Source organism: Streptomyces sp. NPDC090108 (genome assembly GCF_044747185.1).
Taxonomy (GTDB): Bacteria; Actinomycetota; Actinomycetes; order Streptomycetales; family Streptomycetaceae; genus Streptomyces.
Genome location: NZ_JBIVDQ010000003.1, coordinates 499,706 through 612,380 on the forward strand (window position 1 = coordinate 499,706; position 112,675 = coordinate 612,380).

A 112,675-nucleotide genomic window follows, 5' to 3' on the forward strand; every position below is an offset into this window, starting at 1 on the left:
GCTGGAAGAGCGGTGGCGGGACATACTCACGGTGCACGCGCGCACGATGTGCGAGATCGACCGCGCTCTGCACCCGCACGGCCTGGGCGCCAGCGACTTCGAGGTGCTGGACATCCTCGCCGCGGAGTCGCCGGCCGAGGGCGACCGGTGCCGGGTGCAGAACCTGGTCGACCGGGTCCATCTCAGCCAGTCCGCGCTGTCCCGCCTGATCGCCCGCCTGGAGAAGGACGGCCTCGTCGCGCGCTCGGTCTGTGCCGCGGACCGGCGCGGGGTCTTCGTCGCCCTCACCCGCAAGGGACGCGATCTGTACGCCGAGGTGCTCCCGCTCCAGCGGGCGGTACTGGAGCGGGAGCTGGCCGAGCGGGCCGGCTGACGCGACAGCCGACGGCGCCCTGAGCGCACTCCCGGGTGCGGGGCTACCCGAAGGCGGGCGGAAGTCCGGGGCGTCCTCCGTCGGGTCGCCGGTCGACCGGCCGCCGTGGTGGCACCGCGCCGCCGGGGAAGTCGCGCGGCCCGGTCCACAGGGCGGGTACGGCGTCGCAGCGGCGGCACAGCTCGTAGACGATCGCCTCGTAGTTGACCCGCCAGCCGCAGAAGTGCGGCCACGCCTCCTTCGGTGTGCGCTCGGCCCGGAATCCGGCCGCCTCCAGCATGGCCACCGCCGCGTCGAACTCGTCGTAGGTGAGCCGGACGGGTCCGTCGGGCGAGGGATCGGGGTCGTAGGGGAGCCGGAGCGCGCGGGCGATGTCACGCAGCGCGGTGAATCCGGCGCGCAGCACGAGCCGGGCCTCCGGCGGGGCGGACCGGGGGGCGAGGGCGAGTTGCATCGCGGCCGCGTCGAGCACGGCGACGAGCCCGACCAGCCAGCTGCGGTACGGGCTCGGTGAGCGGAAGGTCAGCAGGATCGGGTACGTGGACTGGCTCTCCCCCATGTCGGCGGCGAGCCGCTCCCAGGCCCGGTACAGCTCGGGCAGCGCGGTCTCGGTGTCGACCAGCCACTGCCGGGCGAGGATCTCCGGGCCCCAGGCGGGCTCGCCGGCCCGCGCCTGGAGGAGGGTGACCTCCAGTTCACGGCGGTTGTAGGCGCCGTACAGGGTGGGCAGGTAGGCGATCTGGAGCGCGATGAGGACGGGGCCGGTGGCCGCGGCCAGGAAGTCGAGCGCGGACAGTTTCAGACGGGCCCCGCTGGCGAAGCCGAGGGTGAACAGACTGGACCCCGCCTCGCGGAACGCGTTGGTCCAGGACAGCGGTGACATGGCGTACAGCAGCAGCCCGAAGCCGAGCAGGGCGCCGGCCAGCCAGGTGGCGAGCATGCCGATCAGCATCAGCGGCGCGAGCCAGGTCTGGGCGCGGTCGATGGCGTCGTACCCGCCCCGCCCGGCGGCCGCCCGGAGCAGCCGGCGCAGCAGCCACCACAGCCGGAACACCAGCGCGGAGTAGAGGCCCCGGGGCACCACGAGGGTGCGGAGGATGCTGCTGAGCACCAGGACCAGCACCAGTGAGCCGGCCACGCCGGAGATCCATTCCATGGGCACATTCTGTCGCCCGGGTGGCGGCACTCCGCTCCGGCGTCCGGGCCGGGGGCCGGGTCCGGCGAGCGGTGCCTCGCGGCTGCGTCCCGGGAACAGTGGCCTCGGGACCCGGAGGACCCGGCGTGTTCAGGGCCGGGAGGTCACCTGGCGAGCAGCGTGCGCACCCCTTGCGAGGTGAGGGTCAGCCCGTGCTCCGAGCTGCCGTCGATCGCCAGCGAGAGGTCGTCCTCGGGCCACTGGGACGCGAGCGCGGCCAGCGGGACCAGCCGGTAGCGGGAGACGGTCGGCAGCAGCCCGGCCATCTCCTCCTCCGAGGTGAACACGGGCACGACCGGCTCACCGCCGGGCTGTTCGATGACGGGCAGCGCGACCGTGGCGGCGTCGGACACGCCTTCCATGTCGACCGCGTCGTCCGGCACCGGGATGAGCACGTCGCTGTGGGCGAGCGTGTCCAGCGCGGCCTGGTCCTCGGCGTTCACGGCCAGCGCGTCGAGCGCCTGCTGGGCCGGCGTCGGAAGGGCGTCGTGTGCGGGTGTCTCCATGGTGTGTCCCCAGGTAGCGGTGGGTTTACGGGCGCACGCACGGGACGCCGCCCGGGCGTGCTCCCGCCCCGCGTACCCACCGTGGGCCGGGGCATGCGTGAGGATTCCGGGCCGGGTGCGCCCGGGCGGCGCGCGGGACGTCGCTCCTCCACGCCGCCCCCGACCGCCTCTCCCCCGGGCCGCCCACGGACTCGGCGGGCCCTCCGGCTCACCGGGCACCCCAAGCTCACGGCACCCCGGGCACCCCGGGCTCACCACCCTCTTCAGGCCCCCGCTTACCCGTTCCCAGGTCAGTCCGCCGTGCGCAGCACCGGCGGGGCGACGGCGACGGGCCCCGGGGCCGCGGCCTTCTTGCAGATGTCGTGGCAGTCCTTCTCCAGGCTGCAGCACAGGGAGCAGACCGCGCCGTGGTGGAAGGGGCAGTTGGCCATGTCGGGGCGCTCGAAGCCGGTCGCGCACACCGAGCAGGTCAGGGTGACGGCCGACGGCGTTCCGTCGGCGGCGAGCGGCGGTTCGGCGAGGTCGTCGGCGCGGGCGATGTAGTAGCGCCCCTTGGTGAGCACCGCGAGGGCGGGCGAGAGGACCATGGCCAGGAACAGGGCGATGAACGGGGAGAACGCCTTGCCGTAGGCCCCGAACGCCTCGAAGTAGGCGGCGATGGAGACCGCCGAGGCGACCAGCATCGAACCGAAGCCGACGGGGTTGAAGTGGTGGAGGTGCGCCCGCTTGAACTCGATGTACGAAGGGCTCAGTTTCAGCGGCTTGTTGACGACCAGGTCGGCGACGACCGCGCCGATCCAGGCGATGGCCACGTTGGAGTAGAAGCCGAGCACCGTGTTGAGGAACCCGAAGACACCGCCCTCCATGAGGGCCAGGGCGATGCCGACGTTGAGGAAGATGTACACCACGCGCCCCGGATGGCGGTGCGTCAGGCGTGAGAAGAAGTTGGACCAGGACAGCGAACCCGAGTACGCGTTGGTCGAGTTGATCTTCACCTGGGACAGGATGACGAAGAACGTGGCGAGTCCGAGGGCGACCGGCGCCGCGAAGGTGCCGAAGCCGTGGACGTACTGCTGGATGGGCTCGTTGGCCTTGCCCAGCCCCACGCTGCCCGCGATGTAGAAGGCCAGGAAGGCTCCGCCGATCTGCTTCAGCGCGCCCAGCACCACCCAGCCGGGACCGGCCCCGAGCACCGCGGCCCACCAACGCCTGCCGTTCTCGGGGGTCTTGTCGGGCATGAAGCGCAGGTAGTCGACCTGCTCACCGATCTGAGCGATCAGCGAGAGGGCGACACCGGCGCCGGCGCCGACACCGAGCATGCTGACGGTCGACCCGGTCGGCGAGTCGCCGGCGAAGTGCGTGAACTCCGAGAACTTCCCGGGTTCCTGGACCGCGATCGACACGAACGGCGCGACCATCAGCACCAGCCAGACCGGCTGCGTCCAGACCTGCATCTTCGACAGGGCGGTCATGCCGTACACGACGAGCGGCAGGATGATCAGCGAGCAGACGATGTAGCCGGCGGCGAGGGGGATGTGCAGGCCGAGCTCCAGGGCCTGCGCCATGATCGAGCCTTCGAGGGCGAAGAAGATGAAGGTGAAGCTGGCGTAGATCACCGAGGTGAGGGTCGAACCGAGGTACCCGAAGCCCGCGCCCCGGGTCAACAGGTCCATGTCGATGGAGTACTTGGCGGAGTAGTACGAGATCGGCACGCCGGTGAGGAAGATGACGACGGCGGCCGTCAGGATCGCCACCATGGCGCTGGAGAAGCCGTGGGACAGCGCGATCGAGCCGCCGATGGCGAAGTCGGCGAGGTAGGCGATCCCGCCCAGGGCCGTGGTGGCCACGACGTACGGCGTCCACCGGCGGAAGGACTTGGGCGCGTAGCGCAGCGAGTAGTCCTCCAACGTGTCGTTCTTCGCCCACTCGTTGTACGTCCGCCCGCTCGGCGGCGCCTGCGACGCGGCCCGCTTGTCGACGATCTCGGTCACGGCTCTCCCCTCTTCCCACGCAGCGCCCCGGACACCCCGGGCCGCTGCCGGAAGGTTCGCGCCGTGGCGTTGCTCCGCCGTTTCGGCACCTTTAAGGGGAGGTTCCGAGTGGGGCGCCGAGGTGCCGGGCGGGCCGGGCGGGGGCGACCTCACCGGAGCCGCGGCGGTGTCCGGCGCGGCGGGCACGGGCCGTGCACGCGGAGCATCGGCGTGGCGTCGCACACGTACCGCACGGGCGGCGCACGGGCGCGGGGCCGTACACCCGGCGCAGGTCATCCGGCCGGGAGAGCATCGCCACCACGATCGAGTGTCTGTTCCCGTCACTGTCGGGCACGATGATCGTATGAGCGATAACGAGCACCGCGACTCCGGCCCGTCGGGCGACTGGTTCTACTGCCTCAAGCACCACACGGTGGAGAAGGGCCCCGAGTGCCGTGCGGCCGACCGCCTGGGCCCGTACGCGTCCAGGGAGGAGGCCTCCAGGGCGGTGGAGACGGCGCACGAGCACAGCGAGCAGTGGGACACCGACCCGCGCTGGAACGACGACGAGACCTCCGGGGACAAGTAGCGGGAGGCTCCCGAGGGGAGCGGAACGGCGCGCGGACGGGCCGCCGCACCTCACCGGGGTGTGGCGGCTCCGTACCGGCCCGCGCCATCCTGGGATCCGCGGACCGCCGGGTCGTTCCCGGACCCGTCCGGTCCACGGACCGCCGGCGCCCGCGGGACCTTCCCGGGAAGCGACGCATGACCACGACCGAGGACACCGGTGACACGGCCACCGGCACCTGGATGCCGCGTGAGGAGTGGATCAGGACCCAGCCGCAGGCGCTCGTCGCCTCGTGCGTCCTCGTCCTCGACCGGCGCGACCGGTTACTGCTTCTGCGCTACGGCCCGAACCAGCCGGACCACGGCCGGTGGTGGCTGCCGGGCGGCATGCTCGACCACGGCGAGGACCCGTCCACGGCGGCGTGCCGGGAACTGGACGAGGAGACCGGCATCCGGCTGGACGCGGCACCCCGGCTCATCGGGATCGACCACCGCGCGGACGTCTGCGGCACGGGCCCGGTACTGGACTGCTACTTCTACGGCGGGATCCGCGAGGACCTGCATCTGGTCCGGCTGAGTTCCGAGCACGACGGCCACGGCCTCTTCGCACCGGACGAACTGGGTGACGCGCCGCTCGCGCCCTCCCATGCCGCGACCCTGCGTGTCCTGCACGCCGCCGCCGTCTCCGGCTCGGTCGCCTGCCTGCGGGAGGGCCGGCCGGTGTGACCGAGGCGGCCCTCGCCGCGCGCGGCATGCGGCGGGGGCACCGCCCCGGACCCCGGCGGGGAGCCCGCCCCCGGACCTCCGGAAGGCGGCTCCCCGGGCACGCCGTGGCGCCGCGTCAGTGCTTGTACTGCCCGACGCGGTACTCACCGGCCGGCTGCTGGGTGATGACGTTCCCGCGGTTGAAGGCGTTGATGACGGAGATCAGGACCACCAGGTCGGCGAGCTGGTCCTCGTCGTAGTACTTGGCGGCATTGCCCCACACCTCGTCCGGGACACCCCCTGCCGCGTCGGCGATCCGGGTGCCCTGCTCGGCCAGTTCCAGCGCCGCACGTTCGGCCTCGGTGAAGACGGTGGCCTCGCGCCAGGCGACGACCAGGTTGAGGCGCACCGCGCTCTCCCCGGCCGCGACGGCCTCCTTGGTGTGCATGTCGATGCATCCGGCGCAGCCGTTGATCTGGCTGGCCCTGAGCATCACCAGTTCACGCGTGGCCGCGGGCACGGTCGACTCCGACAGCGCGTTGGCGGCGGCGACGATGTGCTTGAGGGCCTTGGCCGCGACCGGGCTTGCCATGACGTTCAGACGAGCTTCCACGGTGATCAACTCCAGTGCTGTCGTGTGCGGTTACACCTGTACGACGGGAGGGCCCGCCGAGTTGTGACATCCGCGCGTGTGACGCGCGTCTCGCTGTGGCGTCGTCGCGCGTCCGCGCCGCGAGGAGCCCCGCCCGGCCTTCTGTTGCGGTCATGTCAATACGGGCTATCGTGTGCCGGCTGCGAACCAGCCGTCATCCACGAGGAGTCGATGCGCATGCCGTACATCGGACGTGCCCTTGCCGCCGCCGCGACCGCGGTCGCCGTCACGGCGCTGCTCCAGACCCCCGCCCACGCGGTGGTCGTTCCGGAGCACGCGGTCATCACCTGCCAGAGCGCCAGCTTCTACGCCAACTACGACAGCGCCTCGGGCCCCAGCGGTCTCGTCCGCACCCTGCCCTACGGCGACAAGGTCGGCCACACGCCGGGGGTCCACCCGGTCTACAACGGCTGGGCCGCGACCTTCGACTTCGGCCCCAACGACTGGGGCTACGTACGCATCGAATGCATCGGCGGCTACGGCTCCTGGTGAGCCGGCGCGACTCGGGAAGGAACACCATGTCCGCACTGCGCAACGCCCGCTCCGCACGTTCCCCGCGCGCGCTCGCCTCCCTCCGCGCCCGGCCCGCGCTCCGCGCGGCGGCGCTCGCGGCCGCCCTCGGGTCCGTCCTGCTGTTCGGGTCCGCGCCCGCCCAGGCCACCAACGGCACGGTCGGGCAACGCGAGACCGTCTGCGCCCAGGACCTCTTCGTCCGTACCGACCCCGGCGGCGCCTGGATGGGCACCCTCTACAAGGGACAGACCTTCCAGGTGGAGAGCAAGCAGTCCGGCTGGGCGTACGGCTTCGCGTACGGCGACATCAACCGTCACGGCTGGGTCCAGGACGGCTGGTTCTGCTGAGGACATACGGTCCGGCCTTTCCCGCGCGGTCACCGGTCGTGCCGGGGAGGGCCGAGCCGCCAGCGGATCTCCCCGTCGTGCTCCTCGCCGGTGGGCGTGAGTCCGGCCGCGCGGGCGACCGCGGCGGAGGCCCGGTGGTCCGGGTGGATGTGCGCGACGACGGTGCCCACCCGCCGCAGGCCGAGCCAGTCGACGAGCCCCCCGGCCGCCTCCTGGGCGATGCCCCTGCCCTGCCAGGGCGTCCCCACCACCCAGGCGATCTCGGCGACGGAACCCCGCGCGGAGGGGCCGACGGTGGCCTGGACGAATCCCGTCAGGCGGTCCTCGCCGCGGAGCCGTATCACCCAGTTCAGCCAGGAGACGCCGGGATCGGGTGAGCCGGCGGTCAGCCGCTCGTACCGGGCGCGCAGGGCGTGCCGGGTCTCCGGGACGCCTCCGATGAACGTGTGCAGCGCGGGGTCGGACAGCACCTCGGCCATGTCGTCCGCGTGCTCGACGAGGAGGGGCAGCAGGTCCAGCCGCCCGGTGGCGATGACGTCGGCGACGACACGGCTCACGCGACTCCCTCCGGCCCCGCCGACGGAACACCGCGGCTTCCGTGGCTCGCGGCCGTCGCGGTGCGGCGTCTCGGCGCGGCGTGGCCCGATGGCCCCCAGGTGGACTTGCCGCCCGGACCGCCGTGCGCTCCGGCGTCGCCGATGCGCACGCAGCTCAGGGCGTGGAGGACCGCGCGGCCCCGGGCGCGGCGCAGGGTCGCGTCGTCCGGAGCGGGCCGGCAGGCCTGGTGGAAGCGCCCGACGGCGCCGGCCGGCAGCGGGAGCCAGGCGGCGGCGAGGTCGTCGCCGAGCCGCCACGACCGGTTGTCCCCGCCACGCGCACCGAGCTCGACGGAGCGGTCGGCAGGATCCGGGTGCTGGTCGCGCAGCGGCTCCCGGACCGGGTCCGCGCTGATCCCTGCTTCGGTGTGGGTCATGCGGAGCAACGGTAGCCGGAGGCGGTGGGCCCCGGGCCGTCTCCCCCGCACCCGTCGCCGCACCCGGTCGTCCGGGGTTCGGCGCCCGGATGCACCCCTCGCCGCCCCCGGGCGGCCGCGCCCCGGACGACCGGGCCCACGGCGCCGCCCCGCCCTCCGTCTCCGTCCCGTACGGCGCACCCCCGCCCCGTGCCCTCGGCGGCGGACGGGAGCGTGCCTGCCCCGCCGTCCGTCGCGAACGCCGCGCGCGTGCCCCGCCCTCCGCCGCGAACGCCGCGCGCCCGTCTCCCCCGCCGTACCGTCACGGCGCACCCGCACCCCCTGCCGAACCGTCACGGCGCGTGACGAAGGCGGGCGGCGGACACCGGTCCGCGCACCGCCCGCCGCCTCGGTGTGCGGGCCCCGCGGCGGAACCGCGGGAGCTGCCCGCGGGCCTCCCCGAGCACGGGCCGGGCCCCGCCCCCGGGCGCCCATTCGGGTGATCCATCCAGCGCCCCGGTGCTGCGGAGAACCCGGGAAATCAGGCCCAGCAAGGCTTTTCCCGCCTCCCGCGGTGATCGTCTCGAAGTGGCAACCTCACCGGGGCGGGCCGAGACTGATCTCGGCGGTTCGTGATCAGGGAACAAACGGATCTCGAGCTTCCGATGGCCCGGCGGGCCGATCTTCAGGTCCTCACGGACCCGGACCCGTCACCGGCCGCCATCGGCGATCCAGACGTCCTCCGGGAGTTCGAATGGTGGAGCAGTCCTCCGAGGTCCACATATCCGCGCCGGGCGAAAGCACCGTCGCGGGACGGGGCCCCGCCGACCCCACGGGGACGGAGACCGAACAGAAGCTGGCAGCGGCGCTGGCAGGCGTCGTGGGCGCCGAACGCGTCACGGTCGACAGTCACTTCTTCGACGACCTCGGCGCCAATTCCCTCGTCATGGCGCAGTTCTGCGCGCGGGTCAGGAAGCTGCCGGACCTGCCGTCGCCGTCGATGAAGGACATCTACCGGTACCCGACGATCCGCGAGCTCGCCGCGGCTCTCGCGACGACCGCGCCGGACCCCGCCGACTCCGCGGTCACCGCGCCGGCGGCCGCGCCTCCCCTACCGGAACGGCCGGCCGAGCCGGTCGGCGCACGCGCCCACTTCCTCTGCGGAACCTTCCAGCTGCTGGCCTTCCTGGCCTATTCGCTGGTCGCCGGTTTCGTCACCGCGCGGGGATACGAGTGGATCGCCACCGGTACGGGTGTGGCCGACATCTACTTGCGGTCGCTGCTGTTCGGCGGCGGCGGATTCGTCGCGCTGTGCGTGTTCCCGGTCATCGCGAAATGGCTGCTCGTGGGCCGCTGGAAGGCCGAGGACTTCCCGCTGTGGGGAACCGCCTACATACGCTTCTGGCTCGTCAAGGTGCTGCTGCACGCCAACCCGATGATCCTCTTCATCGGCAATCCGCTGTACGTGCTGTACCTGCGGGCGCTCGGCGCGCGGATCGGCAAGGGCGTCACGATCCTGTCCCACTCCGTCCCCGTCTGCACCGACCTGCTGACGATCGGCGACGGCACGGTGATCCGGAAGGACGCGTTCTTCCTCGGCTACCGCGCGCACGCGGGCCGTATCGAGACCGGGCGGGTCACTCTCGGCCGGGACGTGTACATCGGCGAGAAGACGGTCCTGGACATCGACACCGCGATGGGCGACGGGGCCCAGCTGGGCCACTCCTCCGCGCTCTACCGCGGCCAGTCGGTCCCGGACGGCGCGCACTGGCACGGGACGCCGGGGCAGCCCACGGAGGTCGACTACCTGCGGGTGGCGCCGGCCCCGTGCGGCAGCGGGCGACGCGCCCGGTTCGCCCTCGTCGCGCTGCTCCAGCTGTTCTTCGTGTACATCCCGCTCGCCGTGGGCGGGCTGTACATGCTCTTCACCGAGGTGCCCTCGATCGGCAGGCGGCTCGACCCGCAGCAGACGGTCGCCCCCTCGGAGCTGATCCCCGACGCGCTGATTCTCTCCTGCGTCCTGTTCTTCGGCCTCGTCGTCGTGGGCTTCGTCGTGCTGTGCACGGTGCCGCGCCTGCTGGCCCTGACCGTCCAGCCGGACCGGGTCTACCCGCTCTACGGGTTCCAGTACGCCGCGCACCGGGCCATCGCCAGGATGACGAATCCCAAGTTCTACGCGTGGCTCTTCGGCGACAGCTCCTACATCGTGCACTACCTCCGCAGCATCGGTTACCGGCTGTCCCACGTCGAGCAGACCGGGTCGAACTTCGGTACCGAGCTGCAGCACGAGACGCCGCTGCTGGTCACCGTGGGCCGGGGGACGATGGTGGCGGACGGGCTCTCCATCATCAACGCCGACTACTCCGCCACCTCTTTCCGGGTGTCCCGGACGGTGATCGGCCCGAACAACTTCCTCGGCAACAACATCGCCTATCCCACCGGCGGCAGGACGGGTGAGAACTGCCTGCTGGCGACGAAGGTGATGGTGCCGCTCGACGGCGAGATCCGTGAGGGCGTGGGGCTCCTGGGCTCCCCCTGCTTCGAGATCCCGCGCTCGGTGGAGCGCGACTCGCGGTTCGACGACCTGCGCACCGGCGACACGCTGCGCCGGCGGCTGGCCGCCAAGAACCGGTACAACCTGCGCTCCATGAGCCTCATGCTCGGCGTGCGGTGGCTGCAGACCTTCGGGCTGACGCTGCTCGGCCTCGCCTCCGTCGACCTCTACGGCACGGTGGGGCACGTGGTGATCGCCGGATACCTGGCGCTGACGCTGGCGTTCTCCACCCTGTACTACGTCGTGGTGGAGCGGAGCATCATGACGTTCCGCCGCCTGCGCCCGCAGCTCTGCTCGATCTACGACCGGTCCTTCTGGCTCCAGGAACGGCTGTGGAAGGTGCCGGACCACTACCTCAACATCTTCAACGGCACGCCGTTCAAGTGCTTCGTCTGGCGGCTGCTCGGGGTCCGTGTGGGCCGCAGGGTGTTCGACGACGGCTGCTACATGACGGACCGCACGCTCGCCGCCGTCGGCGACGAGTGCACGCTCAACGCCGGCAGCAAGATCCAGTGCCACTCGCAGGAGGACGGCACCTTCAAGTCGGACCACACCACGCTCGGGGCGGGGGTCACGCTCGGCGTCGCCTCGCACGTGCACTACGGCGTGACGATGCACGACGGCGCGGTGCTCGCACCCGACTCGTTCCTCATGAAGGGCGAGGAAGTGCCCCCGCACGCCCGCTGGGGCGGCAACCCGGCCGTGGACATGCCGGAAACGGCCGTCCGGCCGTACTCCGGCGGCCCGCGGCCGTCTCCGTCTTCGGTCGACGCCTCCGCGGCGACCGTGAGTTGAGGAAGGCCATTCGATGGGAGCGCGCGTGGAAGCGGACCGGGAGTTCTGGAGCCGTGTGCTGACCGCCGGAGGCAGCACCGCGGTGCCACGATGGGTGCGGGAACCGGCCGCCGGAGTGGCCGAGCACGAGATCCCCGTACCGGACGACGTGGCCCGGGCGGCGAGGGAGCTGGTGCACCAGGCGGACGTACCCGTCAGCGCGCTGCTGCTCGCGGCGCACGCCAAGGTGCTCGCGGCGGTGTCCGGCGAGCCCGAGGTGGTGACGGGGTACGCCGCCGGGGTACGGGGCGAACCACTCCCCTGCCGGCTGGCGGTCCGCCCCGGCACCTGGCGGGAACTGCTGACCGCCGCCCGTCACGCCGAGGCCGACCTGCTGGCCCACCGGGAGTTCCCGGTGGACGCGCTGCGGCGCGAACTCGGCGTCGACGGACCGTCGTTCGAGGTCGTGTTCGGCCCCCGGGGGGCCGAGGACGCGCGCTCCCACCACGGGGTGCTCGATGTGCACTGGTCGGATCTGGACGGCCGGCTGCGCCTGCGGCTGCGCTACCGCACCGATGTGCTGGACGCCGCCGCCGCGGCCCGGATCGGCGACTACCACCTCGCCGCACTCCGCCTGATGACGGCCGCGGTGGACACCGAGCACAGCCGGCAGAGCCTGCTGTCGGCGGACGAGACGCACGAGCAGCTGGAAGGGCTCGCCGGACCCGGCCGGGCCCTGCCCGACGCGCGGGCGCACGAGCTGTTCGAGCGGCGGGTGCGCGAGCACCCGGACACGGTGGCCGCCGTGGAGGGCACGCGCACCTGGACGTACGCCGAGCTGAACGCGCGGGCGAACCGGCTCGCGCGGGCGCTGCTGGCCCGCGGCCTCGGCCGCGAGGACGTGGTCGCCGTGGTCACCGAACGCGATCTCGACTGGCTGGCCGCGACGCTCGCGGTGTTCAAGGCGGGCGGTGTCTACCTGCCCATCGAGCCGCACTTCCCCGCGGAACGCGTCCGGGCCACCCTCTCCCGCGCGGACTGCCGCCTGGTGCTGACCGAGTCCGGCAGCACCGGCACCCTCGACGAGGCACTGGAGTCCCTGCCGGGAACCGAGCGCCTCCTGATCGGGGCGGCGTACGAGGAACCGCACGCCGGCGACGACCTCGGGGTCCAGGTGGACGCCGGTCAGCTCGCGTACGTCTACTTCACCTCCGGCTCCACGGGCGAGCCGAAGGGCGCGATGTGCGAGCACGCCGGCATGCTCAACCACCTCTTCGCCAAGATCGACGACCTGGGGATCGGCGAGGGGTCGGTGGTCGCGCAGACCGCGCCCCAGTGCTTCGACATCTCCCTGTGGCAGCTGGTGTCCTCGCTGCTCGTCGGCGGCCGGACGCTGCTGGTCGGGCAGGACGTGATCACGGACGTGGAGCGCTTCGTCGACACCCTGGCCGAGAACCGGGTCGCCGTCGCACAGCTCGTGCCCTCCTACCTGGAGGTCGTGGTCTCCTACCTGGAACGCCACCCGCGTGAACTGCCCGACCTGCGCTGCGTCTCGGTGACGGGCGAGGCGCTGAAGCGGGAGCTGGTCCAGCGCTGGTTCGCGATCCAGCCGGGCATCAAGCTGGTCAACGCCTATGGTCTGACCGAGACTTCGGACGACACCAACCACGAGGTCATGGACGCGGTGCCGGAGCGCGTCCTGCTGGGGCGCGCGGTCAACAACGTGCGGGTGTACGTCGTGGACGAGCATCTGTCGCTGGTGCCGCTGGGCGCGCCCGGGCTGATCGCGTTCTCCGGGGTCTGTGTGGGCCGAGGGTACGTCAACGACCCCGAGCGGACCCGCGAGGCCTACCGGCAGGACCCCTACCACCCCGGTGAGCGGCTGTACCTCGGCGGTGACTGGGGCCGCTGGCACCCCGGCGGCAAGCTGGAGTTCCTCGGCCGCCGGGACAACCAGATCAAGATCCGCGGTTTCCGCATCGAGATCGGTGAGATCGAGAACACCCTGCTGCGGGTGCCCGGGGTACGGGACGGCGCGGTGGTCTGCGCCGAGCTCGCGGGCCACAGCAAGCACCTGATCGCCTTCTACACGGGCGAGGAGCAGGACGTGCGGACGCTGCGCGAGGCGCTCGGCGCCGTGCTGCCCGCCTACATGGTCCCCTCGGCCTTCCACTGGCGGCCCGAACTGCCGCTGACCGCCAACGGCAAGACCGACCGCAAGGCCCTCACCGCCCTGGCCGAGCAGGCGCCGCAGACCCCGCGCACGGCGCCCGGGGACGTGGCGGCGGACGCCGACGGCACCCCGCTCACGCCGACCGAGCGGAAACTGGCCGCGGCCTGGGCGCAGGTGCTGGGTGTTCCCGAGGAGGAACTCGGGCGGGAGGACCACTTCTTCGAGCGCGGCGGCACCTCCCTGTCGGCGGTGCGGCTCACCATCGCGCTCGACCGCGCGGTCTCCCTGAAGGACATCACCCGGCATCCGGTGCTCGCCGACCTGGCCGCCCGTCTCGACGGCACCCCGCAGCGGCACCAGGAGCTGCTCCAGCCGCTGTCGGCGGCGCCCGGCGAGGCCGGAACCGCCCTGGTGTGCTTCCCCTACGCGGGCGGCAACGCCGTCAACTACCAGCCGTTGGCGAGCGCGTTGACGGGGACGGGCGTCGCGGTCCTCGCCGTGGACCTGCCGGGCCATGATCTCGCCGCCCACCAGGAGCCGTTCGCGTCCATCGCGGACGTGGCGGAACAGGTCGCCGCGGAGGTCGTCGCGCGCGGTCTGACCCGGGTGATGCTCTGGGGCCACTCCTCGGGTGCCGCGCCGGCGGTCGAGACGGCGCGCAGGCTCCAGGCGCGCGGCATCGAGGTGGAGCGGGTGTTCGTCGGCGCGCAACTGCTCGGCGGCGCCGACGAACGGCGCGCCGCCATCGAGGAACTGGCGGACAGCGGCGACGCCGAGATCGCCGAGCGGCTGACCGCGGACAGCGGCTACACCGAACTCGCGGAACTCAACGCCCGGCACTGCGAGCACATCGGCGCCGCCTACCGGCACGACTGCCTGTCGGCCCACCACTACTTCCTGGACGCGCTGGAGAGCCCGCCGCCGGTGCGGCTGTCGGCGCCCCTCTCGGTGGTCGTCGCCTCCGACGACCCGCACACCGCCGGCCACGCCCGGCGGCACCGGGACTGGCTGCTGCTCGCCGAGCACGTGGATCTGCACGAACTCGGCGACGGCGGGCACTACTTCCCGCGCACCCGCCCGGCCGAGGCGGCGCAGGCCGTCCTGGGCGTCGTGGCACCCCTGGCCTCCTCCTAGTCCCGCAGAGTCTTCAGGCGGGCAACCGAAGGGAAACCGAGATGTCGTCCTCACCGTTGGCAGCAACCCTCGATGTGGAGCTGCGGCCGGACAGACCGGCGATCCTGCACGTGGACTCCCCCGGTGACGCGCCGGGCTGGGCGGCCCGGTACCGCGAGTCGCTGCGGGCCCAGGTAACCGAGCACGGGGCGCTGGTCGTCCGCGGCCTGGACCTGCGCGACCCCTCCTCGGCCGGCGCGGTGTTCGCGGAGCTGGCCGGCGGTCTCATGACGGAGCGGGAGGCCTTCGCCCCCCGGGAGGCCTACGCCCCCGGGCTGTACGCCTCCACGGCGTGGCCCGCCAACCAGCCCATGTGCATGCACCACGAGCTGAGTTACGCGCTCGACGTGCCCGGACTGATGCTGTTCGCGTGCCTGACGGCGCCCGAGCGGGCCGGCGCGACGGCGGTGGCCGACGCCGGGCAGGTGCTCCAGGCGCTGCCCGAGGAGCTGACCGCCCGGTTCGAGCGCGAGGGCTGGCTGCTGACCCGCAGCTACAACGACGAGATCGGCGCGTCCCTGGCGGAGTCGTTCGGCACGGACGACCGCGCCGGCATCGAGGCCTACTGCCGGGCGAACGCCATCGAATTCGCCTGGCAGCCGGACGGTTCGCTGCGCACCCGCCAGCGCCGTGCCGCCGTCGTACGGCACCCCGTCACCGGCGCCCGCTGCTGGTTCAACCAGGTCGCCTTCCTCAACGAGTGGACGCTGGCCCCCGAGGTGCGCGAGTACCTGGTGGACGAGTACGGGGTGGACGGCCTGCCGTTCAACACCCGCTACGGGGACGGCAGTCCGATCGGCGAGGACGTCGTCCAGCTCCTCAACGCCACCTACGACAGGCACACCCGCCGTGAGCCCTGGCAGGCCGGTGACCTGATGCTCGTCGACAACATCCGCACCGCACACAGCAGAGAGCCGTTCGACGGAGAGCGGCAGGTCGTGGTCGGCATGGCCGAACCCCGGCGCCTGGACGACTCCTGCGCGACCCCGGAGGCGAACCGGCGATGACCAACCTGCTGTCGACCCCCACCCACGCGCCCCTGACCGACGGGGCTCCCGCGCCGACGTTCGCCGTGATCTCCGGCGAGCAGGTGCAGCACGCGCTCCGCGGGCGCGAGAAGGACATCACGGCGCTGGTCGAGGCCACCTACCGGCTGCACGGCGCCGGGGACTCGGTGAACCCGCCGTCGTACTTCCTGCGCTTCGAGGACCGTCCCACGGCGCGGATCATCGCGCTGCCGGCGTCGGTCGGCGGCTCGGTGCACGTGGACGGCATCAAGTGGATCTCCAGCTTCCCGCAGAACGTGGGTGCCGGGCTGCCCCGCGCCTCGGCCGTGCTCATCCTCAACAACCCGGAGACGGGCTACCCGTTCGCCTGCATGGAGAGCTCGGTCATCAGCGCGACCAGGACCGCCGCGTCCGCCGCGCTGGCCGCCGACTGGCTCAGCCGCACCCGGACCCGCCCGCGGCGCGTCGGCTTCTTCGGCACGGGGCTCATCGCCCGCTACATCCACACCTTCCTGGCGGGTAACGGCTGGGAGTTCGACTCCATCGGCGTGCACGACACGGACGCCGACAGCGCCGCGGGCTTCTGCGGCTACCTGCGGCAGAGCGGCACCGACGCGCAGGTCGCCGTCCACGGCACCGCCGAGGAACTGATCTGCTCCAGCGACCTCGTGGTCTTCGCGACCGTCGCGGGCGAGCCGCACGTGACGTCCCAGGCCTGGTTCTCGCACAACCCGCTGGTGCTGCACGTGTCGCTGCGCGACCTGGCTCCCGAGGTCCTGCTGGCCTCGGCCAACTACGTCGACGACGTCGAGCACTGCCTGAAGGCCGACACCTCCCCGCACCTGGTCGAACAGCGCACCGGCAACCGTGACTTCCTCAACGGCACGCTCTACGACGTGATGCTCGGCCGCTCCCACCCGCCGGCCGACCGTCCGGTGATCTTCTCGCCCTTCGGACTCGGCGTCCTCGACCTCGCCGTCGGCAAGTACGTCTACGACGGGACCGCCGGGGCGGGGAACCTCCACCTCATCGACGACTTCTTCTCCGACCTGCGCCGTTACGGCTGAGGTCCCTGTCCTCGGCTCTGGCACCAGGAGGCACACGTGCCCGTAGTTTCCGCTCCCCATGAGTTCAACGAAGGCCGTCTCTTCGTCGACCTCGAGTCGATATTCGGATGCTCCCTCCACCTGAAGTGCGAGGGCTTCAACTTCGCGGGCTCCATCAAGTTGAAGGCCGCGAACGAGATGGTGGAGAGTGCCGAACGGGACGGAGTCCTGCGGCCCGACTCCATCCTCGTCGAATCCTCCTCCGGCAACCTCGGCGTGGCACTCAGCATGATCGCCGCGAGCAAGGGTTACCGGTTCCTGTGTGTGACGGACCCCCGCTGCAACCTCTCGACCCGGCTGCTGATGGAGGCCCTCGGCAGCCAGGTGCACATGGTGTCCGACCTCGACGCCAACGGGGGCTTCCTGGGCACCCGGATCGACTACGTGCGCAACCTGAGCGCGTCCGACAACCGCTACGTGTGGCTCAGCCAGTACACCAACGCGGGCAACTGGCGGGCGCACTACCGCACCACGGCACCCGAGATAGCCGGCGCCTTCCCCAAGCTGGACGTGCTGTTCATCGGGGCCGGCACCGCGGGGACCCTGATGGGCTGCGCCCGTTACTTCCGCCAGTGGCACCGGCCGGTCCGGATCGTCGCCGTCGACACCGTGGGCTCGGTGGCCTTCGGCGGCAAGCCGGGGCGCCGGATGATCCCCGGCCTGGGCATGAGCATGGTGCCCCCGCTGCTGGAGGAGTCCTACGTCGACGAGGTGATCCGGGTCGAGGAGGCGGACACCATCCGCGCCTGTCACCGGATGGCCCGCCGCGGCTTCCTGTTCGGCGGCTCCACCGGCACGGTGGTCTCCGGCGCGACCGACTGGCTGGCCCGGCACAACGGCCGCGGTCTCACCGCGGTGGCCATCGCCCCCGACCTCGGCGAGCGCTACCTCGACACCATCTACCAGACCAACTGGCTCCAGGATCTGTACGGCGACCAGATCCTCGCCGACCCGGAGAAGGCGATCACCGCCGAAACGGACGCGGTGATCAGCTCGTCCCGCACCGACGAGTCCGCGTCGAAGACCTCCGGTCACGGCCCGGCCGCCTAGGGACGACGGCCACGGCCCCGCCGTGACAGGGGATGCCGCCGGCGCGCTCGCGCCGGCGGCATCCGGCGTTCACCCCCCGGCCGGGGTGACCAGCGGCAGGAGCCGCCCTCCGCCGCCGTCACCGGGCGCCGCCGGGATCCGTTCCAGGACGCCGCCCGCGAAGACGTCGTAGAGGGGGAGCGACTGGAGATGGACGTAGCCGATGTGGCAGTCGCAGGCCGCGAGGGGGCACGGGCGCGGACGGAGCGCCGCGCGGTAGGAGCCGTCGTAGAGGTTGCCCAGTTCGGTGCGGACGAAGTGGCAGCGGCGGACCGTGCCGTCCCCGTCCACCGAGATCACCGACTCCCCCGTCCGGCACGGCAGGCCGGCGCTGGCGTGCGGGTGCCTGCTGTAGGGGAACAGCGGATCGAGTGCCGTCCAGAGCGCGGCCTCGGCGTCGTCGTAGACGTGCCCTTCCGCCGCGTTGATCCACAGGTACACGTGCCCGGGCAGGTCGGCGCGCAGGCGGCGGGCCGCTTCCAGGTGCGCGGGCAGGCCGACGACGCCGACGCTGAAGCGGACGCCGAGGCGGGCCAGTTCGCGGCACTTGGCGAGGAACCGGTCGTAGGGGGTCTGGCCCGGGTGGTAGGTGCACCACAGGGCGAGCGTGCCGAGGTCCGCGCCGGCCAGCCAGTCGGTGCGGCAGCTGAGGTTCGTCTGGATGGCGACGCGCCGGATGTGCGGCTGGTGCGAGAGACCGGTCAGCGCGCGCCGGTACCAGGAGCGGGTCAGGCCCTCTCCCCAGGGGGTGAAGAGCACCGAGAGCCGGTCCCCGGTCCGGCTCCGCGCCCAGGTGGTGAACCGCTCCAGGCTCGCGCGGTCCGCGCGCAGCTGCTCCGTGCTGTCGCGCCGCTTGGCGAACGGGCAGTAGGGGCAGTCGTAGTCGCAGGACGCCAGGGGGCCGCGGTAGAGGAGGGTCAGGTCCATCGGTGGCGGGCTCACTTCCTCTCGTAGGCGGCCATGGCGGCCCGTACGGCGGGGGAGAACAGCTCCGGGCCGATGGCGTCGGAGTGGGCGAGGCCCTCCGGGGTGAGGCGCAGGGCGGCGCCCGGTCCGTCCCCGTGCTCCTCCAGCCAGCCGCGGTCCGCGAACCGGCCCAGCTCGGCGGCGAAGTCGTCCTCGGGACGGCGGCCTCCGAACCGTGCCCGGTAGCCGGCGAGGTCGAGTCCGTCGGCCTGGAGGAGGGACTGGAGCAGGTGACGGCGGCGGGCCTCGCCGGTGGTCATGCGGCGTCCGTACTCGGCGCGGGCGAAGTCGGCGGCGGGGCGGGCGGTGTAGGTGTCGATGATCGAGCGGATCTCGTGCATCCCGACGGCGTAGTCGAAGGAGTAGTGCAGGTCCGCGGTGTAGGAGCGGGCGCCGCAGCCCAGGCCGATCATGCCGTCGGTCTGGCAGGCGTAGTCGTCCGCGCCCTGCGGGACCGCGTCGGCGCGGCGGAACATGCGCATCGACCGCTGCTCGTAGCCGTGCGCGAGGAGGTGGTCGCGGCCCGCGCGGTACAGGCGCAGACGCTGTTCGTCCCAGGCCGGGTCGGACTCCCCGGCGCGGCGGCCGAGGCCGGTGAGGGGGCGGATGTAGAGCGGGTAGAGGTAGAGCTCCTCGGGCTTCCAGGTGAGGGCGGTGTCGAGGGAGCGCAGCCAGGTGGCCTCCGTCTGGCCGTCGATGCCGTAGATCAGGTCGATGTTGAGCACCGGTATCGCGGTGTCCCGGACGCGTCCGAGGGCCGCTTCCACGTCGGCGCGGCGCTGCGGGCGTACGGCCGCCCGCGCCTCGGTGTCGTCGAAGCTCTGCACGCCCAGGCTGAGCCGGGTCGTGCCGCGCTCGGCGAGGACCGCGAGCCGGTCGGCGGTGGCGGTGGCGGGCGAGGCCTCCACGGAGAGGGGGACGGCCCGCAGGTCGGCCCCCATCCGGTGTTCGGCGATGTCGCAGAGCCGTTCCAGTTCGGCCGCGGTGAGGAAGGTGGGGGTGCCGCCGCCGAAGGCCGCGGTGGCGAACCGGACCGGTGTCCGCTCCCCCAGCGCCTCCCGTACGGCGGTGGCCTGGCGTTCCAGGGCGTCGAGGTAGGCGCCGGTGAGGCCGTCCGGGGCGCCGATGCGGGTGAACAGGTTGCAGAACCCGCAGCGGACCTCGCAGAACGGGATGTGCAGGTAGAGGGAGAGGGCGTCCTTGGGCTCGTCCGCCCACAGGGTGCTCAGCGGCGGGCGGTCGTCGAGCCGGCGGTACGCGGTCTTGTGCGGGTAGGCGTACACGTAGCTCTGGTACGGGGCCACGTGGTCGGTGCCGGTCGGGGCGGGGAGCGTCATCGGGCGGCCTCGGCGGGGACGGGGGTGTGGTCGAGGAGGAAGTGGGCGTAGGGCACGGTCCAGACGGACTCGTGACCGATGCGGTGGCCGGTGTAGCCGTCGTCGCCGTACGCCGTTCCGTGGTCGGAGCAGACGATCGCGAAACAGCTGCGTCTGCTGCTCGCGGCGGCGAAGAGGCGGCCGATGTGTCGGTCCACGTACTCCAGGGCGGCGGCGTGCGTGGCGCGGGAGTCTCCGGCCTCCTTGGTCGCGCCGGGCAGGTGGAACCAGTTGGGCTGGTGCAGGGAGGGCACGTTGACGAAGAGGAACAGGCGCTGTTCGGCGGGCAGCCGTCCGATCAGCTGCTCCGCGCGGGTCACCTGGGACTCGAACGACGTCGGCGAGGCGACGCCGAACTCCGGCTCCCAGTGGGACTCCTGGAACAGTCCGGGCAGTACCGAGCCGAGCGGGCCCTGCTTGTTGAAGAAGCCGACGCCGCCGATGCACGCCGTGTGGTGGCCGGCCTTCGCGAGGCCGGAGACCAGGTCGGGGGTGTCGTAGACGAAGGTGCCGTCGGCCGTGGTCTCGCTGCCCGCGAAGGAGGCCGCGAAGAGGCGGGGGTGGCGGCCCGGGGCGGCGGGGGTGGGCAGGAAGCCCGCGAAGATGGCCTGGTGGGAGGCGTAGGTGAAGCTGCCCGGGGCATGCCGCCGCTCCCATGTGCCGCCGGGCAGATGCCGGGCGAGATGGGGGATGCGGCCCGCTTCGGCCAGCTCGGCGGCGACGTCGTACCGCAGGGTGTCGAGCGTGACCAGCAGGATGTCGTGGTCGGCGACGATCGCGTTCATGTCGAGCGCGCCGGAGGCGGTCAGGGGCAGGGCCGTGGACGGCGGGAGCTGCTCGGCCGACGGGTGCGAGGGCCGCTCGGACGCCGGGTACGAAGGTCGCTCGGACGCCGGCGGGAGCTGCTCGGACGCCGGGGCGGGCGGCTGTTCGGGCGCTGGCATGGGTGGTTCCTGTTCTGTGCGGGTGCTGCGGGGCCGCCTGTCCGGGGCCGGAGAGCGGGTGGTGGTCCGGGGCGGGGCGGTGTGGTGATGCGGCGGTTCGGAGCGGGGCGATGTGGTCATCCGGCGGTTCAGGCCGGGGCGGCCTGGGTCTGGCCGGACCCCGGCCGCGGCGGTGTGGTGGTGCGGCGGATCGGTCGGGGGCGGTGGGGTCAGCCGGCGGTTCGGAGCGGTCCTGCGCCGGACGGCGGACGGCGCAGGACGGCGGCGACCTGCGCCGCGTACGTGTCCAGCCCCTCGGCTCCGCTGCCGGGCAGTCCGGTCAGCCGGGGCAGCAGATCCCCGAAGGCGTTGACCTCGCCGACGGCGGCCGAGCGCCAGCCGACGGCCGGCAGGAGGTCGACGCCCACGCACAGGGTGCGCGGGAAGCAGGCGGCCGCCTGTTCGCCGACCGCGAGGAGATCGCTCCAGCGGGCGCCCGCCGCCTCGACGGCCCGCCGGACCTCGCCGAGGTCGCCGCGCCGGCCGCCGAGGTGGAGGTTGGTCAGGGGCGAGCGGCTGGTGCGCACCACCGCGTGCGTGGCGCGGCCGTCCACGACGACGACCCGCAGATCGGCGGCGTTGCCCCGCTGGGACGCCTTGGGCAGCCAGCGCTCCAGGTGCAGTCCGTCCGGGGCCAGCGTGTCCACGATGGCCGCGATGTCTCGCTCACGCTCGTAGCGGCGCACCGTCAGGGAGTTGAACAGCGCCCCGTCGTCGGCGAGTTCGACCGAGGTAGTGGCCCGGATCCGGCCGCCGCCCGCGGACTCGACGGCGACGACACCGGAGGCCGACGAGCCGTGCGCGGGTTTGACGAACAGCCGGGACATCCGGTGCCCACGCATCAGCGCTCGTACGTCGTCCCAGCCGTGCACCGCCGCGCCCCGCGGGCCCGAGGTGGGCGAGCCGGGGACCGGGACGCCCGCGGCGGCGAGTCGCCCGTGGCAGAGCCGCTTGTCGAACATGACCGCCAGTTCGCCCGGGTCGTCGAGCCGGACACCGCCGCGCAGGCCACGCAGGGCCGTCATGAACCGCGCGTACCAGCGGGCCGAGCCTTCGACACGGGTGGGATCCGCGGCCCCCCGCAGCAGGAGGTCCACCTCGGGGTCCTCACCGGGTGAGTCGACGCGGACGATCTCCTCGGACCCGAAGTCGGCACCGCCGGTGCGCAGCACCTCCGTCCAGGGCACGACGCGCGGACCGGGCAGGCCCGCCGCCCGCACCGCGTCGGTGAACAGCGCGACCCGCCGGCTGCCGGGGTTGCCGACCACCGCGAGGCGCCCCGGCGTTCCGGCCGACGGCCGCTGCGCACCGTCGCCCCTCGCGCCGGTGCCGGCGGCCGCGTGCCCGGCGGTGACCGGCGTCGCGGGCCCGTGCGAGCGGGAGCTCACTCGCCCACGGACACGTACCGCTGGACCGTGCCGTCCTCGTCCACGTCCTCGTCGTCCTTGGCGTCCTCGGGGTCGAGGTTCAGCTCCACGCCGGCGGCGTGCAGCGTCTGCCGTATGCGCTCCTGGACGGGCTCGCCGATGTAGTGGTGGTGCAGGTCGAGCGACTTCAGGTGGGTGAGGGGCTGGCCGGTCAGGAGGGCGACCGCGCCGTCGTCGCTCAGGGTCCCCATGGACAGGTCGAGCGACTCCAGGCGGGCCACGACCGGTGCGGAGGCGACGGCCGCAGCGATCTCGTCCTGGATCTCGCTGTTGCGCAGGGCCAGGTGACGCAGGCTCGGCAGCCGGGTGCCGGACAGGATCGGTTCCAGGTCGGACACCTCGCTGTCGGCGCCGTACCAGGACGTGCCCAGCCACAGGTCGAGGTGGACCAGTGCGGGCAGTTCGCAGGCGCCGATGCCGCGCACGACGGCGACGGGCAGGCCGCCGGTCTGCACCACCAGTTTGCGCAGCTTGTCGTGACGCGGCGCCGAGAAGCCCAGTCCCTCTCCCCCGCGCACGCCCAGCTCCTCCAGGTCCGGGAAGCCTTCGAGCAGTCCGGCGACCTCGGTCTGGTGGATCCAGGAGATCTCGCACTCCTCGAAGTGCATGTCGCCGAGGAACAGCGCCCGCAGCGCCGGGAACCGGTCGCGGGCGGCGAGCAGGGCCTCGACGACGCCGGAACAGCTCGTGTCGTAGGCCTCCTCCCACGCGCCGACGACGATCGCGCGCACCCGGGTGGTGTCCACCGTCTCGCAGAACCGGGCGAAGGCCGCGTCCCACTGGTCGTCCGAATCGCCGTACACATCACCGGTGATCCGCCAGGCGACCTCGTCCGCCTCGGGCAGGGTGTCCCCCTTCGCGTCAGGCCCGGGGAAGGTGAAGGCGCGGAGGCCGTACAGCTCCTGCAGGTGGTCGACGGTGCTCACGGGCTGCTCCTGACGTGCGGCGGTCGGGCGGAGAGTGCGGCCGCGTTGCGGCGCGTACGGCAGTTCTACCAACCGCCACTGACAACGGGTCGGGGCGGGGCGGCGGACGGGGGCCGTTGTCAGTGGCGGCCCGTACGGTCGGTCACGACGCCGGGGCACGGTGCGCCCGGCGGGAGGGGAGAGCCGTGTACCGGCAGGGAGACGTCCTGATCGTGTCCGTCACGGAGGAGGCCGTCCCGGCCCATGTGACGCACGCGCCGCGGGAACCGCGTGACGCACGGGGTCGCCTGGTGCTCGCCCTGGGCGAGGTGACCGGTCACGCCCACGCGGTCGTCGGACCGGGCGAACTCATACGTGAGCCGGGTCCGTTCGGTCCACTGCTGCTCCATCTGCCGCAGGGCGGGCGGGTGGTGCACGAGGAGCACGCGGCGATCACGCTGCCCCGGGGATGGTTCCGCGTGATCCGGCAGCGGGAGTACGTGCCGGGGTCGGTTCGGCTCGTGGCGGACTGACCGCGTGCTGTGTCCCGGACCGGACGGCGCTCGGGGTGAAACGCCAGGGGCGCGCGGTACGGCGCGTGCGGTGTGGCGCGGCGCGCGAAGTGGGGTGCCGGAAGCCGGGGGCGGATGGGCAGCCGGTGCGCTGATGCGCGGGCCGGTGACGAGCAAGGGGCCGTGTGCGGGCTGGTGACGGGCAAGGCGCCCCGGGCCGCGTGCGGGCTAGTGGACGGGCGGGGCGGCCGGGCCGTGTGCCGGCCGGTGGACGGAAGTCGGAGTGTGGACAGGGTGGGAGAGACGAGCGTGACGAGTGACGAGGTCCAGCGGTGGCGGTCCCGCGCCGCGGCGGCCGTACCCGCGGACCGTGCGGCGGCGGAGGCCGGCGTACGCCTCGCGTACCGGCGGGCGGGGCTGGCGGAGCCCGAGCGTGTGGTGTGGGCCGATTCGCCGCGCGCGGCCGTGGCGCTGATACGGACCGCGACGGACCTGGGCCGCGCCGTGCGCGAACAGGTGCGCAGCGCGCCGTGGGCCGCCGAACGCCGCAGGCTGCACGAGGAGCTGGGCGCCGAGGGCTGGTCGGCACGCTGGGCGGCCACCGGAGGACGTCTGTGGGACACCACGGCCGCGCTCGTCGACCGGGTCGGACAGGGCGTGCTCGACGAACTGGCGGCGGGTGACAGGAAGGCCAGGACGGAGATCCGGCTGATCCTGCTCGACGCGGTGCTCGGTCAGCACGACGCACCGTGGCTCGCCGCCTTCGACGCGGACCGGGCGCCGCTGGACGGACTGGCCGGGGTGTGCCGCAGCGCGGGCTGGTGGTGGCCGTTCGAGAAGGCCGCGGTGGTGTGCGAGCGTCCGGTCGCGCTGCACCGCGACGAGGCGGGCCGGCTCGACTGCGGCGAGGGCCCCGCCCTGGCCTTCCCCGACGGCTTCGCCCTGTACGCCTGGCGCGGCATGCCCGTACCGGCCGCCTTCCTGGCGGAGTTGCGCACGCTGACGCCGGAGCGGATCCGCGCCGAGGAGAACGCCGAACTGCGGCGCGTCATGCTGGAGTACTACGGCTACGAACGCTACCTGGCCGACTCCGCGGCGGTGCCGGTGCACCGCGACGAGACCGGCACGCTCTGGCGCATCGACCTCGCCGGCGACGAACCGGTCGTGATGGTGGAGGTGCTCAACTCCACCCCGGAGCCGGACGGCACGCACCGCACCTACTGGCTCCGGGTACCCCCTGCCACACGCGAGGCGAAGGAGGGCGTGGCCTGGACCTTCGGGCTGAGGGCGGAGACGTACGCTCCCGTGCGGGAGACGTGAACGGCCGCCGCCCCCGAGCCGACGGTGCGTCAGCCGGGCAGCGCCCCGGAGACCGCGACCTGTTCGGTTCCGGGGCGGCGCTCAGTCGGCCGGGAGTGCCTCGCGCATCGCCTTGGCGGTGGCGGCCGGATCGTAGCCCTCGGGCACCCCCTCGACGAAGATGATGTCGCCGTCGACGTGCCGCGAGCGCAGTGGGGCGATGTCCCGGTAGGCGGGCGAGTCCCACCAGGCCCGCGCCTCGGCGATGCCCGGGAAACCGATCACGACGACATGACCGGGCCAGCTGCCCTCCTTCACCTCGTGCGCCGCCCCGTGGACGAGGAAACGTCCGCCGTAGGGCTCGAAGGTGGCGGTGATGCGCTCGATGTACTCGGCGACCTCCGGATGCGGAGCGCTCTCCTGGAGGTGAGCGATGGCGTAGGCGGTCATGGCGTCCTTCCGGTCGGCTGAGCTTTCGTCCGCCGACGATCCTGACATGCCGGGGCGATCGGGTCGATGCTTCGTCAGATCTGCCTGTCCGGTCACCCCGGTCACCCCGGTCACCGAATGTGCCGTACGACCCGGGTGGCCATGTGGATCAGATACTCCAGCGGGCCGCGCCGGAAGAGGCACTTCCACGCGGTGGCCAGGAGGACGGCGGCCCCGATGAAGCAGAGGAGGACCGGCAGCGCGCTCATCGTGTCGCTGTCGATCGCGGGCACGTACCAGACGCCGTCCAGACACCACAGGGCGACGATGTGCAGGACGTACACGGTCAGTGCCATCGTGCCGACGGCCGCGACGGGGGCGGCCGTCCGGGTGAGTCCCGGCAGCCGCTCGACGACGGTGAGGCACCCGGCCACCACGAGGACGGCGACGCCCGTGTTGCCCAGGACGGAGAAGGTCGTCTGGCTGTGCGGGGCCGCCACCAGCAGCCAGGCGACGGGCGTACGGCCGTCGGGGTCCCCGACGGTGTCGGACCACCACGCGGACGAGGCCGACCCGCCGTCCGTGGCCGCCGACACGGCCGACAGCGCGCGCGGAACGAGGTGCAGAGCCAGCCAGGAGCCCCCGTAGCCGGCCACGGCCAGCGCGCCTCCGGTGAGGGTCAGCAGGCGCCGGACGCGAGCACGGCCGAGCTCCAGCCGGGCCACCGCCATCCCGGCGACGATGAACGGCAGCCACGTGAGCACCGGATACTCGCCCGTGAACAGCAGTTCCACGAAGCCGTCCGTGCCGGTGATCCGGGCCAGCGGGTCGTGCGCGACGACGGCGTCCGCCCAGTCACCGGCCTCGGCGGATCTCCTGACCACGAACAGGACCTGTGGCATCACCAGCGCCCCCGCGGCGGCCACAACCGCGAGCGTCGCCGCCCGCAGCCGGTACAGCGGGACGACGAGCAGGAACAGCAGCCCGTAGAAGCTGAGGATCACGTCGATGTCGGTGTCCAGGTCGGTGAGGACGTACCCGAGGGCCATGAGCAGCACGGCGCGCACCACGACCCTGGCGACCGCCTGCCGGCCGGCCCGACCGGTACGGGGCCGCGGCCGGCCGGTGATGATCACGAGCGAGAAGCCGGCGAGCACCGCAAAGAGGGCGGAGGAGCGTCCACGCGCCGCCTCCATGAGGAAGCCCACCGGTCCGCCGACGCTCACGTCGGGTCCGACGTGCGCCGCGTACATGCCGAACACGGCGAGCCCGCGGGCCAGGTCGATGCCGACCAGCCGCCCCGTCGACGACGCCGCCGTGGCGACCGGTCCGCGGCCGGCCTCGCTCACGACGGTCCGCGATTCGGCGGTCCGTGATGCGTCGGCCCGGGGCGCGGAGGCCGGGGAGACGGCGGGCTGCGATACGGAGGCCGGGGGCGCGGAGGGCTGGGGCGCTGAGGCCGGGGAGACGGCGGGCTGCGATACGGAGGCCCCGGGTCCGGCGGCGCGGGAGGCGGGGGCCTTCGGATCGGCGGCCGGTGAGCCCGCGCCGTGCGCGGCCGCCGCCGGGCGCCACATCAGGCATTCCAGGACAGATGCCACATCATGCACTCCAGGGTGGCCGCAGGACGCCTCCCGCGCCTCTGGCGGCGTTCCGGAATCCCCCTGCCGGACGGCCGGACCTGAACCGGCCGGATGGCCGGCCGGCACGGGCGACACCGGCCCCGCCTCCGCCGACCGGCACCGGCGAGGCCCGCGCCCCCTCCGCCAACCGGCGGGAAGCGCGGGTGGTCCGGCTATGCGCGGCGCCCCGCGTGGTAGGCATCGGACGGCGAGCACGCGAGGAGCGGAGCGCAGGTGATCCGGGTACTGCTGGTCGACGACGAGGCACTGGTCCGTACGGGGTTCACGCACATTCTCAACGCGTCGGACGACATCGAGGTCGTCGCGGCGATCCAGGGCGGCGAGGCCGTCCGGGCGGTGCGCGACCTGCGGCCCGACATCGTGCTGCTCGACATCCGGATGCCGGACGTGGACGGGCTGACGGTGCTGGCGGGGCTGCGCCGGCTGCCCGACCCTCCGGTGGTCGCCATGCTGACCACGTTCGACACCGACGAGTACGTGGCGACGGCTCTGCGCTCGGGCGCCGCCGGGTTCCTGCTGAAGGACACGGACCCGGCCCAGCTCCCCCACCTCGTGCGCACCCTGGCCGAGGGCGACCCGGCCCTGTCGTCCAAGGTGGCCCGCACGGTGGTCCACGGTTTCCTGGACGGCGGCACGCACGACCCGGCCGCCGTGCATCTCACCGCCCGGCTGACCGAGCGGGAGCGCGCCGTTCTCGTGCTCATGGCCGAGGGGCTCGCCAACACCGACATCGGCGCGCGCCTGCACCTGAGCACGGGCACGGTCAAGGGCCACGTCAGCGCCGTGTTCACCAAGCTGCGGGTGAGCAGCCGGGTGCAGGCGGCGGTGATCGCGGAACGGGCGGGGCTGCTGGCGTCGTCCGCCGACGAGGAGGAGCGGTGACCGCGCGCAGACCACCGGCGCCGGTGGTGGACGCGGTCCTCGTGCTGGCCGCGCTGGCGGACGCCTGGGTCCACGTCGACATCGAGCTCGTGCCGGCCTCCGTGTGCGCGCTGCTCGGCTCGTTCGCGCTCGCGCTGCGCCGCCGGCTGCCGCTGACGACCTTCCTGCTCACGCTTCCCAGCGCACTGATCACGGACGCGTCGTTCGCCCCCATGGCCGCTCTGTACACGCTCTCCTCGCTGAGCCGTCACCGTCTGCTGCTGGCGGCCTGCGCCCTCGCCTTCGCGGCCAGTGACTTCCTGCCGTGGCCGTGGTCGTCGTTGCGGCCCCGTGAACTCACGCAGGCCCATGGTCTGTTCGACCTGAGCTACACGCTGGGCACCGGGGCCGCTCCGGTGTTCCTCGGCCAGTTGGTCCAGGCCCGGCGCGAACTGTCGCTGCGGCTCACCGAGATCACCGAGGCCCGCGAGCACGAACGGCTGCTGACCGCCCAGAGCGTCCTGGCCAAGGAGCGGGCCCAGCTGGCCCGGGAGATGCACGACGTGGTCTCCCACCAGGTCAGCCTCATCGCCGTACAGGCCGGGGCGTTGCAGGTGGCCGGGCGGGACGCCGAGACCCGGCAGGCGGCGGCCACGATCCGTCGGCTGAGTGTGCAGACCCTGGACGAGCTGCGGCACATGGTCAGCGTGCTGCGCGCCTCCGGCAGCCGCCCCACGGAGCTCACCCCGCAGCCCTCCCTCTCCGACCTGCACCGGCTCATCCATGTCAGCGGCATCGAGGCCCGGCTGGAGACCGAACTGCCCGAGGACCTGCCGCCCGCGGTGCAGCGCGCCGTCTACCGCACCGTCCAGGAAGCCCTGACCAACGTCCGCAAGCACTCCCCCGGCGCCACGGCGACCGTCCGCATCCGGCACGTGGACGGCAGCCTGCGCACCACGGTCACCAACACCGCGGCGACCCGGCTCGCGCTCGCCCTGCCCAGCGCGCACCACGGCCTGGCGGGCCTGCGCCAGCGCGCCGAGCTTCTCGGCGGCACCGTCTCCTGCGGTCCCACGTCCGACGGCGGGTACGAGCTCCGCCTCGAACTGCCGGTCGAACACGCGCGCTGAGCGGCACGGATCCCGCGGGCCTCCCCGCGGCTCCTTCCCGATGCCGGTGGCGGACCGCCCTCCGGTGCCCGATGCTGGTGGGGCTGGGCTGCCGGGCGTACGGCGGCTCCGGCCCATGCATGCCGTGCACCAGGAGGGGTCATGGACCACATCGCCGCGCAGGACGCCACGGACAAGCACGCGGTCGACACCGAGCCGCAGTACATCGACACGCCGCTGACCACGGCTGCCGCCTTCCTGGTGCTGGTGATCAACGAGGGCGACGAGGCGATGTCCACCGCCCGCTCGGTGGTCGCCGCGACGGACGACCTCATCAAGGATCTCCTCGTCCGGGACAGCAGCGGCACGTTCACCTGCAACGCCGCGATCTCGCACCATGCCTGGGGACCGCTGACCGGGAAGCCGCTGCCCCGGGAGCTCAAGCCGTTCCAGGAGATCAGGGGCGCCGAGCACACCGCCGTCTCCACTCCCGGCGACCTGCTCTACCACATCAGGGCGGGCTCGACGGATCTGATCGTCGAGTTCGAGAAGATCCTGCTCGACGCCTTCGGGAGTTCCGTGACCGCGGTGGACGACACCGCAGGCTTCCGCTACTTCGACGGGCGCGACCTGCTCGAATTCGCCGACGGCACGGCGAACCCGAACGGCCTCCATCTGCCGGAGTCCACCCTGGTGGGCGACGAGGACCCGCAATACGCGGGCGGGAGTTACGTCGTCATCCAGAAGTACCTGCACGATCTGGCGGCCTGGCAGGCGCAGACCACCGAGACGCAGGAGGCCATCATCGGCCGCACCAAGTTCGACAACGTCGAGCTGCCGGACGCGACCGAGGGCCAGAAGTCGCACAAGACGCTGTGCACCATCAAGGACGCCGAGGGTGAGCACGACATCCTGCGCGACAACATGCCGTTCGCCACCCCGGGCCGCAACGAGTACGGCACGTACTTCATCGGCTACTCCCGGCACCTGTGGGTGACCGAGAAGATGCTGGAGCGGATGTTCATCGGGGATCCGCCCCCGCTGCACGACCGGATCCTCGACTACTCCAGGGCCGTCACCGGCGTCACGTTCTTCGCGCCGCCCCGCCAGTTCCTCGCCGACCTGGACGGCTGAGCCGCGAGCGAGGTCTCGGTGTGCGACACCGCGCTCGGTCCGCCTGCGGTGCCGAGAGGCAGCGCGCTCGGTCCGCCTGCGATGCCGGCGGTCGTACCCATGGCGCGAACCGCTGTCCCGGGGCCCCGGCGTGACGCGTTCCGTGCTGCGGCTAGCGTGATCTCCGCACACCGGACCGAACTCTGGAGAACCCCGTGCCCGTACCTCTCGGCGAGGACGTCGTGGCGCTGCTGCGCCGCCCCAGCACCTGCTACATCGCCACGACCATGCCGGACGGCTCGCCCCAGCTCACGCAGACCTGGGTGGACACCGACGGCGAGCACGTCCTGATCAACAGCGTCGAGTCCCACCAGAAGACGCGGAACATCGCGCGCGATCCCCGGGTGGCCGTGGCGGTCTCCGACCCCGCGGATCCGTCCTCCTACGTCCAGATCCGCGGACGCGTGGTGAGCGTGACCACCGAGGGCGCTGTCGATCACATCGAGGCGCTGTCGAAGAAGTACCTCGGCGGTCCCTACCCCTGGTTCGGCGGACGCGACCAGGTCCGGGTCGTCTACGTGATCGAGCCCGAGCGGATCACCAGCCCCCGCGGCTGACCCGCTCCCCTCATCGGCCCGGCACCCGGCACCGTGCGCCCTGCGCACGTGGAGGGCGAAACGCCGGCGGCTAGTGGACGAAGTGGCCGCAGAGCCAGTTGCCGGGCTCGCGCGGGTCGTCGCTGATCCAGAACTGGCGCCACAGCTGGGCGAATTCGTCACGGCTGAGGCGCCCGTCGCCGTTGAGGTCGAGCAGTGGGAAGACGCCGGTCGTGTCCACGGGCCGGCCGTTCCAGGTCTCGACGAGCCTACGGTGTTCCTCCGGGGAGATCCAGCCGTCGCCGTCCGCGTCCACGGCGTCGAAGACCGTGTCGGCCGTCGCGGTCACGTGAGCGGTCATGGCGGGCAACCGGTCGACGACCGAGAGCAGTTCACCCATGTCGACCGTACCGTCCCCCTGGGCGTCGCCCGCTTCCAGAAGCGTCGCCCACCAGGCCATCAGGAGCGTCTCCACCCGGGCGCGCAGCTCCGTGCCGGGACCGACGCGCTCGAGCCGGCTCCAGCGGGACACGAGCGCCCGGAAGTCCTCCTCACGCAGACAGCCGTCACCGTCCGCGTCGAACGCGGCGAACATCCCCTTGAGCTTGCTCTCCTGGAACGCGCTGGCCATGAGCGGCCCTCCCTCGACCTCGACGCCGAACCGAACCACGAACCACCGACGGCCGCGCACGAGTCGGCGGTCAATCAGAAACGATAGGCCGGAAACCGCCGTCCCTCCCACGAGCACATCTGCGCGAACCTTCACCCCTGACCATGGCGGACGGGCCGTCATGAGCCGGCCGGCACCGGGGTCCGGACGCGTCGCAGGGAACCGGTCCCGGCCGGACGCGCCTGTTCCCACCGCTTTTTGAACCGAGGGTTCACCGGGGATCCGCCAGGAGTTCATCCCCGACCGACAGGTTCTGCGGTGTGACTTCACGACCCTTCTCCCGCAGACGCACCCGGATCGCCCTCGCGATCGGTGCCACCGTGGCCGTGGTGGGCGCCGGCACGGTCGCGGCACAGGCCGGCGGCCGGCCCACCTCGCCGGACCACGGCTTCCGCACGGCCGCCGACACCTTCTCCGGTCACGGCACGGTGACCGGCGACGTCCTGCGCAACGACCACGGCGCCACCGCCGTGGTACGGCACACCGCGCCCTCCGACGGCAAGGTGACCGTCCACCCGGACGGCACGTTCTCGTACACGCCGAGCCCCGGTTTCAAGGGCACCGACACCTTCACGTACACGGCGACCGACGCGGTACGGCTGTTCGGGGACAGCCTGCCGGGCGGGGCGCCCGTTCCACCGCTCGCCCAGGTCGCCGGGCCGGGCGGGACCACCACGAAGATCTCCGGTGAGGGCTTCGGCTCCTCGCTCGCCCCGGTACCGGGCCGGCCGGGCCGCTTCTACGGCCTCACCGACCGCGGCCCCAACGCGGACGCGCCGGACGGCGACAAGTCCGAGATGCTCCTCGGCTTCACGCCGTCGATCGGCGAGTTCAGGCTCGTCGGCGGCCGGGCGGAGCTCGTCAGGAAGGTCACACTGAAGGGGCCGAAGAGCCTCGGCGGGGTGCCGTACAGCGGCCGTCCCCCGCACGACACGAGCGAGACGATCGACGACGTCGCGGCCACGAACGCGAACGGCGGCACGCCGGTCCCCGTGGCCCGGGACCCGTACGGGTACGACTCGGAGGGCCTGGTGGCGCTGCGGGACGGCAGCTTCTGGGTGTCGGACGAGTACGGGCCTTACGTGACGCACTTCGACGCACACGGCTACGAGCTGGGCCGGCTGACGCCGTACAGGGACAGCCAGGACAACGCGTCCCACAGGATCGTCGGGTATCTGCCTCCCGAACTCGCCGACCGGGCGAAGAACAAGGGGATGGAAGGCCTGACGGTCACGCCGGACGGCTCGTCCCTGGTGGGTGTCATGCAGGCCGCGCTGCAACGGCCGGATCTCGGCACCACCAAGGCCTCGAACGTCGCGGCGACACGGATCGTGACGATCGACCTGCGCACGTTCAAGTCCCGCCAGTATCTCTACCTGTTGGACAACCCGGCGAGCACGGGCGACGCGAGCAGCGAGATCACCGCGCTGTCGGACACGAGGTTCCTCGTCGACGAACGGGACGGCGGCTTCGAGCCGTTCGCCCGCAAGACGCTGTACGAGGTCGACACCGACGGCGCCACCGACGTGAGCGGTCTGACGATCGGCGGCAGGTCGCCCGAGGCGTTCGTCGGGACGGCCGGGACCAACGCGGCGCTCACCGCGCTCACCGGTGCCGGTGTCCACGTCGCGCAGAAGCAGCCGTATCTCGACGTCGGCACGCTGGTGAGCCAACTCGACCCCGGCGGGGCGTTCTTCGGGCACGACAAGGTCGAGGGCGTCGCCACCACGGACGGCGGCAGGACGCTCTACCTGTCCAACGACGACGACTTCGGCATCGACACGATCGCCGTCGACCCGGACGGGAAGTGGACCGTGCACCAGAAGGTGCTGCCCTCCACGGGCCAGGCGGACGGGGGCGAGATCCTCCAGGTGGACACGGCGAGGCTTCCCGCGGTCCTCAAGACGGTCACGGTGACCGTCCACGTCCGCTGACGCACCGCACCAGCCGACGGGCCCGTCCACGAGAGCGGACGGGCCCGACAGCTTTGCGGCCTAAGCGTTCTTGCGGCCGACGCCCGCGTAGACCCAGTACTCCGACGGGTTGTCCGGGAGCTGTTCGTCGGGGTCCGGACGCCACAGCGGGACGTGGACCAGGCCCGGCTCCACGAGGTCGAAGCCGGTGAAGAGCCCGAGGATCTCGTCATGGGAGCGTGCCGTGACCGGGGAGGTGGCGCGGGAGCGGTACAGCTGCCCCACCGCCGCGGCCGTGTCGGGGCGGTCCTGGTTCGTGGCGTGGGACATCGCCAGCCAGCTGCCCTCGGGGAGCGCGTCCCGGAAGGCCGCCACGATGCCGGCCGGGTTCTCGTCCGGCGCGACGAAGTGCATGATCGTGATCATCAGTACGGCGACGGGCTCACCGAAGTCGATCAGCTTGCGCAGCTGGGGTGAGTCGAGGACGTCGGCCGGCCTGCGGATGTCGGCGTCGACGATGTCCGCGTCGGGGTTCCCGGCGAGCAGGGACGCGCTGTGCGCCACGGCCACGGGGTCGTTGTCGACGTACACCACCTTGGCGCCCGGGCTCGCGGCCTGCGCCACCTCATGGACGTTGCCCTGGGTGGGGATGCCGGAGCCGAGGTCGATGAACTGGCGTATCCCGGCGTCGACCAGGAACCGTACCGCCCGCCCGAGGAAGTCGCGGTTGGCCCGGGCCAGGACGCGCACCTGGGGATCGATGGCGGTGAAGGCCGCCACCGCCTCCCGGTCCATGGCGAAATTGTGCTGTCCGCCGAGCATGGCGTCGTACATCCGGGCGACACTCGCCTTGTCGGCTTCCATCCCGGGAACTGGACCTGCACCGTCGCGCACCTCTGTGTCCTTCCAGTAATGGATCTTGACGATTCATCATATAATTCCGTGACGATGCGTGGTGCCCCGTTCTTCCGCCGCGCGGCCGGCCCCCACCCGGAAAGGCACGACCCTGCGGAACGACCCGCGCAGCCGTATCGACGATCCGCCCGCCGTCCGGCCGCCATCGCACCGGTCCCTCTTCTCCCCCGCCGCCGACGCCCTCGGCTCGGTGCTCGATCTGCGGCTGACGGGCAGCCAGCTCGTGCACGCCCTGACGCCCGGTTTCGCCGACGCGGCGTCGGTCCATCTGCTGGAACGCTGGCGCCGCGGGGAGAACGCGCACAGCAGCCCGGACCCCGCGCGGATCGAGGCGCACCGGCTGGCCCTGCGGGTGGGTACGGACGCCCGGGAGGACTGGGAGGGCGTGCTGCCGGTCGGCGAGGTGCTGGTCTTCCCGCGCGAGACGCCGTACGCGCGGGCCCTCGCCTCCGGGCAGACGCAGCTGCTCGACTCCCTCGACGCGCACACCTCCCAGCGGCTCATGTCCTCAGAAGGCGGCCACGCGCGGATCCATGAGCTGCTGCGGGTGACGTCGTTCCTGGTCGTGCCGCTAAGGGTGCGGGACCTGACGATCGGCTTCGTCACCTGCACGCGCGGACCGGACAGAGCGCCGTTCCTGCCGGCCGAGACCACGGCGGTGGAAGCCCTGACCGCGCGGGCCTCCGGCGCCCTGGACAACGCGCGCCGGTACGAGCACGAGCGGCGCACCACCCTGGCCATCCGCGACAGCCTGCCGTCGGGTGCGCTGAGGGAGTTCGAGGGCTGCCGCGTGGCCCACGGCTCGCTGGCCGCCGGGCAGGACACCGTCATCGGCGGCGACTGGTACGACGTGCTGCCGCGGCCGGACGGCCGGGTCGGCCTGATCGTCGGCGACGCCATGGGCCACGGCCCGGAATCCGCCGTCGCCATGCTGCAACTGCGCACCGCGACCCGCGTGCTGGCGGAACTGGACCTGCCCGCGGTGGAGCTGGTGCGACGGCTCGACGCGCTCGCCTGCGGCACGCCGGGCGCCTCCTTCGCCACCTGTGTCTATGTCGAATGGGCCGCGCAGCAGCGCACCTGCACTGTGGTCAGCGCGGGTCACCCTCCCCCGCTGCTGCGCGGCCCCGACGGCAGGACGGCCCCGGTCCCCCTGGCCGAGGCGGGCCTGCCTCTGGGGCTCGGCACGGGTCACTACGAGGCGACCGTGTTCCCCGTGCTCGAGCCGGCTCTGTTGGTGCTCTACAGCGACGGTCTGGTCGAGTCCCGGGACGCGGACATCGACCATCAGATCGCCCGTCTCGCCGGCGCCCTGGACACGGCCGTCACCGGGTCCGGGGCGGTGGACGGCGGCGAGGCGCTGCCCGCGCTGTGCCAGCGGCTGCTGCACGACGGCCCCTCCGCGCCGAGCGGGGCGGACGACCGCACCCTCCTGATCGCCGAGCTGATCCCGGCGAAGGACTGACCGCCCGCGCCCCCGGGGCCGGTCCCCGCTGCCCGTGTCCATACGCGGGCCGTCAGGCCGTCAGGGTCGCCCACACCGCGTTGCCGCCGGTGAGCCTCGACCGGTCGACGCCCCAGGACTCGGCGAGATGCTCGACGAGCAGCAGTCCCCGGCCGCCCTCGTCGTCGGGTCCGGGCTCGCACCGGGACAGTCCGAGGCCCGAGTAGTCGTGGTCGTGCACCTCGATACGCAGGCGTCCGGGGGCGACGAGTCCCATGCCGCACAGGATCCGCACGCTGGGTGTGTGCAGGACGGCGTTGGTGGCGAGTTCGGACACCAGCAGCACGGCGTCCGCGCACTGCTCGCCGGACAGCCCCCACTCGCCCAGCCGGGTCCTGGCCAGGCGGCGGGCGACTCTGATGCTGAGGCGGTAGGAGGGCAGTTCGATCCAGTGCGCCTGGTCGGGATCGGTGATGTCCAGCAGCTCGGGACAGGTGGTCGTGTGGGGGGACACGGTGGTTGCCTTCCGTGAGGCGGACACTGTCGGGCGGGAGCCGGGACGAGACAACTCCCCCTGGAACATGCACGGTTGATCGCGACCGTGGTGCGGGTCACTGAAATAACTATGCGCGCATCCCGGTTCAGCCTGCAACCGACTCCCTGATAATTTCAGCGAGTCGGTTTCGGTCTGGCTGGATCACCAAGTCCCTGACAGAATTACGTTGTTGACAGTCCCTCAGGAGGTAGGGCGTGGCCGAAGGCCGTTCGAACGCGGGCAGCACCAGTGCGCCCACCGTGCTGCGCATGGTCCTGGGCCGGAGGCTGCAGGAACGGCGTCAGGAAGCGGGCGTGTCACTGGACGACGCGGCACGGGCGCTTCGGGTCACGTCCCTGACCATCCGCCGGCTGGAGAAGGCGGAGGTCGCGCTCAAGCCGCTCTACGTGGAGAAACTCCTCGAGACCTACGGGGCCGACCGGCAGGAGCGGGACGAGTTCGTCGCCTTCGCCGAGCGGGCCAATGAACCGGGCTGGTGGCACACCTACCGCGATGTGGTGCCCTCCTGGTTCAGCGCGTACGTGAGCCTGGAGACCGGTGCCCGGACTCTGCGCACCTACGAGCCGCACTACGTCACGGGGCTGCTGCAGACCGACGGCTACGCCCGCGCGGTGCTCGGCGGCGGCTTCCCCAACGACAGCGACGAGGAGCTCGGGCGCCGCGTGGACCTGCGGCTGCGCCGTCAGGCACTGCTGGAGAAGCCCGACGCGCCCACGCTGTGGGTGGTGCTGGAGGAGGCCGTCCTGCACCGGGTCGTCGGCACCGCCGAGGTGATGCGGGAACAGATCGAACGGCTCCTGGAGGTGTCCGAACTGGAGAACATCAGCGTGGACGTCGTCCCGTTCACCGCCGGCGCGCACGTGGGCGCCTGCGCCCCCTTCACCTATTTCCGCTTCGCGGAGCCCGAACTCCCGGACGTCGTCTACAGCGAGATCCTCTCCGGCGCGATGTACCTGGACCAGCGTTCCGAGGTCGTCGCACATCTCGAGGCGCACAACCGCATGTCCCTGCTGACCTCTGACGCGCACAGCAGGGCGCTCCTGAACCGCATGCGCAAGGAGTACTCATGACCATCATCGACGGCGGTGTCTACCGCGTCTACAACGGCATGCCCGCGTCGGACCTCGGTGACCAGGGCTGGGAGTCTCCCTGGAGCGGCCCCAACGGAGGCCAGTGCGTGCAGACGAAGCAGCTCGCCGACGGCCGGGTCGCGCTGCGGCAGTCGACCGATCCCGCCGGCCCCGCACTGATCTACACCCCTGAGGAGATCACCGCGTTCGTCGCCGGAGTCAAGCAGGGCATGGCCGACCATCTGACCACCGGCTGACCCCGCCTCCCCCGCCCTCACCGAAGAGAGACAGGATGACCGACTCACTCGCGCCGCGGGACATCGACACCAGCAGGCCCCATTCCGCCCGCATGTACGACTACTACCTGGGCGGCAAGGACCACTTCACGGTGGACCGGCACGCCGCGGAGGCCGCGGCGTCCGCCTACCCGGGCATCTTCGTCTGCGCCCGCGAGAACCGCGCCTTCATGCACCGCGCCACCCGGGTCCTCGCCAGGGAGCACGGCATCCGGCAGTGGCTCGACATCGGCACCGGCATACCCACCGAGCCGAACCTGCACCAGGTGGCCCAGTCCGTGGTCGCCGACGCGCGGGTGGTGTACGCCGACAACGACCCGCTCGTCCTCAAGTACGCCGAGCGCCTGATGCGCGGCACGGCGGAGGGGCGCACCATCTACGTCGAGGCGGACGTCAACGACCCGCAGAGGTTGCTGGACTCCCCCGAGGTGGCCGAGGTGCTGGACCTCGGCCGGCCGGTGGCGCTCTCCCTCAACGCCCTGATGCACTTCGTGCCGGACTCCCACGACCCGTACGGCATCGTCGGCCGCCTCCTGGACGCGCTGCCCTCGGGCAGTGCGCTCGCCCTGAGCCACTGCACGCCCGACTTCGACCCGCCCACCTGGCGGAAGCTCACCGACATCTACACCGACGCCGGCACCCCGGTGCAGTTCCGCTCGCGCGCCGACGTGACCCGCTTCTTCGACGGACTCGAACTGCTCGACCCTGGCGTCTCCGTCGGCCATCGCTGGCGCCCGGACACCGAACCGGTCACCACCGACGCGGAGGTCAGCCTGTGGACCGGGGTGGGCATCAAGCCGTGACGCGGACGGGGCGAGGGCGTTCGCGCCCATAGGGGTTCAGCCGAGCGGGTCCGCCAGGTCCCAGCCGTCCAGCAGCAGCCGGTCGACGGCGTCGAGCGCGGCGGCCAGGCGCGTGGGGCGGTCGCCGCGCAGTTCGCGCCAGGCGGCTCCGGAGGCGGTGAGGACGTCGCGGAAGCGGCCGGTCATCCAGGGGCGCAGGTGTTCCCCGTCGCGCAGGCCGTCGTCGTCGAACGGTACGTCCTCGTCCGAGGTGAGCAGATACAGGGCACGCGGCGGCATGGCCGCGGCCGCCTCGTGGACGGGGCCGGTGGCACGGCCCCGGTAGCGTTCCTGCCACACGGTGGTGGCGAGTGCGTCGGTGTCGCACACGAGCACCGGTCCACCGGTGCGGGCCGCGTGCTGCTCGCTCCGGTTCTGCCGGTGTGCGACCAGTTCGAAGTCGGTGTCGTGCCAGTCCAGATCGGCGACGGTAGGCAGTGGCCCGGCGGGGCCGGCGACCGCGCGGGCGGCGGCGAGCTTGGCGACGGTCAGTTCGCGGCCGTACTCGGGCACCCAGCGGGTGAGGGCGTGCGGGCCGCCGCGGGCGCGCAGGGCGGTGGCGAGGTCGCGGGAGAGCGTGGTCGTACCGGTGGACTCCGCGCCGAGGACGACGACCCGCCGGGCGAGCCAGGCGCGCACCGGCGGCTCGATCTCCTCCCAGTGGCCGACGGGGTCGGCCCGGACCTCGGTGCCGGAGACGGCGAAGGTCGTACGGCCGAGGTCCAGCAGGACCGGTGCGGCGTCGAAGCGGCGGGCGAGTTCGGTGCCGTAGGGCTCGGAGCTGAAGACCGCGTCGACGCCGGGGGCGGGCGGGGCGGCGGCGAGGGCCTCGCGCATCAGGGCGACGTGCCCCTCCCAGGCGGTTTCGCTCCCGTAGTCCACCGGCAGGTCGTCGACGATGCCGACGACGGCGACGTGGGGCTCGTCGGCCCAGTGCTCGCCGATCCAGGCGACGCGTTCGGCGAGCGGTATCGACTCCTTGCGGGACGCCATGACGACGACGGTGACGCGCGCGCAGGCGTCCGCGGCGGAGCGGATCAGGAAGTGGTGGCCGGAATGGGGCGGATAGAACTTGCCGATGACCAGACCATGGGCGAAGGAAGGTCTCATGCGGTCACCGTCCGGTCCGGGAGGGCCTCTCCGTCGGAAGTCCCGGCTGCGGCCGACGCCATGTCACGCCGCCAGGACCGCCATCCGGCCAGGCACATCGCCAGGAACAGCGTGTAGACGACGGCGGTGAGGTTCAGCGCCTTGACGAAGTAGAGGGGGATGTAGACGAGGTCGGCGGCGATCCAGAACCACCAGTTCTCGATCCGCTTCGCGTTGAGCAGCCACTGCGCGGCCAGCGACAGCGCCGTGGTGAGCGCGTCCCAGAAGGGCGCGACGTCGTGGGCGCGGGTCAGCAGTACCGTCAGTCCCCAGGTCGCGAGGACCACCGCCCCCGCCAGGACGAGCAGCGAGGTCCTGGACGCGTGGCCCATGCCCAGGCGTGAGCGCCGCTCCCCGCCGCGCAGCCACATCAGCCAGCCGTAGCCGGCGAGCACCAGGTAGACGATCTGGAGCGCGGCGTCCGCGTAGAGGCGGGCGCTCCAGAACAGCACGAGGAAGAAGAGGTTGTTGGCGATGCCCACGGGGAAGTTCCACACGCTGGCCCTGACGCACAGCCACACGCATACGGCCCCCGTGCCGAAGCCGAGCAGCTCGGACCAGGTGACGGCGTCCTGGCCGGCCTGGAACAACTGGTGGTTCAGTGGCGCGACCAAGGCGCCGAGATCGTCCGAGACGGACATGCCGTCCTCCCCTCCCATTAACGTCTGAGTGACGATAACGGGAGGGGGTCAGCGACGCAAGGGCCTTCTCACCTGCGGTGGACACTGACGGCGTAACCGCCGCCGTCGTACGGCTCCGCGTCCCAGGTGGCGAAACGGTCGACGAGGGTGAGGCCGGCCTCGGCGCAGCACGCGTCGTACTCCGGCAGGCCGATGCCGGGCGGCACCGGCAGATGGGCCCGGTCCAGGCCGAAGCCGGCGACGAGCAGCCCGCCCGGCCGCAGCACCGCCGCAAGCCCCCGGACCGCCTGAGCCTCCGTGCCGGCGGTGAGCAAGGGAAACACGTTCCCCGCGACGACCACCAGATCGAAATCAGCGGCGATGCCGAGCGTGGCCGGATCGAACTCGGTCAGATCCGCCTGGAACCAGGGGAGTTCCGGCGCGTCCCGCCGCGCCACCGCCAGCATCGACGCGTCGAGATCCACGCCGACGCAGTCGTACCCCAGCTCCGCGAGCCGGATCATGACCCGCCCGGTACCGCACCCGGCGTCGAGCACCCGCGCCCCGGGAGGTACGAGCGCGGCACAGAGACTCGCCTCACCGTGCATGTCCTTGCCGGTCTCGGCCAGCGCCGCGAACCGCGCGGCATAGGCATGCCCGGACGTCCCTCCGGTCAGCTCTTCCCAACGGTTCATGGCCTCAGCATAGATCGCCGACGTCACGCCCCCTCGGCCCGGGATCCGGCCACCGCCAGCCGGCGTCCGGCGTCCGGCGTCCGGCGTCCGGCGTCCGGCGTCCGGCGTCCGGCGTCCGGCGTCCGGCGTCCGGCGTCCGGCGTCCGGCGTCCGGCAGGGTCCATGACACAGATCGGTACGGGGAGCCAGCCGTCTCCGGAGCACCCCGGACGTAACCCGGACGGCCGCGCCACTCGCCCGACTGCCTGTGACCGGTGTGACGTGTGCGGCGTCGGGCAGCAGCATGAGGCACGGGGCGGAAACCCGGTGCCGCGGCGAGTGCGCACGTGGCGGCGCCGGCGGCGAAGGGAGCGGTACGTGAGCGGTGCGATGTCCGAGGGAGAGCGGCGTCCTCCCGGAACCGGTACGCAGGTCTCGCCCAGGGTGTCGGAACTGCCGCTACAGGTCCGCGAGGAACTGACCCGCAGGCTCCGCCGCAACCGGGGGGCCTTCGACAAGGGCGACGTCGAGGTCGTGGAGTCGCCCCTGCTCAAGCGTGCCGTGGGCGCCTCGGCGCTCGGCAACTGCATGGAATGGTTCGACTTCGGCGTCTACAGCTACCTCGCCGCCACCATCGGCAAGGTGTTCTTCCCGGGCGCCTCCCCGGGGGCCCAGGTCATCTCCTCCTTCGCGACCTTCGCCGCCGCCTTCGTCGTACGGCCGCTCGGCGGCCTGGTCTTCGGACCGCTCGGCGACCGGCTCGGACGGCAGAAGGTGCTGGCCACCACCATGATCATGATGGCGATCGGCACCTTCGCCATCGGCGTCATCCCCACGTACGCCACGATCGGCATCGCGGCGCCCGTCCTGCTCCTGCTGGCCCGCATGGTGCAGGGCTTCTCGACGGGAGGGGAGTACGGCGGCGCGACCACGTTCGTCGCCGAGTACTCACCGGACCGCCGCCGCGGCTTCCTGTCGAGCTGGCTCGACTTCGGCACCTTCGTCGGTTACGCGCTGGGCTCCGCGCTGGTCACGGGGCTCAACCTCTGGCTCAACGACGCGCAGATGCTCTCCTGGGGCTGGCGCATCCCGTTCCTGGTCGCCGGACCGCTCGGGGTCATCGGCCTCTACATGCGGCTCAAGCTGGAGGAGTCCCCGGCCTTCCAGCAGCAGTTGGACGAGCACGAGAAGAGCCTCGCGCAGGAGTCGGCGGGCAGCGAGTTCAAGGACATCATCCAGCGGCACTGGAAGGCCCTGCTGATCTGCATGGGCCTGGTGCTGCTCTACAACGTCACGAACTACATGGTCACGGGCTATCTGCCGACCTACCAGACCGAGACGCTGAAACGTTCCAGCAGTTCGGCCGACGTCCTCGTGCTGATCGGCATGATCTGGATCGTCATCCTCATCACCTTCCTGGGCCGCCTCAGCGACCGCGTCGGCAGGCGGCCGCTGTACGGCTACTCGGCCGCGGCGATGATCGTGCTGGCGATCCCCTCGTTCCTGCTGATCAAAGCGCAGGGCACCTGGCCGCCGGTCCTCGGCGTGCTGATCCTCTCCACGCTGCTGGCCTGTTTCGCGGCCCCGAGCGCGGCCACCCTGCCCGCGCTCTTCCCGACAGCCGTGCGGTACGCGGCCATGGGCATCGGCTTCAACTTCGCCGTCGCGGCCTTCGGTGGTACGACCCCTCTGGTCACCGCCGCCCTCGTGGACGCCACGGGCGACGACCTGATGCCGGCCTACTACCTGATGCTCGCCGGCGTCATCGGCCTCGTGACCGTCAGATTCCTCCCCGAGACGGCCCAGGTCCCGCTCAGCGGATCCCGCCCGATGGTCGGCTCCCGCGAGGAACGCCGCGAGCTGATCACCACGTCGAAGGAGCTGTACGCCCTGGCCGAGGACCAGACGGGCACGGGGCACGGCTGACACCCCGACGACTGCGGCAGGGTGGCCGGCATGTTCCAGCACCCGGTGGAGCCCGCCCCGCCCCGCGTGGCGCGGGCGGGGTTTCCTCATACAGGGCGCAACCCCATCAGGTCGGCCGAATACCTCCCGGCAGTCTCATTCTCTGCCCGCCACGATCACCGGCGATGCAAAAGACCCTTCACCAGACCGAGTTCATCTCTCTAGAGTTCGAACACGTAGCATTCATATGACTATTGACGTCGAGGAACTCGGAAAAAGTGAAGACGAACAAGGCAACTAATAAGGCTTCTTGGAAGTCTCTGTCCCGGTATCGGCTCATCGGGCTGGCCACCGCGGGTGTGCTGACGACGAGTGCGCTGGCCCTGACGCCGGCGACCGCTCAGGCACGGACCGCCGCACCGGCGGGACCGGGCGCGCTGCAGCACGCTTTCGCGGCGGCCGCCGCGAAGTACCACGTGCCCGCCGAGGTGCTGCTCGCCGTGGCGTACCAGGAGTCGGGGTGGGACGCCCACTCCGGCGAGATGAGCACCAGCGGCGGCTACGGCCCGATGCACCTCACGGATGTCACCCCCGCCGTGCTGGCGAGCGGCCCCGCCGGTGCGGCGGGCCGGGGGGACCTGGCCACGCTCACGAAGGACCCCGCTCTGCACACGCTGCGGGCGGCTGCGAAGCTCACCGGCCTGTCCCCCGCCCAGTTGCGCAGGGACCCCGCCGCCAACATCGCGGGCGGCGCGGCGGTGCTCGCCTCCTACCAGCGGGCGATCCACGCGGCCCGGCCGTCCGACGCCGGCCAGTGGTACGGGGCGGTGGCCCGCTACAGCGGTTCGTCGCAGAAGCGCAGCGCCACGGCGTTCGCCGACCGGGTCTACTCCGTCATCAGGACCGGTACCGCGCGTACCACGCAGGACGGCCAGCGGGTGTCGGTGAACGCCGACCGCGGTGTCCGGCCGGCCACGACGCAGCTGAGCCGGCTCTCGCTGACGGGCGCCGCGGCGGCCACCCCGTCCACCGAGTGCCCGGCGGAGGTCGCGTGCACGTTCGTGGCGGCGGCCTCGTCCAACGGCCAGGTCTCCAACCGGCCCGCCAACGGCATCCGGATCGACACCATCGTCATCCATGACACGGAGTCGTCGTACCAGTCCGCCATCAGCAGCTTCCAGACCGCGGGCGGTTCCGCCGCGCACTACGTCATGCGGGCCTCGGACGGCGCGGTGACGCAGATGGTGCCGACGAAGGACGTCGCGTACCACGCCGGCAACTACTCGACGAACCTGCACTCCATAGGCATCGAGCACGAGGGTTACGCCGCGCACGGCGGCACCTGGTACACCGAGGCGCAGTACGAGGCCACGGCGTCTCTGGTGCGCTACCTCTCCGACCGCTTCGGCATACCGCTGGACCGTGAGCACATCATCGGCCACGACAACGTCGCCGGGCCGAACTCCAGCCTCGTCGCGGGCATGCACTGGGACCCGGGCACGTCCTGGGACTGGGAGCACTTCATGAGCCTGCTCGACGCTCCGGTGACGGGTGAGCACGGGGTCGCGCCGATCGGTTCCGCGGTGACGATCACCCCCGGGTTCGCCGAGAACCAGCAGACCGTGCAGATATGCCCCAGCGACGACCCGACCGGCGCCACTCCCGCCTGCACCAGGGTCCAGCAGGCCTCCGACTTCGTGTTCCTGCGTACGGCTCCCAGCGACACCGCCCCGCTCTTCGGTGACCAGTCCATCCACCAGGGCGGCTCGGGCACCGACCGGATCAGCGACTGGGGCTCCACCGCCCAGGCGGGACAGCAGTTCGTGGTGGCCGACACCGACGGCGACTGGACGGCGATCTGGTACAGCGGCGCGAAGGTCTGGTTCTACAACCCGGGCGGCGCCAACACCACCCCCGCACACGACGTGACGCTGGTGTCCCCGGCGGGCACCTCGCCGGTGGCCGTCTACGGCTCCAGCTACCCCGACCGTTCGGAGTACCCGACCGGACTGTCCCCCTCGACGCAGGCGCCGATCAGCTGGTACACGGTGCCGACCGGCCAGGCCTACGTCGCCACCCGGCCGCCGTTCCACACCGACGACTACTTCACCTCCGGGGCGGTCGTCACCGGCGCCAGGCAGATGTACACCATCCAGTACAACCACCGCGTCGCCCTGGTCTACTCGGCGGACGTCACCGCGAGCGCGGAGTGATCCCAGGGGCACCGACCCGTTCGTGACTCCGCAACGCAGCGAGAGGGCCTCCGACACCCGTCGGAGGCCCTCCTCCTTTCTCCCCCGGCCTGCGCACGTCCACGACGAGGTCACCGACGTGGTCATCACGAGCACGGTCGCGCCCAGCAGGATTCGCGCCGACGCCCCCTAGGCGCGCACGCAACTCGTCGGCGGAGAAACGGCGTTCTTGCGGGCGTCCGCTTTGTCGGTCATGGTCGACCTGATGCACACCGAACCGACACTCACGGACCCGGGCGAGCCGAGCGGGGTCGCCGCCATGCTCATCAACGACGGGGGCCAGTATCTGCTGCACCTGCGTGACACCACGCCCGGCATCGACGACCCGGGCGTGTTCAGCTTCGTCCGCGGCGGCCGGGACGAACAGGAGACCTGCCGGGAAGCCATGGTCCGTGAACTCGACGAAGAGGTCCGGATCGCCGTCTCCGACCTGCGGCCGTACACGGTCATCCCCGGCCACGGGCCGGACGGAGCGGTGCTGGGCTTCATCCAGATCTTCATCGGCACGTGGAACGGTGACGCCCGCACACTCCCGATCGGTGAAGGCGTCCTGTGCCATTGGGCCGACGGAGACGACATCGGCCGCCTGCCGATGTGCCCGTGGACCACCGACGTCATCGCCTCGCACCGCGCCGGCGTCCGGGCGGCGGACGGCCGGCCCGCCGCCGACTCACCGGTCCGGGAGCCACGCTCATGACCAGCGACGAGGGGCGGCCCGTTCCGGTCCCGCCCCACGAATACGCCCGCACCCTCCCGCACTTGACGGCCTACGCGTGCTTCTACGTCCGCGACGAACACGACCACCCGACTGGTGAAGAGGCAGTGTTCCGACCCTGCACTGTTCCTGCCAGCGTGCGCTGTTCCTTGCGTTCAGGTCCTCCGCCGCTGCGGCCACGGGTAACCAAGCTGTCTGGCGTACTCCGGAGATCCGCCGCAGACCTCGGCTGTCTGACGCGGGTCGCCCGCCACGAGTTGCTCAGCAAGTCTCTCGGCCTGAATTTCGGGGTCACCATGGGAGACGTCAAGCACCATCCGGAACTGCAGCCATGGGCGGTCTTCCCCGATGGCCGAGCGGCCCGGATGGAAGAGGAAGAGGTTGATCTGGTCGGGTTCCCAAAGCCAGGCGGACACACTGCCGAGTTCACATTCCCATCGTGCAAGCCAGCCGGCGCGCTCTCTGAGGTTCAGCTCCAACAGCCGTGCAACGGTGCGTGCTGGCCACTCCCAGCTGCGGTCCGCAACGGCTCGCTCTACCTCTGTCTGGTACTCCCGAGCGTCGAACCAGAACTCAGGCAGGTCAACGTTGTCCTCGTCGGGGTTGCGCCACGCGCTCCAGATCACGTGGTCGCCGTCACGCCGGATGGTCACATAGAGAGCGCCGCAGCACCCCTCGGTGCACGTGGCCTCGGCCAGCCGCACCTCGCGCGGCTCAGGACCAGCCGTCAGAGGGCCGTCCGGCAGCAAGAGGTACTTGGGATCTTCGCCCGGCCCTTCTGTGAACACCTCAGCCAAGATGTCCTCACTGTCGACCAGCGGTCGGACCTCCACGCTTGCACCCCTCTGCGGAAGATCAGGAACGACAACATGGAGGGTGAGGCGACACGCCTTGGCAGTCATCGAACGATTGTCCAGCCTGCTGCCTCAAGGTGTCGCACGATTTCTACGGATGGTCCCGTTGACCGGCCTTTCAAGATTCCTTCGGACGTCTGCCTCATGCACAGCACGGCGCAGCGTTTGACGTGTCCAGTTGAACGGTGCCGCCGGGCCGGCCGCGCCGGGTGCCTATGCTTCGCCCTCGCGGGTCAGGTCTCATTGCTCTGGCAGCCCGGCATCGCGGGCCGCCAGGTATGCGGCCCAGCTGGTGCTCGCCAAGTGGCCCCAGCGGGTCGCGGTGGCGGCGGTGATGCCGAAGAGGTCGCTCACGACGACTGGGGGCAGTTCGGTGACCGCCTCGATCATGGCGGTGTTCCGTGCGCTGAGAATCGGCAGGTGGTGGGCGCGCATCAGGGTCAGGACCGACGTTGCGGTGCGTGGTCTGCTCGGTGGGCGGCCGGGGAAGAGGAACGTGCGGTTGGACGCTGGGGCGAGGATGTCGCTGAGTCGCGGCGCGGCTATCTGTTGCTCCACCAGGGCGGCCAGGGTCGGAGGCAGCAGCACGGGGTGTGCGGCGAAGGTGAAGTAGGAGCGGCCGTCGTGGGTGCTGTAGCGGTCGATGGTGAAGGTGACGATGCGGGAGACCTGCTGCGCGTACAGCCGAACGAACGCGCCGATGATGCGGACCTCCAGCGGGAGTGTGTCGTCGCTCAGGCATCGGCGCAGCTGGTCGAGTTGCTGCTCCTCGGTCAGGAAGTGGGAGGGCCGGCTCCCGGGCTTCTTCGGTGCGGTGAGCCCGGGGGCGGTCAGCCGTCGGGCGATCGCCCAGCGCACGAACGGGCCGAGGGTGCGGCGCTTGGGCGGATGGGTGGCCAGGAAGAGGTCCAGGTCGTGTTGGGTCGCGGTGCGCAGGGTCCGTTCCTGGGCGTCGAGCCAGGTCAGGTAGAGGATGGCTGCCTTGATGTCGAGGCGGTCGGCGTGTGCGGCACCGGCGCTGTAGTGGCCGCGGGATGCGCGTCGGCGGGCATCACGGATGATCTGCCATTCGGCGAAGGGTTTGATCACCTGGGCATGGTGCGGGGCCAGTTGGCTGGTGGTGCGGGCGAGCCAGGAGGTCAGGCTGGCCAGGTTCTCGTTCCTCCAGGGAAGTGCGCCGGTGGAGACGAGGACGGCGCGGACTCGGTGCACGGCTCCGCTGGGCGGAAGCGCGTCGAGGGTGTGGTGGCTGATCTCGTGTCCCAGTGCGGCAAGTTGGGCCAGGAGGCGCCCGCCTCGCGCCCGCGTCCAGGCGAGGACCGACCAGGGGTCTTCTGCATTGCCGAGGGCTTCGGCCAGCGGCTGCAGCTGCTCGGGGACGGTGCCGTCGGGGCCGGAGAGGAGGTGGGTGACGCGGTCGCGGGCAACGCACCGGCTGCAGCACTTGTCGGTGTAGATGTCGCCGGGGTAACCGCAGCGGCGACATCGAAAGTCGATGGAGTCCACGCCGGAGCAGGGGCCGCACTGGTCAGTTCCGTCGGGCGAACGACCAGCCATGATGCGGGTGGTTCCGCAGGTCCCGCACGGTCTCGGGTGCCGGCGGCGGTGTTGGTGGCAGGCTCCGCACAAGGGGCCGACGGGGTAGGTGGCTTCGACGGGACGGTCGCGGCCGCAGTCGGCGCACAGCGCTCGGCGGCGGGGCCGGCAGGCATGGCAGCGGAACGTCGCTCCCCGGCCGTAGCCCGGTCGGTGCCGCCCGCACAGGTGGCACCACCCGACGTGGGCCTGCTTGTAGCAGTCGGGACAGAGGTCGCTCTCGCCGTTGAGACTCCGCGCATGCACGGGGCGGACCTTCCCGCAGCGGCCGCAGGTCCGCCGTGGGGCCTGACGGACGGCGTAGCAGGGGCGGCACACCGCGCCGAGCCCTCGTTGGACCCTGGCTCTCCTCGAGACCCGACCGCAGTACACGCAGGTCCGCTCCGGTCTCGGCGCACATCGCTCGCACAGGACGGACCCGTCATCGCGGCGCGTGTGCACGGGGCGGGTGCGACCGCAGTCAGCGCACGTCTCCCATCTGCTGGTGTCCCCCATGTAGCAGCGACGGCACACGGCGTCGCGGGTGACGATGCGTTGAACACGGCCGCAGCGCGAGCACTCCTTGAGCCGGGCCTTTGCCGCGCACGTCGGACAGCATCGTCCGTCCGCGGAGTTGACCCGCAGCAGGACATCGGTCCGACCGCAGACCGCGCACCCCAGGTGCGTGATCTGGTCCCCGTACCCGGCAGCGTCCAGCACGCGAAGGAGCCGCAGCAACGCGATGGGGGCCTGAGGAGAAGGAGACGTCAGGGCTTGAGGACGAGACTGGACGTGCGCGGCCAGGGCATAGACGGTCGGAATGCTCTCCCAGGCTTCTGCCTGCTGCAGCAGATCCTGCGCCCGCGCCTCGGCAACCTCCGGCCTCAAGGACTGTTGGAGGAAGGAGACCAGCGTAGCCCTGGACTGTGCAAGGGCGTGCTGCCGGGCGGCGGCGCGCCTGCGGGACGGGGTCATGTCGAGGGGCGCCGCACGACGGTGCGTCGGGGGGAGGGCGGTGTAGGCCCGGCAGGTTCGCCGGCGGTGCGGCGGACTTGGGCGTTGGCCACCTCGGGCTTGATGAGGTCATTGGGGGTGCACTGGAGGATGTCGCACAGCGCGGCCAGGGTGTCCATGCTCAGCCGCTGCGGAGCCTGCGTCACGAGCCGGTACACCTGCTCGCGCGAGAGGGTGACCCCGCGTTCCGCGAGCAGGGGGACCAAGTCCGAGGTCTGGAACATCTCCTGCTGGGCCATCACCTGCCGCAGCAACCACCGGTACCCCATCTTCTTGATCATGTCGTCACGTCCCAGTCGCCGCCCAGCCGTTTCCTCATTGCCGCCTCCAACAACGTGTTGCGGTAGTCGTTCGACACCGCCGTGTAAATCGCCGTGGTCGAACCGTGGGAGTGCCCGACCTGCTCCTGCACGAACTGCGTCGGATACCCGAACTCGATCAGATGCGTGATGTAGGAGTAGCGAAGACAGTGCAGGTCAAGGGACGGCTCCAGGCCCGCGTCATCCCGTGCCCGGGTGAACGCTTCATTGATGGACCGCGGCGACAGACGCCCCGCCCGCTCGGTTACCCATGCCGCTGGATGCCGGCCGGGCGAAAACAGCGGCCGCAAATCCGTCAGCCAGTAGTCCCACGTGTCGGTGACCCAGTCGAGCTCCGGCACCGTCAGCACGGTACGGCGCCTTGGCGGAGCCCCCTTGGTCGACTTCCCGTAGCGCACAAGCACACTGCCGTAGGGCCCGAAGGCGGGCATCTTGGGATTGCGGCGAAGGTCGATCAGATCGACCTTCGAGGACTCGGTGCGTCGGGTGCCGTACCCGTAGATCACCTTCAGCACCGCGGCGTCGCGCAAGGCGCACAGGGTTCCTTTGCGTCCCTGCGACCGGATCCGTGCCGGACGGGCGTCGGCCGCATCGAACAACGCCTGGATCTCGTCATACGCAAGCGGGCGCCGGCTCGGATTCGCCTCGAAATCCACGGTGTGGGCAACGGAGTTTCCCTCGTGGAAGACCTCTTGCGGTACCTCACCAAACCGGTCCAAGCAGATACGCACCCACTCGTAGCGGGGATCCAGCAGGTACGACACGAACAGCGTGATCGTCACCTCGTAGCTCCGCGCCGTGGACATCTCCATGCCCTTCGGCTTTCCCGGTCGCGGCGCACGCAGGTGGGAAATGAACGCTTCGCCCTCCTGCGGTGTCCACTGCCAGGGGTAGAGGCCGGTGAACTCCTCCAGCCGGCGGATCAGCCGGAGCCTTGCCCTGATCGTGTCCGACTGGAGGAACTGGGCCGCCTGTTGATGCGCCCAGCTCTCCAGCATCGCCGTGAACATCGCCGGGGCCGGGTCCAGGTGAACGACGTTCGGTGCGAGTACCAGTCGTGCCGAACCGGGTGCTTCTCCACTCACGCCGACGTTGTATCAGATGCAACATTGAGGCACCAGGGTCGCGCCTGCTGGTCAACTCGTATGTGCCCGACCGGTGTTCGCCTCCGGCGGCGCCCTGAAGAGGCACGACGGGTCGGGCGGGTCCAGGCGGAGTGTTGCATTCAATGCAATACCTCGCATTCCCTTCAGCTCCGCTCCGTCTACGGGACCAGGCCCTGGCAGTTCCCCGGAGGCAACCAGGACACCGGCGAGGATCCCGTCCAGACCGCCCGCCGTGAGGCCGTGGAGGAAACCGGGCTGACCCACTGGCCGAGTTCCCCCGCGCTCCTCCTGGTGCACTACCTGCATCCCGAGGGGCAGTGGCCCCTGCCGAGGGTGGGGTTCGTCTTCGACGGCGGGCGGCTGTCACGCGATCAGCTCGACAGGATCCGTCTCGATCCCGACGAGCACAGCGAGTGGGCCGTCCACTCATGGGCGGAGTGGGAGCGCCGGATGAACCGCCGGGGGTTCGCCCGTCTGAAAGCCGTCGAGGAAGCACGCCGGGGATCCGGACCCGCCCTGCTCATCACCGGGCCCGCCTCATCGTCCGCGCCAACGTGAGCACTTGCACCGGCCCCTGCGGCATCACGCGGCCGGATCGCGGACGTTCCGCCGTCCGAGCCGGTGCCCGGTTGCCGGCCGACCGGCACCGCCGGCGACGGACCCTGCGGCCGACCCGTCTCCGGCACGCCGGTCAAGAGCCGAACATGGCCGTGCGGCACGTCCACGGGGACGTGCCGCACGAACGCATTCGTCGGCTCCTCGGAACCTGTCAGGAATCGCCCCTCTGTTCACGCTTGCGGTGCTGCGACAGATCGCTTCCGGCTACGGACCGGTCGTCCTCGGAGATGTTGGCGTCGTCCAGCAGCTGGCCGGCCTCGGAGGCGACCCTCTTGCTCGTGTGGTGGCCCTTCTCCGCGTCGGACAGGGCACTGGCCGCGACCGAACGCTCTTCCTTCGTGGCGTTCGGATCCTGCATGATCCGTGCGGCCTCTGAGGCGTCCATCTTGCCCGTCATGATTGCTCACCTTCCGTGTCGGGATGCGACCCCTCCGCGACTCGCAGGCAGGGGCCGTGCACGCTTCCCCGCGGGATGGGCGAGATGCGGGCGCTGCGGGATCGAGTGATCACACCCATCGCGCGACTCCGGTCATTCACATACTATCGACCATTTGGCACATATGCGGACAGATGGCGGCAGGTCCGCCGAGGACCAGTGGGCGCACCTGTTTCAGGCCGCCGGCCAGGCGGGACCGGCCGCCGTCTCACGCACTCGCACCCGGCCTGCCGTGCAAGCCGCTCACGATCTCCGTCACTGGTGCCCGGTGTCGATGACGCAGAAGCGGTTGCCGTCGGGATCGGCGAGCACGACGAAGTCGGCGTCATCGGGATAGAGGTCCCAGTCGACGCGATGCGCGCCCAGCGAAACGAGCCGCGCCACTTCGGCCGCCTGGTCGGCCCTGTCCCCGGCATACAGGTCCAGATGGATCCGCGGATGCTCCTGGACCGGCGTCCCGCTGAGACTGAGAGCCACCTGCACACCCGCCCCTTCCGACGGGACGAGCACCACCCAGTCGTCGTCCATCTCCTCGCGCGGAACGTATCCCAGAGCCTCCGTCCAGAAGGCGGCCGCACGCGGCACGTCCGAGACACCCAGCACCACAGAACCCACTCTGAGCATGCGCCCATTCTGGCGCACGGCCGCAGGCCGACGACACCCGGCTACGGGCCCGACGACGGGGCGGGCGCCGGAGTCAGGTCCTGCAGGCCCACCACCCGCAGCAGTTGCAGGCGCTCGTACGATTCCGTGCCCGGGCGGGCCGTGTGGATGACGAGTTGCTGGTTGTGGTCGGAGTTGACGAGGACCTCGCAGTCGAGTTCGAGGACGCCGATCGCCGGGTGCCGGAAGCGTTTCGTGGAGGCGCGGCGCACGGCGACCTCGTGCTCGTCCCACAGTCGGGCGAACTCCTCGCTCCTGGCGCGCAGTTCGGCGACGAGCGCCGCGGGTTCCGGGTCCCCGGGTCGGGCCGAGGCAACCGCTCGCAGCCCGGCCACCTGCTCGCGGGCCCGCGCCGGGCGGTCCTCGGGAGGGAACAGCTCCGCGGCCGCCGGTTCCAGGAAAAAGCGGCGGATCATGTTGCGTTCCCGGGGCGGGCGGGCGAGGACGTCTCCGCTCAGCGCCCGTGACAGCGCGTTCTGGGCCAGGACCTCGCCGCAGTCTGTCACCACCATCGCCGGGGTGTCGTGCAGCCGGTCCAGCACCAGCAGCAGTCCCGGGCGCACGTGCCTGCCGGCCGTCTCGCGGCGTGGCGGTTCCTCACCGGTCAGGTGGAAGAGGTGGTCGCGTTCGTCATCCGTCAGGCGCAGGGCGCGGGCCAGCGCGGTGAGCATCTGGCGGGACGGGCGCGGGCCCCGGGACTGTTCCAGCCGCGTGTAGTAGTCGACGGACATGCCGGCCAGCTGGGCCACCTCCTCGCGGCGCAGCCCCGGCGTACGGCGGCGGGCTCCGGCGGTGAGGCCCACGTCGGAGGGGGCCAGGCGGGCGCGCCCGCGGCGCAGGAAGTCGGCGAGTTCGGGTCGGTCCACCCTTCCAGGGTGCGGGACGGCGGCCGTCTTATCCAGGGACTTCCGGTCCCCTGATCAGGAGGTCTCTCCCGGTCGTCGCCGCGCCGTCCGAGGCTGGTGACCGACGACAGGCGACACCGTGTGTGAGGAGCACATCATGCTGACTTTGGTGACCGGTACGACGGGACAGGTCGGACGCCGCTTCGTACCGAGGCTGCTGGCCCAGCGGCAGCCGGGCGAGCGGGTACGGGTCCTGGTGCGGGACGCGGCCCGCGGCGAGCGCTTCGCGGAGCTGGGGGCCCAGGTGGCCGTGGGCGACCTGCGCGACGAGGAGACGCTCGGCAAGGCGCTCGCCGGCGTGGACGCCGTCGTGAACGTCGCCGCCTCCTTCCGCGGGGTGCCCGACGAGGAGGCGTGGGCCGTCAACCGGGACGGCGCGGTGGCCCTGGGCCGCGCCGCCCGGGCCTCGGGCGTGGAGCGGTTCGTGCAGGTCAGCACCAGCAATGTGTACGGCGTCGGGCGTGGCCGACCGCTGACCGAGGAGGACGAGAGCCGGCCGGGCGGCGCGATGTGGGGCGCCTACCCCGAGTCCAAGGCCGAGGCCGAGCGCGCACTGCTGGCGCTGGAGGGTCTGGACGTACGCGTCGGACGGCTCCCCTTCGTCTACGGCGAGGGCGACCCGCACCTCGCCAACGCTTTGCACTGGGCCGCCCGATGGGCCCCGCACCAGCGCCTGCAGATGGCCCATCATGCGGATGTCGCCCAGGGCCTGATGCGGTTGCTGTACGCACCGGGTATCGCGGGGCGGATCTACAACATCGCCGACGACTCCCCCGTCACGACGGTCGAGCTGTACCAGCTCAACGGCGTCGAGGTGCCTGCCGGGCTTCACGAACTCGCCGACCCCGACCCGTGGTTCGGCATCGTCTCCAACCAGCGCATCCGCCGGGAGCTCGGCTTCCGGCCGATCTACCCGAGCGTCTGGACGGCTCGGGACGCCGGAGCTCTGTGACGGTCGCGGCGTGAGGCCGGTTCACCCCTGCCGTCGTGGCAACGCCCTTGTCACGCCGGCCAGGGACCGCCAGGCATGGGCGTCGTGGGCCTCGTTCCCGGGTGCCGGCCGGGTCGAGGCCACTCGTCGCCGCTTGCGCCTCTGACTTCGGCTCGGAATCTCGACATGGGGGCCGCACGCACACTCTCACGACGAACTATGTTGTCCGGCCACATGTGCGTCTGACCTGCGTGTTCTTACGGTGTGCCGACACCCCCCGCTCCCACCGCACACGAGGAAGTGGCGCACATGGCATCCCCGAACACCGCTCCCCCGCCCTCGCCCCCGGCGAAACTCCCCCGCATCGTCGCCGCCAGCCTCATCGGCACCACGATCGAGTGGTACGACTTCTTCCTCTACGGGTCCGCCGCGGCCCTGGTGTTCAACAAGCTGTTCTTCCCGGGCTCGGACCCGCTCGTGGGCACGTTGCTGTCGTTCCTGACGTACGCGGTCGGGTTCGCGGCGCGGCCGCTCGGAGCGCTGGTGTTCGGGCACTACGGTGACCGGCTGGGTCGCAAGCGGCTGCTCGTGCTGAGCCTGCTGATGATGGGCGGCGCGACGTTCGCGATCGGTCTGCTGCCCACGCACGCGACCGCGGGCAGCGCCGCTCCCGTCCTGCTGACGGTGCTGCGTCTGGTGCAGGGCTTCGCGCTCGGCGGCGAGTGGGGCGGCGCCGTCCTGCTCGTGTCGGAGCACGGGGACGCACGGCGGCGCGGCTTCTGGGCCTCGTGGCCGCAGACCGGCGCGCCCGCCGGGCAGTTGCTCGCGACCGGTGTGCTGTCGTTTCTCACCGCCGTGCTCTCGGACGACGCGTTCGGCAGCTGGGGCTGGCGGATACCGTTCCTGCTGTCCGGTCTGCTGGTGATCGTCGGACTGTGGATCCGGCTCTCCGTCGACGAGTCGCCGGTGTTCAAGGAGGCGCTGGCACGGGCCGGGGCCCGGCAGGACGACGAACCGGAGAAGCCACCGCTCGTCTCCGTGCTGCGGCACCACTGGCGGGACGTACTCGTCGCGGTGGGCGCCCGCATGGCCGAGAACATCGGCTACTACGTGATCACCGCGTTCGTCCTCGTCTACGCCACCACGGCGGCCGGCATGTCGAAGCAGGACGCGCTGAACGCCGTACTCGTCGCCTCCGCCGTGCACTTCGCCGTGATCCCGGCGTGGGGTGCCCTGTCCGACCGGGTCGGCCGGCGCCCCGTGTATCTGCTCGGCGCGGCCGGCGTCGGTCTGTGGATCTTCCCGTTCTTCCGGCTCGCGGACACCGGGGAGTTCGGGTATCTGCTGCTGGCCGTGACGGTCGGTCTGGTGCTGCACGGCGCGATGTACGCACCCCAGGCGGCCTTCTTCGCCGAGATGTTCGCCACCCGGATGCGCTACTCCGGCGCCTCCATCGGCGCCCAGTTCGCCTCCGTCGCGGCCGGTGCTCCCGCGCCGCTCATCGCGACGGCCCTGCTCTCCGAGTACGACAGTTCCACCCCCATCGCCCTGTACGTGATCGGGGCGGCACTGCTCACCCTGGTCGCCGTGGGCGTGGCCCGGGAGACCCGGCACCGGGACCTCGCCGACGTCGGCGCGGACGACGGCGAGCGCGCCGGCGCCCAGGCGGCGGCCGGGGTCAGGTCGGTCTGACCGGCCGTCGGCGCAGTGGCCGGGCGTGCGCCGGCCGGCCCTCTGCCGGGGCCGGTCAGCGCACGCCCGGTGCTGTCAGCCGGTGCAGTCGCAGGGCCAGCTGGATCTCCAGGGAGCGGGCCGGTGTCTGCCAGTCCTCGCCGAGCAGCCGGCCCACCCGTTCCAGCCGCTGGGCGACGGTGTTCACGTGGACGTGGAGGGCGTCCTTGGTGCGGGCGGGGCTCATCGCGCAGGCGAAGTAGGCGTCCAGGGTGCGCAGCAACTCCGTGCCGCGGCGGGCGTCGTACGCCACGACCGGGCCGATGGTGCGGTGGACGAAGCCGCCGATGTCCCGTTCACCGGCGAGGAGCAGGCCGAGGAAGCCGAAGTCCTCGGCCGCCGCGCCGTCGCCGCCCCGGCCCAGGAGGTGCATCGCGTCCAGGCAGCGGCGCCCCTCGGCGTAGGCGGCGGTCACCGCGTCCGGGTGGCCGGCGAGGCCGGTGACGGGCGCGGAGGCTCCGACGGTGACGGGCTGGTGGACGGCCGTGCCGAGGTCACGTGCGGTGCGGCGGGCCACGTCCGTGGCGGTGTCCCCGGGGCCGAGCGGGAGCAGCAGGACCGTGCCCCCGTCACGGGCGGAGGCGAGGCCGTGCCGGGTGGCGGCCAGGTGGGAGGCGGCCGCTCCCAGGCGGCGGCGGGCGGCGGCCTCCTCGTCGGCGTCGTCCGCGGGGCCGTCGAGGCGGGCGGCGAGGACGACGTGGGTGGCGTCCAGGTCGGCGTCCAGCAGTCCGGCGCGTTCGCGCAGCAGACGCGGGTCACGGTCGTGGGCGTCGAGGAGGTCGTCCAGCAGTTCTCCCCTCACCCGCTGCTCGGCCTCGGCCGCGGAGCGTCGGGCGAGCAGGAGCAGCGAGGTGACCATCGCGGCACGTTCCAGGGTGCGTTGGTCGACGGGGTCCAGGCCCGGGTGGCCGTGCAGGACCAGGGCGCCGAGGAGTTCACCGCCGGCCGCCACCGCGGCGATCCAGTCGTCGCCGTGCCGTACGGCGTGCCCCTCGGCGCGGGACGCCTCCAGCGCCCGGGCGGGCGCCCGCCCCGTCCCGGCGAACTCGACGGCACCGTCGAGGACTTCGGAGACGGCCGCCGCCACGTCGTGCACCCCGCCGCCGCGCAGGACGAGTTCGGCGAGCCGGTCGTGCACGTCGGAGGCGCGCTCGATGACGGCGCTGCCGTCCCGGATGATCGCGTTGGCGCGTTCCAGGCCGGCCACCGCGGCGCGCGTCTCGGTGAGCAGGTTGGCGGTGTCGAGGGCGGCCGCCGCGAGCGCGGCGAACGAACCGAGCAGGGCGATCTGTGCGCGCTCGAAGACACGGGCGCGCCGGTCCGCGGCGAACAGGACGCCGATGACGTGCGGGCCGAGCATCAGGGGGACGCCGAGGATCGCGACGAGGCCCTCGTCGCGCACGCCGGCGTCGATGGTGAGGGTGTGCTGGAAGCGGGCGTCGTGGAAGTAGTCGTCGGTGACGTACGGCCGGGCGGTCTGGGCGACCAGGCCGCCGAGCCCCTCGCCCATCCCGAGGCGCAGTTGCTGGAAGCGGGCGGAGACGGAGCCCTCGGTCACCCGCATGTAGGTGTCGCCGTGTGCCGGGTCGTTCAGGCTGAGGTAGGCGATGTCGGTGCCGAGCAGGGAGCGGGCGCGCTGCACGATGGCCTGGAGGACGGCGTCCAGATCCCTGAGGCCGGCCAGGTCGTGGGCGGTCTCGAAGAGCGCGGACAGCTCCGCCTCTCTGCGCCGGCGGCCCTCCAGTTCCGAACGCACCCGCAGGGCCAGGAGTTTGGCGTGCTCCAGCGCGGTGATCCGGTCGGCCGGGTGCCGCTCGGCGCGTGCGAGCAGGACCGGCTGTTCGTACGCCTCCACGGGGGCGTCGCGGGCCAGCAGTTCGAGGTACGGGACCTCGGCGGGAGGCGGTCGATCGGTGAGCGGCGGGACCTGCGCGCTGCCGTCGGACGCCTGAGGGGCGTTCCTGGTGGCGGTGCGCCCGGTCGGCGGGACGTGATCACGAGGCATGGTCACAGGATCGCTCATCGGCCGCGCGGCCCGTCAGGCCTGTGGAAAACTTCCGGGCGCGCGGCCGGGGACCTGGTCAGTGGGCGGTCCATCCGCCGTCCATCACCAGCGAGGTGCCGGTGACGAAGGACGCCTGCGGGCCGCAGAGGTAGGCCACGGCCTCGGCGACCTCGTCCGGTTCGATGAGCCGTCGCACGGCGCTGTCCTTGAGCAGGATCTCGCTCAGCACGCGCTCCTCGGGGACACCGTGGGCCTGCGCCTGGTCGGCGATCTGCTTCTCGACCAGGGGGGTTCGCACATAGGCGGGGTTCACACAGTTCGAGGTCACTCCGTGGGGTGCGCCTTCGAGGGCGGCCGTCTTGGAGAGTCCTTCCAGACCATGTTTGGCGGCCACATAGGCGGACTTGAAGGCCGAGGCACGCAGCCCATGGACGGAGGACACATTGACGATCCGGCCCCAGCCCTGCGCGTACATGTGCGGAAGGGCGCCGCGGATGAGTCGGAAGGGGGCCTCCAGCATCACGGTCAGCACGGTGTGGAAGACCTCGGGCGGGAACTCCTCCAGCGGACGCACGAGTTGCAGCCCGGCGTTGTTGACCAGGATGTCGGCGCCGGCGGCCGCACGCTCGGCGGCGTCGAGGTCGGTGAGGTCCAGGACGTGCGGAGCGACCGTCCCCGCGAGATTCCCCGACCGCCTGGCGGACTCCGCGAGCCCGACCAGTTCGGCCAGGCCCGCCTCGTCCCGGTCCACGGCCCTCACCTGGGCCCCGGCGGCGGCGAGCCGCAGCACACAGGCGCGGCCGATGCCGCCGGCGGCCCCCGTGACGAGGGCGGTACGGCCGGCGAGGTCGAGAGAGGGAGTGCGCGCGGCGACGGGAAAGGGGTGCGCGCCGGGCGCGGGGCCGGACGGAGTCGGCGAGCTGGACGTGGTCATGGGCCGACCTTAGGTGGCTCCCATAGCTCCCCACATGTGGTGTCGACCCACACTTCAGTCACGAGTCATAGGGTCGAACCATGTGGGGCCGTCAGCCATGGCCTGCTTGATCCGGAACCGGCCGAACTCGTTGAGGTCGGGCAGCGCGTCCACCTCGAACCAGGCCACCTCGAGCGACTCGTCGTCGTTGACCCGCGCCTCGCCGCCCACCGCGCGGCAGCGGAAGGTGGTGTCCATGTACTGGCAGACGTCACCGTTGGCGTAGGTGATCGGCTCCAGGGCCTGCACCAGGACGACCCGCTCGACGACGCAGTGCACCGCCGTCTCCTCGAAGACCTCGCGCACGGCGCAGTCGGCGGGCTGCTCGCCCGGCTCCGGGATGCCCCCGATGACCGACCACTTGCGGGTGTCGGACCGCCGTCCGAGCAGCACCCGGCCCTCGTCGTCGAAGACGATCGCGGTGACCCCCGGGAGCCACAGCAGCTGATGCCCCGCCGAGGCCCGGAGGGTGGTGATGAATTCAGGAGTTGCCATGGGCCGACCCTAAGGGCTGTCCCACGACCCCGTGCGCATCAGCGCGCGGCACCGGACGCGGTGCGCCGCGGGGCGGGTCCGCCGTTCTCGGAGCGGGTCTTCCCCTGCGTCTCCCGGCGTCACCGTGGGGCCAGGGCCGGCCCGGTGCCTGACGCGATCGCGGGGCCTGGCCCGCCCGGCGCCACGACACTCACGCCGGACAGCCCGAGCAGGACGACAGCCCAGAAGGTGTCGACTCACGTGGCGACCCACGCCGAGTGGCGGCGGAACGAGCCCGAGGCCTGGCACGCCCGGCGCCCGGCCCAGACGCGGAGCCTGGCACGCCCACCTGGGCCGACCGGCCTCGCCGCTCACCTGCACCTTGATCCGTCGGACAGGCCCCGGCGCAGGAGAGGCGCCCCGGCGGCGCGGCCAGGCACCCCGGCGGTCAGGTGCCCCGGCCGCCGTCGTACGCCCGGCGAGGGCGGGACTCTCCCCCGGCGCCAAGTGGGCCTTCCGGCCTCACCCGCACCCGCACCCGCTGCCCCTGTCCTGTGCCCAGACTCAGGACTCCGCGCCCCGGCCCCGGCCTCGGGTCCCGCACCCGGCACCCGGCACCCAGCACCCAGCACCCAGCACCCAGCACCCAGCACCCAGCACCCAGCCAGCGTCGGCATCACCGGCATCGCCGTCGGCGTACGGCCGTCGTCCGTCCTGTTACGCGTCCCCAGCGCGCCGGCGACGGATGCCGGAGCCGATGGACCAGCCGAGACCGCCTGCGGCGACCAGGACCAGGGCCATCTCCGGCAGGATGCCCATCCGCGTCGCGGGAGTCTCGGAGGTGCGCAGCGGCACCTTCTGGACGAGGTAGGCGGGCACGAACATGCCGGTCTTCTGGGTCACCTCGCCGTCGGGCATGATGACCGCGCTGACTCCGCTGGTCACCGGCACCGTCACGGTCCGGCTGTGCTCGACTGCCCGGATCCGGGACATGGCGAGCTGCTGGTAGGTCATCTCGCTGCGGTCGAAGGTCGCGTTGTTGCTGGGTACGGAGATCATCTCCGCGCCGTGCGTCACGGTGTCACGGACCGCCCAGTCGAAGGCGGCCTCGTAGCAGGTGGCGAGGCCCACCTTGGTCCCGTGGATGTCGAACACGCCGGGCTTCGTGCCCCGGCTGAAGTCCTGGCGGACCATGCTGGTCCAGTTCTTGTTGATCGCGCCGACCAGCGAGCGCAGCGGGAGGTACTCGCCGAAGGGCTGGACCTGCCGCTTGTCGTAGGTCTGGATCGGTCCCTTGTCCGGGTCCCAGAGGACCTGCTCGTTGAGCAGCTTGCCGTCCCGCTCGACGACCGCGCCGACCGAGACGGGCACCCCGACGGCCTCGGCGGCGCCCTCGATGACGGTGGCCGCGTCGGGGTCGGCGAAGGGGTCGACGTCGGAGGAGTTCTCGGGCCACAGCACGTAGTCCGGCCTGGCGGTCCTGCCGGCCTTGACGTCGGCGGCGAGCTTGAGGGTCTCGCGCGCGTGGTAGTCGAGCACGGCCCGTCGCTGGGCGTTGAACTCCAGACCGGAGCGCGGCACGTTGCCCTGGATGACGGCGACCGTCGCGGTCCCGTCCTCGGCCTTGTCGCTGACCAGTGCGCGGGCGGCTACGGCGCCGACGACGGGCACGGCGACGCTGAGCAGCGCGGCGGCCGCGGCCGCGCGCCGGACGGTCCGCGTACGGCGCCGTTCGGCGATCAGCCGCCCGGCCTCGTACAGGCCGAAGCCGCACAGGACGACGCCGAAGCCGAGCACCGGCGTACCGCCCACCGCGGCGAGCGGCAGGAAGACGCCGTCGGCCTGTCCGAACGCGATCTTGCCCCAGGGGAACCCGCGGAACGGGGCACGCGCGCGTACCGCTTCTCCGGCGATCCACAGGGCGGCCGCCCACACCGGCCAGGCCGGAAGCCTGGAGACGGCGGCGATGCCCACGCCGACCAGGGCGACGAACACGGCCTCGATGGCGACCAGGGCGAGCCACGGGCCAGGCCCCACCTCGACGCCGGTCCACACCAGCAGCGGCAGCAGGAAGCCGAGCCCGAACAGGTAGCCGAGGCCGAGGGCCGCCTTCCAGCCGCGCCCGCGCAGCACCCAGGCGAAGCCGGCGAACGCGGGCAGGGCGAGCCACCAGAGGGTGCGCGGCGGGAAGCTGACGTAGAGCAGCACTCCGCAGAGCACGGCGGCGGCGGCCGGGACCAGACGCAGCGTCCAGCGGCGGCGCGCTGACGCCGTCCCGAGCTGATCCTGCTGGTCCGCGGAGGTAGTGGTGACGGTCACCCGGGGAGTCTAAGGCCGCTGACCTGGGCCCGGACAGCGTGGTCCGCGCGCGGGTGGCCGCCCGCCGGCGCGCCGGGGTGTCGCGGCGATCCCGCCGGGGAGCCGCAGCGATCCAGCCGGCGCGTCACGGCGATCCGGTCGGCGCGTCACGATCTTCCCGCGCGACTTGTCCACAATCCGGCCGTCAACCGTTAACGTGTGCGCAGCCCCAGCGGTGCGGCCGGATCCGGCGCGCGTTCGCGGGGGTCTGCCACAGCCGGGGGACTGGGTACGAGGGGCGACAGTGTTGTCGACGGGGACGAGAGCCACGGCCGGGCGGGACGGCCAGGAAACGGTTCAGGAAAGCCGAAACGTTTCTGACGGTACGGGCATGATCCTGCTGGGACTCTGCGCCGGCTGGTCGCTGATCACCGCGGCGGTCCACGACGGGCGGCCGGAGGGCGTGCTGCTGGCGGTGCTGGCGACGGCAGGCGGGTATGCGGCGGGACGGATCTCCGGGGCGCTGCTCCCCGTCGCCGCTCCGTGCGTCGGCGCGGTGGCCGGCCTCGCGACGGCCTTGGCGCTGCCGCACCTCCCGCAGGGCCCCCGGTACGCCGTCCCGCTGGGACAAGCGGGTGCCGTGGCCGCGCTGCTGGCGCTGTCGGCCGGAGCGGCGTGCTGCGCGTCCTGGGGCACGTCGGTACGGGCGTGGCGGCTGGGTCTGCGGGCGCTGGCCGCAGCGATCGTGCTGACCGGGGCCGTCGTCGGCTCGGCCGAGGGATCGGTGGCCGGCGCGGCCGTACTGCTCTGCTCGCTCGCGGCGGGCTCGGTGACCCGCCGGAGCGTCGGCATCGTGGCGCTGGCGCTGGCCGGAGCGGCGGCGGTCGCCACGGTATGGGCGGTCGCGGAGGGGGTTATGCCCGGTGGCCTGGCCGGCGCGCTGACCGAGCGGTTCGACGCGCACCGGGTCCGGTTGTGGCGGGACGCGCTGCGGCTGGGGTTCGCGGAGCCGGGCCTGGGTGCGGGGCCGGGCCGCTTCGGTGAGCTGAGCGGCGGCGCGTCGCAGGTGCTGCCGTCCGACGGGACACCGCATTCGGCGCCGCTGCAGCAACTGGCCGAGCAGGGTGTCGTCGGCCTGCTGCTGCTCACGTCCGTGTTCGGCTGGCTCCTCCACGCGCTGTGGCGCACCTCGCGCCCGACGCCCGTCGCGCTCAGCGCGGGCGCCGCGCTGACGGCGCTGGCCGTGATCGCCTCGGTGGGCGACGCGCTGAGTTCCACCACCGTGACGGCGGGCGCGGGCCTGCTGGCCGGATGGGCTACGGCGCGACCGTGGGCGGGCGCGGAGCCGACGGCCCTCTGAGGCGAGGTCGGAGTGGGAGGAACGGGCACGCTGCCGGAGGCAGGGTCGGGGCTCCAGAGGTACGGGGTTCGGGGTTCGGGGTTCGGGGTTCGGGGTCGCCCGGGTCCTCCGATGGAGTGGGAGTGGCCCACCGAGGCGGGGGCAGAGGCCGCCAAGACCTACGGGCGCCTACGGAGACCCAGGGACAGGGGTCGTACAGACACCCCTGAACGCGCCGCCGCGCCTGCCGGCAGGGACCGTACAAGCCCCCGAACGCGCCGGCGGGCCCATCGGCAGGGACCGTACAGACCTCCCCGAGCCGCCCGGCGCGGTCAGCTCGCCGGGCCCGCCGCGCTCGTCTGCAGCCGCGCCCTGATCACCCGGACCGCGGATTCCGCATTGTCCACGGTGATGGTGAAGGTGTGGCCGTCCCACAGGCTCAGCACGATTCCCTCGCCCCGGCGTACGACGACGGCGGTGCCCTTCTCGGGGCGCCAGCGGTAGCCCCAGCCGCCCCAGTTTCGCGGGGTGACATGGGGGGTGAAGTCGGCGCCCACGACCTGGGACAGGGGGATGCGGCGGCGGGGCACGCCGATGTGGCCGCAGCGCACCTCCAGGGAGTTCTCGTCGAGCTTGAGGTCGACGTGCACGAAGGCGAGCGTGCCGAAGAGGACCAGCAGCCCGGCCGCGATGCAGCCCACGACGGACATCACGAGCGGGACGATGCCGGAGGTCCAGGCCGATTCCACGGCGAGCTGGATGCCCAGCGCCATGCAGGCGGCGCCGACCAGCGCCAGCAGCCACTGCACGCGGTTGGTGGCGCGTCCCGTCCAGACGTCGGGGTGCGGAGCGTCCTCGACGTCGCGGATGTCCCTCATGTCTACGAGGTTACTCAGGTTTCGCTGAGCGGCTACCTGCTCGCGGAGGGTGACCGCCCGGGTGGGCCCGGTGCCGGAACGGTTCGGCGGACGGCTCCGCCTACGTCAGCGGAGGGTCCGGGCGGCCTGGAGCAGCCGGCCCTCCGGGTAGGACAGGGCGGTGGCGGGCAGGTCCGCCTCGCGCCCGCTCAGCAGCACGGTGAGACCCGTGGCGGCCTCGGCGTCCGGGGTGGCCACGGCGCCGATCCGGCGGAGCGCCTGGGCGGCGACCGCACCGGCGGAACCGTGCAGCATGAGCGGGGGCATGCCGGGCTTCTGGACCGCGGCTCGGATGCGGTCGGCGACCAGTTCGTAGTTGGTGCAGCCGAGGACGACGGTCGTGACGTCGTCGGGGGTGCGCGCGGCCGCGGCGGCGACGGCGGCGTCGACGGCCGCCTCGTCCGCGTGGTGCACGGCGTCGGCGAGGCCCGGGCAGGGCACCTCGGTGACGGTCACGCCGTCGGCGAACTGTTCGATCAGCCCGCGCTGGTAGGCGCTTCCGGTGGTGGCGGGCGTGGCCCAGATGGCGACGTGTCCGCCGCCCGCCGCGGCGGGCTTGATCGCCGGAACCGTGCCGATGATGGGCAGGCCGGGCTCGAAGCGGGCGCGCATCTGTGGGAGTGAGTGGACGGAGGCGGTGTTGCAGGCGACGATCAGGACGTCCGGCCGGTGCGCGGCGGCCGCGTCGGCCACGGCGATGGCACGCTGCGTGATGTCCTCCGGAGTGCGCGGCCCCCAGGGCATCCCGTCCGGGTCCCAGGACAGGACGAGCTCGGCGTCGGGCCGCAGCCGGCGTACCGCGGCGGCGGCGGGGAGGAGGCCGATTCCTGAGTCCATGAGCGCGATCTTCACCCGGCCACGATAGACGATCGTCCCATGTGGGCCGGTCCGGTGGGGCAGACTGCGCCTGTGAGCGCCCTTGTGTGGACGACCGTCGTGTCCCTCGCCGCCTGGTGCTGGCTGCTGCTGTGCCGGGGCTTCTTCTGGCGCACGGACGTCCGGCTTCCGCCGCACCGGGAACCGGATGTCTGGCCGCCGGTGTGCGTGGTCGTACCGGCCCGCGACGAGGCCGCCGTCCTGCCCGCGAGCCTGCCCTCGCTGCTCGCCCAGGACTATCCCGGGCGGGCGGAGGTCTTCCTGGTCGACGACGGGAGCACCGACGGCACCGCGGAGCTGGCCCGGGAGCTGGCCGGGCGGTACGGCGGGCTGCCCCTCACGGTGACCTCCCCCGGGGAACCGCCCGCGGGCTGGACGGGCAAGCTGTGGGCGGTGCGGCACGGAATCGGCCTGGCACGCGCGCGTGAGCCCGAGTTCCTGCTGCTCACGGACGCGGACATCGCGCACGCGCCGGACAGCCTGCGCACCCTGGTGGCGGCGGCCCGCACCGGCGGTCACGACGTCGTGTCCCTGATGGCGCGGCTGCGGGTGGAGAGCGTGTGGGAGCGGCTGGTGGTGCCGGCGTTCGTCTACTTCTTCGCGCAGCTGTACCCGTTCCGGCGGATCGGCCGGAGGGGGTCGCGTACCGCGGCGGCGGCGGGCGGCTGTGTGCTGCTGCGCGCGGACGCGGCCGAGCGGGCGAGGATCCCGGACGCCATCCGGCAGGCCGTCATCGACGACGTGGCGCTCGCCCGCGCGGTGAAGGGGAGCGGTGGCCACATCTGGCTGGGGCTGGCCGAGCGGGTGGACAGCGTGCGTCCCTACCCGCGGCTGCACGACCTGTGGCGGATGGTCTCGCGCAGCGCGTACGCGCAGCTGCGGCACAGCCCGCTCCTGCTCGTCGGTACGGTCGCCGGGCTCGCCCTGGTCTACCTGGTGCCGCCCGCCGCGGTGGCCGCCGGCGCCGTCTCGGGGAGCCGGGCGACGGCGGTGGCGGGAGCGGCGGCATGGGCGGTGATGGCGGCGACCTTCGCGCCCATGCTGCGCTACTACCGGCAGCCGGTGTGGACGGCTCCCCTGCTGCCGTTCACCGCGTTGCTCTATCTGCTGATGACGGTCGACTCCGCGGTGCAGCACTACCGGGGCAGGGGCGCGGCGTGGAAGGGCCGCACCTACGCGCGTCCGGAGGCGGTACCCGACGAGGGCTGACGGACGTCGCGGTCACTTGCGGCCGGGGGTCCAGTTCATGCCCCAGCCGTACGCCCGGTCCATGGTGCGCTGCGGGCTCACTCCGCGTTCCGGCACCATGTACTGCGCCTCGCGCCGGACGACGAGATCACCGCCCGTGTTGGTGATCAGCGCGAGCGCGCAGACCGTGGAGGGCACGGTGCACTCGTCCAGCGAGAAGTCGACCGGGGCGCCGTGCTGGGGCTGGAGGGTGACCGTGGCGTGCAGGTCGGCGAAGGACGTGGCGCCCTCGTAGATGGTGACGAAGACGAGGATGCGGCGGAACTCCCGCTGGTGGTCGAGGTTGACGGTGAGGTTCTCGCCGTTCGCCGCGCCGCCGGTGCGGTCGTCGCCGTCCAGGTGGATGTACGGCGGCCGGTCCAGGGCCCCGAAGGCGTTGCCGAGTGCCTGGACGACGCCCTTGCGGCCGTCCGCGAGTTCGTACAGGGCGCACAGGTCGAGGTCGAGGTTCCCGGACCGGGCGAATCCGCGACCGCCCCGGCCCGGGGGCCGCCCGCGGGTCTGCCAGTTGAGGTGGACCCGCATGGCGCCGGAGGTGCCGCCCTGCTTGGCCAGCGAGACGGCGGGGGCCGCCTTGGTGAGGGTGACCTTGGAGAGACGGACCGGCGGCGGAGGCAGGGGGGCCGGGGTGGCGCCCGGCGGCGGGGGCGGTACGGCGGACGAGGCGCGGGGCGGCACCGGTGGGACGGCGGGGATGTACGGGGCCGGGGCCGCGGCGGGTACGGGCGGAGCAGAGGCCGCGGCGGGCGCGGGCGGAGGCGTGGCCGCCGCAGGTGCGGGTGCGGGCGCGGCAGGTGCGGGCGCGGCAGGTGCGGGTGCGGGTGCGGGCGGGGCCACGGGGTGCCCCGGTTCGTCGACGGTGATGCCGAAGTCCGTTGCCAGGCCTTCGAGTCCGCTGCTGTAGCCCTGACCGACGGCGCGGAACTTCCAGGCGCCCTGGCGGCGGTAGAACTCGCCGAGCAGGAAGGCGGTCTCCACGGTCGCGCCCGGACTGTCGAAGCGGGCGACGGCCTCGCCCGTACCCGCGTCGGTCACTTCGACGGCGAGACCGGGGACCTGTCCGAACGTGCCGCCGTCGGCGGAGGCGGCGAGGACGATCCGCTCGACGGCGCCCTCCACGCGCGCGAGGTCGACGGAGAGGGTGTCGGTGACGCGGCCTCCGTCGGAGCGCTTGCCCTCGTGACGGACGGCGCCGGAGAGATGCGCGGGCTGGTTGTAGAACACGAAGTCCGCGTCGGAGCGGACCCTTCCGGCCGCGAGGAGCAACGCGGAGGCGTCCGCGTCGGGCACGCCCGGTCCGGAGTTCCAGGTCAGTTCGACGCGCAGCGCCGCGGTAGGCACCGGCGTGTTCGAACCCTTCGACATTGACATGTCCACCCCCATATAAGAGACGCCCGGCACTCCGGTCCGCCCTTGTCACATCGAAGGTATTCCCGGGTCCGGCGGACTCCCACGACCTGCACGGAAAGATCGCCCGGCAACCGCCGGTAACCCGCTGGACGCTTGGGCTTTACACGATCCAAACATCGAATGTCGTCCTTTTTTGCCAAGTTCGCTCGGATTGGGGATCCCAGAACACTGCCGACACGGAAAACAACCGTCTTATCGGTCTCCCCAACCAGCACATCGTGGGCTTAACTTATGTGCCATGACCTCCCCCCGCTCCACCTATGGCGGCGGCTACTACTCCGCCTCCTTCCCGGACACCCCGATCTACGACTCCCTCGTGGCCGAGCGGGGCACCCCGCAGATCGCCCCGATCCGGGTCCCCTCCGCGTACGACGCGGTGAGCAACCTGCCCGCGCTCCCCTCGGCGCTGCCCGCCCTGCCGGCGGCTCCGTCCCCGCAGGCCCCCGCGTACGGCTACCCCGGCCCGCAGGCGCAGCAGCCGGCGCCGATCCACCAGGCCCCCACCGCCTACATCCCGCAGCAGGCGGCCGCGCCGCGCGGTTACCCCGGACCGCAGGCCCCGCAGCCGCCGCGTCCGATGGCGCAGGGTCCCGGCGGCAACGGCGGCGGCTACGAGGCGATGCGCCCGGCCGCGCCCCGGCCGCCGCAGCCGTCGTACCAGGACCAGTACAACAACCAGCAGTACCGCGGGTACTGAGCCGTCTCCCCTTCCGGCCCGCCGACTGGCATGGTGGTGCCATGGGGAATGCGTCGCTGCTGTCGATCCACGTCCATCCGGTCAAGGCGTTCCGGAGCCTCGCGCTCTCGGAAGCCGTGGTGGAGCCCTGGGGGCTGGCCGGAGACAGGCGCTGGGCGCTCGTCGACGACGGGGGAAAGGTCGTCACCCAGCGCGAACAGCCGCGCCTCGCACTCGCCGCCGCCGGGCTTCTGCCCGACGGCGGCATCGTGCTGTCGGCACCTGGCCGGTCCGCGCTCACGGTGCCCGTCCCCGAGCCGGCGGAAACGCTGACCATCGACGTCTTCGGGACCAAGGTGGAGGCGGTCCTGGCCCACGAGGCCGCGCATCGCTGGTGCGCCGCGTATCTGGGGGCCGGCGTCCGGCTGGTCCACCTCGACGATCCGGCGACCCGCCGCCCCGTCGACCCCGCCTACGCGCTTCCCGGTGAGACGGTCAGCCTCGCCGACGGCTACCCCCTCCTGGTGACCACGCTCGCCTCGCTCGACGCCCTCAACTCCCTGCTGGCCGGGGGCCGGCACGCGGACGAGGGTCCGCTGCCCATGAACCGGTTCCGGCCCAACCTGGTCGTGGCGGGCACCGAGGCCTGGGCCGAGGACCACTGGTCGCGGATCTCCGTCGGCGACGTCGTGTTCCGGGTGGCCAGAACCTGCGGCCGCTGCGTCGTGACCACCACCGACCAGGACTCCGCCGTACGCGGGCGCGAGCCCCTGCACACGCTGGCGCGGCACCGCAGGCGTGCCGGGCAACTGGTGTTCGGCCAGAACCTCGTGCCGCTCACGCCGGGCACCGTCCGGGTGGGCGACCCGGTGCGCGTGCTCGGGTGACGGGCCGCTCACCCGTGCCACCGAACTGCCGCGGCGGACGGGAACCGGGGGCGGGTCCTCGTCGTTGGGCTGTCTGAGAGATCCGTGAGACGTACCGGTCCGGCGTGATGCCGCTCTCCTCCCGGCGGGGACCGAGGGGTGGGCGACGGCGGCGGGAGAGGACGTCCCGGAGCCGAAGGGGGTGGGGAACGTGCGGGCTCTGAGCGGTCTGTGGCGCTGGCGGCGCAATCAGCTGTGCCGGGCGACCGACCTGGCCGAGGCCTGGCTGGCACTCGCGGCACTGCTGCTGATCGTGGTGGCCGCCCCGGTGAGCGGCTTCCTGACCGGTACGGCCGCCCAGGACTCCCTGCAGCGGTCGGCGGGCGCGCAGCAGCGCTCCCGCCATCTGGTCACGGCGACCGTCGTACGACGGCTGGGCGGCGCGCCGCCGGAGGTCGAGTCCGACATCGGCGCCGCGCGCGAGACGCGTAGCCGGGTCCTGGCCGACTGGGCCGCGCCCGACGGCACATCGCGGCACGGTGCGACCCTGGCGGACATCGAGTCCCCGCACCGCGGCGACCACTTCGGCCTCTGGACGGATCCGCGCGGCCGAATAACGACCCGTCCCCTGGACACGGAGACGGCGACGACGCACGCGGTCCTCGCCGGGGTCGGCGCGGCCCTGGCGACCGTGGCCGTGGTCGAGACGGTCCGGCGCCTGATCGTCTGGAACATGGTCCGCCGCCGGTACGCCCGTTGGGACCAGGCATGGGACCGGGCGGGCCCCGACTGGGGAAAGGCGGGCACGGGCAGCTGACCACGTTCCGCCTCTGGTCAACCCACCGCACGCGGGCACGCTACGGTGGACCGGCCGAGTCGCATTCGGCATCGACCCGCGCGCGAGCGAGCCGAAAGGGCGCGCCGGTGTCCGGCACGCGATCACGCGGCGGCCCAGGGGCCGGACGCGGTCGCGGCACCGGGACCGGCTGCGGCGCCCCGCAGGTGAACGAGCGCGAGTACCACGAGGTGGGGGCACAGCAACGCCATGGCACAGGGCACGGTCCAGGTGACGCACACCGGTACATCGCGGTGGCGCCGCCGCACGGGTGAGTACGCTTCGCTCGCCGCAGCCCTGGAGGCCGCCGCCGAGGGTGACGTCCTCACCATCGCCCCCGGCACCTACCGGGAGAACCTGGTCGTCCAGCGGGCGGTGACGCTGCGTGGCCCCGAGGGGTCGTCGGGCTCGGTGCGGATCGCGCCGTCGGACGGGGTGCCGCTGACCGTGCGCGCCTCGGCGGTGGTCCAGGGCCTGCACGTGGAGGGACAGGACTCCGCCGCGCCCGCGCTCCTGGTGGAGGAAGGCACGCCCGAACTGACGGACCTGCGGATCGTGGCCCGCTCCGCCTCGGGCATCGAGGTGCGGGGAGCGGCCCGGCCGACCGTGCGCCGCTGCACGGTCGACAATCCGGCCGGCATCGGCATCGCCGTGCTCGACGGCGGCAGCGGGGTGTTCGAGGAGTGCGAGATCGTCGCCGCCGGTCAGGCGGGAGTGGCGGTGCGCGGCGGCGGACACCCGCGTCTGGAGCGCTGCAGGGTGCACCACGCCTCCGGCACCGGGCTGAGCGCGACGGGTGAGAACTCCTCGCTGGAGGCGGTCGGTTGCGAGGTGTACGAGGTACGGGGCTCGGGGGTGCAGGTGACCCAGCGGGCCACGGCGCATCTCACCGACTGCGATGTGCACCGCACGTCGGCCGACGGTGTCACGCTCGACACGGACGCGGTGCTGACGCTCGCCGACTGCCGGATCCACGACATCCCGGAGAACGCGATCGACCTCCGGTCCCGTTCGGTGCTGACGCTGACCCGGACGACGGTGCGCCAGTTCGGGCGCAACGGCCTGTCGGTGTGGGACCCGGGCACGCGGGTGGACGCCAACCAGTGCGAGATCTTCGACAGCACCGGTGACTATCCCGCGGTGTGGGTGAGCGACGGCGCCACGGCCGTGCTCGACTCATGCCGGGTGCACGACGTGCCGGACGCGCTGTTCGTGCTCGACCGCGGCTCGCGCGCCGACGTCGTGGACAGCGATCTGTCCCAGGTGCGCAACACGGCCGTGTCGGTGAGCGACGGGGCGACGGCCCAGCTCGACGACTGCCGGATCCGGGAGGCGGCCACCGGTGCCTGGTTCCGCGACCACGGCAGCGGCGGCACGCTCAGCAACTGCACCCTGGACGGCACCCAGACCGGCGTGATCGTCACCAAGGGCGCCGACCCGACCATCGAACGCTGCACGGTCGTTTCGCCCGCGGAGGCGGGGTTCTACGTGTCCGCCGGCGGGCGGGGCAGCTTCCTGGACTGCCGGGTCAACGACAGCGGCGGCTACGGCTTCCACGTGCTCGACGGCTGCCGTACGACGCTGCGCAAGTGCCGTACGGAGCGGTGCGCGCGCGGCGGGTTCGAGTTCGCCGACGCCGGGGCGGGCGCCAACCCGGGCTCGGGTCCGGTGGTGGAGGACTGCAGCAGCGACGAGAGCGGCGGCCCGCGCACGCCGGCGCCGCGCGAGACGGCCGTACAGACCTCGTCCCCCTCCACCGGCGGGCTGCTCGGCGCGATCCCCGGCCAGCGCGACACGGAACCGGAGGCGCTCGCCGCCCCGGCCGAGCCGGAGCCGGCCCGGACCTCGAAGGCCGTGCTCGGGGAACTGGACGCGCTGGTCGGCCTGGACAGCGTCAAGCGCGAGGTGCGGGCGCTGACCGACATGATCGAGGTGGGCCGGCGCCGGCAGCGTGCGGGCCTCAAGGCGGCCTCGGTGAAGCGGCATCTGGTCTTCACCGGCTCCCCCGGCACGGGCAAGACGACGGTCGCCCGGCTGTACGGCGAGATCCTCGCCTCCCTCGGGGTGCTGGAGAAGGGCCATCTGGTCGAGGTGTCCCGGGTCGACCTGGTCGGCGAGCACATCGGTTCGACGGCGATCCGCACCCAGGAGGCCTTCGAACGGGCCCGCGGCGGTGTGCTGTTCATCGACGAGGCGTACGCGCTGTCGCCGGAGGACGCGGGACGCGACTTCGGCAAGGAGGCCATCGACACGCTGGTGAAGCTGATGGAGGACCACCGGGACGCGGTGGTGGTGATCGTCGCGGGTTACACGGCGGAGATGGAGCGCTTCCTGACCGTCAACCCCGGCGTGGCGTCGCGTTTCTCCCGCACGATCACCTTCGGCGACTACAGCCCGCAGGAGCTGCTGAGGATCGTCGAGCAGCAGGCGGACGAGCACGAGTACCGGCTGGCACCGGGCGCGCCGGAGGCGCTGCTCACCTACCTCGCGGCGATCCCGAAGGGACCCGCGTTCGGCAACGGGCGCACGGCGCGGCAGACGTTCGAGGCGATGGTGGAGCGTCATGCGAGCCGCGTCGCCCAGCTCGACGACCCGAGCACCGACGATCTGACGCTGCTGTACGACGAGGACCTCCCGGAGCCTCGCTGAGCGGACCCGGTCCCCGGCCGTCAGGCGGCCGGCGGCACCGGGTCGGGCCGCGGCGCCGGCACCTCGGGGCTGAGGCGGGCCAGAAGGCGGGCGCGCTCGCGGGCGAAGACCGGGTCGGCCTGGTAGTCGGAGTGGCCGAGTATCGGGGCCGGGAGCGGGTGTTCGGCGCTGCGGCCGTAGGCGAGGGGGTCGCGCAGCGGTTCGTGGTCGACGTCCGCACCCGTGGCGGACCGGACGCGGACGGGGCCGCCGATCGGGTCGGTGGGCCGGTAGAGGTTGCGCCAGGTGGCGACGTCGCGGTGCAGGGCGGTGAGGGCGGCCGGGCCGAAGTGTGCGGGGAACCAGCGGCCGTACAGCCGCTCCAGCGGTGAGCCGTAGGTCAGCAGGGCGACCCGTTCGCGGACCGCGGGTGTGAGCTGCCAGGCCGCGGCGGCGGCGAGGACGCTGCCCTGGGAGTGGCCGGACAGGACCAGCCGGCCGCCGGTGCGTTCGGTCCAGGTGGCCATCCGCCAGGTCAGGTCGGGGACCGCGCGCTCGGCGTAGCAGGGCGGGGCGAAGGGGTGGGCGGCGCGGGGCCAGAAGGTGCCGATGTCCCAGAGGATGCCGATGGTGCGCCGGGCGGAGGCGTTCTTGTAGGCACGGCGGCCCAGGGTGACGAACAGCAGGAAGCCGACGCCGGCCAGCCAGGAACCGAGGTTCTGCGAGGTCTCGACCGTCGCCCGGACCACGCCGTGGGTCCGGGCCGCCGCGCCGCCCGGGGACTCGCCGGTCGCCAGGGCGCCGGTCAGGGTGCCCGCGCCCAGCAGCAGGGTGGTGGCGAAGAGCACGGCGACGACCAGGGGCGCGCGGTCGGTGAGGGTGGCCATGGCGCGGGCCTGGGCGATGCTCCGGGTGCGGGAGCGGTCCTCGGGTTCGTCAGGGTGCTCGCGGTGTACGCGGGCGCGTTCCGCGCGGGCGAGGCGGGCTGCGCGCCGCGCCAGCACGGAGGCGACGGCGAGCAGGACGGCGAGGAGCGGCGGGATCGCGGAGGCCTGCCAGGTGAGCAGCACGGGCGGCCCGGTCAGGGAGGCGCGGGTGCCGTCGAGCCAGTCGGCGACCCGCAGGGCGATACCGGCGGAGACGACGCCGCCGAGGGCGCAGGCGAGCAGCGCGACCGCCGGTCCGCCGAGACCGCGCATCCCGGTACGCGGTTCGGGGTTGCGCCGGTAGAGGTCGTGGGCGACGGCGGCGAGGGCGAGGGCCAGCAGTCCCTGGGCCAGCATGAGGGCGCTGAAGGCCGGGTCGCCGGGGAGCCGGCCGGCGGACTGCCAGCCGGGCCGGGACCAGCCGGCGTACAGCTCGGCGAGGAGCAGCAGGCCCAGGGCGCCCAGGGGGAGACGGCGTTCGAGGCGGAGGTCGAGGGTGCGGTCGAGGCGTACCTCGCTGCGGCCCCGGCGGCAGACCACCGCGACCACGGCGACGGCCCAGCCCAGCAGGGCCGCGCCGAGCAGGGCGCCGAGGACGTCCGATGCGGAGACCCTTCCCGTGCGGTGGTCGAAGCGCGCGGCCGGTGCGGCGACGGCGGCCGCGACGGTCAGCAGGCCCGCCGCGGTGTGGGCCGCGCGCAGTCTGGCGACGAGCCGGCGGCCGTACCAGAATCCGGGCCGGGCCAGGGCGCTGCCGTCGTCGCCCGGTTCGGGCACGCGGGGCATCGGCCGGTGGGACTCGTAGGCCCGCCAGGTGCGCCGGGAGAGGTACCAGAGCAGGCCGGTGAGCGCGGCGGGGGCCACGGCGGCGAGCGCGAGCCGGCGCCCGGGCATGCTCCACCAGCCGCCGTGGGAGGCGGCCGGCGAGAGGAACGACAGCCAGGAGTGCCTGCGGGCGCAGGCGGGAACACCGGCGCACTGCCAGGCCACCAGGTCCAGGGCGACCTCGCAGGCCGCGGCCACGAACAGCACGGTCAGGGTGAGCGCGGCCAGCCGGACGAGGAGGCCGTACAGGCGGACCGTGCGGGTGCGGCCGCGGGCGGCGGGGCGCATCCAGTGGGCGAGGTTCACCACCATGAAGGGGAGCAGCAGCAGCCACAGGACGCGGGTGCCGTCGCCGGAGGTGAGGTTGCACCAGACGTACGCCTCGGGCACGGGGGCCTCGCGGCGCGCCGCTCCGGCGGTCCCGGCGGCCGGGGCGGTGCCGGGTCTTTCGGCGTCGTCGGCGTCCTCGGCCCGCCGGAAGACGGCGGCGGTGTCGTCGCCGGTGATCCGGACGGTGCGCGGGTCGCCGAGCATCTTCTCCGGGGTGGTGCCGCCGACCCCGTGCACCAGCAGTTCCAGGCCGCGTTCCGCCTGCGCGGGCCGCGCGGGGGCATGGCCGGTTCCCGGTCCTGTGGTGCGTTCCTGCGCCCGTTCCACTGTCTCGCACATCCCCCATGGCATATCGGAAGACCTGAGTGGTGCGCGAGGGGGATTGCCGGTGCCGGGGCCACTTACACCTCCCGTCACGGAATCTCCCCGATACGTGTGACGGGGGCCTTGGGGAAGCCGCCTCGGAGGGTCGCCCCGGGCAGCCCGCACGGCAGGCGCGCGCCGTGACAGCCGGTGGCGCACCCGGTGCGGACCCGTGAAAGGATGGGGCGCCCGCGCGGCTGCGGACGACCGGAACGGCCAGGTCGGGACAGGCGCGCCGGGGGTGTCGGACGGGTTTGCGGCGAAAGGACCGGAGCGTACGTGAGCGAGAATCAGAACCTCCTCGCGGAGCAGCGCCGCGCCCTGATCGTGGACGAGGTCCGGCGCCGGGGCGGTGTCCGCGTCAACGAACTGACCCGCAAGCTCGGCGTGTCCGACATGACCGTGCGCCGCGATCTGGACGCGCTGGCCCGCCAGGGCGTGCTGGAGAAGGTGCACGGCGGCGCGGTGCCGGTGCTGGAGGCGAGCACGCACGAGCCCGGTTTCGAGGCCAAGTCGGGTCTGGAGCTGAGCGCCAAGGAGGACATCGCGCGCGCCGCGGCGCGTCTGGTGCGGCCGGGCACGGCGATCGCGCTGTCCGGCGGTACGACGACGTACGCGCTGGCCCAGCATCTGCTGGAGGTGCCCGACCTGACCGTGGTGACGAACTCGGTGCGGGTCGCCGACGTCTTCCACTCGGCCCAGCGCACCGCGGGGCAGCGGCCGGGCGCGGCGACGGTGGTGCTGACCGGCGGGGTGCGCACCCCGTCCGACTCGCTGGTGGGGCCGGTGGCGGACCAGGCCATCGCCTCGCTCCACTTCGATCTGCTCTTCCTCGGCGTGCACGGCATATCGCCGCGGGCCGGCCTGTCCACGCCGAACCTCGCGGAGGCGGAGACCAACCGGCGCCTGGTGCAGTCCGCGCGCCGGGTCGTGGTGGTCGCCGACCACACCAAGTGGGGAACCGTGGGCCTGAGTTCCTTCGCCACGCTGGACCAGGTGGACATCCTGGTGACGGACGCGGGGCTGCCCGTCGAGGCGCGGGAGGAGATCTCCGAGCACCTGCGCCGGCTCGTGGTGGCGGGCGAACCCGACGACGGCGAGGTCCCGGCGGAGCCCGGGGAGCCCGAGAGAACCGCGGACGCCGGGGAGTCCCGGGCGGCCGGGGACGCCTGACGGTCCGGCACCCCCGCGTGGTGCGGGGGCGGACGGCGGGCCGGTCCGTTCAGTCCGGCCAGACGCCCGTCGCCAGGAGGGAGTCGATCGCCGCCGTGTACGGGGTGATGTCGAGGCTCTGCTCCTCCAGCCAGCTGTCGGAGTAGTACTTGTCGAGATAGCGGTCGCCCGGATCGCACAACAGGGTGACCACACTGCCGGTACGGCCCTCGGCCACCATCTCGGAGACGATCTTCAGCGCGCTCCACAGGCCCGTTCCGGTCGAGCCGCCCGCCTTGCGGCCGATGCCGCGTTCCAGGGCGCGCACGGCGGCCACGCTGGCGGCGTCCGGAACCTTCATCATGCGGTCGATCGCCCCGGGGACGAAGCTCGGCTCCATGCGGGGCCGTCCGATCCCCTCGATCCGGGAGCCGCAGTCGCAGGTCACGTCCGGGTCGCCGGTGGTCCAGCCCTCGAAGAAGCAGGAATTCTCGGGGTCGGCGACACAGATCCGGGTGTCGTACTGCATGTAGTGCACATAGCGGGCGAGGGTCGCCGAGGTGCCGCCGGTGCCGGCCGTGGCGACGATCCAGGCGGGTTCCGGGAAGCGCTCCAACTCCAGCTGGCGGAAGATGGATTCGGCGATGTTGTTGTTGCCCCGCCAGTCGGTGGCGCGCTCGGCGTAGGTGAACTGGTCCATGTAGTGGCCGCCGGTCTCCGCCGCGAGGCGCGCCGACTCCTCGTACATCGTCCGCGGGTCGTCCACGAAGTGGCACTGCCCGCCGTGGAACTCGATGAGCCGGCACTTCTCCGTGCTCGTGGTGCGCGGCATGACCGCGATGAAGGGCACGCCGACGAGCTTGGCGAAGTACGCCTCGGAGACGGCGGTCGAGCCGCTGGACGCCTCGATCACCGGGCGGCCGGGCCTGATCCAGCCGTTGCAGAGGCCGTAGAGGAAGAGGGAGCGCGCGAGACGGTGCTTGAGGCTGCCGGTCGGGTGGGTGGACTCGTCCTTCAGGTAGAGGTCGATGCCCCATTCCTCGGGCAGCGGGAAGCGCAGCAGGTGCGTGTCCGCGGAGCGGTTCGCGTCGGCCTGGACCTTGCGTACGGCGTCTTTCAGCCAGTCGCGGTAGGCCGCGTCGGTGCGGTCGACGTCGAGGGTGGCGCCGGTCCGGGTCTGCTGGGTGGTGCTCACGGGAAGGCTCCTCACACTGGGCGCCGACGCGTGGGGCATCGGCGGCGCCTCAGCCTCGCACGGCGGACGCTTCGATCATAGACACCTCGCACACCGCCTCCCACCTGCATAAACACATCTTTGAGCCGGCCAAAGAGAGGCTGGGGCACACGCGTGCGAGAGCGCACTCGCGGATGGCCGGGACCGTTTCGGGCGCCCGGCGCGCGCCCCCTGTGCGCACTGGCGCTCCGGTCCGCACCGGGGCAGACTGCACCGGTCGGGGCGACCGTCCCGGCCCGGGACACACCCCCTGCCCGGCTCATCGGGGCGGGTGCCGCGGAAACGGCGACGGAAACCTTTCTGCCGAACGGTTTCCCGAAGTGGTTCGGTGGAGTGGTTCGGTGGAGTGGTGCCGCGAAGCGGTCCGGGCGCGCAAGCGCCTGGGCGGCGGGCGCGGTCCGGGACGCGCAGGGCAGGGCACGGCCGCGACGGCCGCGCGCGGACCGGACGCGGACACGGCCGCACCGGCACACGGCCGGTCCCGTGCCCGGGAAGGCCGGCGCCGAACGGGCGGGGTTCGAGGTACGGCGAGATGGGCGCACGAGGGGGCGGCGAGGATGGCGGAGCCCGAGTTCACGGCCAGGGGCGTGCGGATCGGCAAGGGGTTGCGTTCGCTGACCCGGGCCGGACGCGTCCGGATCAGCGGCGGCCGGGTGGAGTTGCTCACCAGCTACGGCAGCGAGATCGACAGCGCGCCCGTACAGGAGGTGCGGGCGTCCCGGCCCTGGTTCGCCCCGGGGGACCGGGCGCGGGCCGACATCGACGGCAGGCGCTATCAGCTGACCCTGGGTGAGGAGGATCCCGCTCCGGGCGAGGCCGGTCCGCCGGCCGCGCGCCGGTTCATCGACGCGGTGCGCCGGGCGGCCGGACACGGCGGCTGAGCTGCGTCGTGTCGTGGCGACTTGCGGCAGCGCACCCCCTGCGTCACTCTGGTCTCACGTCACTCAGGGTTTACCGGCGGTTACGCTGCGAACCAGCCCGCCGGGCACGACAGCAGGCGGCCTTTCGACGCGAGCATCCTGCTGGATCCGCCGTTCTCCGTCCCCGCGCCGAAACGTGCTTTCTCCGCGTTCACTGTGGTCCCAGCGTCTTCAGCGTTCTCAGCGTTTCTGTGTTCTCTGTGTGGAACGTGTCCTACGTGTTTCTCCGTGTTCTCCGTGGTTTCCGGTTCCTCCGGACCCCTACATCGGGGAGTCGCAGCGTGATCAGTCACCCAAGCAGACACTGCACGGTGGAGCTGCAAGCCCTGCCGTCGCGGATCGGCCAGGTCCGCAGAATCGTATCTGCGCAGTTGCGCTACTGGCATCTGGATCCGTTGATAGACCGTGCCGCACTCGGCGTGACCGAGCTGCTGAGCAACGTCCACCGGCACGCCCGGCCCGACAAGGCGTGCACCGTCGAACTGGAGCTGCTGCCGGACCGGCTCACGGTCTCGGTACGCGACCACGATCCGCGGCTCCCGGTGGTGGCCGAAGCGGCGCAGGCGCTGGACGCCGCACCGCTGGCCACCTGCGGCCGGGGCCTCGCCATGGTGGCCGCGGTGAGCGAGAGCTGGGGAGCACGCCCGGACGGCGACGACGGCAAGGTCGTGTGGTTCACCCTGTCCGCACCCTCCCCCGCGCCCGTCCGGCCGGCCCGTTCGCCCGGCCACAGGCCGGAACCGGCGCCCGTGCCCCCGCCCACCGAGGTGGAGCGGCTCCAGCCCGCCTCGAATCCGGCCCAGGACCCCATGGTCGTCCATGTCTCGACCGTGGTCCGCACCCCGGTGACGGCACCCGTCGCCGCGGCGGCAACCGCTCCCGCCCGGTCGGCCGTTCCCGGCTGACCGGGCGGTGACCTCTCCCCCGCGGCGCGGTGACGCCCGGCGCGGGCAGGGACGGCAGAGGACGGAGAGGTGCGGGTGACGGGTCGCGACGACCCTGCGCCCGCACCTTCTTCGGCGTCCGCGCCTCCTTCTCCGGTCGCCGGACCCAGGTGCCGTCGGCCGGGGGCCGGCGGCCTCAATCCCCTGCGGAATCGGCGCCCATCGGCCTTCGGCCGGGAAGGCGGGACCGCACCGGGCCGTACGACGGGCGCGCGCACGGCATGGACGTCGCGGTCATGCCGTGCCGCCCCTCTCTGCGCGGCCGAACTGCTCCTCCAGGACGGACAGTCGGCGCCAGTACTCCTCCTCCTCGATCTCGCCCGCGGCGAAACGACGGCCGAGGACCGAGAGCGGGGAGCCGGCGGCGGAGCGGCCGCCGTCCAGGGCCCGCCAGGGGGCCACGCGGCCGCGCCACACGGTGCGCCGCAGCAGGGTGACGACGCCGGTGACGGCGGCCGCCCAGAGCAGCGGCAGGAAGAGGATCCACGGGCCGGGTCCGCCGTCCCAGCCTGCCAGGGTCTGTGTCATCTCGGTTCATCTCCGTGTTCGGTGGGGTGATCGGGCGATGCCCCGAGAATCCCCCGGCACGGGGGACGGAGTCGTCGTGCGGCCGGCGACGGTTCGCGTACCGCTCCGGGAGTACACCGCCCGGCGGGCGACTGCTCCGCGTGGAGATCGGCCGTCTTCGAGATTCTGTAACTACTGGTATGTACAGTGAGCCCGTGAACACGTCGGAACGACTCATCGAATCCACGCGCGAGCTGTTGTGGGAGCGCGGCTACGTCGGCACCAGCCCGAAGGCGATCCTGGAGCGCGCCGGCGCCGGCCAGGGCAGCATGTACCACCACTTCAAGGGCAAGCCGGATCTCGCGCTGGCGGCGATCCGGCGGACCGCCGAGGAACTGCGCGCCACCGCCGAGGCGGTTCTGGCCGGTCCGGGGACGCCGTACGAGCGCATCGAGGCGTATCTGCTGCGCGAGCGCGATGTGCTGCGCGGCTGCCCCGTCGGCAGACTGACGATGGATCCGGACGTGATCGCGAGCGACGAGCTGCGCGCGCCGGTGGACGAGACGATCGCGCGCATCCGCGGGCGGATCGCCGAGATCGTCGAAGAGGGCAAGCGGGACGGCCAATTCGCGCCGGAGCTGGACGGCGGGGAGATCGCCGCGGCCGTCCTCGCGACCGTACAGGGCGGCTACGTGCTGGCCCGCGCCTCCGGTTCGCCCGCCGCCTTCGACGCGGGCGTCCGCGGCCTGTTGTCCCTGCTGGCACCGCGGACCGTCGCGCACGGCGGCTGACGCACGCTCCGGCCGCCCGTCCACCGGGCCCGCCCGTCCGGGCACGCCCCGACCCGAGGAAGGACCGATCCATGCATGCCCTGCAGTACGAGGTGACGCTTCCCGCCGACTACGACCCGGGCGTCATCCGCGCGCGGGTCGCCCGGTCCGGGCACCTGCTCGACGACTGGGACGGCCTCGGCTTCAAGGCCTACCTGCTGCGCGAACGCGGAGTCCACGGCGCACCGGTCAACCAGTACGCCCCCTTCTACCTGTGGAACACCGTCGAGGGCATGAACCGCTTCCTCTGGGGCGGCGCCTTCCAGGGCTTCGTCGACGACTTCGGCCGCCCCGCCGTACGGCAGTGGACCGGCCTCGCGTACGAGGAGGCAGCCGGCGGCGACGTGACCGGCTCCCGTGCCGCGTTCGCGGTACGGCGGCGGCAACCGGTGCCGCAGGGAGGCGAGTTGACCACGCTCATGGAAGAGGCGGCCGTCGAGGTGCGGCGGCTGGCGGACGAGGAGGGTGCCGTGCTCGCGGCGGCGGCCGTCGATCCCCACCGCTGGGAGCTGGTGCACTTCTCCCTGTGGGAGCACGACGCCCCGAAGGCCGACGGAGACCTCTTCCAGGTGCTGCATCTCTCCGCGCCCGGGCTGGACCGCCTCCCCCGCGGCAAGCAGTGGTGAGCCGCGTCCGTACGGTGCTCGGGGACGTCCTGCCCGGGGAGCTGGGTGTCTGCGACGCCCACGACCACCTCTTCCTGCGCAGCCCCCTGCTGCCCGGCCAGGAGCTCGACGACGTCACCGCCGCGCGGGCCGAGCTCGCGGCGTTCCGTGCGGCGGGCGGCACCGCGCTCGTGCAGTGGACGCCGTACGGCATGGGGCGCCGGGCGGCGGACCTGCCCGGGCTGTCCCGCGCCACGGGGGTGCGGGTGGTCTGTGCGACGGGGCTGCACCAAGCGGCCCACTACCGGGCGGAGTTGCTCGACGGGCTCCGTGGCCGGCTCGCCGAGGTCTTCGTGTCGGAGCTGACCGAGGGGATCGGATCCTCGGGGGTGCGGGCCGGACTGATCAAGGTGGCGGGCGGCTTCCACGGCCTGGACGCCCATGCCCGCTGGACGATGGCCGCCGCGGCCGAGGCCCACCACGCGACGGGGGCGCCGATCGCCGTCCATCTGGAGCTGGGCACCGGGGCGCTGGACGTACTCGACCTGCTGTGCGGGGAGTTGGGCGTGCCCGGGCACCGGGTGATCCTCGGCCATCTCAACCGCTCCCCCTACACCGTGACGCACCGGCAGGCCGCGGAGTCGGGTTGCTGGCTCGCCTTCGACGGGCCTTCACTCGCACATCACGCCACCGACTGGCGCATGCCGGAGGCCGTACGGGCCCTGGCGGAGGCCGGGTTCGGGGACCGGGTGCTGCTCGGCGGGGACACCGTGGTCGCGGGAGCGCGGTCGGTGAGCGGCGGCGGCCCGGGGCTTCCCGGCCTGCTGCGCCGGGTACGGCCCCGGCTGGCCGCGTCGCTGGGAACGGAGCTGGTGGACCGGATCCTGACGGAGCATCCGGGGCGGGCGTTCGCGGTCGACTGGGAGTGACGGCCGGCGCTGCCCCGCCCCGACAGCCGCGGCGGCAGCGGCAGCGGCAGCGGCAGCGGCAGCGGCAGCGGCAGCGGCAGCGGCAGCGGCAGCGGCAGCGGCACGGTGACATACAGGGATCTCTGACGCCGGTGGCCGACGGCCGGTTCGGGACGGAGGCCGGACAGTCGACCGTGCGGCTGCCTGGGCCCGCACCTCGGCCCCGACGGCCACACGTCGGCCGCGTAGGCCACACGTCGGCCGCGTAGGCCACACGTCGGCCGCGTATGCGGGCCGGGGTGCGCGGGGCACCACGGTCGGTCAGCGGAGCGCGCCCAGTGGATCGTCCAGCACCGGCTGCCAGGCCAGTTCGGCCGCGCCGACCAGGCTGTCGTGGTCCAGGGTGCAGGGCAGGATGGGGACTCCGCCGCTCTGCCCCCACAGACTGCGGTCGGCGACGACCGCCCGCAGGCGCCCGGGGTCGGCCTCCAGGAGCGTGCGGTGCAGGCCGCCGAGGATGATGCGGTCGGGGTTCAGGATGTTGACCAGGCCGGCGAGGCCGAGGCCGAGGCGGTCGATCAGGACCTCGGCGGCGGTGCGCACGGCGGGGTCGTCGTACCGGGTGCGCAGCAGGTCGTCGGCCTGCTGGAGCAGGGAGACCTCGGGTCCCGGGTCGCGGCCCGCCTCGACGAGCAGCGCGAGCGGGTCCGCCTCGACGTCCAGGCAGCCCCGGCTGCCGCAGTGACAGGGGCGGCCCTCGGGGTTGACGGTGAGGTGGCCGACCTCCAGCGCGAGACCCGAACTGCCGGTGTGCAGACGGCCGTCGAGGACCAGCGCGCCGCCCACACCGCGGTGCCCGGTGGCCACGCACAGCAGGTCCCGGGCGCCCCGGCCGGCGCCGTGCCGGTGTTCCGCGAGCGCGGCGAGGTTGACGTCGTTGCCCGCGAAGGCGGGACCGGTGATGCCGGCGGCGGCGACGCACTCCGCGAAGAGCCGGCGGACCTCCGCGCCGGCCGGCCAGGCGATGTGCAGGGGGTTGAGGGCGAGACCGCCGGGTTCGGCGACCGCGGACGGCACGGCGAGTCCCGCGCCCACACAGCGCCGGCCCGTCTCGCGCAGGAGTGCCGCGCCCGCCTCGACGACCGAGCCCAGCACCTTCGCCGGGTCGGCGTCGACCGTCTCGCAGCCCGGAGCGGTCGCCACGACACGGCCGCCGAGGCCGACCAGCGCGGCGCGGAACCCGTCGGCGTGGACCTGTGCGGCGAGCGCCACCGGGCCGTCCTCGGCGACCTCCAGCCGGTGCGAGGGCCGTCCCTGCGCGCCGGCCGCCGCGGTGGGCCGGGCGTCCACCCGGATCAGGCCCAGGGCCTCCAGCTCGGCGGCCACCGCCCCGGCCGTCGCCCGGGTCACCCCGAGTTCGGCCGTGAGCACGGCGCGGGTCGGCGCGCGCCCGGTGTGCACCAGCTCCAGCGCGGGACCGAGCGCTCCGCGCCCCCGGTCCAGCCGCACCCTGGAGGTGTTCCCTTCCCCCGCCTTCCGGGGGGCCCCATCGCCGCTCATGAGGGCGAGTCTCCCATGATCCGCACCCGCTGCGGCCGGTGCGACGACACCGGGACCGGGAAGAGGCCGGGGCACCCCTGGCCGCTCCCCCTCAGGGCCCTCCCCGCCGGCCCCGCGGCCATCTCCGTACCGGGCCCCGCCTCACCCGTCGCGCATGTCCAGGCCGCTCACCCGCAACGTGATGTTCAGCCGTCCTGTCAGTCCCAGCCCGGCCGGGGCCGTGCCGGGGTGGACGCGTGGCACGCCGTGGTAGGCGAGACGGGACGGGCCCCCGAAGACGAACAGGTCGCCGCTGCGCAGCTCCACGTCCGTGTAGGGCCGGGTCCGGGTCTCGGTGTTGCCGAAGCGGAACACGCAGTTGTCACCGAGGCTCAGCGACACCACCGGCGCGGCGGATCTCTCGTCGGCGTCGCGGTGCATGCCCATGCGGGCGTCGCCGTCGTAGAAGTTGATCAGTGCGATGTCGTACGGATCCCGGGGAACCGCCGCCGGGCCGAGCGCGTCGGCGACCGCGCGGCGGCCCAGCTCGTCCAGCCAGGCCGGGAAGGGCTTCACGGGGGTGCCGTCGCCGTCGACGACCGTGCGGGCGTAGGCGTACGGGTACCAGTGCAGGCCCAGACACACCTGCCGGGCGCTCATCGTGCCGCCGCCGGGGATGCGGACGGTGCGCAGTCCGGCGGGGGGTCGCGCCCATTCCCGGCAGGCGTCGAGCAGCGCGCGCTGCCGGGCGTCGTCCAGCCAGTGCGGGACGTGCACGGCGCCCGGCGCGACCTCGGCCCGCCCCTGCGGGAACAGCTCCACGTCCATGCGCTCCATGGTGCCGCAGACCCGTCCGACCGGGTGTGAGCTGGGGCTCGGCTAGCCTGGAGCACGATGAACGACCGCATGACGACTCCGTGGGCCGAGCTCGAACTGTCCCGCCACCCCGAGGACCCCCGCGACCGGCTCCGTGCCTGGGACGCGTCCGACGCGTACCTGCTGCGCCACCTGGACGAGGAGAAGGTGCCGCTGACGGGCACCGTCGTGGTCGTCGGGGACCGCTGGGGCGCGCTGGCGACGGCGCTCGCGGACCACCGGCCCACCCAGATCACCGACTCCCACCTGAGCCAGGAGGCGACCCGGGCGAACCTGGCGCGAGCCGGCGTCGGACCCGGCGCCGTGCGACTGCTGACCACCCAGGATCCGGTGCCCGAGCGGGTGGACGTACTGCTGGTGCGCGTGCCCAAGAGCCTCGCGCTGCTGGAGGACCAGCTGCTGCGGCTCGCGCCCGCCGTGCACGCGGGGACGGTGGTGATCGGCACCGGCATGGTGAAGGAGATCCACACCTCCACGCTCCAGCTGTTCGAGCGGATCCTGGGGCCGACCCGGACCTCGCTGGCCCAGCAGAAGGCCCGGCTGATCTTCTGCACGCCCGACCCCGGGCTGGTGCGGCCCGCGAATCCCTGGCCGTACAGCTACACCCTGCCGGACGGCGTCGGCCCGGTCTCCGGGCACACCGTCGTCAACCACGCGGGCGTCTTCTGCGCCGACCGGCTCGACATCGGCACCCGCTTCCTCCTCCAGCATCTGCCGGCGGGCCCGCGCGGAGGCCGTGTGGTGGACCTCGGCTGCGGCAACGGGGTGGTCGGTACGGCGGTGGCACTGGCCGATCCGGAGGCCGAAGTGCTGTTCGTGGACGAGTCGTTCCAGGCCGTGGCGTCCGCCGAGGCGACCTACAAGGCCAACGGTGTGCCCGGACACGCGGAGTTCCGGGTCGGTGACGGGCTGGCCGGAGTGGCGCCCGCGAGTGTCGACCTCGTCCTGAACAACCCGCCGTTCCACTCGCATCAGGCGACGACCGACGCGACGTCCTGGCGGATGTTCACCGGGGCTAAGCGTGCGCTGCGGCCCGGCGGCGAGCTCTGGGTCATCGGCAACCGGCACTTGGGATACCACGTCAAGCTCAAGCGGCTGTTCGGGAACTGCGAACTGGTCGCCAGCGACAAGAAGTTCGTGCTGCTGAAGGCCGTCAAGCAGGGCGGCCGGCCCGCATCCGCGGAGTAGCTTCGTCCGCCGGGTGCCGTCCGGTGCCTCCGTCAAGTGCCGCCCGGCGGGAGGCTCTCGACGGGTCCTTGCCGGGTGCGTCCCGCGCGGTGCGCGGGGCGTCACAGGCCGCCGTAGTCGGCCTTCACGAAACCGGCGCCGCGCTGGTCGTTGCAGCCGGACTGCGGGCGGCCCGCCGGGTCGGGCCAGGACTGCTGGGCCTGGAGCGCCACGCTCACCAGGGTCAGCAGCAGGTCCACGTCGCTGCTGGCGTCGAGCCGGAGGGTCACCCACGGGGAGCCCGTCACGATACGGATGGGTCCGGAGCCGCTGAGGTCCTTGGCGAACCGCCGGATGGCCCGCTGGGTCAGCCGCAGGTCGACGTCCCGGTCCGAGTGGAAGTGGGCGATCTCGCCCTGAGCCGAACTCACCGCCTGTCCCAGGCCGCAGCTCGGGACGGTCTGTCTCAGATCCGGCCAGGTCGCCAGTTGCGCGAGCGCACGCGCGGCCAACGTCATGGTTCCATCATGGCCCGATCACTCGTCGGCAACCAGTTGGTGAGCAAGCATTAACCGGCCCGCATGCGGCAATATTTCAGACACTCGCACACATGGCCGACACCGGTAGGGTGACCGTGCGCATGCTCCGCGGACGGAACACGGCCGTGCAGGGTGCGGGTTGACCGTGGCGACCTGTGGTCGTCGGACAAGTCCTCGCTGGCCGACAGGGGTTGCCGCGCGCCCGGATCACGTCCACCGGGACCTGGACGCCGCCCGCTTCCCGGCCGGCCGACTCGCGCGCGCGTTCCCCTCCGCACCGGCGGGACCTCGACATGCACGGCCGGATGGATCCCCTCCGGCCGTCGACCGATCCGCACCCCGCACCGCACCCTCGGCACCTCGGTTTCCGGCCGCTTCCCCCCGAGCAGGCACCCTTGCCCGGCCTCCCGGCCCGTCCTAGGCTCCGTTTGTGCCGCAGATCAACAAAACGCGTCCGCACATCGTCGTGCCGAGCCGCGATCTCGCCGTTCTGCGGGCCGCGATCACCGCCTTCTTCGCACTGGACGGCTTCATCTTCGCGGGGTGGGTCGTCCGCGTCCCCGACATCAAGCGGCAGACCCACGCGTCCGCGGGCACGCTGGGGCTGGCGCTGCTCTGCGTCTCGGCCGGGGCCGTGCTGACCATGACGCTGACGGGACGGCTGTGTGCGCGCTACGGCAGTCACCGGGTGACCGTCGGCTGGATGGCGGTGCTCGCACCGAGCGTCGCACTGCCGCCGCTCACCCACTCGGCGACGGCACTCGGCGGTGTATTGCTCCTCTTCGGCTCGGCGTACGGCGGTGTGAACGTCGCCTTCAACAGCGCCGCCGTCGATCTCGTGGCCGCGCTGCGCAGACCGGTCATGCCCAGTTTCCACGCCGCCTTCAGCCTGGGCGGGATGGCCGGTGCGGGGCTGGGCGGACTCGTCGCCGGCTCGCTCTCCCCCAGGCAGCACCTGCTGGGACTCACCCTCGTGGGACTGACGGTCACCGCCGTGGCCGGACGCGCGCTGCTGCGGTACGAGGCTCCGGTGCCGGCGGAACGCCTGCGGCCGGGGCCGGCCGGGGGTGCGGTACGGCCCGAGCCGGGGGGCGGCGCGGCCCGGGCGGGATCGACCGGCCGTGCTGAACAGCCCGGTCCGCAGGGCGGTACAGCTCGCCCTGGATCAGAAGGCGACGCGGCGCGGCCGGAGGCGGTGAGCAGTGCTGCGCGGTCCCGGCGGCGCAAGCGGCGGCTGGTCGTCGTGTTCGGGCTGATCGCCCTCTGCGACGCCTACGGCGAGGGCGCCATGGCCGACTGGGGCGCTCTCCATCTGCGGCAGGACCTTGCGGCCTCGTCGGGCGTCGCAGCCGCCGGCTACGCCGGCTTCGCGTTCACGATGACCGTCGGGCGGCTCTCGGGAACGCGACTGCTGGAACGGCTCGGACGCGCTCGGACCGTGATCGCCGGTGGCGCGACCGCCGCGGCCGGCATGCTGCTCGGCTCGCTCGCCACCTCCCTCTGGTTGGCGTTGGCCGGTTTCGCCGTCGCCGGGCTGGGGCTGTCCAACATCTTCCCGGTCGCCATCGAGCGGGCAGGCGCGCTGGCGGGGCCGTCCGGCGTCGCCGTCGCCTCCACGCTCGGTTACGGCGGGATGCTCTTCGGGCCGCCCGCCATCGGGTTCGCGGCCGACCGGTTCTCCCTGTCCACGGCACTCACGAGTGTGGCGGTACTGGCGGCCGCCGCCGCGGTGACCGGGGTGTTCACGCGGCGCTCGCTGGGGAGTTGAGCGACGGCGCTCACCGGGCGGCCGCATCGCGCCGGACGCGTGGCAGCCACCGGGTCGGAACCGGCACGGTGGTCGAGCCGGGGCCGACACCAGCACCGGCACCGGCACCGGCACCGGCACCGAGGCGGGATCCTGCGCCACGCCGGACACGCGGGAGGGAGCACACGCGGCACCTATGCGATCACTTCAGGCACACTCGCCCCATGAACACCGCGGAATTCCTCGAAACACTGGATCTGGAAGGCCGGCTGCTGGCCGCCGCAGCGGCGGAGGCGGGTCCGGACGCCAAGGTTCCGGCGTGCCCGGAGTGGCAGGTCAGGGATCTGCTGCGGCACACGGGCGCGGTGCACCGCTGGGCTTCGGGATTCGTCGCCGAGGGCATCACCGAACCGCGGCCCATCGGCGACGGCCCCGACCTGGACGGGGCGGAACTGACGGACTGGTACCGGGAGAGTCACCGGCTGCTGGTCGAGACGCTGTCGGCGGCGCCAGCCGACACCGCTTGCTGGACCGTCCATCGCGCCCCCTCTCCCTCGCCGTCGGCGTTCTGGGCCCGGCGTCAGGCGCACGAGACGACCGTCCACCGGTACGACGCGGAAGAGGCCCGGGGTGGCATGCCGTCCCCGATCGCGGTGGAGTTCGCGGTGGACGGCATCGACGAGCTGCTGCGCGGGTTCCACGCCCGGTCGAGGAGCCGGCTGCGCACCGAGGTGCCGCGGGTGCTGCGGCTGCGGACGACCGATCCGGGCACGGAGGCGGTGTGGACCGTACGTCTGTCCACGGAGGCACCCGTGACCTCGCGGGACGCGACAGGCGAGGCGGATGCCGAACTGTGCGCGCCCGCCGACCTGTTGTATCTGGCCCTGTGGAACAGGGCGCCGCTGCCGAGGATCAGCGGGGACGACACCCTGGCGGAACTGTGGCGGGAGAAGGGCGGCATCGGCTAGAGGCGGACCGTCCGAAGCCGAACCCGTCGAACCGGCCGGAGCCGAACCCGCCGAACCCGAACCTGCCGAAGCTGAAACCGCCGAACCCGAACTCTTCGGAGTCGAACCGGTCGAAGCCACGCGCGCCGTCGCCCGCGCCGCGTGGCTTCGTCAGTGCGCCAGCATCCGCGCGAGCACCGCGCGCTGCACGGGCCGCACCTCGCCGTGCAGGCTGCGGCCCTTGGCGGTGAGCACCACCCGCACTCCCCGCCGGTCCTCGGGGCACATCGCCCGCTCGACGAGCCCGTCCTTCTCCAGGCGGCCGATCAGCCGGGACAGCGCGCTCTGGCTGAGATGGATCCGGTCCGAGATCTCCTGCACCCGGGAGGCGCATCCGGCGCCGGCGGCTCTGCGCTCGGCGAGCAGGTCGAGCACTTCGAAGTCGCTGGCGCACAGACCGTGTTCGCCGAGTGCGCGGTCGAGTTCACACTGGGTGCGGGCGTGCAGGGCGAGGATGCCCCGCCACTTCTCCACGAGGGTCCGCTCCGGTTCGTTCGCCGCCATGTGCGCACCGTAACAGAGGCGACGCACCGCCGCGCCCGCCACCGAACGCGTATGCGGCCGGCCACGGGGAGGTGGACGGATCACCCCAGCCAGCCGGGCCGCACGAGTCCCGACTCGTACGCCAGCACGACGAGTTGGGCACGGTCGCGGGCGCCGAGTTTCACCATCGTGCGGCTCACATGGGTCTTGGCGGTCAATGGGCTGACCACGAGACGGCGTGCGATCTCGTCGTTGGTGAGCCCGATGCCGACCAGCGCCATCACCTCACGCTCACGGCCGGTGAGCCGGGCGAGGGCTCCGACGGCCGCGGGCTCCTTGGAGCGGGCCGCGAACTCCGCGATCAGCCGACGGGTGACACCGGGCGAGAGCAGCGCGTCGCCGTCGACCACCGCCCGTACCGCGCGCACGAGTTCGTCCGCCTCGGTGTCCTTCACCAGGAACCCGGAAGCACCGGACCGGATCGCCTCGAAGACGTACTCGTCGAGCTCGAAGGTCGTGAGCATCACCACGTGCACGGCGCCCAGTTCGGCATCCCCGGTGATGCGCCGGGTGGCGGCCAGACCGTCGAGCACGGGCATGCGGATGTCCATCAGGACGACGTCGGGACGCAGTTCGCGCACCCGGCGCAACGCTTCCTCCCCGTCCGCCGCCTCCCCGACCACCTCGATGTCCGGCTGGGCGTCGAGCAGCGCCCTGAACCCGGCCCGGACGAGCGACTGGTCGTCGGCGAGCAGGACCCGGATCACCGGTCCTCCCAGGTACGCGAGGGCAGTACGGCGACCACCCGGAACCCTCCGTCGGGACGGGGGCCCGCCTCGATCGTGCCGCCCAGCGCGGCGGCGCGTTCCCGCATGCCGGCCAGCCCGTTGCCGCTGCCGCCCGCGTCACCGCCGGTCGCGGGGCCGTCGTCGTCGACGAGCAGCCTCAGTTCACCTCCGCGGCTCGTGAGGCTCACCCGCGCCCGCCGGGAACCGGAGTGCCGTACGACGTTGGTGAGGGCCTCCTGCACGATGCGGAAGGCGGCCAGGTCGACGCCGGGCGGAAGGTGCGGCGGTTCGCCCTCCACCTCGACCGTGAGCCCGGCCGCGGCCGCCTGTTCGACCAGTTCCGGCAGCCGGTCGAGGCCGGGTGCGGGGGCGCGGGGCGCGGCGCCCGGAGCCCGGAGGGTGTCGAGGACCTGCCGTACCTCCCCGAGTGCCTCCCTGCTCGCCGTCCTGATGGTGGTGAGCGCCGACCGCGCCTGCTCGGGATCGCTGTCCAGCAGCGCCAGTCCCATGCTCGCCTGGACGTTGATGACGGAGATGCTGTGCGCGAGGACGTCGTGCAGCTCGCGGGCGATCCGCAGCCGTTCCTCGTCCGCCCGCAGCCGGGCGGCCCGGGCGCGGTCGGCCCGCTCGCGCGCCCACTGCTCGCGCCGGACGCGGGCCAGTTCCGACAGCGCGAGGACGGCCAGCACCCAGGTGCCGACGACGATCTCCTGAAGGACGCTCGCGCGTCCGTCCCCCGCCGGGGGCAGCCACCGGTAGAGCCAGAGGGCGATGAGGAGGTGCCCCGCCCACAGCAGGCCGACCGCCGTCCAGGCGGCCCGCCGGTGTCCGGCGGCCACCGCGCCGACACAGCCGACCGTGACCGCGAGGAACACCGGCCCGTAGGGGTAACCCGCAGCCAGATAGACGAGGGTCACCGCCGCCGTACCGAAGACGACGGCCGAGGGGTGGCGGTGCCGCCACAGCAGCATGAGCGCGGCCAGGAGCAGCAGCACGCGTGCGAAGACGTCGAGCTGCTCGCGGTGGGGCTGCGCGTGCGCGGCGAAGTTCGAGCCGACCAGCATGAACACCGCGATCAGCACGGTGGAGCGCCAGGGCGGTCCGGAGGTGCGGGACTCCGCCGCCTCGGCGAACCGGCGCCACCCCGGCGGCCCGTACCGCCACCAGTGCGAGATCCGGGGTCCGTGCCGTTCTTCCATATCCGCAACGCTAGACGGCACCGCCCGGCCAGGACGTCAGCCGAGCGGGGTGATCACAGGTACTCCCGGGGGAGTACGGCGTCTCACGGCATCCCGCCCGACGACCCGTAAGGGGCTGTCGGGGGAAGGCTCCGCGGAGCGGCGTTCGGAGCGAGGGCTCGACGGCCCGGCCCTCAGTCGCGGCCCAGGCCCACGCTCTCCCCGAGCCGGCCCACCGCGTGCCGGAAGAACACCGCACGGTCCTCGACCATCCGGTTGAACTGTCCGAACAGCTCGAAGCCGACCAGGCCGTACAGCTCCGCCCAGGCGGTGACCAGGGCTGTCGTGGCCTCGGGCGGGAGGTCAGGGGCGATGTCCGCCGTCATGCGCTCCGCCTCCGGGCGCAGGTCGGCGGGGAGCGGAAGAGGGCCGAGGCCGGGACCCTGATGGGCGTCGCGTATGACGGCGACGAGGAGCAGGCCCACCCGGGAGGCGGCGGGGACCGTGGTCATCGGCGCGGAGTAGCCGGGGACGGGGGAACCGTAGATCAGGGCGTACTCGTGCGGATGGGCGAGCGCCCAGGTCCGCACCGCCTCGCACACGGCCGTCCAGCGGCGTGTGAAGTCCGTGCCGGGAACCGCCGCGTGCGCGGCTTCCGCCGCCTCGCCGAGGGAGTCGTAGGCGTCGATGATGAGCGCGGTCAGCAGATCGTCACGGCTGGGGAAGTAGCGGTAGAGCGCGGACGAGACCATGCCGAGTTCCCGCGCGATCGCCCGCAGCGAGAGCTTGGCCGCGCCCTCGGCGGCGAGCTGACGCCTGGCCGCGTCCTTGATGGCCGCGGTGATCTCGTTCCTCGCTCGCGCCCTGGCGCCCTGTGCGGTGCTCATGCCAGCAGTCTGCCACGGGACGGAGCAGTGCACGCGAAGAGGAGCGGTGCACAAAAAAGAGAGCACTGCTCTTGCGTCGGAGCACCGCTCACGGCACACTTGAGGAAAGCGAGAGCACCGCTCTCCGAAATCGTGGGGGTCACCATGTCGTCGTCGCCGTACTACCTCAAGGGCAGCCCGATGACCGTCCGACTCAACAGTGTCATCGGCTGGCTCGCCCGGCACGGGCTCAGTCTCGCGGGCAGCGCGGAGCTGTCGGTGCGCGGGCGCACGAGCGGCCGCATGCAGCGGGTGCCGGTCAACCCGCACACCTACGAGGGCGGTCAGTACCTGGTCTCGGCGCGCGGTCACTCCCAGTGGGTGCGCAACATGCGCGCCGCCGGCGGCGGGGAGCTGCGGGTCGGCCGGAAGCTGCGCCGGTTCACCGCGGTGGAGCTTCCCGACGCCGAGAAGCTCCCGGTCCTGCGGACCTACCTGGAGAAGTGGGGCTGGCAGGTCGACGCGTACTTCCAGGGCGTCACCGCCGAGTCCCCCGACGCGGAGATCCTCGCGGCGGCTCCCGACCACCCGGTGTTCCGGATAACCGTGACCGACTGACCGGTGTGGCTCATCGGCCGCCGCGAGGCACCGTCACGAGCCGGTGGTTCCCTCCTCCGGAGCGGCCGGGTCGGCCGACGCGGAGGGGTCCGCCGAGCCCGCAGGGTCGGCGGGAGCAGTCGGGTCCGCCGAGGCGGCAGGGGCGGCTGCGGTGGACGGAGCAGCCGGGTCGACCGGGGCGTCAGCGGTGTCCGGAGCAGCCGCCACCGTGTCCGAGGCGCCTTCACCCTCTCGCCCGGCGACCGAGGTGACCGCGGCCGCCTCGTCCACCGAGCCGCTCTCAGGGCTCGCCGCATCCGCCGCTTCCGCGGCACCCGCCGGGTCGGCCGTGTCCGACTGGCCCCGGTCCAGCACGGACAGGACCCGCTGGGCGATCGGGCGGGACCTGACGAGCTCACCGAGGGACGACGAGCCCTGGGTGATCTCCTTGAAGGCCCGCCAGGCGGGGCGGAAGCCGGTCAGGCCCGCGTGGAAGAGGCCGGGGCGACGCTCGAACGCGGCGAGCAGACGCTTGCCGACGCTCATCTCTACGCCGAGCCCCGCCTTGATGGCGAAAGCGTAGTTGAGGGCCTGGCGGCGGGTGTCCACCGCGTCGTGCGCCTCCGCGATCCGGACCGCCCACTCCCCCGCCAGCCGGCCCGAGCGCAGCGCGAAGGAGATGCCCTCGCGGGTCCAGGGCTCCAGCAGTCCCGCCGCGTCACCGCAGACCAGCACCCGGCCGCGCGAGAGCGGCGAGTCGTCGGCCCGGCAGCGGGTCAGATGCCCGGAGGAGATGTTCGGCTCGAAGCCGGACAGCCCGAGCCGGGCGATGAAGTCCTCCAAGTACCGCTTGGTGGCGGCGCCTTCACCGCGCCGCGAGATCACGCCGACCGTGAGGATGTCGCCCTTGGGGAAGACCCAGCCGTAACTGCCCGGCAGCGGGCCCCAGTCGATGAGCACCCGGCCCTTCCAGTCGGCGGCGACCGTCTCGGGCACCGGGATCTCCGCCTCCAGGCCGAGGTCGACCTGGTCCAGCTTCACCCCGACGTGGGCCCCTATCCGGCTGGCGCTGCCGTCGGCGCCGACGACCGCGCGGGCCAGCACCGTCTCACCGCCCTGGAGCACCACCGCGACCGTGCGCCGGTCAGGGACCGCCGAGCCGTGCTGCTCGACGCGCTGCACGGTCACGCCCGTACGCAGTTCCGCGCCGGCCTTCTGCGCGTGCTCGACCAGCTGCTGGTCGAACTCGGGCCGGTTGATCAGCCCGAACAGCATCTGCCGGGAGCGGCGGGTGCGCGTGAAGCGCCCGTTGAGCGAGAAGGTGACCGCGTGCACCCGGTCCCGGAACGGCAACTCGAAGCCGGGCGGGAGCGCGTCGCGCGAGGGGCCGATGATGCCGCCGCCACAGGTCTTGTAGCGGGGCAGTTCCGCCTTCTCCAGCAGCAGGACGCGCCGCCCCGCGACCGCGGCCGCGTAGGCCGCCGAGGCACCCGCGGGTCCCGCGCCCACCACGACGACGTCCCACACCCGCTGCACTCCGTCCGCCGAAGAGTTCTCGCCGCTCACGATGGTCTACCGCTCCGATCAAGCCGCTGCCGTTCCCCCGAGCTCCTGGCTCCGCGCGAGCGGGGGAACCCATGTCTCCCGCATCCTACGGCGGTCGTGACCATGAGCCACTGTGGGAGGATCTATGTATCTCAGCAGATCAACGTCGCACCCACGAGGAGCGTTCCCATGTCGTCGAATCCGGTCGCCGAGACCGTCGCCTCCCTGATGCCCCGGGCGAAGGCGGAGCTGACCGAGCTGGTCGCCTTCAAGTCGGTGGCGGACTTCGAGCAGTTCCCGAGGAGCGAGAGCGAGGGTGCCGCGGGCTGGATCACCGACGCGCTGCGCGCCGAGGGCTTCACCGACGTGGCACTGCTGGACACGCCGGACGGCACCCAGTCGGTGTACGGCTACCTGCCGGGCCCGGAGGGTGCGAAGACGGTGCTGCTCTACGCGCACTACGACGTGCAGCCCCCGCTGGACGAGTCCGGCTGGACCACTCCGCCGTTCGAGCTGACCGAGCGTGACGGCCGCTGGTACGGCCGGGGGACCGCCGACTGCAAGGGCGGCTTCATCATGCACCTGCTCGCGCTGCGCGCCCTGAAGGCCAACGGCGGCGTCCCGGTGCACGTCAAGGTCATCGTCGAGGGCTCCGAGGAGCAGGGCACGGGCGGTCTCGAGCGGTACGCCGAGCAGCACCCCGAGCTGCTGACGGCGGACACCATCGTCATCGGCGACGCGGGCAACTTCCGGGTCGGTCTGCCGACGGTGACCACCACCCTGCGCGGCATGACGCTGGTCCGGGTCCAGATCGACACGCTGGCCGGCAACCTCCACTCCGGCCAGTTCGGCGGTGCCGCTCCGGACGCGCTCGGCGCGCTGATCCGGGTCCTGGACTCGCTGCGCGCGGAGGACGGTTCGACCACGGTCGACGGCCTCGACGTGACGACGCGCTGGGAGGGTCTGGAGTACACCGAGGAGCAGTTCCGCAAGGACGCCAAGGTGCTGGAGGGCGTCGAGCTCACCGGCGAGGGCTCGGTGGCGGACCGCATCTGGTCCCGTCCGGCCGTCACGGTCATCGGCATCGACTGCCCGCCGGTCGTGGGCGCCACCCCGTCCGTCCAGTCGAGCGCGCGGGCGCTGATCAGCCTGCGTGTGCCGCCGGGCGTGGACGCCGCCGAGGCGACCAAGCTGCTCCAGGCCCACATCGAGGCCCACACCCCGTGGGGCGCGCAGGTCCGCACCGAGCAGGTCGGCCAGGGCCAGGCGTTCCGCGCCGACCCGACCAGCCCGGCGTACCAGGCGATGGCCGACGCGATGGCGGTCGCCTACCCGGGCGAGACGATGCAGTACGCCGGCCAGGGCGGCTCCATCCCGCTGTGCAACACCCTTGCCGGCCTGTACCCGCAGGCGGAGATCCTGCTGATCGGCCTCAGCGAGCCCGAGGCGCAGATCCACGCGGTCAACGAGAGCGTGTCGCCCGAGGAGCTCGAGCGTCTGTCGGTCGCCGAGGCGCTGTTCCTGAACAACTACGCGGCGAGCTGAACCCTTACGCCCACCGCAGAGCGCCCTCGTCGACGGACGGGGGCGCTCCGTAGGTTCGGGGCATGGATGTCGTCCCGCTCCTCCCCCGGCTCCGTCTGCTGCGCTTCCCGGTCGGCCAGGCGTATCTCTGGTCCGACGACGGGGAGCTGACGCTGGTCGACGCGGGCCCGCCGGGCTCGGGCCCCGCCGTCCTCGACGCGCTCGCGGACCTGGGCCACGCACCCGGCGGACTGCGGCGGATCGTGCTGACCCACTTCCATGTGGACCACGCGGGCGGCGCGGGTGAACTGGCCGCGGCGACCGGCGCCGAGGTGTTCGCGCACGCTCTGGACCCACCTTTCGTCACCGGTGAACTGCCGGGCCCGCCGCCTGTGTTCGAGGACCGGGAAGTGCCGCTCCACGAGGCGGTGTCGCGGCTCCTCCCCGAGAACACACCGACGCCTGCGCGCCGGGTCACCACCGTCGGCGACGGCGACGTGCTCGGCTTCGGCGACGGCGCGCGGGTGATCCACGTACCCGGGCACACGGAGGGCAGCGTCGCGCTGCACCTGCCGGCGGAGGGCGTGCTGTTCACGGGCGACACCGTGGCGGCCTCCCCGGTCGACGGTTCGGTGATGCCGGGTGTGTTCAACCTCGACCGGGCCCGGTTGCTGGACTCCTTCCACCGGCTTTCCGCCCTCGGCGCCGAGGTGGCCTGCTTCGGCCACGGCGACCCGGTGGTGGGAGGCGCGTCGGCGGTCCTGCGCGAGGCGGCGGACCGCCACCCGGCCGCCGGCTGACCTCCCGGGGAGACGCCCCTGGGGTCAGCCGACCGGAACTCCCGCCTCCAGGTAGAGCGGCGCCCCGCGTTCACGGGCCCTCAGGGCCCAGCGCAGCCGCTCGTAGCGGACGGGCGGCAGCATGCTCGCCGCCTCCTGCTCGGTGACGAAGCGCCAGTCGCGCAGTTCAGGACCGGGCAGCACCACCCGCGCCGCCTGTTCCGGGTCGAGCAGGCCGCCGTCGAAGAGGAGCCGAAGCCCGCCGTGACCGGGAGGTACGGGCCGCTCCCAGTCGACGACGAGCAGTCTGGGCACCTCCCGCAGACGTATCCCGGTCTCCTCGGCGACCTCGCGCACCCCGGCGCGCGCCGGGGCCTCGCCGCGTTCGACCACACCTCCGGGGAACTCCCAGCCGGGCTTGTAGGTGGGGTCGACCAGCAGCACCCGGTCGCGCTCGTCGAAGAGGAGCACCCCGGAGGCGACCGTCTCCGCGCCCGGTTCGGGAGTCTGCACGATGTCGCAGGGCGGTACGGCGCCGCTGCCGACGGCGTCGGCGACGCGGACGGCGGCCTCGTAGGGGGTGAGGTCACCGGTGTCGACGAGGTGGGCGTCGGCGGTGAGCCAGGACGCGAGCGCGGCGCGGTAGGGCTCGATGTGGTCGTAGGCCCACTGACGCTGTCGCATCTCGCCGTCCGGTGGTCCGGGCGGGAGCTCCCGGCCTTCCGCGCGGGCCCGCAGTATCGTTTCGGCCGGAGCGAGCAGCACATGGCGTACGGCGATGCGGCGGGCGGCCAGGCCGCCGAAGATCTCGTCCCGGTACTCCTGGCGGAGCAGGGTCATGGGCACGACCAGCGTGCCGCCCAGCTCGGCGAGCATCGCCGCAGCGGTCTCGATCACGAGGCGGCGCCAGATCGGCAGGTCCTGGAGGTCGTCGGCCTCGGCGAGGCGCTTGGGCGGCATCAGGTGCGCCAGCGCTCCGCCGATGACTTCGGGGTCGAAGAGCGTGCTGTTCGGGATCAGTTCGATCAGTTCTCGTGCGGTCGTGGTCTTGCCCGCACCGAACGCGCCGTTGATCCAGACGACGGTCACGGTTCCCCCTCTTCTGTTTGGCCCCCTGGGGCTTGCCCGCTCCACCCTGCCACGGAAACCACCCGCAGATGAGGGCGCGGGAGGGGGCCGGGGACCTGAACCGTCGCGTGGAAGGTCACCGAAGAGGCCCGCGGGATCGGGCCCGGGGCGGCCACGGATCCGGCCGGACGCCGGCCCCCGGCGAGATCCACCGGAGCCGACGCGGTGCCTCGTCCTGCCAGCCTCGCATCGGGTGGGGGCCGGTGAGCACGGAGGCCATGTGGCCGCCTCGCCACCGCGTCCCGGGTCCCGCTTCCCGCTTCCCGCTTCCCGCTTCCCGCTTCCCGCTTCCCGCTTCCCGCTTCCCGCTTCCCGCTTCCCGCTTCCCGCTTCCCGCTTCCCGCGTCAGGATCCACGGGCGCCGCGCCCCCGGACACGCCCGGCCGTTTTGGCTGCGGACACAGGCCCGGGGTGCGGCACGGGCGCCACGCCCTCGACCGCGCGCGGAACGCGTCGTCCGGTACCGGCCGCTCGGCCAGGCCCGGGATCATCGGTGGTCACCGACCTGACGGCACGCCGGACCGACAGCAGGCCGCGCAGAAGAGGAGGTGTCTCAGTTCTGGCCGAGCGGGTTGTCGCCCATGTCGAAGCTGTCCTGACTGACGAGGTGGTCGACCGTGTCCAGGGTGTCGGAGACCTGGACGTCGCCGAGCGGGCCGTTGTCCGCGGCGTGGGACGGGGTGATCGCGGCCACGACGAATCCGGTGGCGAGACTGGCGATGGCGAGCATGCTGCGCTTCTTCATGCCGTGATCAACTGCGAAGACGGCCGGGGGTCACGGGCTCGACCGGTTCGGTCACGGCGGGATGACGAGGTGACCGGATGACGGGGTCGGTCACGGCGGGGTGACGGGTTCGGTCCGCACCTCGCCGAGGCGGAGCCGCGCGGGAACGGCCTCGACACCCGGAAGGTCTCAGACGGTCTGAGGAGGCCCCGACGGCATGACCTCGCCCGCCGACGCGACGCCGGAGCCCCCTCGGCCCCCCGTCACCGCGACGACGGAGCCTCCGCGGACTCCCTGCCACCGTGACGACGAGACCCCCTCCTCGGACGACCGTCACCACCCCGGCCGAACCCTCCTCGGACGACCGTCACCACCCCGGCCGAACCCTCCTCGGACGACCGTCACCACCCCGGCCGAACCCTCCTCGCAGGGCTGCCACCGCCGCGACGCAACGCCCCCCAGACCTCAGACCCCCGCCGCCGCGGTGCCCGGCGCGTGGGCGGCCAGGGCTGCCGCCGCGGCGCCGACCAGTCCCGCGTCGGTGCCCATCCGGGCCGGGGCGATGGTCAGGCGCTGCACGAACGAGAGCGTCGCGTAGTCCGTGAGTGCCTTGCGCAGCGGGGTGAGGAGGATGTCTCCGGCCTTGCCCACGCCACCGCCGATCACCGCGATGTCGATCTCGACGAGGGTGGCGGTGGCCGCGATGCCGGCGGCCAGAGCCTGCGCGGCGCGCTCGAAGGAGGCGACGGCCACCCGGTCCCCCTCGCGGGCGGCGGCGGCCACGGCCGCGGCGGAGCTGTCGCCGTCGGGGCCGGGACGCCAGCCCTGCTCCAGGGCGCGCCGGGCGATGTTGGGGCCGCTGGCGATGCGTTCCACGCAGCCGCGCGCGCCGCACGGGCAGGGGTCGCCGTCCAGGTCGACGCTGATGTGGCCGATGTGGCCCGCGTTGCCGGTCGGACCGGGGTGCAGCCTGCCGCCGAGGACCAGTCCCCCGCCGACGCCGGTGGAGACGACCATGCAGAGCGCGTTGTCGTGGCCGCGGGCGGCACCCTGCCAGTGCTCGGCCGCCGTGATGGCGACGCCGTCGCCGATCAGCTCGACAGGGAGGCCGTCCGCGGCCGCGCGCACCCGCTCGACCAGGGGGAAGTCCCGCCAGCCCGGGACGTTCACCGGGCTCACGGTGCCGGCCGAGGCGTCCACCGGGCCGGCGCTGCCGATACCGATCGCGGCGGCGCGTCCCCACAGGGGCGACCCGGCGAGGTCGCCGAGCACCTCCTCGACGGCCCGCATGACCGTTTCGCCGTCCTGCCGCGCGGGCGTCGCCCGCTGAGCGCGTGCCTGGATCCGTCCGTGGCCGTCCACCAGCGCGCCGGCGATCTTGGTGCCGCCGATGTCCAGGGCCGCCACGAGGTCGGTGTGCATCAGAGTCAGTTCTCCCCGTCGAGCATGAGAAAGGGCCGGCGACGTGCGAAGAAGTCACATCGGCGGTGCGCCGCGGGCCGGTCGCGGTGGGGACGCGGACCGAAGACGGCGGTGGACAGTCTCTCCCGCATCTGACAACGTTGTCCAGGCTCTATGCTCGACGCCACATCCTCATCTCTTCCCTGGATCGACGCACCACCACCGTGGACACCCCGGACGACAGGACAGGACGCCGCATCGTGCCCGACACCACCCGCCGCGCAGACCGCATCACCGGGAGCCGCTACGGCAACCGGCCCACGATGAAGGACGTCGCCGCGCGCGCCGGGGTCGGTCTGAAGACGGTGTCCCGTGTGGTCAACGGTGAGCCGGGCGTCACCCCGGACACCGAGCGCCGGGTGCAGGAGGCGATCGGCGCGCTCGGCTTCCGCCGCAACGACAGCGCGCGGGTGCTGCGCAAGGGCAGGACGGCGAGCATAGGCCTGATCCTGGAGGATCTCGCGGACCCCTTCTACGGCCCGCTGAGCCGCGCGGTCGAGGAGGTGGCCCGGGCCCACGGCGCGCTGCTGATCAACGGTTCCAGCGCCGAGGACCCGGAGCGTGAGCAGGAACTCGCGCTGGCCCTCTGCGCGCGGCGGGTGGACGGTCTGGTGGTGATCCCGGCCGGGGACGACCACCGGTATCTGGAGCCGGAGCTCAGGGCGGGCGTGGCGACCGTGTTCGTGGACCGGCCGGCCGGCCGGATCGACGCGGACGTGGTGCTGTCCGACAACTTCGGCGGCGCCCGTGACGGTGTCGCCCATCTGATCGCACAGGGCCACCGCCGGATCGGTTTCATCGGCGACATGCCCCGCATCCACACCGCGGCCGAGCGGCTGCGCGGCTACCGGGCCGCGATGGAGGACGCGGGGATACCCGTCGACGACACGTGGATCTCCCTCGGCGTGACCGATCCGGAGCGGGTGCGGCGGGCGGCCGAGGAGATGCTGTCGGGCCCGGACCCCGTCACCGCGGTCTTCGCGGGCAACAACCGGGTGACCGTCACCGTGATCCGGGTGCTCGCCGGACGCACCCGCCCCGTCGCCCTCGTCGGTTTCGACGACTTCGAGCTGGCCGACCTGCTCCAGCCGGGCGTGACGGTCGTGGCCCAGGACGCGGCCGCGCTCGGCCGTACCGCCGCCGAGCGTCTCTTCCGCCAGCTGGACGGCGGGCCCGTCGCACCGGAGCGCATCGAGCTGCCGACCCGGCTGATCACCCGCGGCTCCGGCGAGCTGCCGCCCGCGGACTGAGCCGCCCGTGGCCGGCCGCACCCTGGAGGAACTCGGCCTGGCCGAGGCACCCCGTGACCATCCGCTGCTCTACCCGGGCGCCTGGCCCACCGGCTCCGCGCTGCTGTGCGGGGACCGGATGCTGCCGCTGGACCGGCTGGTGCACGACGACCGGGTACCGGTCCTCGCCGTCGGGTCCAACGCCTGCCCCGGCCAGCTCAGGGACAAGATCGGCCGGTTCGCGGACGACCGCTCCGTGCCCATGGTCCGTACCCGGGTGAGCGGGCTGGCGGTGGGCGTGTCCGCGCACGTCAGCCGCATGGGTTATGTCTCCGCGTCGCCCGTCCGGTCCCCGGGTTCCTCGGCCGAGCTGTTCGTCCTCTGGCTGACGCCCTGGCAACTGGCCGTGGTCGACGCGAGCGAGGGCGTCCCGCTGCCCGACGGGAACTTCCGCCGGGCGTGGCTGCCTTCGGCGGACGTACGGGTCGTCCTGACCGACGGCCGTCTGCTCCCGGGGGTGCACGCGTACGTCAACGCCCATGGGGTGCTGCGGAACGCCGAGGGCGCGCCGCGCGACCATCCGGGCCAGTGGCCTCTTCTCGAAGAGCTGCTGGAGCACGCCGAGTTGAGGGAGCTGTTCGGCGACACTCCGCGGGAGTTCACCGACCGGGCCCGCGTGGACGCGGAGTTGTGCGCACGGGGTACGCGGCTGTTCAGGGAGCTGGGCTGGGTGACGGAGTCCGGACTGGAGCGGTACGTCACCTGACGCCCGCGGCCGCGGGGAGCGCCGCGCGGGGATCCAGGCGGAGCGAGCGCCGGGCGACGCCCCCTACGGGGTGTCCCTCCGGTGCCGGCCCGGGGCCGCGAGTGTCTCCAGTTCGGGCCGGGTCAGGCCGGTGAGGGGTGCGACCTCGGCGGGGTCGAGGGCACCGCAGTCCAGGCCGCGGAGCAGGTAGCCGCTGAGGGCCTTGGCGGTGGCGGGCTCGTCCATCACGTCGCCGCCGGTGCGGTTCACGTAGCGGGCGAGCCGGTCGGCGGCCTGCTCGAAGCCCTCGCGGTAGAAGGCGAAGACGGCGGCGTAACGGGTCGGCAGGTGGCCGGGGTGCATGTCCCAGCCCTGGTAGTAGGCACGGGCCAGGGCGCGCCGGGTGAGGCCGTAGTGCAGGCGCCAGGCCTCGTGCACCCGGTCGGCGGTGCCGACGGGCAGGACGTTGGTGGAGCCGTCCGAGACACGTACTCCGGTGCCCGCCGCGGCCACCTGCATCACGGCCTTGGCGTGGTCGGCGGCGGGATGGTCGCTCGACTGGTGGGCGGCGGAGACACCGAGGGCGGCGCTGTAGTCGAAGGTGCCGTAGTGCAGTCCGGTGGCGCGGCCCTCGGCGGCCTGGATCATCCGGGCGACGGTCGCGGTGCCGTCGGCCGCGAGGACCGCCTGGCCGGTCTCGATCTGGATCTCGAAGCGGAGCCGGCCGTCGGGCAGCCCGCGCGCCTTCTCGAAGGCCTCCAGGAGGCGCACGAACGCGGTGACCTGTTCGGCGTACGTCACCTTGGGCAGCGTGAGCACCAGGCCCTCGGGGAGGCCGCCGTGGTCGAGCAGTCCGGTGAGGAAGACGTCGAGGGTGCGGATGCCCCGCTCGCGCACCGCGGCCTCCAGGCACTTCGTGCGGATGCCCGTGTACGGGGGCGCCGTTCCGGTGCGGTGCGCCTCGGCGATCAGCCTGGCGGCGCGGGCGGCCGCCTCGTCCTCCTCGGCGTCGCGGCGGATGCCGTAGCCGTCCTCGAAGTCGACGCGCAGGTCTTCCACGGGCTCGTGCTCCAGCTTGGCGCGGACGCGCGAGTACACCGGTTCGGCGAGAGCGCCGGAGAAACCGAGGACGGCCGCGAACGAGGCGGCGTCCGGGGCGTGTTCGTCCAGGGCGGCAAGCGCCCGGTCGCCCCAGGACCGTACGGTGCCGGCGTCGAAGGCGTCGCCGGGCACGTACACGGTGTGGACGGGCTGCCGGGTGCCGGGGTCGCCGGGGTAGCGGCGCTCCAGGTCGGCGTCGACGGGGGCGAGCAGCGCGCCGATCTCCTCGGACACCGCGCCGGGGAGGCTCGTCGATGCCTTGTCCCGCTGATCCATCCCACACCCTCCGAGGTCCCGCGGTACGGAATCAACAATCCGTTGACGAACCTATCCGCGGTGTTTCGTACCGGTCAACACTCCCCCGCGCCTCCGGGAGAAGGCCGAGGCCCCCGCGGCCGCTCGGGCGGTCGTGGGGGCCTCGGTTCCGGGGAGAGGATCAGCCCTTGCGGACCTTGATCTCCTCGGTCAGCTGCGGGACCACGTCGAAGAGGTCGCCGACGACGCCGTAGTCGACCAGCTCGAAGATCGGGGCCTCGGCGTCCTTGTTGACGGCGACGATCGTCTTCGAGGTCTGCATACCGGCGCGGTGCTGGATCGCGCCGGAGATGCCGTTGGCGATGTAGAGCTGCGGCGAGACCGACTTGCCGGTCTGGCCGACCTGGTTGGTGTGCGGGTACCAGCCGGCGTCCACCGCGGCGCGCGAGGCGCCGACAGCGGCACCGAGGGAGTCGGCGAGCGCCTCGATGATCGAGAAGTTCTCGGCGCCGTTGACACCACGGCCACCGGAGACCACGATCGCGGCCTCGGTCAGCTCCGGACGGCCCGTGGACTCGCGCGGCGTGCGGGCGGTGACCTTGGTACCGGTCGCCTGGTCCGAGAAGGACACGGCGAGGGCCTCGACGGCGCCGGCGGCCGGGGCGGCCTCGACGGCGGCCGAGTTCGGCTTGACCGTGATGACCGGGGTGCCCTTGATGACACGGGACTTGGTGGTGAAGGACGCGGCGAACACCGACTGGGTGGCCACCGGGCCCTCGTCGCCGGCCTCGAGGTCGATCGCGTCGGTGACGATGCCGGCGCCGATGCGCAGCGCGAGGCGGGCGGCGATCTCCTTGCCCTCGGCGGAGGACGGGACCAGCACGGCGGCCGGGGAGACGGCGTCGTAGGCGGCCTTGAGGGCGTCGACCTTCGGCACGACCAGGTAGTCGGCGTACTCGGACGCGTCGTGGGTGAGGACCTTCACCGCGCCGTGCTCGGCGAGGACGGCGGCGGTGTCGGCGGCGCCGTTGCCGAGGGCGACGGCGACGGGCTCGCCGATGCGGCGGGCCAGGGTCAGCAGCTCGAGGGTGGGCTTGCGGACGGCACCGTCCACGTGGTCGACGTAGACGAGGACTTCAGCCATGGGATTGCTCTCCTGCGTAACGAAGTTGAGGGGCGGTCAGGGGGCGAGCCCTTAGATGAACTTCTGGCTCGCGAGGAACTCGGCGAGCTGCTTGCCGCCCTCGCCCTCGTCCTTGACGATGGTGCCGGCGGTGCGGGCCGGACGCTCGGTCACGGCCTCGACCTTGGTCCAGGCACCGTCGAGACCGACCTCTTCGGCGTCGATGTCCAGGTCGGAGAGGTCCCAGGACTGCACCGGCTTCTTCTTCGCCGCCATGATGCCCTTGAAGGACGGGTAACGCGCCTCGCCCGACTGGTCGGTGACGGAGACGACGGCCGGGAGGGAGGCCTCCAGCTGCTCGCTGGCGGCGTCGCCGTCGCGGCGGCCCTTGACCGTGCCGTCCTCGACCGAGACCTCGGAGAGCAGGGTCACCTGCGGGACACCCAGACGCTCGGCGACCAGCGCCGGGACGACACCCATGGTGCCGTCGGTGGACGCCATGCCGGAGATGACGATGTCGAAGCCGGCCTTCTCGATCGCCTTGGCCAGCACCAGGGAGGTGCCGATGGCGTCGGTGCCGTGCAGGTCGTCGTCCTCGACGTGGATGGCCTTGTCGGCACCCATGGACAGCGCCTTGCGCAGGGCGTCCTTGGCGTCCTCGGGGCCGATGGTCAGCACGGTGACCTCGGCGTCGTCGGCGTTCTCCGAGATCTGGAGGGCCTGCTCGACCGCGTACTCGTCCAGCTCGGAGAGCAGACCGTCCACGTCGTCGCGGTCGACGGTCAGGTCATCGGCGAAGTGCCGGTCGCCAGTGGCGTCGGGCACGTACTTCACAGTGACAACGATCCTCAAGCTCACGCCGGCTCTCCTACTGCATCGTCTTTTCCGGGCTGCCTCTTGAAGGCAGCATAGGCGCCTCAAGCGGCCGATCCCGGTCGGGGCGTCGGCGCGCTCCGACCGAAATATTACTCGTCAGTACACCCAGTTCCGGCCTGCTGAGCAAGCGCTTTGAACTGTGACCTTCGCAACGCAGCGTAACCGGAGTCCGACGGCCGCGCGGACGGCGGGGGGCGTGATCAATCACGCAGGGCGTTGAACCGGCCCTGGTGGTAGAGGAGCGGACGGCCGGCGCCGGTGGGATCGCCGAGGGCGACCTCGGCGAGCACTATGCGGTGGTCCCCCGCGGGCACCCGGGCGACGATCCGGCAGACCAGCCACGCGAGCACGCCGTCCAGGACGGGGACGCCCTCCGGGCCCTCGCGCCACGCGGTGGGCGCGCCGAAGCGGTCGGCGCCGCTGCGGGCGAAGGTGGCGGCCAGGTCGCCCTGGTGCTCGCCGAGCAGGTGCACGCCGACGTGACCGGCCTCCGCGATCGCGGGCCAGCTGGAGGCGCCGGTGCCGATCCCGAAGGAGATCAGCGGCGGTTCGGCGGAGACCGAGGTGAGGGAGGTGGCGGTGAAGCCGACCGGACCGGACTCCCCACGCGCGGTGATCACCGCGACGCCGGCGGCGTGCCGGCGGAAGGTGGAGCGCAGCAGGTCGGGCGAGGCGAGCTGGAAGGTGCCGAGGTCGGGCGTGGCCGTCATCGAGGTGTCCTTCTGCTGGGGCGGGCGAGCGGACGCGTGGCTGCTCAACAGCCCGGACAGCCCGCGCTCGCGGTGCGGGCCAGGTCGACGTGCGCCCGGCCGAAGAGAAGGAGGTCGTTCGGCATACGGTCAGGCTGACGATAGGTGGCGGGTGCAGTCAAGTTCGTTCCGGGATCCGGGAGATGCCTCACCCCGCGGCCGGGCACCCTCACACGGCCTCCCCCAGGGCGGCGATGACGTCCGCCTTGCGCGGCTGCCCGGCGGCGCGGCGCACCACACGGCCGTCCGCGTCGAGCACCAGCACGGTGGGCGTCTTGAGGACGCCCAGGGCGCGTACGAGGTCCAGGCGGGCCTCGGCGTCGACCTCGACGTGGCTGACGCCGGGGACCATCGCGGCGACCTCGCCGAGGACGCGTCTCGTGGCCCGGCAGGGCGCGCAGAAGGCGCTGGAGAACTGCACGAGCGTGGCCCGCTCCCCGAGAACACCGCCGAGTTCGGCCGCTCCGAGCCGTTCGCCCTCGTCCCGCTCGCGCACACGCGCCCTCCCGTTCCCGCGGTGTGTGACGGCGGGGCGTCCATGCCCGCCGTCGCGGCCGGCACCGGGTACGGCGCCCGCCGGTCGTCACTCCCACCAGCGCCTGCGGGGCCGTAAAGATTCCCGCCCCGGGGACTGTCCGCCTTCTGCCGGTTTCCTCCCGCACGGCCGTCGATGACCGCCCGAAACAGGAGTTGTTCCTGCTTCCGAAGAGGCTCCCGTTAAGCACGGAGTAAAGCCCACTTAAAGATCAAAGGTGGGATGTAGGCCGACGTGACGAGGATCTCGCCGCCGCGCGGCGCCAGGACTGGCTCCCCGTGCGTTCTTGGGGCACGATCTGCGAGACGCCGTAAACCTACGGCTGCGTAACTTACCGCCGGGAGCCCCCCTTTCCCGAGCAGAGCAGAAAGGGTCCACCCCGCCCATGGCAGAGCTGGTCTACCGTCCCGTCGTCGGATTCGCCAAGACCTTGTTCAAGGTGTGGGACCTCAAGATCGACTGCAAGGGCTCGGAGAACATCCCGCGCTCGGGCGGCGCCGTGCTGGTGAGCAATCACATCAGCTACATGGACTTCATCTTCAACGGCCTGGCGGCCCTTCCGCAGAAGCGGCTGGTGCGGTTCATGGCGAAGGAGGCCGTGTTCCGCCACAAGGTCTCGGGACCGCTGATGCGCGGCATGAAGCACATCCCGGTGGACCGCCGGCAGGGCGAGACCGCCTACGCGCACGCGCTCGACTCGCTGCGCTCCGGTGAGATCGTCGGTGTCTTCCCCGAGGCCACGATCTCGCAGTCCTTCACCCTGAAGAGCTTCAAGTCCGGTGCGGCACGCCTCGCCCAGGAGGCGGGTGTCCCGCTGATCCCGATGGCGGTGTGGGGCACGCAGCGGCTGTGGACCAAGGGCCAGCCGCGCAACTTCAAGCGCAGCCACACCCCGATCACCATCCGCGTCGGCGAGGCCGTCGAGGCCCCGCGCGACCAGTACGCCGGGGCGATCACGCGCCGCCTGCGCGAGGGCGTGCAGGAACTGCTCGACGCCGCTCAGCGGGCCTACCCCGCCCGCCCCAAGGGCGCCGAGGACTCCTGGTGGCTCCCGGCCCACCTGGGCGGCACCGCGCCGACCCTGGAACAGCTGAAGACGGCCGAGGCCCACTGACGCCGGAGCCCCGGTGTTCCGCACGGACGCCGTCGCGGTGAGGGGTACCGCGCGGGACTCCGCGGTCAGATGTACAGCGCGGCCTCCGCGGTCAGATGTACGGCGCGGACTCCGGCGCCCGGCGGTGCCGCGTCACGCCTGACCGTGACCGTCCCACCGCCCCCTTCCCGCTGGAGGGAACTCGGGCCCGCCCGGCACCTCTCACCGGGCGCGGTCCCGGCGGCGTGAGATCGTTCCGTCGTGGAGTGGAGCGCCCGTCCCGCCCGGACGAGCAGCGCGGCCCGCTCCGGGGGGAGCGAAGAGATGTCACCGATGTTCCTGACGCTCGCCGGCGCGGAGTCGCCCGGCCGGGAGTTCCTGTACGCCGCCGTCCTGGCCCTGCTCGGCGGTGTCGCTCTGTGGAGCGGGCGCGGCAGGCGGCGCGCCGGACGCCTCGACGCCGTCCGGGACGAGGTGGGGATCCCCGCCGGACGGCCGGATCCGGAGTCGCTCGCGACCGTCAGGCGGTTCCAGGGGGCCGTACAACTGGTCGTCGGGAGCCTGCTCCTCGCGGGTGCGGCGGCTCTCGCCCTCACCGCGCTGGCGCAGCTCACGGGCTGAGGCGCGCCGCCCTCGCCGCCGGCGTACGGGGCACCGCTCGCACCGGTTCGCACCGTCCGGCCGGTACGACGGGAACGCCCACATCACACGCGGACCGCCCCGCACCATCGCTCCTGCGATGGTGCGGGGCGGTCCGCTGTGCGGGACGGCGCTAGCGCGCCATCTCCTCCTTGAGGGCTGTCACGAAGGCGTCGACGTCGTCCTCCGTGGTGTCGAAGGAGCACATCCAGCGCACGACGCCGGCGTTCTCGTCCCAGAAGTAGAAGCGGAACCGCTTCTGGAGCCGCTCGCTCACGTCGTGCGGGAGCCGGGCGAAGACGCCGTTGGCCTGCACGGGGTGGAGGATCTCCACGCCGTCCACCGCGCGGACGCCCTCGGCGAGTCGCTGGGCCATCGCGTTGGCGTGGCCGGCGTTGCGCAGCCACAGGTCCCCGGCGAGCAGCGCCTCCAGCTGCACCGACACGAAGCGCATCTTGGACGCGAGCTGCATCGACAGCTTGCGCAGGTGCTTCATCTGCCGCACCGCGTCCTGGTTCAGGACGACGACCGCCTCGCCGAACAGGGCGCCGTTCTTCGTGCCGCCCAGGGAGAGGATGTCGACGCCGGCCTCGGTGGTGAAGGCCCCCATGGGGACGCCCAGGGAGGCGGCGGCGTTGGATATCCGGGAGCCGTCCAGGTGCACCCTCATGCCGTGCGCGTGGGCGTGCTCGCAGATCGCACGGATCTCCTCCGGCGTGTACAGCGTGCCCAGCTCGGTGGACTGGGTGATCGACACGACCTGCGGCATGGCGCGGTGCTCGTCGTCGAAGCCCCAGGCCTGCCGGTCGATCAGCTCCGGCGTGAGCTTGCCGTCGGGCGTGGGCACGCTGAGCAGCTTGAGGCCGCCCATGCGCTCGGGGGCGCCGCCCTCGTCGACGTTGATGTGCGCGCTCTCGGCGCAGATCACCGCGCCCCAGCGGTCGGTGACCGCCTGGAGGGCGACGACGTTCGCGCCGGTGCCGTTGAAGACCGGGAAGGCCTCCGCGGTGGGGCCGAAGTGGCGCCGGACGATCCCCTGGAGGTTCTCGGTGTAGTCGTCCTCGCCGTAGGAGACCTGGTGGCCGCCGTTGGCGAGGGCCAGGGCGGCCATCACCTCGGGGTGCGCCCCGGCGTAGTTGTCACTGGCGAAGCCACGGACCTGCGGGTCGTGATGACGACGGGCGTCGGTCATGGTGGGGTTCACGGCTTCTCGGTCAGCCACAGACGGTTTCCGTTCACTTCGGAGGCGGGCCGGTCCCAGACGCCTACGACGGCCTCGGCGAGGTCCTTGACGTCCGTGAAGCCCGCGAACTTCGCGTTGGGGCGTTCGGCGCGCATCGCGTCGTGCACCAGTGCCTTCACCACCAGGATGGCAGCAGCGGCCCGGGGTCCGTCACCCTCCTCGGCGGCGACCCCCGCCTTGCGGAAGCCGTCGGCCATGGCGAGCGTCCAGGCCTCGGCGGCGGCCTTGGCCGCGGAGTACGCGGCGTTGCCCGCGGTGGGCTTGGACGCGCCGGCGGCGCTGATCAGCAGGTAGCGGCCGTCGGCGCTGCGCCGGAGGCCGTCGTAGAAGGCGAGCGAGGTGTTCTGGACCGTGCGGACCAGCAGCTTCTCCAGCAGGTCCCAGTCGGCGAGGTCGGTCTCGCCGAAGGAGCTGCTCCCCCGCCAGCCGCCGACCAGGTGCACGAGACCGTCGACGCGGCCGAACTCCTTCTCGATGCGGTCGGCCCAGGCACGGGTGGAGTCGAGGTCGAGCAGGTCCACCGTCTCGCCGACGACGGTCGCGCCGCCGTTCGCGTAGCGGGCGGCGTCCACGGCCTCCGCGAGGCGGGTGGCGTCGTTGTCCGCGCCGACGACGACGGCGCCCGCCTCGGCGAGCCTGCGCAGGGCCGCGTGCCCCGCGGGGCCGCCCGCCCCGGCCACCGCGATCACCGCGCCGCTGAGCGGCCCGTTCGCCCCGTTGGCTCCGTTCGCCATGGACTTCCCCTCTTGGTTCTCTTCAGCGGTGGTGTGGTGGAGACGGTCGCTCACGCGGCGACCTGCTCGGCGCGGTCCGCCGTGATGCCCTTGGTGGAGGCGATCACGTGCTTCAGCTTCTTGGACAGGGCCTCGTAGAACATGCTCAGCGGAAACTCGTCCGCGAGCACGTCGTCGACGAGCTTGCGGGGCGGCTGGGTCAGGTCCAGGGCGTCCGGACCCTTGGCCCACTTGGAGCCGGGGTGCGGGGCGAGGTAGGTCGCGACCAGCTCGTAGCCGGCGAACCAGTGCACGAGCTTGGGCCGGTCGATGCCGTCCCGGTACAGCTTCTCGATCTCGGCGCAGAGCTGGTTGGTGACCTGCGGGGCGCGCTCCCAGTCGATGGAGAGCCTGTTGTCGGTCCAGCGGAGAACGTCGTGCTTGTGCAGGTAGGCGAAGAGCAGCTGGCCGCCGACGCCGTCGTAGTTGCGGACGCGGTCGCCGGTGACCGGGAAGCGGAACATGCGGTCGAAGAGCACCGCGTACTGCACGTCACGGGCCTGCGGGACACCGTCCGCCTGGAGCTTCACGGCCTCCTTGAAGGCGGTGAGGTCGCAGCGCAGCTCCTCCAGGCCGTACATCCAGAACGGCTGGCGCTGCTTGATCATGAACGGGTCGAACGGCAGGTCGCCGTGGCTGTGGGTGCGGTCGTGGACCATGTCCCACAGCACGAAGGCCTCTTCGCAGCGCTTCTGGTCGTGGACCATCGCGGCGATGTCCTCGGGCAGCTCCAGGCCCAGCAGGCCGACGGCCGCGTCGGTGACCCGGCGGAAGCGCGCGGCCTCGCGGTCGCAGAAGATGCCGCCCCAGGAGAAACGTTCCGGCGCCTCGCGTACGGCGATCGTCTCGGGGAAGAGGACGGCGGAGTTGGTGTCGTAACCGGAGGTGAAGTCCTCGAACGTGATGCCGCAGAACAGCGGGTTGTCGTACCGGGTGCGCTCCAGCTCGGCCAGCCACTCGGGCCAGACCATGCGCAGCACCACGGCCTCCAGGTTGCGGTCCGGGTTGCCGTTCTGCGTGTACATCGGGAAGACGACCAGGTGCTGCAGACCGTCGGCACGGCTCGCGGCCGGCTGGAAGGCCAGCAGCGAGTCGAGGAAGTCCGGCACCTGGAAACCGCCCTCGGCCCAGCGGCGCAGGTCGGCGACGAGGGCCTCGTGGTAGGCGGCGTCGTGCGGAAGGAGCGGGGAGAGGTGCCCGACCGACTCCGTGACACGGCGTACGGCGGCCTCGGCCTCGGAGCGCTCGGGGGCGCCCTCGGCCTCGAAGTCGATCGACCCGTCCTTCGACTGCCATGGCCGAATCTGCTCCACCGCATCCTTGAGCACAGGCCAGGCGGAGTGGTCCACCACCCGGGGCTGCGGAGAAACCTGCTCTCCCGTACCTGCCTGCACAAGAATTTCCGTCATGTCCCATCCTCCACGGGAGAACCTCGCGTATGGACACCGTATGCATACCCGGATTCACCCAGCAAGAGCCCCCTCGGGAAATTATTCTGTCCGGCCGCATGGTCACGGATGTTTTTCCTGTGGCAAACCGTGACGGCGCTCACTTTCACAGTCCGCCGCGATGCCGCCCGGCGTCACTCGCTGCAATGCTCCGTCACTCGGCGCTGCCGCGAGCGCTGCGCCGTACCCGGACGGCCTTCGTACGGCACGGTCCGGCGTCTCGCCGCGGTCCGGTCAACCCCGCTGCGACACGCCCGCGTCGGAGTGACAACGGGGGCGGGTATGAGCCAGACGCGGCGCGCCTCGCGGACGGATCCCCCGCGCAGACGCGGGTTCATCGCGGAACCAGCCCATTAGGCTGCGACCCTGCCGCGCGGACGACGACGTCCCGTCGCTTCCGCGGGCTCCTGGCGCTCGGCTCCGGCCGTACGCGAGGACACCACCGCCGCCTCGACGGAAGCGAGTTGAACCTTGAACTTCCTTACCATCGGTCACCGCGGGGTCATGGGTGTCGAGCCCGAGAACACCCTTCGTTCCTTCATGGCCGCGCAGACAGCCGGCCTCGACCTGATCGAACTCGACCTGCACCTGAGCAAGGACGGCGCCCTCGTCGTCATGCACGACGCGGAGGTGGACCGCACGACCGACGGCACCGGGCCGATCGCCGAGAAGACCCTCGCGGAGCTGCGCACGCTGGACGCGGGCCGCGGGGAGCGGGTGCCGGTGTTCGAGGAGGTCCTCGACACGGTGAGGTCGCCGCTGCAGGCGGAGATCAAGGAC

The 112,675-nt window shown here is 72.6% G+C and carries 104 protein-coding genes and 1 pseudogene (2 of these 105 cut by a window edge); 50 read left to right on the forward strand and 55 right to left on the reverse strand.

What is annotated here, in order from left to right:
* Positions 1-373, forward strand: the 3' portion of a protein-coding gene (locus ACIPRD_RS12395) for a MarR family transcriptional regulator (RefSeq protein WP_356401796.1). The gene continues 26 nt to the left of window position 1, outside the view; 373 of the gene's 399 nt are visible here — the last part of the coding sequence; its start codon lies off the left edge, out of view; the stop codon is at positions 371-373.
* A gap of 43 nt (positions 374-416) precedes the next feature.
* Here the strand turns inward: ACIPRD_RS12395 and ACIPRD_RS12400 are convergent, their stop codons facing one another.
* The 3 genes from ACIPRD_RS12400 to ACIPRD_RS12410 form a co-directional block, all read right to left on the reverse strand.
* Positions 417-1,529, reverse strand: coding sequence for a hypothetical protein (locus ACIPRD_RS12400; RefSeq protein WP_401562502.1), 1,113 nt, complete (start codon positions 1,527-1,529; stop codon positions 417-419).
* Positions 1,530-1,672: 143 nt separating this feature from the next.
* Positions 1,673-2,074, reverse strand: a complete 402-nt coding sequence (locus ACIPRD_RS12405; RefSeq protein WP_356401794.1) for an SseB family protein — start codon at positions 2,072-2,074, stop codon at positions 1,673-1,675.
* A 290-nt stretch (positions 2,075-2,364) separates the two neighbouring features.
* Positions 2,365-4,065 (reverse strand): purine-cytosine permease family protein, encoded by a 1,701-nt coding sequence (locus ACIPRD_RS12410; RefSeq protein WP_401562503.1) that lies wholly within the window; start codon positions 4,063-4,065, stop codon positions 2,365-2,367.
* A 343-nt stretch (positions 4,066-4,408) separates the two neighbouring features.
* Between ACIPRD_RS12410 and ACIPRD_RS12415 the strand changes: the two genes are divergently transcribed.
* Entirely contained in the window at positions 4,409-4,633 is a 225-nt protein-coding gene (locus ACIPRD_RS12415; protein WP_401562505.1) for a hypothetical protein, read from the forward strand.
* A 176-nt stretch (positions 4,634-4,809) separates the two neighbouring features.
* Positions 4,810-5,337 (forward strand): NUDIX hydrolase, encoded by a 528-nt coding sequence (locus ACIPRD_RS12420; protein WP_356401788.1) that lies wholly within the window; start codon positions 4,810-4,812, stop codon positions 5,335-5,337.
* Positions 5,338-5,452: 115 nt separating this feature from the next.
* Here the strand turns inward: ACIPRD_RS12420 and ACIPRD_RS12425 are convergent, their stop codons facing one another.
* On the reverse strand, positions 5,453-5,929 hold the full coding sequence (locus tag ACIPRD_RS12425) for a carboxymuconolactone decarboxylase family protein (RefSeq protein WP_401562507.1): 477 nt from the start codon (positions 5,927-5,929) through the stop codon (positions 5,453-5,455).
* Positions 5,930-6,145: 216 nt separating this feature from the next.
* Here ACIPRD_RS12425 and ACIPRD_RS12430 point away from each other — a divergent pair, with 216 nt between their 5' ends.
* Both ACIPRD_RS12430 and ACIPRD_RS12435 read left to right on the forward strand, forming a co-directional pair.
* Positions 6,146-6,460, forward strand: coding sequence for a hypothetical protein (locus ACIPRD_RS12430; protein ID WP_356401784.1), 315 nt, complete (start codon positions 6,146-6,148; stop codon positions 6,458-6,460).
* 26 nt (positions 6,461-6,486) lie between these two features.
* Positions 6,487-6,828, forward strand: coding sequence for a hypothetical protein (locus ACIPRD_RS12435; RefSeq protein WP_401562509.1), 342 nt, complete (start codon positions 6,487-6,489; stop codon positions 6,826-6,828).
* A gap of 29 nt (positions 6,829-6,857) precedes the next feature.
* On the opposite strand, the gene ACIPRD_RS12440 is transcribed toward ACIPRD_RS12435, so the two are convergent.
* Both ACIPRD_RS12440 and ACIPRD_RS12445 read right to left on the reverse strand, forming a co-directional pair.
* Positions 6,858-7,385, reverse strand: coding sequence for a GNAT family N-acetyltransferase (locus ACIPRD_RS12440; protein ID WP_401562510.1), 528 nt, complete (start codon positions 7,383-7,385; stop codon positions 6,858-6,860).
* Positions 7,382-7,801, reverse strand: coding sequence for a hypothetical protein (locus tag ACIPRD_RS12445; protein ID WP_401562512.1), 420 nt, complete (start codon positions 7,799-7,801; stop codon positions 7,382-7,384). The genes ACIPRD_RS12440 and ACIPRD_RS12445 overlap by 4 nt, the downstream gene beginning before the upstream one ends.
* Positions 7,802-8,534: 733 nt before the next feature.
* Here ACIPRD_RS12445 and ACIPRD_RS12450 point away from each other — a divergent pair.
* From ACIPRD_RS12450 to sbnA, 5 genes are read left to right on the forward strand one after another with little or no spacing between them, the layout of a single operon-like run.
* Entirely contained in the window at positions 8,535-11,129 is a 2,595-nt protein-coding gene (locus ACIPRD_RS12450) for a Pls/PosA family non-ribosomal peptide synthetase (protein ID WP_401562514.1), read from the forward strand.
* A 13-nt stretch (positions 11,130-11,142) separates the two neighbouring features.
* A complete protein-coding gene (locus tag ACIPRD_RS12455; protein ID WP_401562516.1) occupies positions 11,143-14,415 on the forward strand; it encodes an amino acid adenylation domain-containing protein in 3,273 nt (1,090 codons plus the stop codon).
* A gap of 41 nt (positions 14,416-14,456) precedes the next feature.
* On the forward strand, positions 14,457-15,461 hold the full coding sequence (locus ACIPRD_RS12460) for a TauD/TfdA family dioxygenase (protein ID WP_401562518.1): 1,005 nt from the start codon (positions 14,457-14,459) through the stop codon (positions 15,459-15,461).
* Positions 15,458-16,528, forward strand: coding sequence for a 2,3-diaminopropionate biosynthesis protein SbnB (gene sbnB / locus ACIPRD_RS12465; RefSeq protein ID WP_356401771.1), 1,071 nt, complete (start codon positions 15,458-15,460; stop codon positions 16,526-16,528). Before ACIPRD_RS12460 ends, sbnB begins: the two co-directional genes overlap by 4 nt.
* A 36-nt stretch (positions 16,529-16,564) precedes the next feature.
* Positions 16,565-17,617 carry a 2,3-diaminopropionate biosynthesis protein SbnA gene (gene sbnA / locus ACIPRD_RS12470; protein ID WP_356401769.1) on the forward strand — a complete coding sequence of 351 codons (1,053 nt, stop codon included), beginning with the start codon at positions 16,565-16,567 and terminating at the stop codon, positions 17,615-17,617.
* 69 nt (positions 17,618-17,686) lie between these two features.
* Here the strand turns inward: sbnA and ACIPRD_RS12475 are convergent, their stop codons facing one another.
* The 5 genes from ACIPRD_RS12475 to ACIPRD_RS12495 form a co-directional block, all read right to left on the reverse strand.
* The gene (locus ACIPRD_RS12475) at positions 17,687-18,583 is read right to left on the reverse strand and encodes an STM4011 family radical SAM protein (protein WP_401562520.1); all 897 of its coding nucleotides are present in this window, start codon (positions 18,581-18,583) and stop codon (positions 17,687-17,689) included.
* Between the two features lie 11 nt (positions 18,584-18,594).
* Positions 18,595-19,959: an STM4012 family radical SAM protein gene (locus ACIPRD_RS12480; protein WP_401562521.1), complete on the reverse strand. Its 1,365-nt coding sequence runs from the start codon at positions 19,957-19,959 to the stop codon at positions 18,595-18,597.
* Positions 19,956-20,783, reverse strand: coding sequence for an STM4013/SEN3800 family hydrolase (locus ACIPRD_RS12485; protein WP_401563171.1), 828 nt, complete (start codon positions 20,781-20,783; stop codon positions 19,956-19,958). The genes ACIPRD_RS12480 and ACIPRD_RS12485 overlap by 4 nt, the downstream gene beginning before the upstream one ends.
* Before the next feature lie 368 nt (positions 20,784-21,151).
* Positions 21,152-22,249, reverse strand: a complete 1,098-nt coding sequence (locus ACIPRD_RS12490) for an STM4014 family protein (RefSeq protein WP_401563173.1) — start codon at positions 22,247-22,249, stop codon at positions 21,152-21,154.
* A gap of 116 nt (positions 22,250-22,365) precedes the next feature.
* Positions 22,366-23,334, reverse strand: coding sequence for an STM4015 family protein (locus ACIPRD_RS12495; protein WP_401562523.1), 969 nt, complete (start codon positions 23,332-23,334; stop codon positions 22,366-22,368).
* A gap of 185 nt (positions 23,335-23,519) precedes the next feature.
* Here ACIPRD_RS12495 and ACIPRD_RS12500 point away from each other — a divergent pair, with 185 nt between their 5' ends.
* Both ACIPRD_RS12500 and ACIPRD_RS12505 read left to right on the forward strand, forming a co-directional pair.
* Complete coding sequence (locus ACIPRD_RS12500; protein WP_401562525.1) at positions 23,520-23,846, forward strand: hypothetical protein; 327 nt, start codon at positions 23,520-23,522, stop codon at positions 23,844-23,846.
* A 288-nt stretch (positions 23,847-24,134) separates the two neighbouring features.
* A complete protein-coding gene (locus ACIPRD_RS12505) occupies positions 24,135-25,145 on the forward strand; it encodes a DUF6745 domain-containing protein (RefSeq protein WP_401562527.1) in 1,011 nt (336 codons plus the stop codon).
* Positions 25,146-25,226: 81 nt separating this feature from the next.
* Here ACIPRD_RS12505 and ACIPRD_RS12510 read toward each other — a convergent pair whose 3' ends face one another.
* Both ACIPRD_RS12510 and ACIPRD_RS12515 read right to left on the reverse strand, forming a co-directional pair.
* Positions 25,227-25,574 carry a DUF1330 domain-containing protein gene (locus ACIPRD_RS12510; RefSeq protein ID WP_356401758.1) on the reverse strand — a complete coding sequence of 116 codons (348 nt, stop codon included), beginning with the start codon at positions 25,572-25,574 and terminating at the stop codon, positions 25,227-25,229.
* 110 nt (positions 25,575-25,684) lie between these two features.
* Positions 25,685-26,902 carry a DUF418 domain-containing protein gene (locus ACIPRD_RS12515; protein WP_401562529.1) on the reverse strand — a complete coding sequence of 406 codons (1,218 nt, stop codon included), beginning with the start codon at positions 26,900-26,902 and terminating at the stop codon, positions 25,685-25,687.
* Between the two features lie 507 nt (positions 26,903-27,409).
* Here ACIPRD_RS12515 and ACIPRD_RS12520 point away from each other — a divergent pair.
* The 4 genes from ACIPRD_RS12520 to ACIPRD_RS12535 all read left to right on the forward strand — a co-directional run bounded on the left by ACIPRD_RS12520 (position 27,410) and on the right by ACIPRD_RS12535 (position 30,896).
* Complete coding sequence (locus tag ACIPRD_RS12520; RefSeq protein ID WP_356401754.1) at positions 27,410-28,078, forward strand: response regulator transcription factor; 669 nt, start codon at positions 27,410-27,412, stop codon at positions 28,076-28,078.
* Complete coding sequence (locus ACIPRD_RS12525) at positions 28,075-29,187, forward strand: sensor histidine kinase (protein ID WP_401562531.1); 1,113 nt, start codon at positions 28,075-28,077, stop codon at positions 29,185-29,187. Before ACIPRD_RS12520 ends, ACIPRD_RS12525 begins: the two co-directional genes overlap by 4 nt.
* Positions 29,188-29,328: 141 nt before the next feature.
* On the forward strand, positions 29,329-30,300 hold the full coding sequence (locus tag ACIPRD_RS12530) for a Dyp-type peroxidase (protein ID WP_356401749.1): 972 nt from the start codon (positions 29,329-29,331) through the stop codon (positions 30,298-30,300).
* Positions 30,301-30,494: 194 nt separating this feature from the next.
* Complete coding sequence (locus ACIPRD_RS12535; RefSeq protein ID WP_356401747.1) at positions 30,495-30,896, forward strand: PPOX class F420-dependent oxidoreductase; 402 nt, start codon at positions 30,495-30,497, stop codon at positions 30,894-30,896.
* Positions 30,897-30,966: 70 nt separating this feature from the next.
* On the opposite strand, the gene ACIPRD_RS12540 is transcribed toward ACIPRD_RS12535, so the two are convergent.
* The gene (locus tag ACIPRD_RS12540; protein WP_401562533.1) at positions 30,967-31,506 is read right to left on the reverse strand and encodes an EF-hand domain-containing protein; all 540 of its coding nucleotides are present in this window, start codon (positions 31,504-31,506) and stop codon (positions 30,967-30,969) included.
* Between the two features lie 299 nt (positions 31,507-31,805).
* On the opposite strand from ACIPRD_RS12540, the gene ACIPRD_RS12545 reads away from it, so the two are divergent.
* Positions 31,806-33,479, forward strand: coding sequence for an esterase-like activity of phytase family protein (locus tag ACIPRD_RS12545; RefSeq protein ID WP_401562535.1), 1,674 nt, complete (start codon positions 31,806-31,808; stop codon positions 33,477-33,479).
* A 60-nt stretch (positions 33,480-33,539) separates the two neighbouring features.
* On the opposite strand, the gene ACIPRD_RS12550 is transcribed toward ACIPRD_RS12545, so the two are convergent.
* Entirely contained in the window at positions 33,540-34,322 is a 783-nt protein-coding gene (locus ACIPRD_RS12550; RefSeq protein ID WP_356401741.1) for an SAM-dependent methyltransferase, read from the reverse strand.
* An 88-nt stretch (positions 34,323-34,410) separates the two neighbouring features.
* On the opposite strand from ACIPRD_RS12550, the gene ACIPRD_RS12555 reads away from it, so the two are divergent.
* Entirely contained in the window at positions 34,411-35,838 is a 1,428-nt protein-coding gene (locus tag ACIPRD_RS12555; protein WP_401562537.1) for a PP2C family protein-serine/threonine phosphatase, read from the forward strand.
* A gap of 52 nt (positions 35,839-35,890) precedes the next feature.
* Here the strand turns inward: ACIPRD_RS12555 and ACIPRD_RS12560 are convergent, their stop codons facing one another.
* Positions 35,891-36,331, reverse strand: coding sequence for an ATP-binding protein (locus tag ACIPRD_RS12560; protein WP_401562539.1), 441 nt, complete (start codon positions 36,329-36,331; stop codon positions 35,891-35,893).
* Positions 36,332-36,567: 236 nt separating this feature from the next.
* Here ACIPRD_RS12560 and ACIPRD_RS12565 point away from each other — a divergent pair, with 236 nt between their 5' ends.
* Genes ACIPRD_RS12565 through ACIPRD_RS12575 form a run of 3 tightly spaced genes read left to right on the forward strand, consistent with a single transcriptional unit; the run spans position 36,568 to position 38,542 of the window.
* Entirely contained in the window at positions 36,568-37,443 is an 876-nt protein-coding gene (locus ACIPRD_RS12565; RefSeq protein ID WP_356401735.1) for a helix-turn-helix transcriptional regulator, read from the forward strand.
* On the forward strand, positions 37,440-37,700 hold the full coding sequence (locus ACIPRD_RS12570; protein WP_356401733.1) for a DUF397 domain-containing protein: 261 nt from the start codon (positions 37,440-37,442) through the stop codon (positions 37,698-37,700). The genes ACIPRD_RS12565 and ACIPRD_RS12570 overlap by 4 nt, the downstream gene beginning before the upstream one ends.
* Positions 37,701-37,735: 35 nt before the next feature.
* The gene (locus ACIPRD_RS12575; RefSeq protein WP_356401731.1) at positions 37,736-38,542 is read left to right on the forward strand and encodes an SAM-dependent methyltransferase; all 807 of its coding nucleotides are present in this window, start codon (positions 37,736-37,738) and stop codon (positions 38,540-38,542) included.
* 36 nt (positions 38,543-38,578) lie between these two features.
* Here the strand turns inward: ACIPRD_RS12575 and ACIPRD_RS12580 are convergent, their stop codons facing one another.
* The 3 genes from ACIPRD_RS12580 to ACIPRD_RS12590 all read right to left on the reverse strand — a co-directional run bounded on the left by ACIPRD_RS12580 (position 38,579) and on the right by ACIPRD_RS12590 (position 41,045).
* Positions 38,579-39,691 carry an AAA family ATPase gene (locus tag ACIPRD_RS12580; RefSeq protein WP_401562541.1) on the reverse strand — a complete coding sequence of 371 codons (1,113 nt, stop codon included), beginning with the start codon at positions 39,689-39,691 and terminating at the stop codon, positions 38,579-38,581.
* Positions 39,688-40,371 carry a nicotinamide riboside transporter PnuC gene (gene pnuC / locus ACIPRD_RS12585; protein WP_401562543.1) on the reverse strand — a complete coding sequence of 228 codons (684 nt, stop codon included), beginning with the start codon at positions 40,369-40,371 and terminating at the stop codon, positions 39,688-39,690. The genes ACIPRD_RS12580 and pnuC overlap by 4 nt, the downstream gene beginning before the upstream one ends.
* Before the next feature lie 68 nt (positions 40,372-40,439).
* Positions 40,440-41,045: a class I SAM-dependent methyltransferase gene (locus tag ACIPRD_RS12590; protein WP_401562545.1), complete on the reverse strand. Its 606-nt coding sequence runs from the start codon at positions 41,043-41,045 to the stop codon at positions 40,440-40,442.
* 369 nt (positions 41,046-41,414) lie between these two features.
* Here ACIPRD_RS12590 and ACIPRD_RS12595 point away from each other — a divergent pair, with 369 nt between their 5' ends.
* The 3 genes from ACIPRD_RS12595 to ACIPRD_RS12605 all read left to right on the forward strand — a co-directional run bounded on the left by ACIPRD_RS12595 (position 41,415) and on the right by ACIPRD_RS12605 (position 45,878).
* On the forward strand, positions 41,415-42,950 hold the full coding sequence (locus ACIPRD_RS12595; protein ID WP_401563174.1) for an MFS transporter: 1,536 nt from the start codon (positions 41,415-41,417) through the stop codon (positions 42,948-42,950).
* 257 nt (positions 42,951-43,207) lie between these two features.
* A complete protein-coding gene (locus ACIPRD_RS12600; protein ID WP_401562547.1) occupies positions 43,208-45,142 on the forward strand; it encodes an N-acetylmuramoyl-L-alanine amidase in 1,935 nt (644 codons plus the stop codon).
* Positions 45,143-45,386: 244 nt separating this feature from the next.
* Entirely contained in the window at positions 45,387-45,878 is a 492-nt protein-coding gene (locus ACIPRD_RS12605) for an NUDIX domain-containing protein (RefSeq protein ID WP_401562549.1), read from the forward strand.
* 173 nt (positions 45,879-46,051) lie between these two features.
* On the opposite strand, the gene ACIPRD_RS12610 is transcribed toward ACIPRD_RS12605, so the two are convergent.
* The 4 genes from ACIPRD_RS12610 to ACIPRD_RS12625 all read right to left on the reverse strand — a co-directional run bounded on the left by ACIPRD_RS12610 (position 46,052) and on the right by ACIPRD_RS12625 (position 50,744).
* Complete coding sequence (locus ACIPRD_RS12610) at positions 46,052-46,798, reverse strand: hypothetical protein (RefSeq protein WP_401562551.1); 747 nt, start codon at positions 46,796-46,798, stop codon at positions 46,052-46,054.
* A 192-nt stretch (positions 46,799-46,990) separates the two neighbouring features.
* A complete protein-coding gene (locus tag ACIPRD_RS12615) occupies positions 46,991-48,307 on the reverse strand; it encodes a hypothetical protein (protein WP_401562553.1) in 1,317 nt (438 codons plus the stop codon).
* A 989-nt stretch (positions 48,308-49,296) separates the two neighbouring features.
* On the reverse strand, positions 49,297-49,620 hold the full coding sequence (locus ACIPRD_RS12620; protein WP_401562554.1) for a helix-turn-helix domain-containing protein: 324 nt from the start codon (positions 49,618-49,620) through the stop codon (positions 49,297-49,299).
* Positions 49,617-50,744: a tyrosine-type recombinase/integrase gene (locus ACIPRD_RS12625; protein WP_401562556.1), complete on the reverse strand. Its 1,128-nt coding sequence runs from the start codon at positions 50,742-50,744 to the stop codon at positions 49,617-49,619. The genes ACIPRD_RS12620 and ACIPRD_RS12625 overlap by 4 nt, the downstream gene beginning before the upstream one ends.
* A gap of 60 nt (positions 50,745-50,804) precedes the next feature.
* On the opposite strand from ACIPRD_RS12625, the gene ACIPRD_RS12630 reads away from it, so the two are divergent.
* Positions 50,805-51,323 carry an NUDIX domain-containing protein gene (locus tag ACIPRD_RS12630; RefSeq protein WP_401562558.1) on the forward strand — a complete coding sequence of 173 codons (519 nt, stop codon included), beginning with the start codon at positions 50,805-50,807 and terminating at the stop codon, positions 51,321-51,323.
* Between the two features lie 211 nt (positions 51,324-51,534).
* On the opposite strand, the gene ACIPRD_RS12635 is transcribed toward ACIPRD_RS12630, so the two are convergent.
* The 3 genes from ACIPRD_RS12635 to ACIPRD_RS12645 form a co-directional block, all read right to left on the reverse strand.
* Positions 51,535-51,780, reverse strand: coding sequence for a hypothetical protein (locus tag ACIPRD_RS12635; RefSeq protein ID WP_401562560.1), 246 nt, complete (start codon positions 51,778-51,780; stop codon positions 51,535-51,537).
* Between the two features lie 294 nt (positions 51,781-52,074).
* Positions 52,075-52,443, reverse strand: a complete 369-nt coding sequence (locus ACIPRD_RS12640) for a VOC family protein (RefSeq protein WP_401562562.1) — start codon at positions 52,441-52,443, stop codon at positions 52,075-52,077.
* A 41-nt stretch (positions 52,444-52,484) separates the two neighbouring features.
* Entirely contained in the window at positions 52,485-53,348 is an 864-nt protein-coding gene (locus ACIPRD_RS12645; RefSeq protein ID WP_401562563.1) for a helix-turn-helix transcriptional regulator, read from the reverse strand.
* 136 nt (positions 53,349-53,484) lie between these two features.
* Between ACIPRD_RS12645 and ACIPRD_RS12650 the strand changes: the two genes are divergently transcribed.
* Positions 53,485-54,339, forward strand: a complete 855-nt coding sequence (locus ACIPRD_RS12650; RefSeq protein ID WP_401562565.1) for an NAD-dependent epimerase/dehydratase family protein — start codon at positions 53,485-53,487, stop codon at positions 54,337-54,339.
* 288 nt (positions 54,340-54,627) lie between these two features.
* Positions 54,628-56,010, forward strand: coding sequence for an MFS transporter (locus ACIPRD_RS12655; RefSeq protein WP_401562567.1), 1,383 nt, complete (start codon positions 54,628-54,630; stop codon positions 56,008-56,010).
* A gap of 55 nt (positions 56,011-56,065) precedes the next feature.
* On the opposite strand, the gene ACIPRD_RS12660 is transcribed toward ACIPRD_RS12655, so the two are convergent.
* The 4 genes from ACIPRD_RS12660 to lnt all read right to left on the reverse strand — a co-directional run bounded on the left by ACIPRD_RS12660 (position 56,066) and on the right by lnt (position 61,820).
* Positions 56,066-58,054 (reverse strand): helix-turn-helix domain-containing protein, encoded by a 1,989-nt coding sequence (locus ACIPRD_RS12660; RefSeq protein ID WP_401562569.1) that lies wholly within the window; start codon positions 58,052-58,054, stop codon positions 56,066-56,068.
* Positions 58,055-58,130: 76 nt separating this feature from the next.
* Positions 58,131-58,988: a 3-hydroxybutyrate dehydrogenase gene (locus ACIPRD_RS12665; RefSeq protein ID WP_356401704.1), complete on the reverse strand. Its 858-nt coding sequence runs from the start codon at positions 58,986-58,988 to the stop codon at positions 58,131-58,133.
* 54 nt (positions 58,989-59,042) lie between these two features.
* Positions 59,043-59,522: an NUDIX domain-containing protein gene (locus ACIPRD_RS12670; RefSeq protein ID WP_356401702.1), complete on the reverse strand. Its 480-nt coding sequence runs from the start codon at positions 59,520-59,522 to the stop codon at positions 59,043-59,045.
* A gap of 696 nt (positions 59,523-60,218) precedes the next feature.
* Entirely contained in the window at positions 60,219-61,820 is a 1,602-nt protein-coding gene (gene lnt / locus ACIPRD_RS12675; protein WP_356401700.1) for an apolipoprotein N-acyltransferase, read from the reverse strand.
* Between the two features lie 370 nt (positions 61,821-62,190).
* Here lnt and ACIPRD_RS12680 point away from each other — a divergent pair, with 370 nt between their 5' ends.
* Positions 62,191-63,159, forward strand: a complete 969-nt coding sequence (locus ACIPRD_RS12680; protein ID WP_401562571.1) for an O-antigen ligase family protein — start codon at positions 62,191-62,193, stop codon at positions 63,157-63,159.
* A gap of 311 nt (positions 63,160-63,470) precedes the next feature.
* Here the strand turns inward: ACIPRD_RS12680 and ACIPRD_RS12685 are convergent, their stop codons facing one another.
* On the reverse strand, positions 63,471-64,016 hold the full coding sequence (locus ACIPRD_RS12685; protein WP_356401696.1) for a hypothetical protein: 546 nt from the start codon (positions 64,014-64,016) through the stop codon (positions 63,471-63,473).
* A gap of 105 nt (positions 64,017-64,121) precedes the next feature.
* Positions 64,122-64,907 (reverse strand): glutamate racemase, encoded by a 786-nt coding sequence (locus ACIPRD_RS12690; RefSeq protein WP_401562574.1) that lies wholly within the window; start codon positions 64,905-64,907, stop codon positions 64,122-64,124.
* Positions 64,908-64,931: 24 nt separating this feature from the next.
* Here ACIPRD_RS12690 and ACIPRD_RS12695 point away from each other — a divergent pair, with 24 nt between their 5' ends.
* Positions 64,932-66,140: a glycosyltransferase gene (locus tag ACIPRD_RS12695; protein WP_401562576.1), complete on the forward strand. Its 1,209-nt coding sequence runs from the start codon at positions 64,932-64,934 to the stop codon at positions 66,138-66,140.
* Positions 66,141-66,152: 12 nt separating this feature from the next.
* On the opposite strand, the gene ACIPRD_RS12700 is transcribed toward ACIPRD_RS12695, so the two are convergent.
* Entirely contained in the window at positions 66,153-67,550 is a 1,398-nt protein-coding gene (locus ACIPRD_RS12700; protein WP_401562578.1) for a TerD family protein, read from the reverse strand.
* A gap of 277 nt (positions 67,551-67,827) precedes the next feature.
* On the opposite strand from ACIPRD_RS12700, the gene ACIPRD_RS12705 reads away from it, so the two are divergent.
* The 4 genes from ACIPRD_RS12705 to ACIPRD_RS12720 all read left to right on the forward strand — a co-directional run bounded on the left by ACIPRD_RS12705 (position 67,828) and on the right by ACIPRD_RS12720 (position 72,615).
* Positions 67,828-68,286, forward strand: coding sequence for a DUF6643 family protein (locus ACIPRD_RS12705; RefSeq protein WP_356401690.1), 459 nt, complete (start codon positions 67,828-67,830; stop codon positions 68,284-68,286).
* Positions 68,287-68,327: 41 nt separating this feature from the next.
* Entirely contained in the window at positions 68,328-69,152 is an 825-nt protein-coding gene (locus ACIPRD_RS12710; RefSeq protein ID WP_401562580.1) for an MOSC domain-containing protein, read from the forward strand.
* Between the two features lie 190 nt (positions 69,153-69,342).
* Positions 69,343-69,948: a hypothetical protein gene (locus ACIPRD_RS12715; RefSeq protein ID WP_401562582.1), complete on the forward strand. Its 606-nt coding sequence runs from the start codon at positions 69,343-69,345 to the stop codon at positions 69,946-69,948.
* A 228-nt stretch (positions 69,949-70,176) separates the two neighbouring features.
* Positions 70,177-72,615, forward strand: coding sequence for a right-handed parallel beta-helix repeat-containing protein (locus ACIPRD_RS12720; RefSeq protein ID WP_401562584.1), 2,439 nt, complete (start codon positions 70,177-70,179; stop codon positions 72,613-72,615).
* Between the two features lie 20 nt (positions 72,616-72,635).
* Here the strand turns inward: ACIPRD_RS12720 and ACIPRD_RS12725 are convergent, their stop codons facing one another.
* Entirely contained in the window at positions 72,636-75,002 is a 2,367-nt protein-coding gene (locus tag ACIPRD_RS12725; protein WP_401563175.1) for a hypothetical protein, read from the reverse strand.
* A 315-nt stretch (positions 75,003-75,317) separates the two neighbouring features.
* On the opposite strand from ACIPRD_RS12725, the gene ACIPRD_RS12730 reads away from it, so the two are divergent.
* On the forward strand, positions 75,318-76,211 hold the full coding sequence (locus tag ACIPRD_RS12730) for a DeoR/GlpR family DNA-binding transcription regulator (protein WP_356401681.1): 894 nt from the start codon (positions 75,318-75,320) through the stop codon (positions 76,209-76,211).
* 49 nt (positions 76,212-76,260) lie between these two features.
* On the opposite strand, the gene ACIPRD_RS12735 is transcribed toward ACIPRD_RS12730, so the two are convergent.
* Positions 76,261-77,385 carry a PLP-dependent cysteine synthase family protein gene (locus tag ACIPRD_RS12735; RefSeq protein ID WP_356401679.1) on the reverse strand — a complete coding sequence of 375 codons (1,125 nt, stop codon included), beginning with the start codon at positions 77,383-77,385 and terminating at the stop codon, positions 76,261-76,263.
* Positions 77,386-77,981: 596 nt separating this feature from the next.
* Here ACIPRD_RS12735 and ACIPRD_RS12740 point away from each other — a divergent pair.
* Together ACIPRD_RS12740 and ACIPRD_RS12745 are read left to right on the forward strand one after the other, a co-directional pair.
* Positions 77,982-78,305, forward strand: coding sequence for a hypothetical protein (locus ACIPRD_RS12740; RefSeq protein WP_356401677.1), 324 nt, complete (start codon positions 77,982-77,984; stop codon positions 78,303-78,305).
* A 320-nt stretch (positions 78,306-78,625) separates the two neighbouring features.
* A complete protein-coding gene (locus ACIPRD_RS12745; RefSeq protein ID WP_401562586.1) occupies positions 78,626-79,249 on the forward strand; it encodes an ATP-binding protein in 624 nt (207 codons plus the stop codon).
* A 273-nt stretch (positions 79,250-79,522) separates the two neighbouring features.
* Here the strand turns inward: ACIPRD_RS12745 and ACIPRD_RS12750 are convergent, their stop codons facing one another.
* A complete protein-coding gene (locus ACIPRD_RS12750) occupies positions 79,523-79,816 on the reverse strand; it encodes an SHOCT domain-containing protein (protein WP_401562588.1) in 294 nt (97 codons plus the stop codon).
* A gap of 179 nt (positions 79,817-79,995) precedes the next feature.
* Between ACIPRD_RS12750 and ACIPRD_RS12755 the strand changes: the two genes are divergently transcribed.
* The 3 genes from ACIPRD_RS12755 (at position 79,996) to ACIPRD_RS12765 (ending at position 82,159) form a co-directional block, all read left to right on the forward strand.
* Complete coding sequence (locus ACIPRD_RS12755) at positions 79,996-80,586, forward strand: TetR/AcrR family transcriptional regulator (protein ID WP_401562590.1); 591 nt, start codon at positions 79,996-79,998, stop codon at positions 80,584-80,586.
* 71 nt (positions 80,587-80,657) lie between these two features.
* Complete coding sequence (locus ACIPRD_RS12760; RefSeq protein ID WP_401562592.1) at positions 80,658-81,251, forward strand: DUF4865 family protein; 594 nt, start codon at positions 80,658-80,660, stop codon at positions 81,249-81,251.
* Positions 81,248-82,159 carry a phosphotriesterase gene (locus tag ACIPRD_RS12765; RefSeq protein ID WP_401562594.1) on the forward strand — a complete coding sequence of 304 codons (912 nt, stop codon included), beginning with the start codon at positions 81,248-81,250 and terminating at the stop codon, positions 82,157-82,159. The genes ACIPRD_RS12760 and ACIPRD_RS12765 overlap by 4 nt, the downstream gene beginning before the upstream one ends.
* Positions 82,160-82,459: 300 nt before the next feature.
* On the opposite strand, the gene ACIPRD_RS12770 is transcribed toward ACIPRD_RS12765, so the two are convergent.
* Both ACIPRD_RS12770 and ACIPRD_RS12775 read right to left on the reverse strand, forming a co-directional pair.
* Complete coding sequence (locus ACIPRD_RS12770; protein WP_356401666.1) at positions 82,460-83,698, reverse strand: ROK family protein; 1,239 nt, start codon at positions 83,696-83,698, stop codon at positions 82,460-82,462.
* A 141-nt stretch (positions 83,699-83,839) separates the two neighbouring features.
* Positions 83,840-84,505, reverse strand: coding sequence for an alpha-ketoglutarate-dependent dioxygenase AlkB family protein (locus tag ACIPRD_RS12775; RefSeq protein WP_401562596.1), 666 nt, complete (start codon positions 84,503-84,505; stop codon positions 83,840-83,842).
* 78 nt (positions 84,506-84,583) lie between these two features.
* Between ACIPRD_RS12775 and ACIPRD_RS12780 the strand changes: the two genes are divergently transcribed.
* Positions 84,584-85,741, forward strand: a complete 1,158-nt coding sequence (locus ACIPRD_RS12780; RefSeq protein WP_401562598.1) for a methyltransferase — start codon at positions 84,584-84,586, stop codon at positions 85,739-85,741.
* A 101-nt stretch (positions 85,742-85,842) separates the two neighbouring features.
* On the opposite strand, the gene ACIPRD_RS12785 is transcribed toward ACIPRD_RS12780, so the two are convergent.
* Positions 85,843-86,238: a luciferase family protein gene (locus ACIPRD_RS12785; protein WP_356401662.1), complete on the reverse strand. Its 396-nt coding sequence runs from the start codon at positions 86,236-86,238 to the stop codon at positions 85,843-85,845.
* Between the two features lie 451 nt (positions 86,239-86,689).
* On the opposite strand from ACIPRD_RS12785, the gene ACIPRD_RS12790 reads away from it, so the two are divergent.
* Both ACIPRD_RS12790 and ACIPRD_RS12795 read left to right on the forward strand, forming a co-directional pair.
* The gene (locus tag ACIPRD_RS12790) at positions 86,690-88,027 is read left to right on the forward strand and encodes an MFS transporter (RefSeq protein ID WP_401562600.1); all 1,338 of its coding nucleotides are present in this window, start codon (positions 86,690-86,692) and stop codon (positions 88,025-88,027) included.
* A gap of 203 nt (positions 88,028-88,230) precedes the next feature.
* Positions 88,231-88,974, forward strand: a complete 744-nt coding sequence (locus ACIPRD_RS12795) for a maleylpyruvate isomerase family mycothiol-dependent enzyme (RefSeq protein ID WP_401562602.1) — start codon at positions 88,231-88,233, stop codon at positions 88,972-88,974.
* A gap of 150 nt (positions 88,975-89,124) precedes the next feature.
* On the opposite strand, the gene ACIPRD_RS12800 is transcribed toward ACIPRD_RS12795, so the two are convergent.
* The 4 genes from ACIPRD_RS12800 to ACIPRD_RS12815 form a co-directional block, all read right to left on the reverse strand.
* The gene (locus ACIPRD_RS12800) at positions 89,125-89,517 is read right to left on the reverse strand and encodes a MarR family transcriptional regulator (protein WP_356401656.1); all 393 of its coding nucleotides are present in this window, start codon (positions 89,515-89,517) and stop codon (positions 89,125-89,127) included.
* An 80-nt stretch (positions 89,518-89,597) separates the two neighbouring features.
* The gene (locus ACIPRD_RS12805; protein ID WP_401562604.1) at positions 89,598-90,263 is read right to left on the reverse strand and encodes a response regulator; all 666 of its coding nucleotides are present in this window, start codon (positions 90,261-90,263) and stop codon (positions 89,598-89,600) included.
* The gene (locus ACIPRD_RS12810; protein ID WP_401562606.1) at positions 90,260-91,483 is read right to left on the reverse strand and encodes a sensor histidine kinase; all 1,224 of its coding nucleotides are present in this window, start codon (positions 91,481-91,483) and stop codon (positions 90,260-90,262) included. Before ACIPRD_RS12810 ends, ACIPRD_RS12805 begins: the two co-directional genes overlap by 4 nt.
* 173 nt (positions 91,484-91,656) lie before the next feature.
* Positions 91,657-92,349, reverse strand: coding sequence for a TetR/AcrR family transcriptional regulator (locus ACIPRD_RS12815; protein WP_356401650.1), 693 nt, complete (start codon positions 92,347-92,349; stop codon positions 91,657-91,659).
* Positions 92,350-92,493: 144 nt separating this feature from the next.
* Here ACIPRD_RS12815 and ACIPRD_RS12820 point away from each other — a divergent pair, with 144 nt between their 5' ends.
* The gene (locus ACIPRD_RS12820; protein ID WP_401562608.1) at positions 92,494-92,946 is read left to right on the forward strand and encodes a nitroreductase/quinone reductase family protein; all 453 of its coding nucleotides are present in this window, start codon (positions 92,494-92,496) and stop codon (positions 92,944-92,946) included.
* Positions 92,947-93,231: 285 nt separating this feature from the next.
* Here ACIPRD_RS12820 and ACIPRD_RS12825 read toward each other — a convergent pair.
* Positions 93,232-94,491, reverse strand: a pseudogene (locus ACIPRD_RS12825) (geranylgeranyl reductase family protein); the annotation flags it as partial.
* 168 nt (positions 94,492-94,659) lie between these two features.
* Here ACIPRD_RS12825 and ACIPRD_RS12830 point away from each other — a divergent pair.
* Together ACIPRD_RS12830 and ACIPRD_RS12835 are read left to right on the forward strand one after the other, a co-directional pair.
* Positions 94,660-96,015 carry a dipeptidase gene (locus tag ACIPRD_RS12830; RefSeq protein ID WP_401562610.1) on the forward strand — a complete coding sequence of 452 codons (1,356 nt, stop codon included), beginning with the start codon at positions 94,660-94,662 and terminating at the stop codon, positions 96,013-96,015.
* A 62-nt stretch (positions 96,016-96,077) separates the two neighbouring features.
* Positions 96,078-96,794, forward strand: a complete 717-nt coding sequence (locus ACIPRD_RS12835) for an MBL fold metallo-hydrolase (RefSeq protein WP_401562612.1) — start codon at positions 96,078-96,080, stop codon at positions 96,792-96,794.
* Positions 96,795-96,818: 24 nt separating this feature from the next.
* On the opposite strand, the gene ACIPRD_RS12840 is transcribed toward ACIPRD_RS12835, so the two are convergent.
* From ACIPRD_RS12840 to ACIPRD_RS12850, 3 genes are all read right to left on the reverse strand, one after another.
* On the reverse strand, positions 96,819-97,862 hold the full coding sequence (locus ACIPRD_RS12840) for an NUDIX domain-containing protein (RefSeq protein ID WP_401562614.1): 1,044 nt from the start codon (positions 97,860-97,862) through the stop codon (positions 96,819-96,821).
* A gap of 592 nt (positions 97,863-98,454) precedes the next feature.
* Positions 98,455-98,646 (reverse strand): hypothetical protein, encoded by a 192-nt coding sequence (locus ACIPRD_RS12845; protein WP_356401641.1) that lies wholly within the window; start codon positions 98,644-98,646, stop codon positions 98,455-98,457.
* A gap of 444 nt (positions 98,647-99,090) precedes the next feature.
* The gene (locus ACIPRD_RS12850; RefSeq protein ID WP_401562616.1) at positions 99,091-100,047 is read right to left on the reverse strand and encodes an ROK family protein; all 957 of its coding nucleotides are present in this window, start codon (positions 100,045-100,047) and stop codon (positions 99,091-99,093) included.
* 239 nt (positions 100,048-100,286) lie between these two features.
* On the opposite strand from ACIPRD_RS12850, the gene ACIPRD_RS12855 reads away from it, so the two are divergent.
* Both ACIPRD_RS12855 and ACIPRD_RS12860 read left to right on the forward strand, forming a co-directional pair.
* Positions 100,287-101,336 carry a LacI family DNA-binding transcriptional regulator gene (locus tag ACIPRD_RS12855; protein ID WP_356401636.1) on the forward strand — a complete coding sequence of 350 codons (1,050 nt, stop codon included), beginning with the start codon at positions 100,287-100,289 and terminating at the stop codon, positions 101,334-101,336.
* Positions 101,337-101,343: 7 nt separating this feature from the next.
* Positions 101,344-102,081, forward strand: coding sequence for a hypothetical protein (locus ACIPRD_RS12860; RefSeq protein WP_401562618.1), 738 nt, complete (start codon positions 101,344-101,346; stop codon positions 102,079-102,081).
* Between the two features lie 63 nt (positions 102,082-102,144).
* On the opposite strand, the gene ACIPRD_RS12865 is transcribed toward ACIPRD_RS12860, so the two are convergent.
* From ACIPRD_RS12865 to ACIPRD_RS12885, 5 genes are all read right to left on the reverse strand, one after another.
* On the reverse strand, positions 102,145-103,437 hold the full coding sequence (locus ACIPRD_RS12865; RefSeq protein ID WP_401562620.1) for a DUF6986 family protein: 1,293 nt from the start codon (positions 103,435-103,437) through the stop codon (positions 102,145-102,147).
* Between the two features lie 160 nt (positions 103,438-103,597).
* Positions 103,598-104,560 (reverse strand): electron transfer flavoprotein subunit alpha/FixB family protein, encoded by a 963-nt coding sequence (locus tag ACIPRD_RS12870; protein ID WP_356401630.1) that lies wholly within the window; start codon positions 104,558-104,560, stop codon positions 103,598-103,600.
* Between the two features lie 51 nt (positions 104,561-104,611).
* Positions 104,612-105,397, reverse strand: coding sequence for an electron transfer flavoprotein subunit beta/FixA family protein (locus ACIPRD_RS12875; RefSeq protein ID WP_356401628.1), 786 nt, complete (start codon positions 105,395-105,397; stop codon positions 104,612-104,614).
* Positions 105,398-105,615: 218 nt separating this feature from the next.
* Positions 105,616-106,125, reverse strand: coding sequence for a flavin reductase family protein (locus ACIPRD_RS12880; protein ID WP_356401626.1), 510 nt, complete (start codon positions 106,123-106,125; stop codon positions 105,616-105,618).
* 208 nt (positions 106,126-106,333) lie between these two features.
* Entirely contained in the window at positions 106,334-106,660 is a 327-nt protein-coding gene (locus ACIPRD_RS12885) for a TlpA family protein disulfide reductase (RefSeq protein ID WP_401562623.1), read from the reverse strand.
* 424 nt (positions 106,661-107,084) lie between these two features.
* Here ACIPRD_RS12885 and ACIPRD_RS12890 point away from each other — a divergent pair, with 424 nt between their 5' ends.
* Entirely contained in the window at positions 107,085-107,813 is a 729-nt protein-coding gene (locus ACIPRD_RS12890; RefSeq protein WP_356401622.1) for a lysophospholipid acyltransferase family protein, read from the forward strand.
* Positions 107,814-108,116: 303 nt separating this feature from the next.
* A complete protein-coding gene (locus tag ACIPRD_RS12895) occupies positions 108,117-108,413 on the forward strand; it encodes a hypothetical protein (protein ID WP_401562625.1) in 297 nt (98 codons plus the stop codon).
* 151 nt (positions 108,414-108,564) lie between these two features.
* Here ACIPRD_RS12895 and ACIPRD_RS12900 read toward each other — a convergent pair whose 3' ends face one another.
* From ACIPRD_RS12900 to ACIPRD_RS12910, 3 genes are read right to left on the reverse strand one after another with little or no spacing between them, the layout of a single operon-like run.
* Positions 108,565-109,635, reverse strand: coding sequence for a low specificity L-threonine aldolase (locus tag ACIPRD_RS12900; protein WP_356401841.1), 1,071 nt, complete (start codon positions 109,633-109,635; stop codon positions 108,565-108,567).
* Positions 109,632-110,408 carry an SDR family oxidoreductase gene (locus ACIPRD_RS12905; RefSeq protein ID WP_356401839.1) on the reverse strand — a complete coding sequence of 259 codons (777 nt, stop codon included), beginning with the start codon at positions 110,406-110,408 and terminating at the stop codon, positions 109,632-109,634. The genes ACIPRD_RS12900 and ACIPRD_RS12905 overlap by 4 nt, the downstream gene beginning before the upstream one ends.
* A 50-nt stretch (positions 110,409-110,458) precedes the next feature.
* Positions 110,459-111,856 carry a DUF6421 family protein gene (locus tag ACIPRD_RS12910; RefSeq protein ID WP_356401618.1) on the reverse strand — a complete coding sequence of 466 codons (1,398 nt, stop codon included), beginning with the start codon at positions 111,854-111,856 and terminating at the stop codon, positions 110,459-110,461.
* A gap of 510 nt (positions 111,857-112,366) precedes the next feature.
* Between ACIPRD_RS12910 and ACIPRD_RS12915 the strand changes: the two genes are divergently transcribed.
* Positions 112,367-112,675, forward strand: the 5' portion of a protein-coding gene (locus tag ACIPRD_RS12915; RefSeq protein WP_356401616.1) for a glycerophosphodiester phosphodiesterase family protein. 375 nt of this gene lie beyond the right edge of the window; the window shows 309 of its 684 coding nt (coding positions 1-309); it begins with the start codon at positions 112,367-112,369; the stop codon falls past the right edge of the window.

Bases quoted from the DNA above. Each gene is read 5' to 3' on its own strand.
- ACIPRD_RS12400 (WP_401562502.1), bottom strand. From the start codon at position 1,529: ATGGAATGGATCTCCGGCGTGGCCGGCTCACTGGTGCTGGTCCTGGTG.
- ACIPRD_RS12405 (WP_356401794.1), bottom strand. From the start codon at position 2,074: ATGGAGACACCCGCACACGACGCCCTTCCGACGCCGGCCCAGCAGGCG.
- ACIPRD_RS12415 (WP_401562505.1), top strand. From the start codon at position 4,409: ATGAGCGATAACGAGCACCGCGACTCCGGCCCGTCGGGCGACTGGTTC.
- ACIPRD_RS12420 (WP_356401788.1), top strand. From the start codon at position 4,810: ATGACCACGACCGAGGACACCGGTGACACGGCCACCGGCACCTGGATG.
- ACIPRD_RS12430 (WP_356401784.1), top strand. From the start codon at position 6,146: ATGCCGTACATCGGACGTGCCCTTGCCGCCGCCGCGACCGCGGTCGCC.
- ACIPRD_RS12435 (WP_401562509.1), top strand. From the start codon at position 6,487: ATGTCCGCACTGCGCAACGCCCGCTCCGCACGTTCCCCGCGCGCGCTC.
- ACIPRD_RS12445 (WP_401562512.1), bottom strand. From the start codon at position 7,801: ATGACCCACACCGAAGCAGGGATCAGCGCGGACCCGGTCCGGGAGCCG.
- ACIPRD_RS12450 (WP_401562514.1), top strand. From the start codon at position 8,535: ATGGTGGAGCAGTCCTCCGAGGTCCACATATCCGCGCCGGGCGAAAGC.
- ACIPRD_RS12455 (WP_401562516.1), top strand. From the start codon at position 11,143: ATGGGAGCGCGCGTGGAAGCGGACCGGGAGTTCTGGAGCCGTGTGCTG.
- ACIPRD_RS12460 (WP_401562518.1), top strand. From the start codon at position 14,457: ATGTCGTCCTCACCGTTGGCAGCAACCCTCGATGTGGAGCTGCGGCCG.
- sbnB (WP_356401771.1), top strand. From the start codon at position 15,458: ATGACCAACCTGCTGTCGACCCCCACCCACGCGCCCCTGACCGACGGG.
- ACIPRD_RS12475 (WP_401562520.1), bottom strand. From the start codon at position 18,583: ATGGACCTGACCCTCCTCTACCGCGGCCCCCTGGCGTCCTGCGACTAC.
- ACIPRD_RS12480 (WP_401562521.1), bottom strand. From the start codon at position 19,959: ATGACGCTCCCCGCCCCGACCGGCACCGACCACGTGGCCCCGTACCAG.
- ACIPRD_RS12485 (WP_401563171.1), bottom strand. From the start codon at position 20,783: ATGAACGCGATCGTCGCCGACCACGACATCCTGCTGGTCACGCTCGAC.
- ACIPRD_RS12510 (WP_356401758.1), bottom strand. From the start codon at position 25,574: ATGACCGCCTACGCCATCGCTCACCTCCAGGAGAGCGCTCCGCATCCG.
- ACIPRD_RS12530 (WP_356401749.1), top strand. From the start codon at position 29,329: ATGGACCACATCGCCGCGCAGGACGCCACGGACAAGCACGCGGTCGAC.
- ACIPRD_RS12540 (WP_401562533.1), bottom strand. From the start codon at position 31,506: ATGGCCAGCGCGTTCCAGGAGAGCAAGCTCAAGGGGATGTTCGCCGCG.
- ACIPRD_RS12550 (WP_356401741.1), bottom strand. From the start codon at position 34,322: ATGGAAGCCGACAAGGCGAGTGTCGCCCGGATGTACGACGCCATGCTC.
- ACIPRD_RS12570 (WP_356401733.1), top strand. From the start codon at position 37,440: ATGACCATCATCGACGGCGGTGTCTACCGCGTCTACAACGGCATGCCC.
- ACIPRD_RS12575 (WP_356401731.1), top strand. From the start codon at position 37,736: ATGACCGACTCACTCGCGCCGCGGGACATCGACACCAGCAGGCCCCAT.
- ACIPRD_RS12580 (WP_401562541.1), bottom strand. From the start codon at position 39,691: ATGAGACCTTCCTTCGCCCATGGTCTGGTCATCGGCAAGTTCTATCCG.
- pnuC (WP_401562543.1), bottom strand. From the start codon at position 40,371: ATGTCCGTCTCGGACGATCTCGGCGCCTTGGTCGCGCCACTGAACCAC.
- ACIPRD_RS12590 (WP_401562545.1), bottom strand. From the start codon at position 41,045: ATGAACCGTTGGGAAGAGCTGACCGGAGGGACGTCCGGGCATGCCTAT.
- ACIPRD_RS12595 (WP_401563174.1), top strand. From the start codon at position 41,415: ATGTCCGAGGGAGAGCGGCGTCCTCCCGGAACCGGTACGCAGGTCTCG.
- ACIPRD_RS12605 (WP_401562549.1), top strand. From the start codon at position 45,387: ATGCACACCGAACCGACACTCACGGACCCGGGCGAGCCGAGCGGGGTC.
- ACIPRD_RS12610 (WP_401562551.1), bottom strand. From the start codon at position 46,798: ATGACTGCCAAGGCGTGTCGCCTCACCCTCCATGTTGTCGTTCCTGAT.
- ACIPRD_RS12615 (WP_401562553.1), bottom strand. From the start codon at position 48,307: ATGGCTGGTCGTTCGCCCGACGGAACTGACCAGTGCGGCCCCTGCTCC.
- ACIPRD_RS12620 (WP_401562554.1), bottom strand. From the start codon at position 49,620: ATGATCAAGAAGATGGGGTACCGGTGGTTGCTGCGGCAGGTGATGGCC.
- ACIPRD_RS12630 (WP_401562558.1), top strand. From the start codon at position 50,805: ATGTGCCCGACCGGTGTTCGCCTCCGGCGGCGCCCTGAAGAGGCACGA.
- ACIPRD_RS12635 (WP_401562560.1), bottom strand. From the start codon at position 51,780: ATGACGGGCAAGATGGACGCCTCAGAGGCCGCACGGATCATGCAGGAT.
- ACIPRD_RS12640 (WP_401562562.1), bottom strand. From the start codon at position 52,443: ATGCTCAGAGTGGGTTCTGTGGTGCTGGGTGTCTCGGACGTGCCGCGT.
- ACIPRD_RS12650 (WP_401562565.1), top strand. From the start codon at position 53,485: ATGCTGACTTTGGTGACCGGTACGACGGGACAGGTCGGACGCCGCTTC.
- ACIPRD_RS12655 (WP_401562567.1), top strand. From the start codon at position 54,628: ATGGCATCCCCGAACACCGCTCCCCCGCCCTCGCCCCCGGCGAAACTC.
- ACIPRD_RS12660 (WP_401562569.1), bottom strand. From the start codon at position 58,054: ATGCCTCGTGATCACGTCCCGCCGACCGGGCGCACCGCCACCAGGAAC.
- ACIPRD_RS12665 (WP_356401704.1), bottom strand. From the start codon at position 58,988: ATGACCACGTCCAGCTCGCCGACTCCGTCCGGCCCCGCGCCCGGCGCG.
- ACIPRD_RS12670 (WP_356401702.1), bottom strand. From the start codon at position 59,522: ATGGCAACTCCTGAATTCATCACCACCCTCCGGGCCTCGGCGGGGCAT.
- ACIPRD_RS12680 (WP_401562571.1), top strand. From the start codon at position 62,191: ATGATCCTGCTGGGACTCTGCGCCGGCTGGTCGCTGATCACCGCGGCG.
- ACIPRD_RS12685 (WP_356401696.1), bottom strand. From the start codon at position 64,016: ATGAGGGACATCCGCGACGTCGAGGACGCTCCGCACCCCGACGTCTGG.
- ACIPRD_RS12695 (WP_401562576.1), top strand. From the start codon at position 64,932: ATGTGGGCCGGTCCGGTGGGGCAGACTGCGCCTGTGAGCGCCCTTGTG.
- ACIPRD_RS12700 (WP_401562578.1), bottom strand. From the start codon at position 67,550: ATGTCAATGTCGAAGGGTTCGAACACGCCGGTGCCTACCGCGGCGCTG.
- ACIPRD_RS12705 (WP_356401690.1), top strand. From the start codon at position 67,828: ATGACCTCCCCCCGCTCCACCTATGGCGGCGGCTACTACTCCGCCTCC.
- ACIPRD_RS12710 (WP_401562580.1), top strand. From the start codon at position 68,328: ATGGGGAATGCGTCGCTGCTGTCGATCCACGTCCATCCGGTCAAGGCG.
- ACIPRD_RS12720 (WP_401562584.1), top strand. From the start codon at position 70,177: ATGGCACAGGGCACGGTCCAGGTGACGCACACCGGTACATCGCGGTGG.
- ACIPRD_RS12740 (WP_356401677.1), top strand. From the start codon at position 77,982: ATGGCGGAGCCCGAGTTCACGGCCAGGGGCGTGCGGATCGGCAAGGGG.
- ACIPRD_RS12750 (WP_401562588.1), bottom strand. From the start codon at position 79,816: ATGACACAGACCCTGGCAGGCTGGGACGGCGGACCCGGCCCGTGGATC.
- ACIPRD_RS12755 (WP_401562590.1), top strand. From the start codon at position 79,996: ATGTACAGTGAGCCCGTGAACACGTCGGAACGACTCATCGAATCCACG.
- ACIPRD_RS12760 (WP_401562592.1), top strand. From the start codon at position 80,658: ATGCATGCCCTGCAGTACGAGGTGACGCTTCCCGCCGACTACGACCCG.
- ACIPRD_RS12770 (WP_356401666.1), bottom strand. From the start codon at position 83,698: ATGAGCGGCGATGGGGCCCCCCGGAAGGCGGGGGAAGGGAACACCTCC.
- ACIPRD_RS12775 (WP_401562596.1), bottom strand. From the start codon at position 84,505: ATGGACGTGGAGCTGTTCCCGCAGGGGCGGGCCGAGGTCGCGCCGGGC.
- ACIPRD_RS12780 (WP_401562598.1), top strand. From the start codon at position 84,584: ATGACGACTCCGTGGGCCGAGCTCGAACTGTCCCGCCACCCCGAGGAC.
- ACIPRD_RS12785 (WP_356401662.1), bottom strand. From the start codon at position 86,238: ATGACGTTGGCCGCGCGTGCGCTCGCGCAACTGGCGACCTGGCCGGAT.
- ACIPRD_RS12795 (WP_401562602.1), top strand. From the start codon at position 88,231: ATGAACACCGCGGAATTCCTCGAAACACTGGATCTGGAAGGCCGGCTG.
- ACIPRD_RS12800 (WP_356401656.1), bottom strand. From the start codon at position 89,517: ATGGCGGCGAACGAACCGGAGCGGACCCTCGTGGAGAAGTGGCGGGGC.
- ACIPRD_RS12810 (WP_401562606.1), bottom strand. From the start codon at position 91,483: ATGGAAGAACGGCACGGACCCCGGATCTCGCACTGGTGGCGGTACGGG.
- ACIPRD_RS12815 (WP_356401650.1), bottom strand. From the start codon at position 92,349: ATGAGCACCGCACAGGGCGCCAGGGCGCGAGCGAGGAACGAGATCACC.
- ACIPRD_RS12820 (WP_401562608.1), top strand. From the start codon at position 92,494: ATGTCGTCGTCGCCGTACTACCTCAAGGGCAGCCCGATGACCGTCCGA.
- ACIPRD_RS12830 (WP_401562610.1), top strand. From the start codon at position 94,660: ATGTCGTCGAATCCGGTCGCCGAGACCGTCGCCTCCCTGATGCCCCGG.
- ACIPRD_RS12835 (WP_401562612.1), top strand. From the start codon at position 96,078: ATGGATGTCGTCCCGCTCCTCCCCCGGCTCCGTCTGCTGCGCTTCCCG.
- ACIPRD_RS12845 (WP_356401641.1), bottom strand. From the start codon at position 98,646: ATGAAGAAGCGCAGCATGCTCGCCATCGCCAGTCTCGCCACCGGATTC.
- ACIPRD_RS12850 (WP_401562616.1), bottom strand. From the start codon at position 100,047: ATGCACACCGACCTCGTGGCGGCCCTGGACATCGGCGGCACCAAGATC.
- ACIPRD_RS12865 (WP_401562620.1), bottom strand. From the start codon at position 103,437: ATGGATCAGCGGGACAAGGCATCGACGAGCCTCCCCGGCGCGGTGTCC.
- ACIPRD_RS12870 (WP_356401630.1), bottom strand. From the start codon at position 104,560: ATGGCTGAAGTCCTCGTCTACGTCGACCACGTGGACGGTGCCGTCCGC.
- ACIPRD_RS12880 (WP_356401626.1), bottom strand. From the start codon at position 106,125: ATGACGGCCACGCCCGACCTCGGCACCTTCCAGCTCGCCTCGCCCGAC.
- ACIPRD_RS12890 (WP_356401622.1), top strand. From the start codon at position 107,085: ATGGCAGAGCTGGTCTACCGTCCCGTCGTCGGATTCGCCAAGACCTTG.
- ACIPRD_RS12895 (WP_401562625.1), top strand. From the start codon at position 108,117: ATGTCACCGATGTTCCTGACGCTCGCCGGCGCGGAGTCGCCCGGCCGG.
- ACIPRD_RS12905 (WP_356401839.1), bottom strand. From the start codon at position 110,408: ATGGCGAACGGAGCCAACGGGGCGAACGGGCCGCTCAGCGGCGCGGTG.
- ACIPRD_RS12910 (WP_356401618.1), bottom strand. From the start codon at position 111,856: ATGACGGAAATTCTTGTGCAGGCAGGTACGGGAGAGCAGGTTTCTCCG.